101 protein-coding genes, 1 pseudogene, 1 riboswitch and 1 other annotated feature are annotated in these 106,236 nt (G+C 44.3%); of the genes and pseudogenes, 63 read left to right on the top strand and 39 right to left on the bottom strand.

The genetic code is table 11. The features are described 5' to 3' along the window. Positions 1-179: 179 nt before the first annotated feature. Complete coding sequence (gene ald, locus H5300_RS03025) at positions 180-1,304, bottom strand: alanine dehydrogenase (protein ID WP_004734559.1); 1,125 nt, start codon at positions 1,302-1,304, stop codon at positions 180-182. A 156-nt stretch (positions 1,305-1,460) separates the two neighbouring features. On the opposite strand from ald, the gene lrp reads away from it, so the two are divergent. The 6 genes from lrp to H5300_RS02995 all read left to right on the top strand — a co-directional run bounded on the left by lrp (position 1,461) and on the right by H5300_RS02995 (position 9,329). Then, positions 1,461-1,955 carry a leucine-responsive transcriptional regulator Lrp gene (lrp, locus tag H5300_RS03020; protein WP_004734558.1) on the top strand — a complete coding sequence of 165 codons (495 nt, stop codon included), beginning with the start codon at positions 1,461-1,463 and terminating at the stop codon, positions 1,953-1,955. A gap of 162 nt (positions 1,956-2,117) precedes the next feature. Beyond that, a complete protein-coding gene (locus tag H5300_RS03015; RefSeq protein ID WP_182795372.1) occupies positions 2,118-5,300 on the top strand; it encodes a DNA translocase FtsK 4TM domain-containing protein in 3,183 nt (1,060 codons plus the stop codon). A 75-nt stretch (positions 5,301-5,375) separates the two neighbouring features. After that, entirely contained in the window at positions 5,376-5,972 is a 597-nt protein-coding gene (gene lolA / locus H5300_RS03010; protein WP_029222076.1) for an outer membrane lipoprotein chaperone LolA, read from the top strand. 64 nt (positions 5,973-6,036) lie between these two features. Next, complete coding sequence (locus H5300_RS03005; protein WP_017089177.1) at positions 6,037-7,392, top strand: replication-associated recombination protein A; 1,356 nt, start codon at positions 6,037-6,039, stop codon at positions 7,390-7,392. Positions 7,393-7,534: 142 nt separating this feature from the next. Further along, on the top strand, positions 7,535-8,842 hold the full coding sequence (gene serS, locus H5300_RS03000; RefSeq protein ID WP_004734554.1) for a serine--tRNA ligase: 1,308 nt from the start codon (positions 7,535-7,537) through the stop codon (positions 8,840-8,842). Positions 8,843-9,062: 220 nt separating this feature from the next. Then, complete coding sequence (locus tag H5300_RS02995; RefSeq protein WP_017083256.1) at positions 9,063-9,329, top strand: DksA/TraR family C4-type zinc finger protein; 267 nt, start codon at positions 9,063-9,065, stop codon at positions 9,327-9,329. A gap of 104 nt (positions 9,330-9,433) precedes the next feature. On the opposite strand, the gene bioA is transcribed toward H5300_RS02995, so the two are convergent. After that, complete coding sequence (gene bioA / locus H5300_RS02990) at positions 9,434-10,711, bottom strand: adenosylmethionine--8-amino-7-oxononanoate transaminase (protein WP_182795371.1); 1,278 nt, start codon at positions 10,709-10,711, stop codon at positions 9,434-9,436. A 159-nt stretch (positions 10,712-10,870) separates the two neighbouring features. On the opposite strand from bioA, the gene bioB reads away from it, so the two are divergent. The 4 genes from bioB to bioD are packed head-to-tail and all read left to right on the top strand — an operon-like array spanning position 10,871 to position 14,605. After that, the gene (bioB, locus tag H5300_RS02985; RefSeq protein WP_004734551.1) at positions 10,871-11,923 is read left to right on the top strand and encodes a biotin synthase BioB; all 1,053 of its coding nucleotides are present in this window, start codon (positions 10,871-10,873) and stop codon (positions 11,921-11,923) included. Further along, positions 11,910-13,121: an 8-amino-7-oxononanoate synthase gene (gene bioF / locus H5300_RS02980; RefSeq protein WP_182795370.1), complete on the top strand. Its 1,212-nt coding sequence runs from the start codon at positions 11,910-11,912 to the stop codon at positions 13,119-13,121. Before bioB ends, bioF begins: the two co-directional genes overlap by 14 nt. Continuing rightward, positions 13,122-13,925, top strand: coding sequence for a malonyl-ACP O-methyltransferase BioC (gene bioC / locus H5300_RS02975; protein ID WP_182795369.1), 804 nt, complete (start codon positions 13,122-13,124; stop codon positions 13,923-13,925). Then, positions 13,922-14,605, top strand: a complete 684-nt coding sequence (bioD, locus tag H5300_RS02970) for a dethiobiotin synthase (protein WP_029225749.1) — start codon at positions 13,922-13,924, stop codon at positions 14,603-14,605. The genes bioC and bioD overlap by 4 nt, the downstream gene beginning before the upstream one ends. 110 nt (positions 14,606-14,715) lie before the next feature. Here bioD and H5300_RS02965 read toward each other — a convergent pair whose 3' ends face one another. Further along, a complete protein-coding gene (locus H5300_RS02965; RefSeq protein WP_017078977.1) occupies positions 14,716-14,883 on the bottom strand; it encodes a hypothetical protein in 168 nt (55 codons plus the stop codon). A gap of 277 nt (positions 14,884-15,160) precedes the next feature. On the opposite strand from H5300_RS02965, the gene htpX reads away from it, so the two are divergent. After that, entirely contained in the window at positions 15,161-16,024 is an 864-nt protein-coding gene (htpX, locus tag H5300_RS02960) for a protease HtpX (RefSeq protein WP_182795368.1), read from the top strand. Between the two features lie 315 nt (positions 16,025-16,339). Here the strand turns inward: htpX and purB are convergent, their stop codons facing one another. The 3 genes from purB to mnmA form a co-directional block, all read right to left on the bottom strand. Then, entirely contained in the window at positions 16,340-17,710 is a 1,371-nt protein-coding gene (purB, locus tag H5300_RS02955) for an adenylosuccinate lyase (protein ID WP_017083261.1), read from the bottom strand. Between the two features lie 143 nt (positions 17,711-17,853). Beyond that, positions 17,854-18,471 carry a high frequency lysogenization protein HflD gene (gene hflD / locus H5300_RS02950; protein WP_004734565.1) on the bottom strand — a complete coding sequence of 206 codons (618 nt, stop codon included), beginning with the start codon at positions 18,469-18,471 and terminating at the stop codon, positions 17,854-17,856. Between the two features lie 41 nt (positions 18,472-18,512). Next, entirely contained in the window at positions 18,513-19,649 is a 1,137-nt protein-coding gene (mnmA, locus tag H5300_RS02945) for a tRNA 2-thiouridine(34) synthase MnmA (RefSeq protein ID WP_004734566.1), read from the bottom strand. 203 nt (positions 19,650-19,852) lie between these two features. Between mnmA and H5300_RS02940 the strand changes: the two genes are divergently transcribed. Both H5300_RS02940 and H5300_RS02935 read left to right on the top strand, forming a co-directional pair. Next, the gene (locus H5300_RS02940) at positions 19,853-20,122 is read left to right on the top strand and encodes a hypothetical protein (RefSeq protein ID WP_004734567.1); all 270 of its coding nucleotides are present in this window, start codon (positions 19,853-19,855) and stop codon (positions 20,120-20,122) included. A 102-nt stretch (positions 20,123-20,224) separates the two neighbouring features. After that, entirely contained in the window at positions 20,225-21,529 is a 1,305-nt protein-coding gene (locus tag H5300_RS02935; RefSeq protein ID WP_004734568.1) for an inosine/guanosine kinase, read from the top strand. Positions 21,530-21,701: 172 nt separating this feature from the next. Here the strand turns inward: H5300_RS02935 and H5300_RS02930 are convergent, their stop codons facing one another. After that, a complete protein-coding gene (locus tag H5300_RS02930; RefSeq protein WP_004734569.1) occupies positions 21,702-22,112 on the bottom strand; it encodes an H-NS family nucleoid-associated regulatory protein in 411 nt (136 codons plus the stop codon). Between the two features lie 364 nt (positions 22,113-22,476). Further along, a riboswitch (Lysine riboswitch) is annotated at positions 22,477-22,654 on the top strand. Between the two features lie 112 nt (positions 22,655-22,766). On the opposite strand from H5300_RS02930, the gene H5300_RS02925 reads away from it, so the two are divergent. The 9 genes from H5300_RS02925 to hisIE all read left to right on the top strand — a co-directional run bounded on the left by H5300_RS02925 (position 22,767) and on the right by hisIE (position 32,027). Beyond that, positions 22,767-24,359 carry a Na+/H+ antiporter NhaC family protein gene (locus H5300_RS02925; RefSeq protein ID WP_026012259.1) on the top strand — a complete coding sequence of 531 codons (1,593 nt, stop codon included), beginning with the start codon at positions 22,767-22,769 and terminating at the stop codon, positions 24,357-24,359. 189 nt (positions 24,360-24,548) lie between these two features. Continuing rightward, positions 24,549-24,684: a sequence feature (His leader region), on the top strand. A gap of 53 nt (positions 24,685-24,737) precedes the next feature. After that, the gene (gene hisG / locus H5300_RS02920; protein ID WP_029222074.1) at positions 24,738-25,634 is read left to right on the top strand and encodes an ATP phosphoribosyltransferase; all 897 of its coding nucleotides are present in this window, start codon (positions 24,738-24,740) and stop codon (positions 25,632-25,634) included. Beyond that, positions 25,634-26,935 (top strand): histidinol dehydrogenase, encoded by a 1,302-nt coding sequence (gene hisD / locus H5300_RS02915; RefSeq protein ID WP_017083263.1) that lies wholly within the window; start codon positions 25,634-25,636, stop codon positions 26,933-26,935. Before hisG ends, hisD begins: the two co-directional genes overlap by 1 nt. 9 nt (positions 26,936-26,944) lie before the next feature. Then, on the top strand, positions 26,945-27,985 hold the full coding sequence (gene hisC / locus H5300_RS02910) for a histidinol-phosphate transaminase (protein WP_182795367.1): 1,041 nt from the start codon (positions 26,945-26,947) through the stop codon (positions 27,983-27,985). 131 nt (positions 27,986-28,116) lie between these two features. Next, the gene (gene hisB / locus H5300_RS02905; RefSeq protein ID WP_004734574.1) at positions 28,117-29,205 is read left to right on the top strand and encodes a bifunctional histidinol-phosphatase/imidazoleglycerol-phosphate dehydratase HisB; all 1,089 of its coding nucleotides are present in this window, start codon (positions 28,117-28,119) and stop codon (positions 29,203-29,205) included. Between the two features lie 24 nt (positions 29,206-29,229). Beyond that, a complete protein-coding gene (gene hisH, locus H5300_RS02900) occupies positions 29,230-29,844 on the top strand; it encodes an imidazole glycerol phosphate synthase subunit HisH (RefSeq protein ID WP_017083264.1) in 615 nt (204 codons plus the stop codon). Between the two features lie 43 nt (positions 29,845-29,887). Then, positions 29,888-30,625: a 1-(5-phosphoribosyl)-5-[(5-phosphoribosylamino)methylideneamino]imidazole-4-carboxamide isomerase gene (hisA, locus tag H5300_RS02895; protein WP_012604374.1), complete on the top strand. Its 738-nt coding sequence runs from the start codon at positions 29,888-29,890 to the stop codon at positions 30,623-30,625. Then, positions 30,607-31,380 carry an imidazole glycerol phosphate synthase subunit HisF gene (gene hisF / locus H5300_RS02890; RefSeq protein WP_182795366.1) on the top strand — a complete coding sequence of 258 codons (774 nt, stop codon included), beginning with the start codon at positions 30,607-30,609 and terminating at the stop codon, positions 31,378-31,380. Before hisA ends, hisF begins: the two co-directional genes overlap by 19 nt. Beyond that, positions 31,377-32,027, top strand: coding sequence for a bifunctional phosphoribosyl-AMP cyclohydrolase/phosphoribosyl-ATP diphosphatase HisIE (hisIE, locus tag H5300_RS02885; protein ID WP_102266590.1), 651 nt, complete (start codon positions 31,377-31,379; stop codon positions 32,025-32,027). The genes hisF and hisIE overlap by 4 nt, the downstream gene beginning before the upstream one ends. 225 nt (positions 32,028-32,252) lie before the next feature. Here hisIE and H5300_RS02880 read toward each other — a convergent pair whose 3' ends face one another. The 4 genes from H5300_RS02880 to H5300_RS02865 all read right to left on the bottom strand — a co-directional run bounded on the left by H5300_RS02880 (position 32,253) and on the right by H5300_RS02865 (position 35,550). Further along, positions 32,253-32,777, bottom strand: a complete 525-nt coding sequence (locus H5300_RS02880; RefSeq protein ID WP_182795365.1) for a YchJ family protein — start codon at positions 32,775-32,777, stop codon at positions 32,253-32,255. A gap of 118 nt (positions 32,778-32,895) precedes the next feature. Beyond that, positions 32,896-34,113, bottom strand: a complete 1,218-nt coding sequence (locus H5300_RS02875) for an EAL and HDOD domain-containing protein (protein ID WP_102266592.1) — start codon at positions 34,111-34,113, stop codon at positions 32,896-32,898. Positions 34,114-34,236: 123 nt separating this feature from the next. After that, entirely contained in the window at positions 34,237-34,971 is a 735-nt protein-coding gene (lpxH, locus tag H5300_RS02870) for a UDP-2,3-diacylglucosamine diphosphatase (RefSeq protein ID WP_017078987.1), read from the bottom strand. Positions 34,972-35,055: 84 nt separating this feature from the next. Then, positions 35,056-35,550: a peptidylprolyl isomerase gene (locus H5300_RS02865; RefSeq protein WP_004734582.1), complete on the bottom strand. Its 495-nt coding sequence runs from the start codon at positions 35,548-35,550 to the stop codon at positions 35,056-35,058. A gap of 191 nt (positions 35,551-35,741) precedes the next feature. Between H5300_RS02865 and cysS the strand changes: the two genes are divergently transcribed. Both cysS and H5300_RS02855 read left to right on the top strand, forming a co-directional pair. Next, positions 35,742-37,127: a cysteine--tRNA ligase gene (gene cysS / locus H5300_RS02860; protein ID WP_182795364.1), complete on the top strand. Its 1,386-nt coding sequence runs from the start codon at positions 35,742-35,744 to the stop codon at positions 37,125-37,127. Positions 37,128-37,224: 97 nt separating this feature from the next. Beyond that, entirely contained in the window at positions 37,225-37,803 is a 579-nt protein-coding gene (locus H5300_RS02855; RefSeq protein WP_182795363.1) for a thymidine kinase, read from the top strand. 128 nt (positions 37,804-37,931) lie between these two features. Here the strand turns inward: H5300_RS02855 and H5300_RS02850 are convergent, their stop codons facing one another. The 3 genes from H5300_RS02850 to H5300_RS02840 all read right to left on the bottom strand — a co-directional run bounded on the left by H5300_RS02850 (position 37,932) and on the right by H5300_RS02840 (position 39,816). After that, positions 37,932-38,624 (bottom strand): YdcF family protein, encoded by a 693-nt coding sequence (locus H5300_RS02850; protein WP_182795362.1) that lies wholly within the window; start codon positions 38,622-38,624, stop codon positions 37,932-37,934. Next, on the bottom strand, positions 38,617-39,471 hold the full coding sequence (locus tag H5300_RS02845; RefSeq protein WP_182795361.1) for an NAD(P)H-binding protein: 855 nt from the start codon (positions 39,469-39,471) through the stop codon (positions 38,617-38,619). Before H5300_RS02845 ends, H5300_RS02850 begins: the two co-directional genes overlap by 8 nt. A gap of 114 nt (positions 39,472-39,585) precedes the next feature. Further along, complete coding sequence (locus H5300_RS02840; protein WP_004734587.1) at positions 39,586-39,816, bottom strand: TIGR02647 family protein; 231 nt, start codon at positions 39,814-39,816, stop codon at positions 39,586-39,588. 257 nt (positions 39,817-40,073) lie between these two features. Between H5300_RS02840 and H5300_RS02835 the strand changes: the two genes are divergently transcribed. Further along, on the top strand, positions 40,074-41,381 hold the full coding sequence (locus H5300_RS02835; RefSeq protein WP_182795360.1) for an ATPase: 1,308 nt from the start codon (positions 40,074-40,076) through the stop codon (positions 41,379-41,381). Positions 41,382-41,744: 363 nt separating this feature from the next. Next, the gene (gene focA / locus H5300_RS02830) at positions 41,745-42,587 is read left to right on the top strand and encodes a formate transporter FocA (protein WP_004734589.1); all 843 of its coding nucleotides are present in this window, start codon (positions 41,745-41,747) and stop codon (positions 42,585-42,587) included. Positions 42,588-42,939: 352 nt separating this feature from the next. Here the strand turns inward: focA and H5300_RS02825 are convergent, their stop codons facing one another. Beyond that, positions 42,940-43,734, bottom strand: coding sequence for an ABC transporter permease (locus H5300_RS02825; RefSeq protein ID WP_004734590.1), 795 nt, complete (start codon positions 43,732-43,734; stop codon positions 42,940-42,942). Positions 43,735-44,171: 437 nt separating this feature from the next. Between H5300_RS02825 and torE the strand changes: the two genes are divergently transcribed. The 3 genes from torE to torA are packed head-to-tail and all read left to right on the top strand — an operon-like array spanning position 44,172 to position 48,075. Continuing rightward, positions 44,172-44,354: a trimethylamine N-oxide reductase system protein TorE gene (gene torE, locus H5300_RS02820; protein WP_004734591.1), complete on the top strand. Its 183-nt coding sequence runs from the start codon at positions 44,172-44,174 to the stop codon at positions 44,352-44,354. A 52-nt stretch (positions 44,355-44,406) separates the two neighbouring features. Continuing rightward, entirely contained in the window at positions 44,407-45,588 is a 1,182-nt protein-coding gene (torC, locus tag H5300_RS02815) for a pentaheme c-type cytochrome TorC (protein WP_004734592.1), read from the top strand. A 24-nt stretch (positions 45,589-45,612) separates the two neighbouring features. Next, positions 45,613-48,075: a trimethylamine-N-oxide reductase TorA gene (gene torA / locus H5300_RS02810; protein WP_108195960.1), complete on the top strand. Its 2,463-nt coding sequence runs from the start codon at positions 45,613-45,615 to the stop codon at positions 48,073-48,075. 412 nt (positions 48,076-48,487) lie between these two features. Here torA and H5300_RS02805 read toward each other — a convergent pair whose 3' ends face one another. Continuing rightward, on the bottom strand, positions 48,488-49,708 hold the full coding sequence (locus H5300_RS02805) for a putative manganese transporter (protein ID WP_182795359.1): 1,221 nt from the start codon (positions 49,706-49,708) through the stop codon (positions 48,488-48,490). A gap of 201 nt (positions 49,709-49,909) precedes the next feature. Between H5300_RS02805 and H5300_RS02800 the strand changes: the two genes are divergently transcribed. Together H5300_RS02800 and H5300_RS02795 are read left to right on the top strand one after the other, a co-directional pair. After that, positions 49,910-50,815 (top strand): manganese-dependent inorganic pyrophosphatase, encoded by a 906-nt coding sequence (locus H5300_RS02800; protein ID WP_017104082.1) that lies wholly within the window; start codon positions 49,910-49,912, stop codon positions 50,813-50,815. 140 nt (positions 50,816-50,955) lie between these two features. After that, positions 50,956-51,345: a DUF2750 domain-containing protein gene (locus H5300_RS02795; protein WP_182795358.1), complete on the top strand. Its 390-nt coding sequence runs from the start codon at positions 50,956-50,958 to the stop codon at positions 51,343-51,345. 240 nt (positions 51,346-51,585) lie between these two features. On the opposite strand, the gene H5300_RS02790 is transcribed toward H5300_RS02795, so the two are convergent. The 7 genes from H5300_RS02790 to pspF all read right to left on the bottom strand — a co-directional run bounded on the left by H5300_RS02790 (position 51,586) and on the right by pspF (position 58,765). Then, a complete protein-coding gene (locus tag H5300_RS02790; RefSeq protein ID WP_182795357.1) occupies positions 51,586-52,365 on the bottom strand; it encodes a DUF2927 domain-containing protein in 780 nt (259 codons plus the stop codon). Between the two features lie 36 nt (positions 52,366-52,401). Then, entirely contained in the window at positions 52,402-53,184 is a 783-nt protein-coding gene (locus tag H5300_RS02785) for an ATP-binding cassette domain-containing protein (RefSeq protein WP_017086198.1), read from the bottom strand. Further along, entirely contained in the window at positions 53,181-54,182 is a 1,002-nt protein-coding gene (locus tag H5300_RS02780; RefSeq protein WP_017078997.1) for an oligopeptide/dipeptide ABC transporter ATP-binding protein, read from the bottom strand. The genes H5300_RS02785 and H5300_RS02780 overlap by 4 nt, the downstream gene beginning before the upstream one ends. Beyond that, entirely contained in the window at positions 54,182-55,069 is an 888-nt protein-coding gene (sapC, locus tag H5300_RS02775; RefSeq protein ID WP_017078998.1) for a putrescine export ABC transporter permease SapC, read from the bottom strand. The genes H5300_RS02780 and sapC overlap by 1 nt, the downstream gene beginning before the upstream one ends. Then, entirely contained in the window at positions 55,056-56,018 is a 963-nt protein-coding gene (locus H5300_RS02770) for an ABC transporter permease subunit (protein ID WP_004734601.1), read from the bottom strand. The genes sapC and H5300_RS02770 overlap by 14 nt, the downstream gene beginning before the upstream one ends. Beyond that, on the bottom strand, positions 56,018-57,640 hold the full coding sequence (gene sapA, locus H5300_RS02765; protein ID WP_182795356.1) for an ABC transporter substrate-binding protein SapA: 1,623 nt from the start codon (positions 57,638-57,640) through the stop codon (positions 56,018-56,020). The genes H5300_RS02770 and sapA overlap by 1 nt, the downstream gene beginning before the upstream one ends. A 102-nt stretch (positions 57,641-57,742) precedes the next feature. After that, positions 57,743-58,765, bottom strand: a complete 1,023-nt coding sequence (pspF, locus tag H5300_RS02760; protein ID WP_182795355.1) for a phage shock protein operon transcriptional activator — start codon at positions 58,763-58,765, stop codon at positions 57,743-57,745. A 316-nt stretch (positions 58,766-59,081) separates the two neighbouring features. Here pspF and pspA point away from each other — a divergent pair, with 316 nt between their 5' ends. The 9 genes from pspA (at position 59,082) to H5300_RS02715 (ending at position 67,968) form a co-directional block, all read left to right on the top strand. Then, positions 59,082-59,753 (top strand): phage shock protein PspA, encoded by a 672-nt coding sequence (gene pspA, locus H5300_RS02755; protein WP_076676587.1) that lies wholly within the window; start codon positions 59,082-59,084, stop codon positions 59,751-59,753. 14 nt (positions 59,754-59,767) lie between these two features. After that, the gene (gene pspB, locus H5300_RS02750; RefSeq protein ID WP_004734605.1) at positions 59,768-60,001 is read left to right on the top strand and encodes an envelope stress response membrane protein PspB; all 234 of its coding nucleotides are present in this window, start codon (positions 59,768-59,770) and stop codon (positions 59,999-60,001) included. After that, on the top strand, positions 59,994-60,380 hold the full coding sequence (pspC, locus tag H5300_RS02745; RefSeq protein WP_029222097.1) for an envelope stress response membrane protein PspC: 387 nt from the start codon (positions 59,994-59,996) through the stop codon (positions 60,378-60,380). Before pspB ends, pspC begins: the two co-directional genes overlap by 8 nt. A gap of 157 nt (positions 60,381-60,537) precedes the next feature. Then, the gene (locus tag H5300_RS02740; protein WP_102533535.1) at positions 60,538-61,572 is read left to right on the top strand and encodes an efflux RND transporter periplasmic adaptor subunit; all 1,035 of its coding nucleotides are present in this window, start codon (positions 60,538-60,540) and stop codon (positions 61,570-61,572) included. A gap of 1 nt (position 61,573) precedes the next feature. Further along, a complete protein-coding gene (locus tag H5300_RS02735) occupies positions 61,574-62,659 on the top strand; it encodes an efflux RND transporter periplasmic adaptor subunit (protein ID WP_182795354.1) in 1,086 nt (361 codons plus the stop codon). Then, positions 62,652-65,762 carry an efflux RND transporter permease subunit gene (locus H5300_RS02730; protein ID WP_017079006.1) on the top strand — a complete coding sequence of 1,037 codons (3,111 nt, stop codon included), beginning with the start codon at positions 62,652-62,654 and terminating at the stop codon, positions 65,760-65,762. Before H5300_RS02735 ends, H5300_RS02730 begins: the two co-directional genes overlap by 8 nt. A gap of 76 nt (positions 65,763-65,838) precedes the next feature. Then, positions 65,839-66,405 (top strand): DNA-3-methyladenine glycosylase I, encoded by a 567-nt coding sequence (locus H5300_RS02725; RefSeq protein WP_182795353.1) that lies wholly within the window; start codon positions 65,839-65,841, stop codon positions 66,403-66,405. A 109-nt stretch (positions 66,406-66,514) separates the two neighbouring features. Further along, positions 66,515-67,507 (top strand): winged helix-turn-helix domain-containing protein, encoded by a 993-nt coding sequence (locus H5300_RS02720; protein ID WP_182795352.1) that lies wholly within the window; start codon positions 66,515-66,517, stop codon positions 67,505-67,507. Then, complete coding sequence (locus H5300_RS02715) at positions 67,498-67,968, top strand: hypothetical protein (protein WP_017079009.1); 471 nt, start codon at positions 67,498-67,500, stop codon at positions 67,966-67,968. The genes H5300_RS02720 and H5300_RS02715 overlap by 10 nt, the downstream gene beginning before the upstream one ends. A gap of 86 nt (positions 67,969-68,054) precedes the next feature. Here H5300_RS02715 and H5300_RS02710 read toward each other — a convergent pair whose 3' ends face one another. Continuing rightward, the gene (locus tag H5300_RS02710) at positions 68,055-69,239 is read right to left on the bottom strand and encodes a cystathionine beta-lyase (RefSeq protein ID WP_004734614.1); all 1,185 of its coding nucleotides are present in this window, start codon (positions 69,237-69,239) and stop codon (positions 68,055-68,057) included. 183 nt (positions 69,240-69,422) lie between these two features. Next, complete coding sequence (gene cls, locus H5300_RS02705; protein WP_182795351.1) at positions 69,423-70,877, bottom strand: cardiolipin synthase; 1,455 nt, start codon at positions 70,875-70,877, stop codon at positions 69,423-69,425. A gap of 367 nt (positions 70,878-71,244) precedes the next feature. Here cls and H5300_RS02700 point away from each other — a divergent pair, with 367 nt between their 5' ends. From H5300_RS02700 to H5300_RS02685, 4 genes are all read left to right on the top strand, one after another. Continuing rightward, complete coding sequence (locus H5300_RS02700) at positions 71,245-72,678, top strand: sodium-dependent transporter (RefSeq protein WP_012604350.1); 1,434 nt, start codon at positions 71,245-71,247, stop codon at positions 72,676-72,678. 230 nt (positions 72,679-72,908) lie between these two features. Beyond that, on the top strand, positions 72,909-74,525 hold the full coding sequence (locus H5300_RS02695) for a methyl-accepting chemotaxis protein (RefSeq protein WP_017083283.1): 1,617 nt from the start codon (positions 72,909-72,911) through the stop codon (positions 74,523-74,525). Positions 74,526-74,704: 179 nt separating this feature from the next. After that, on the top strand, positions 74,705-75,403 hold the full coding sequence (locus H5300_RS02690; RefSeq protein WP_004734618.1) for a TIGR01621 family pseudouridine synthase: 699 nt from the start codon (positions 74,705-74,707) through the stop codon (positions 75,401-75,403). 8 nt (positions 75,404-75,411) lie between these two features. Continuing rightward, complete coding sequence (locus H5300_RS02685; protein WP_102498478.1) at positions 75,412-76,365, top strand: class I SAM-dependent methyltransferase; 954 nt, start codon at positions 75,412-75,414, stop codon at positions 76,363-76,365. A gap of 82 nt (positions 76,366-76,447) precedes the next feature. Here H5300_RS02685 and H5300_RS02680 read toward each other — a convergent pair whose 3' ends face one another. The 5 genes from H5300_RS02680 to H5300_RS02660 all read right to left on the bottom strand — a co-directional run bounded on the left by H5300_RS02680 (position 76,448) and on the right by H5300_RS02660 (position 81,384). After that, entirely contained in the window at positions 76,448-77,065 is a 618-nt protein-coding gene (locus tag H5300_RS02680) for a CDP-alcohol phosphatidyltransferase family protein (RefSeq protein WP_182795350.1), read from the bottom strand. Beyond that, positions 77,055-77,705: an ATP-binding cassette domain-containing protein gene (locus H5300_RS02675; RefSeq protein WP_102511508.1), complete on the bottom strand. Its 651-nt coding sequence runs from the start codon at positions 77,703-77,705 to the stop codon at positions 77,055-77,057. Before H5300_RS02675 ends, H5300_RS02680 begins: the two co-directional genes overlap by 11 nt. Beyond that, positions 77,671-79,371, bottom strand: coding sequence for an ABC transporter permease (locus tag H5300_RS02670; RefSeq protein ID WP_004734622.1), 1,701 nt, complete (start codon positions 79,369-79,371; stop codon positions 77,671-77,673). Before H5300_RS02670 ends, H5300_RS02675 begins: the two co-directional genes overlap by 35 nt. A gap of 5 nt (positions 79,372-79,376) precedes the next feature. After that, positions 79,377-80,543, bottom strand: coding sequence for an ABC transporter substrate-binding protein (locus H5300_RS02665; protein WP_029405181.1), 1,167 nt, complete (start codon positions 80,541-80,543; stop codon positions 79,377-79,379). A 394-nt stretch (positions 80,544-80,937) separates the two neighbouring features. Then, positions 80,938-81,384 (bottom strand): META domain-containing protein, encoded by a 447-nt coding sequence (locus tag H5300_RS02660; RefSeq protein ID WP_017057112.1) that lies wholly within the window; start codon positions 81,382-81,384, stop codon positions 80,938-80,940. A gap of 187 nt (positions 81,385-81,571) precedes the next feature. On the opposite strand from H5300_RS02660, the gene H5300_RS02655 reads away from it, so the two are divergent. Beyond that, the gene (locus H5300_RS02655; protein ID WP_017079017.1) at positions 81,572-81,835 is read left to right on the top strand and encodes a DUF1289 domain-containing protein; all 264 of its coding nucleotides are present in this window, start codon (positions 81,572-81,574) and stop codon (positions 81,833-81,835) included. A gap of 109 nt (positions 81,836-81,944) precedes the next feature. Continuing rightward, the gene (locus H5300_RS02650) at positions 81,945-82,112 is read left to right on the top strand and encodes a hypothetical protein (RefSeq protein WP_017079018.1); all 168 of its coding nucleotides are present in this window, start codon (positions 81,945-81,947) and stop codon (positions 82,110-82,112) included. A gap of 74 nt (positions 82,113-82,186) precedes the next feature. Here H5300_RS02650 and H5300_RS02645 read toward each other — a convergent pair whose 3' ends face one another. The 3 genes from H5300_RS02645 to H5300_RS02635 all read right to left on the bottom strand — a co-directional run bounded on the left by H5300_RS02645 (position 82,187) and on the right by H5300_RS02635 (position 84,359). Then, the gene (locus H5300_RS02645; protein WP_017065764.1) at positions 82,187-82,489 is read right to left on the bottom strand and encodes a thiamine-binding protein; all 303 of its coding nucleotides are present in this window, start codon (positions 82,487-82,489) and stop codon (positions 82,187-82,189) included. 142 nt (positions 82,490-82,631) lie between these two features. Then, positions 82,632-82,853 (bottom strand): hypothetical protein, encoded by a 222-nt coding sequence (locus H5300_RS02640; protein WP_004734659.1) that lies wholly within the window; start codon positions 82,851-82,853, stop codon positions 82,632-82,634. 267 nt (positions 82,854-83,120) lie between these two features. Further along, positions 83,121-84,359, bottom strand: coding sequence for a DEAD/DEAH box helicase (locus H5300_RS02635; RefSeq protein WP_182795349.1), 1,239 nt, complete (start codon positions 84,357-84,359; stop codon positions 83,121-83,123). Positions 84,360-84,617: 258 nt separating this feature from the next. On the opposite strand from H5300_RS02635, the gene H5300_RS02630 reads away from it, so the two are divergent. Both H5300_RS02630 and H5300_RS02625 read left to right on the top strand, forming a co-directional pair. Further along, a complete protein-coding gene (locus H5300_RS02630) occupies positions 84,618-85,244 on the top strand; it encodes a LysE family translocator (RefSeq protein ID WP_102498483.1) in 627 nt (208 codons plus the stop codon). A 218-nt stretch (positions 85,245-85,462) separates the two neighbouring features. Next, positions 85,463-85,819 carry a hypothetical protein gene (locus H5300_RS02625; RefSeq protein WP_004734656.1) on the top strand — a complete coding sequence of 119 codons (357 nt, stop codon included), beginning with the start codon at positions 85,463-85,465 and terminating at the stop codon, positions 85,817-85,819. A gap of 155 nt (positions 85,820-85,974) precedes the next feature. Here the strand turns inward: H5300_RS02625 and H5300_RS02620 are convergent, their stop codons facing one another. Both H5300_RS02620 and H5300_RS02615 read right to left on the bottom strand, forming a co-directional pair. Beyond that, positions 85,975-87,099: a carboxypeptidase family protein gene (locus H5300_RS02620; RefSeq protein WP_182795348.1), complete on the bottom strand. Its 1,125-nt coding sequence runs from the start codon at positions 87,097-87,099 to the stop codon at positions 85,975-85,977. A gap of 137 nt (positions 87,100-87,236) precedes the next feature. After that, positions 87,237-87,512 carry a nitrogenase-stabilizing/protective protein NifW gene (locus H5300_RS02615; RefSeq protein ID WP_004734654.1) on the bottom strand — a complete coding sequence of 92 codons (276 nt, stop codon included), beginning with the start codon at positions 87,510-87,512 and terminating at the stop codon, positions 87,237-87,239. 317 nt (positions 87,513-87,829) lie between these two features. On the opposite strand from H5300_RS02615, the gene H5300_RS02610 reads away from it, so the two are divergent. From H5300_RS02610 to H5300_RS02600, 3 genes are all read left to right on the top strand, one after another. Then, positions 87,830-88,924: a NapC/NirT family cytochrome c gene (locus H5300_RS02610; RefSeq protein ID WP_102504031.1), complete on the top strand. Its 1,095-nt coding sequence runs from the start codon at positions 87,830-87,832 to the stop codon at positions 88,922-88,924. Positions 88,925-88,943: 19 nt separating this feature from the next. After that, a complete protein-coding gene (locus tag H5300_RS02605; protein WP_182795347.1) occupies positions 88,944-91,391 on the top strand; it encodes a molybdopterin guanine dinucleotide-containing S/N-oxide reductase in 2,448 nt (815 codons plus the stop codon). 145 nt (positions 91,392-91,536) lie between these two features. Beyond that, positions 91,537-91,749 carry a TIGR02450 family Trp-rich protein gene (locus H5300_RS02600; RefSeq protein WP_004734653.1) on the top strand — a complete coding sequence of 71 codons (213 nt, stop codon included), beginning with the start codon at positions 91,537-91,539 and terminating at the stop codon, positions 91,747-91,749. 39 nt (positions 91,750-91,788) lie between these two features. On the opposite strand, the gene H5300_RS02595 is transcribed toward H5300_RS02600, so the two are convergent. Next, the gene (locus H5300_RS02595) at positions 91,789-92,526 is read right to left on the bottom strand and encodes an HAD-IIB family hydrolase (RefSeq protein WP_108151964.1); all 738 of its coding nucleotides are present in this window, start codon (positions 92,524-92,526) and stop codon (positions 91,789-91,791) included. 744 nt (positions 92,527-93,270) lie between these two features. On the opposite strand from H5300_RS02595, the gene proV reads away from it, so the two are divergent. From proV to proX, 3 genes are read left to right on the top strand one after another with little or no spacing between them, the layout of a single operon-like run. After that, a complete protein-coding gene (proV, locus tag H5300_RS02590) occupies positions 93,271-94,458 on the top strand; it encodes a glycine betaine/L-proline ABC transporter ATP-binding protein ProV (RefSeq protein ID WP_017079026.1) in 1,188 nt (395 codons plus the stop codon). 3 nt (positions 94,459-94,461) lie between these two features. Next, positions 94,462-95,556, top strand: coding sequence for a glycine betaine/L-proline ABC transporter permease ProW (gene proW / locus H5300_RS02585; protein WP_004734649.1), 1,095 nt, complete (start codon positions 94,462-94,464; stop codon positions 95,554-95,556). Next, positions 95,549-96,556 carry a glycine betaine/L-proline ABC transporter substrate-binding protein ProX gene (gene proX, locus H5300_RS02580; protein WP_004734648.1) on the top strand — a complete coding sequence of 336 codons (1,008 nt, stop codon included), beginning with the start codon at positions 95,549-95,551 and terminating at the stop codon, positions 96,554-96,556. The genes proW and proX overlap by 8 nt, the downstream gene beginning before the upstream one ends. A 232-nt stretch (positions 96,557-96,788) precedes the next feature. Here the strand turns inward: proX and H5300_RS02575 are convergent, their stop codons facing one another. Further along, on the bottom strand, positions 96,789-97,163 hold the full coding sequence (locus H5300_RS02575) for a nuclear transport factor 2 family protein (RefSeq protein WP_029222090.1): 375 nt from the start codon (positions 97,161-97,163) through the stop codon (positions 96,789-96,791). A gap of 141 nt (positions 97,164-97,304) precedes the next feature. On the opposite strand from H5300_RS02575, the gene H5300_RS02570 reads away from it, so the two are divergent. From H5300_RS02570 to H5300_RS02550, 5 genes and pseudogenes are all read left to right on the top strand, one after another. After that, positions 97,305-98,171 carry a LysR family transcriptional regulator gene (locus tag H5300_RS02570; RefSeq protein ID WP_102562555.1) on the top strand — a complete coding sequence of 289 codons (867 nt, stop codon included), beginning with the start codon at positions 97,305-97,307 and terminating at the stop codon, positions 98,169-98,171. 187 nt (positions 98,172-98,358) lie between these two features. Beyond that, positions 98,359-99,606, top strand: coding sequence for a paraquat-inducible protein A (locus H5300_RS02565; protein ID WP_133148798.1), 1,248 nt, complete (start codon positions 98,359-98,361; stop codon positions 99,604-99,606). 24 nt (positions 99,607-99,630) lie between these two features. Continuing rightward, on the top strand, positions 99,631-101,256 hold the full coding sequence (pqiB, locus tag H5300_RS02560) for an intermembrane transport protein PqiB (RefSeq protein ID WP_065681230.1): 1,626 nt from the start codon (positions 99,631-99,633) through the stop codon (positions 101,254-101,256). Next, complete coding sequence (locus H5300_RS02555) at positions 101,256-101,759, top strand: membrane integrity-associated transporter subunit PqiC (RefSeq protein ID WP_054541021.1); 504 nt, start codon at positions 101,256-101,258, stop codon at positions 101,757-101,759. Before pqiB ends, H5300_RS02555 begins: the two co-directional genes overlap by 1 nt. Before the next feature lie 116 nt (positions 101,760-101,875). Further along, positions 101,876-102,111: pseudogene (locus H5300_RS02550) on the top strand (hypothetical protein). A 193-nt stretch (positions 102,112-102,304) separates the two neighbouring features. On the opposite strand, the gene H5300_RS02545 reads toward H5300_RS02550, so the two are convergent. Then, a complete protein-coding gene (locus H5300_RS02545) occupies positions 102,305-102,724 on the bottom strand; it encodes a BLUF domain-containing protein (RefSeq protein ID WP_017079037.1) in 420 nt (139 codons plus the stop codon). A gap of 205 nt (positions 102,725-102,929) precedes the next feature. Then, entirely contained in the window at positions 102,930-103,121 is a 192-nt protein-coding gene (locus H5300_RS02540; RefSeq protein ID WP_004734640.1) for a hypothetical protein, read from the bottom strand. 527 nt (positions 103,122-103,648) lie between these two features. Between H5300_RS02540 and H5300_RS02535 the strand changes: the two genes are divergently transcribed. The 4 genes from H5300_RS02535 to H5300_RS02520 all read left to right on the top strand — a co-directional run bounded on the left by H5300_RS02535 (position 103,649) and on the right by H5300_RS02520 (position 106,033). After that, a complete protein-coding gene (locus tag H5300_RS02535) occupies positions 103,649-104,077 on the top strand; it encodes a hypothetical protein (protein ID WP_182795346.1) in 429 nt (142 codons plus the stop codon). Between the two features lie 157 nt (positions 104,078-104,234). Continuing rightward, positions 104,235-104,756 (top strand): GNAT family N-acetyltransferase, encoded by a 522-nt coding sequence (locus tag H5300_RS02530; protein ID WP_102562554.1) that lies wholly within the window; start codon positions 104,235-104,237, stop codon positions 104,754-104,756. 114 nt (positions 104,757-104,870) lie between these two features. Beyond that, positions 104,871-105,122, top strand: a complete 252-nt coding sequence (locus H5300_RS02525; RefSeq protein ID WP_102562553.1) for a TIGR03643 family protein — start codon at positions 104,871-104,873, stop codon at positions 105,120-105,122. Positions 105,123-105,403: 281 nt separating this feature from the next. After that, positions 105,404-106,033, top strand: a complete 630-nt coding sequence (locus H5300_RS02520) for a LysE family translocator (protein WP_102562552.1) — start codon at positions 105,404-105,406, stop codon at positions 106,031-106,033. Positions 106,034-106,236: the final 203 nt, after the last annotated feature.

The raw sequence follows: 106,236 nt of genomic DNA, 5'->3' as shown, positions 1-106,236 counted from the left end.
AAACGCATAAACGCATAACAAAGTCATAAATGAAAAATGAAGCTATAAATACAAGACAAAGCTATAAATGCAAAAAAAGCCAGCGCGACATAATGTCGTACTGGCTTTTTGTTTAATGTGTATGAGTTAACTGAACGCTTCAACGAGAAGGTTATTGCGCTCAGTTAGCTATTACAGCATTAGTTAAACATTGCGATTGCTTCAGCTGGGTCTACATATTCTAGGTCAAAGCTCTCTGCAACTTCTTTACAAGTCACTTTACCGTGGATTACGTTTAGACCTTCTAGGAAACCTTCATCAGATAGAAGTGCTTCGCGGTAGCCTTTGTTCGCTAGCTTAACAATGTAAGGAAGTGTTGCATTGTTTAGTGCGTAAGTAGAAGTACGAGCAACGGCACCCGGCATGTTAGCAACACAGTAGTGAACTACGTCATCAACGATGTAAGTTGGATCGGCGTGAGTCGTTGCATGTGAAGTTTCAAAACAACCACCTTGGTCGATTGCAACATCAACAACCGCTGAACCTGGCTTCATCTTAGCGATGTGATCTTTTGTAACAAGTTTAGGAGCGGCTGCGCCTGGGATTAGTACTGCACCAATCACTAGGTCTGCTTCTAGAACATGCTTCTCAATAGCGTCTTCAGTAGAATAAACCACTTTTGCGCGACCTTGGAATTCTTCATCAAGACGACGAAGCGTATCTACGTTGCGATCAAGAATGGTTACGTCTGCGCGAAGGCCAACAGCCATACGTGCTGCGTTAGCACCCACAACACCGCCGCCAACAACAACAACTTTCGCTGGTTCAACACCAGGAACGCCGCCAAGAAGAAGACCACAACCACCGTTAGATTTTTCTAGTGTTTGTGCACCTGCTTGAATAGACATGCGACCAGCGACTTCAGACATTGGTGCTAATAGTGGCAAGCGACCCATATTATCTGTTACAGTCTCATAGGCTACGCAGACAGCTTTGCTCTTGATTAGCTCTTCCGTTTGTGGAAAATCTGGTGCAAGGTGTAAATAGGTAAATAATATTTGCCCTTCACGAAGCATAGCTCGCTCGACAGCTTGAGGTTCTTTAACCTTTACAATCATCTCTGCTTTCGCGAAAACGTCAGCAGCAGTAGGAAGAATGGATGCGCCTACAGCGATGTAATCATCGTCTGAAAAACCGATACCAGTACCGGCATTGGTTTCAACAAAAACTTGGTGGCTATGTGAGATTAGTTCTCTCACGCTAGCTGGGGTCATACCAACGCGGTATTCGTGGTTCTTGATTTCCTTCGGTACGCCAATGATCATCCTGACTCCTCATTATATTATGGTTGTTTTATCTATGTGTAGGGTAATTCTGTCGAATTAATATCTAGTATAGATAGGTTTAGATAGAATTTGATACCGAATATTAAAAAGTTGTAGTATATTTTTTTGCAAGGAAGTAATAAGGTGGAATAAAAAATGGCAGACAATTATAAGAAGCCGTCCAAGGAACTAGATCGTATTGACCGCAACATTCTTAATGAGTTGCAAAAAGACGGTCGTATCTCAAACGTTGAACTCTCAAAACGAGTAGGACTTTCTCCAACTCCATGTCTTGAGCGTGTTCGTCGTTTAGAACGTCAAGGTTACATTACTGGGTACACAGCGTTGCTGAACCCACAGTATCTTGATGCTTCACTTTTAGTGTTTGTTGAAATTACGTTGAACCGTGGTGCTCCAGATGTGTTCGAACAATTCAACACCGCTGTGCAGAAACTGGATGACATCCAAGAGTGTCATTTAGTGTCGGGTGATTTTGACTATCTTCTAAAAACACGTGTATCGGATATGGGTGCTTACCGTAAGCTACTGGGTGATACGTTACTTCGTCTACCGGGCGTAAACGACACTCGAACTTACGTTGTAATGGAAGAAGTGAAACAAACCAATCAACTTGTGATTAAAACTCGTTAGTCACAATTGGTGAAATGAAAGAAAGCGGACATTTGTTCCGCTTTCTTGCTTTCTGGAATTGGGTTTTTCTGTTTGATATGGTTAAATCAACAGTAGTTTCATTGAAACGGGCGGCTTTGGTCGCTCGAGATGTTTTATTCCGTTTAATTATTAAGTTGGTTTATGTTCAAGCAGAGTAGTAATAAAGTAGAAACAATCATTAAAACGAGTGAAGAGCCTCAGTCTCCTCGTTTGAATGGTTCTCAACGTCTAAAAGAGTGCAGCCTGATTATGGGTGTTCTCTTCTCTATTCTACTTGCCGTTGCGTTATTAACTTTTAGTCCTGCAGACCCATCATGGTCGCAAACGGCGTGGGGTGGTGACATTCAAAATGCGGGTGGCTACTTAGGTGCATGGTTGGCGGATACGCTTTTCTTTGTGTTTGGTTCTCTGGCTTACCCTTTACCTATCTTGGTAACGGTTGCTGCGTGGGTATTATTCCGTAAACGCAATGAAGACGAGCAGATCGATTTCATGCTGTGGGGTACTCGCTTACTTGGTCTTACTGTCCTGATTCTTACTAGTTGCGGTCTAGCCGATATCAACTTTGACGACATTTGGTACTTTTCGTCAGGTGGCGTCGTGGGTGACGTACTAACAAGCCTTGCGCTTCCTACGTTAAATGTTCTCGGTAGTACGCTAGTTCTTCTTTTCTTATGGGGAGCTGGCTTGACGCTATTAACCGGAATTTCTTGGTTAAGTATTGTGGAATGGCTAGGCGAATGTGCCATTAAATTTTTTACATCTGCTGTTAATAAGGCTCGTGGCCAAGATCAAGAGCTACTTGAGCCTGAATTGAAAGAATCGACAGACAGAGATTCTCTAACGGAACGTCATCAAAAGCCGACTTTCCGTGATGTCCCTGCGTTAGAAGACAATCTTATCGAAGGTAAGGCTATAGAAGGGTATAAAGAAGCAGAACAAGATCAGCTCGACCCTGCGATGAGCTTCTCTGCGACCAACGACTCTTCAGACACTGGCGTAAATGCGTTGGACAACAGCGCAACGTCGAAGCGTCATTACAATATCCATATGCCAGTAGAGGCTCCAGCTAAGCCAGAGGTTTCTACTTATGAGGCACCGCAAGTTCAACCTGAAATTCAACCAGAGCAACCTATCTCTGTCGCTCCTGTTTACCACGCGCCAGAAGAACCTTTCGAAGAAGGCATTGAGCGCTCGAAGCAGTTGAATGCGACGATAGAGCAGCTAGAAAATGCCGCTATGTATGAAGATGATCTCGCTGAGCAAGATCAGACGGATGCTCACGAATCTCAGGCTGCGTACCAACAATACATGCAGAACGACCAACCAGAAGTTGTCCCTACTGACATTGACCTTGAAAGTGCTGAGTCAGTAGTCGATAGCACTTCCGAAGTTGATCGCACTCCAGAAGTTGAGAGTGAATTCGATACGGAAGATGTTCAACCTGAATCGTTATACGCTTCGCCAATGGGTGAACCAGAAGAACCAAGCGAAGACGATTTCTCAGTACAAGCATCACCGTTTAATGTGGCTGAAGAACAAAGTTATGAGCAGCCTTCAGAGTTCGAGTCTGTATCGATTGAAGAAGATAATGCAGAGCAACCTGAGTCTTTAGTTAACCAACAAAATAATTCAGAATTTGAGCAATCAAACGAACAAACTCAAGAGCCAACGGTTGATCTTCCTTGGGAACAGGTAACAGAAGAAGAGCCTCTTCACCCAGATCAAGATGTAGCAGCCTTCCAAAGCCTTGTCTCTGAGGCACAAGCGAACATGGCGGCGACACAAAACCCGTTCCTGGTACAGCAAGATGTTAACTTACCGAAACCGGCCGAACCATTGCCAACGCTTGAGTTGTTGTTCCACCCTGAAAAACGCGAAACCTTTATTGACCGCGATGCACTAGAGGCGATCGCTCGTCTTGTTGAATCGAAGCTAGCGGACTACAAGATCAAAGCTGATGTGGTTGATATTTTCCCAGGTCCTGTCATCACTCGATTTGAACTCGATCTGGCTCCGGGCGTCAAAGTAAGCCGTATTTCTGGCCTTTCTATGGACTTAGCTCGTTCGCTTTCTGCATTGGCAGTACGTGTCGTCGAGGTAATACCGGGTAAACCTTATGTTGGTTTAGAATTGCCGAACATGAGCCGTCAAACCGTATTCTTCTCCGATGTGGTGGGCAGCCCTCAGTTCCAAGAAGCGAAGTCACCAACGACCGTTGTTCTCGGACAAGACATTGCTGGTGAAGCGGTTATTGCTGACCTATCGAAGATGCCACATGTTCTGGTTGCTGGTACAACCGGTTCTGGTAAGTCGGTTGGTGTAAACGTGATGATCTTGAGTATGCTTTACAAGGCATCGCCGGAAGATGTTCGCTTCATCATGATCGACCCGAAAATGTTGGAATTATCTATCTATGAAGGTATTCCACATCTATTGTCTGAAGTTGTGACTGACATGAAAGATGCATCTAACGCCCTTCGTTGGTGTGTAGGTGAAATGGAACGTCGTTATAAATTGATGTCGGCTCTCGGTGTTCGTAACATTAAAGGCTACAACGACAAATTGAAGATGGCCGCGGAAGCGGGTCACCCAATTCATGACCCACTGTGGAAACCGGGCGACAGCATGGACCCTGAAGCACCATTGTTGGAAAAACTGCCTTATATTGTGGTTGTCGTCGATGAATTCGCCGATTTAATCATGGTAGTCGGTAAGAAAGTGGAAGAACTGATTGCACGTTTGGCGCAGAAAGCGCGTGCGGCTGGTGTTCACTTGATCTTAGCAACTCAGCGTCCTTCGGTGGATGTTATTACTGGTCTTATTAAAGCAAACATCCCAACACGTGTTGCCTTTACGGTATCAACCAAAACGGATTCAAGAACTATTCTTGACCAAGGTGGTGCAGAATCATTATTGGGTATGGGTGATATGTTGTACTTACCACCGGGTTCAAGCCACACAACTCGTGTACACGGTGCGTTTGCATCTGATGATGATGTACACGCGGTAGTGAACAACTGGAAAGCACGCGGTAAGCCAAACTATATTGAAGAGATTACGAACGGCGACCAAACCCCGGAAACACTGTTACCGGGTGAGAAGATGGAAGGCGATGAAGAAGTCGATCCACTGTTTGATCAAGTGGTAGAACACGTTGTCCATTCACGTCGTGGTTCAGTTTCTGGCGTACAACGTCGATTCAAGATTGGCTATAACCGTGCGGCACGAATTGTTGAGCAGCTTGAAGCTCAAGGCATTGTGAGTGCTCCGGGCCATAACGGTAACCGTGAAGTCCTAGCACCAGCGCCACCAAAAGATTAGTTCCGCTCGGAACTCATAACTATTAAGTCGGTCAAATCGAAAATATGACCGACGTATGTTCTAACAGGATTATTGATGAAAAAAGTATTCGCACTTTTATTTATGAGCTTTTCAGTATTGGCTTCTCCGAAAGAAGAACTGAGTAGTCGCTTGTCATTGAATGCAGGTTTTAGCGCCGACTTTAAACAAGTCGTGACTAGCCCTGATGGTGATGTTGTTATGGAAGGCGAGGGCACGGTTGAGATTGCACGCCCAAGCTTATTCCGTTGGGAAACGACTTTCCCTGATGAAAACCTATTGGTATCTGATGGTCAAAGCTTGTGGTACTACAGCCCATTCATTGAACAAGTGAGCATTTACTGGCAAGAACAAGCCACATCGCAAACACCTTTTGTCTTGCTGACTCGTAACCAAGAAAGCGATTGGGACAACTACAATGTCGCGCAAACCGGTAACCAATTTACGCTAACGCCGACAGCCGTAGATTCTAATCAGGGCGACTTCCAGATTAAGATCACTGAAAAGGGTATTGTTCAGGGCTTTAACGTGATTGAACAAGACGGTCAGAAAGGTGAGTTTACTTTTAGCAATGTTGACTTAGGTAAACCTGCAGCAGACCGCTTTACTTTTGTGGCACCGGAAGGTGTCGAGGTCGACGACCAAAGAAACTGATCTAATGAAGCAGATCATTTGGTAATACGTCGATAGGCACAGATGCCATCAACGAATCAAGAGATTGCAATTGAGTAATTACAGCTTAGATTTTGCAGGGGACGAAGATTTTCGTCCCCTTGCTGCTCGTATGAGACCTGAAACTGTCGAACAGTACATCGGTCAGCAGCATATATTAGGCCCAGGTAAACCACTTCGTAGAGCGTTGGAAGCGGGCCATATTCACTCGATGATTTTATGGGGGCCTCCTGGCACCGGTAAAACCACGCTGGCGGAAGTGGCAGCAAATTATGCGAATGCTGAAGTTGAGCGCGTATCAGCGGTAACCTCGGGTGTTAAAGACATTCGTATTGCGATTGAAAAAGCGCGTGAAAATAAACAAGCAGGGCGCAGAACGATCCTGTTTGTGGACGAAGTCCATCGCTTTAACAAAAGTCAGCAAGATGCCTTTTTGCCACATATTGAAGATGGCACCGTGACCTTTATTGGCGCGACCACAGAAAACCCATCCTTTGAACTGAACAATGCTTTGTTGTCACGTGCGCGTGTTTACAAGCTGACTTCGCTTCATACCGATGATATTTCTCTCGTTATTCGCCAAGCTATTGAAGATAAACAGCGCGGTCTGGGTGATGTGACGGCTGATTTTGCTGATAACGTCTTAGATCGCCTCGCTGAACTGGTCAACGGTGACGCACGTATGTCGCTCAACTATCTTGAGCTGCTGTATGACATGGCGGAAGACAACGACAAAGGCGAGAAAGCGATAACGTTACAGTTGCTGGCTGAGGTAGCAGGGGAGAAAGTCGCTCGCTTTGATAATAAGGGCGATATTTGGTACGACTTGATCTCCGCTGTTCACAAATCGATTCGCGGTTCAAACCCTGATGCGGCGTTGTATTGGTCAGCAAGAATGATTGCTGCGGGTTGTGACCCTTTGTATATCGTAAGACGCTTGCTAGCGATAGCTTCTGAAGATATCGGCAACGCTGACCCAAGAGCAATGCAGGTCGCAATGTCCGCTTGGGACTGCTTCACTCGAATTGGTCCTGCCGAAGGGGAGCGTGCTATTGCACAGGCGGTTGTTTATCTCGCGTGTGCACCAAAGAGTAACGCCGTTTATACCGCTTGGAAGCAAGCGTTAACGGATGCACACAATCTACCTGAGTATGAAGTTCCTCATCATTTACGAAATGCACCCACAACTTTGATGAAGGACATGGGCTACGGGCAAGAATACCGTTATGCTCATGACGAACCTGGTGCCTACGCAGCCGGCGAAAAGTATTTGCCCCCTGAAATGGGAGAGAAGCAATACTATTTCCCAACAAAACGAGGCTTAGAGACTAAAATTGGCGAGAAGCTAGATTATCTGGCGGATTTGGACGCAAAAAGCCCACAAAAACGCTATGAAAAGTAGTCTTTTTTGGATATCGTTACCTAGTCATAAAAATTCAATTAAATCGTTTGAAATTGGTCGAAATAGCACCAGTTTTAGGGGTTTAGCAGTGATTCAGTAGCAATCTACTGAATATTCAAATAACTAAAGCATAGGATTAGCAATGCTGGATTCTAAATTACTTCGAGCTGAGCTGGATGAAACAGCGGCAAAATTAGCACGTCGAGGCTTCACCCTTGATGTAGAGACAATTCGTGAACTTGAAGAAAAACGTAAGTCCCTTCAGATGAAAACTGAAGAGCTGCAAGCGTTACGTAACTCTCGATCGAAGTCCATTGGTCAAGCGAAAGCAAAAGGCGACCATGAAGAAGCTGAGCGTATCCTTGCTGAAGTAGGCAACTTAGGCGCAGAACTAGACCAAGCTAAAGTAACATTGGCTGAGCTTCAATCTGAGCTAGAAACGATCACCATGTCAATTCCTAACCTACCTGATGCAGAAGTGCCAGACGGTAAAGATGAAGACGACAACGTAGAAGTTTCTCGTTGGGGTCAACCTAAGACTTACGACTTCGAAGTGAAAGATCACGTAGATCTAGGCGAAATGTCTGGCGGTCTTGATTTTGCTAGCGCAGTTAAAATCTCGGGTTCTCGTTTCATCGTGATGAAAGGCAAATTTGCACGTCTACACCGTGCTATTGCTCAGTTCATGCTGGATCTTCACACTGATGAGCACGGCTACACAGAAATGTACGTGCCGTACCTAGTGAACCACGATAGCCTATACGGTACTGGTCAACTTCCTAAGTTCGGCGAAGACTTGTTCCACACAAGCCCGCTAACTGAACAAGTAAGTGACGTACCTCTTAAGACTCTATCGCTTATCCCTACGGCAGAAGTACCGGTAACGAACATGGTTCGTGACACGATTACTGATGAAGCTGAACTGCCACTTAAGATGACAGCTCACACTCCATGTTTCCGTTCTGAAGCGGGTTCTTACGGTCGTGACACTCGTGGTCTTATCCGTATGCACCAATTCGACAAAGTTGAGCTAGTACAAATCACTAAGCCAGAAGACTCAATGGCAGCGCTTGAAGAGCTAACAGGTCATGCTGAGAAAGTACTTCAACTTCTAGAGCTTCCTTACCGTAAAGTGATTCTATGTACAGGTGACATGGGCTTCGGTTCTGCGAAAACTTACGACTTAGAAGTATGGGTTCCAGCACAAGAGACTTACCGTGAAATTTCTTCTTGTTCAAACATGTGGGATTTCCAAGCGCGTCGTATGCAAGCTCGTTTCCGTCGTAAAGGCGAGAAGAAACCTGAACTTGTACACACACTAAACGGTTCTGGTCTTGCTGTTGGTCGTACTATGGTTGCTATTCTTGAGAACAACCAAGAAGCAGATGGCCGTATTGCTATCCCAACAGTACTTCAACCATACATGGGCGGCGTAACGCACATTGGTTAATTAGACTGATTCAGCATTAGATTGCTAATAAAACCCAGCCAGCAGGCTGGGTTTTTTATTGCCTATAGAATGGGGCAATGGTGAGAAATAATTAACTTTGTTACCTGTGCGTAATAGTGTTTTCTTAATTTTGATGATTATTGCAAGTCGATAATGTGGTTATAATATGCTCTTACCGCGGTAGGTATAAATTTTCTCATGCAAATACAGAGGAGGACTTATGGCCGTAGGATGGGCAGGTGACGATAGCGTCAGTCAGCAAATTCAAAATACCATTGATGATGAAATCTCTCGTGTAAGAGGGAGCATTCAAAGTGGGGAAAGCTTGCATTATTGTGACGAGTGCGGTGATGAAATATCAGAAAAGAGACGGCTAGCGATTAAAGGCGTGCGTTTCTGTATTGGATGCCAGTCCATGTTTGAACACGTTGCGCATCGTCACTCATTGTTCAATCGCAGAGCAAGTAAAGACAGCCAACTTCGTTAGAAGGCGGTCGTTCTCTATTGTCGATAATAACTAACCGACCTCTCCTTAACTTCAATATTGCAGATAGCAAATGAACCAGCAAGGAGAGGTCATAGTTTTGTCTTCTATTTAAAGCAGCGGCTATCTTTTAATGCGCAATCAATGGATGAAACAAGCTGTTCGATATGTTCCGGTTTGCTAATGAACGGAGGCATCATATAAATCAACTTACCAAATGGGCGGATCCAAACACCTTGCTCTACAAAGTGCGCTTGAATGGTTTTCATATCGACAGGTGTATGTGTTTCAACAACGCCAATAGCGCCTAACCAACGAACGTCTTTGACAAGGTCATGCTCTCGCAACGGTGGTAGCAACTCAGAAAAGAGTTGTTCAATCTGTTGAGTCTGATTTTTCCAATGGCCTTGCTCGATGATGGATAAACTTGCTGCACCCACAGCACAAGCTAAAGGGTTGCCCATAAAGGTAGGCCCGTGCATAAAACAACCCGCTTCACCGCCACATACGGTGTCTGCGACTTCTTTGCTCGCAAGCGTCGCTGACAGCGTCATATAGCCGCCAGTTAAAGCCTTGCCTACGCATAAGATATCGGGTTGAACATCGGCATGCTCACAGGCGAACAGTTTGCCTGTTCGGCCAAATCCGGTCGCAATCTCATCCAAAATAAGTAATACGTTGAATTCATCACACAGTAAGCGAACTTGTTTTAGGAACTCAGGGTGGTAGATGCGCATGCCGCCAGCGCCTTGAACGATAGGCTCTAAGATTACGGCGGCAACCTCTTCATGATGGGCTGTGAGTTTCTCTCGAAAGCTATTGATGTCACTTGAATTCCAATCATCCCAAAAGCCGGTTTTTGGCGAATCAGCGAAAATGTGCTCAGGCAAAAAGCCTTTGTAAAGGCTATGCATCGAGTTATTCGGATCGGTCACTGACATCGCTGCGAAGGTATCACCGTGGTAACCATCTCTTAGCGTTAGGAACTTTGAACGCGGTTGCCCTTTAGCATGCCAGTACTGCAGTGCCATTTTAAGGCTAACTTCCACGGCCACTGAACCTGAATCGGCCAAGAATACGTGCTCTAGATTACTTGGCGCTAAATTCAGCAGTTTCTTACATAAATCGATAGCGGGCCGGTGGGTGATACCGCCAAACATAACGTGTGAAACCTTATCGATTTGGCTGTGAGCCGCAGCATTGAGCTTTGGATGATTGTAGCCGTGGATGGTTGACCACCAAGATGACATACCATCAATAATTCGTTTTCCGCCTTCTAATTCTAGGTAAACACCGTCTGCGTTGGTGACTGGGTAGCAGGTCAGAGGTGTTAACGTTGATGTGTAAGGATGCCAGATATGCTGGCGGTCAAAGGCGAGATCCATAGTAACTTCCATTCTTGATGTGGTTAAAAAATAACCAGATGTAAACTTTTGATATTATCAATGTGTTGACAGTCTAAAGCTTGTCGGTAGACTAGCCAAGCATAAATGCAATCTCTATTAATAGAGATGCAACATCAAATAATAAAAAAGGATCGACACGTGGAAGTTCGTCATGACTGGACAGTTGCTGAAGTAACAGCACTGCTTGAAAAACCGTTTATGGATTTAATGTTTGAAGCTCAAGTCGTTCATAGACGGTACCAAGAGCACAACCACGTGCAAGTGAGTACGCTTCTATCGATAAAGACGGGTGCTTGTCCTGAAGATTGTAAGTACTGCCCTCAAAGTGCTCACTACCGAACGGATGTCGACAAAGAACGCTTAATGGAAGTCGAGCGTGTTTTGGATGCTGCGCTAAAAGCTAAGAATGCGGGCTCAACTCGCTTTTGTATGGGCGCTGCATGGAAAAACCCGAAAGAGCGCGATATGCCTCACCTTACCGACATGATCAAAGGTGTGAAAGGCATGGGCTTGGAAACCTGTATGACACTGGGCATGTTAACGCCCGATCAAGCGGGTGAGTTAGCGGATGCGGGTTTGGATTACTACAACCATAACCTTGATACGTCTCCTGAGTTCTACGGCAGCATCATTACTACTCGTACTTACCAAGATCGTTTAGATACCTTATCTCACGTGCGTGATGCCGGTATGAAGATCTGCTCTGGTGGTATTATTGGTATGGGTGAAAGCACCAATGACCGTGCCGGCTTACTTGTTGAACTTGCTAACCTTCCTGTACACCCTGAAAGTGTGCCAATCAACATGCTCGTAAAAGTGAAAGGCACACCGATGGAAAACGTCGACGATGTTGAGTCTTTCGATTTTATCAAACTGATTGCCATTGCTCGTATCATGATGCCAATGTCTGCGGTTCGTCTATCAGCGGGTCGTGAGAATATGAATGAACAGATGCAAGCGATGTGTTTCATGGCTGGCGCGAACTCTATCTTCTACGGTTGTAAGCTACTGACTACACCAAACCCAGATGAAGACACGGATATGCAGCTGTTTAAGAAGTTAGGTATCAACAGCCAACAAGTGGCTCAGAAGCCTGATGAAATTCAAGAAAACGAACTGTTAGATCAAGTGGTGGAGCGCGTTGCTGCTCGTCCAACGAAAGATGACATGTTCTACGATGCCACTGTTTAAATCTCGTATTAAAGATGCCCTTGCTCATCGCCGTGAGCAAGGATTAACTCGTCAACTTAAAGTGTTAGAAAACAGTAATGGTCCTTTGCTTACGAGCGAAGGTTCTAGCTTCATTAATTTTTCGAGTAATGACTATTTAGGTTTGGCAAACGATCCTGAACTGGTCGATGCATGGCAAACCGGACTTTCCCAATATGGTGCTGGCAGTGCAGCATCGCCATTGGTCACGGGCTTTAGTCCTGCTCATCGAAATTTAGAGGCTCAGCTGTGTGAATGGCTTGGCTTTGAACGTGCCATTCTCTTTAGTTCTGGTTTCAGTGCTAATCAAGCCTTGTTGTTTTCTCTGCTCGAGAAAGACGATTCTCTACTGCAAGATAAGCTTAACCACGCCTCTTTGATGGAAGCGGGGATGCTTTCTCCTGCGACAATGAAACGTTTCAAGCACAACGATACGCAGCACCTCGAGTCTTTACTAAGTCGCTCTCCACAATCGTTAGTCGTGACTGAAGGTGTGTTTAGCATGGATGGCGACAAAGCGCCTCTTAGCCAGATATCTAACCTGACTCATCAATACGACAGTTGGTTGGCGGTTGATGATGCCCACGGTATTGGCGTATTAGGTGATAAAGGGGCTGGGAGCTGCAGTGCGGCACAAATCTCACCTGATATCTTGGTGGTGACCTTTGGTAAAGCATTTGGCCTTTCTGGTGCTGCGATTCTTTGTTCGTCAGAGGTGGGTGACTACTTAACTCAGTTTGCTCGTCATCATGTGTATTCGACAGCGATGCCCCCTTCACAAGCGGTGGCTTTGTCTCATGCGTGTCAGATGATTCAGACGCAAGAATGGCGTCGAGAGAAGTTGACAGAACTTGGCGCCCTTTATGCTGAGCAGATGAGTGGCGTGAAAGGCTTTATTGATACTCAGACTCCAATCAAGCCGTTCGTTATTGGCGAAGCTCAAGCTGCATTATCTATTGCCGAAGAGTTAAAGCGCAATCAAGTTTGGGTAACGGCAATAAGGCCACCAACGGTGCCTATTGGGACTGCTCGTTTGCGTATTACCTTAACGGCGAACCATAGTCAGGAACAGATTCTTCAGTTAACTGACTCGTTGCTTCAAGCAATAGAGCGAAGCAACGACTCTGGAAGCAAACCAAGCATAGAATCAAGCTTTGAATTAAAGAAAGAGGCTCAGTAAATGTCACAAGAAGCAGTAGTGCATAATTACGTAGGCCAAGATAAGAGTGCGATTGCCGAAGCCTTCGGTAAAGCAGCGACAACGTATGACAAGCACGCTGAGTTCCAGCGCGATGTCGGCTACCGACTCCTAGACAAGCTACCGAGAGACCTTTCTGGCTTAAAGGTGCTCGATTTAGGTTGTGGTACTGGCTACTTCTCTGAACAGATGGTGAAGCGCGGTGCTGAAGTGGTGTGTGCTGATCTTTCTGTTGGAATGTTAGAAAGGGCAGAGCAGCGCTGTGGTGCATCGGTTTCTTTATATCAACAAGCCGATGCCGAACAATTGCCGTTTGAAGATGGGTGTTTTGACATCGTTTTTTCAAGCTTAGCGTTACAATGGTGTGATGATTTATCCTCGCCTTTAAAAGAGGTGAAGCGCGTTGTAGCGGTTGGCGGGCGTGTGATTTTCTCAACTTTGCTTGATGGGTCACTGTTTGAACTGGAAAAATCATGGTCCAAAATTGACGCACATCAACACGTTAACCATTTTATTACAATCAATCAGGTAAAAATTGCGTTAGCGCAATCTAGCTGTACTGCTCATCAACTAGACTTGCCCACCATCACCGTTTGGTACGACACTGCGTTTGAACTGATGCGCGACCTTAAAGGTATCGGCGCTAATCACGTAAGTGGTCGCTCACAAGGTTTAACAAGTCGCCGCATGTTGCAGCTTGTTGAACGGGAATATCGAGAGTTTAAAAACCATCAAGGTTTCTTACCAGCAACATATCAAGTTTGTTTAGGGGTTATTCAATTATGATTGATGCATTATTCATTGCAGGTACGGATACCGAAGTGGGAAAAACTGTGGTTTCAAAAGCGATTCTTCAAGCTTTGGCCGCACAGGATTTATCAACAATTGGTTATAAACCAGTTGCTGCAGGGTGTGAACAATACCCTGAAGGGTTACGTAACAGTGATGCATTGCACCTTCAAGAAGCTGCGACGCAAGATGTTGCTTACGAAGACGTTAACCCGTATGCATTGTTGCTACCATCATCACCTCATATCGCAGCTAAGCATGACGGTGTCGTGGTTGATGAAGCGGTATTATCAGCGAAGCTAGAACAACATAAGCAAAACTCTGACATCGTTTTAGTTGAAGGTGCTGGTGGTTGGCGTGTACCCGTTTCAGATGACGAATACTTATCTAGTTGGGTTAAGAAAGAGCAGCTTCCAGTTGTCCTGACTGTTGGTATTAAGCTGGGTTGTTTAAGCCACGCTCTGTTAACTGCTGAAGCGATTCGTGCAGATGGTCTAAACCTAGTAGGTTGGGTAGCGAACCGCATTAATCCAGGCACTGAACATTATGCTGATATTATTGCGATGCTTGAAGACAAGCTAGGTGCGCCGAAGTTAGGTGAAATCCCTTACGTACCAAGAGCAAAGTCTAAGAACATTGGTAAGTACATTGATGTGCAGCCTTTACTTGCGCTTTGATTCTCACCTTGTGTACTAAATAAGAAAAGGGCTGCGATTGCAGCCCTTTTGCTATGTTAAGCCTTTAGACCATACGTTTGTAAAAACGGGTCTTTTGAACAAGTTTGGGATTAATGTTCTTTTGTCAGTCCCATTAATGCTTGTTGCGTTTCTGTGATTTTTGTCTGTGCCGTTTGTGGAGTTAGGATCCCAATCTGCTTTTTTGCTTCTTCTTCAGTAATCCCTAGGTGACAGCACAGTAAATCGATAGCCATTTGAGTGTTAGTACCTTCAACCATGATCCTTCCCTTTTTGTACATGGACTAGCCAATAAATCATCTGAGGTCACTGTAAACGGATTGTTATATCGACACCATACGACTTAGGTCTAATAGACCATGATTAACTCATCTACAATCTCGTAATCAAATGTTGCAATTTAATGCTTAACCTTGTTTTCTTAATCTAAGACTATATGTATAAGTAAGTATAAGTCTTCAAGGTTGGAATCTATTGCTGTCTGCCTTGTCTATAACAATAAGTTTTATAAAAACAGCTTTCATGCGGAGATAAGTAATGAAGCGAGTAATGTTGTTCCTTGCAACCAACCTTGCGGTTGTATTGGTACTAAGTGTTGTTCTTAATATTGTATATGCAGTCACAGCTATGCAACCAGGAAGCCTCTCTGGCTTGTTGTTAATGGCTGCGGTGTTTGGTTTTGGCGGCTCATTCATCTCATTAATGATGTCAAAGAAAATGGCGCTACGCTCAGTAGGCGGCATGGTCATTGAAAGCCCACGTAACGAAACAGAACATTGGTTGATGGAGACGGTAAGCCGTCAATCTCAACAAGTTGGTATTGGTATGCCAACAGTGGCGATCTACGACTCGCCAGACATTAACGCATTCGCGACGGGTGCTAAGCGTGACGATTCATTGGTAGCAGTATCAACAGGTCTGCTGCACAACATGACGCGTGATGAAGCTGAAGCAGTATTAGCGCATGAAGTGAGCCACATCGCGAACGGTGATATGGTGACCATGACGTTAATGCAAGGTGTAGTGAACACGTTCGTTATCTTCCTATCTCGTTTCATCGCCAACATTGTTGCGTCGAATGACAACGAAGAAGAGGGTGGCAGCAACATGATGGTGTACTTCGGTGTGTCTATGGTGTTGGAATTGGTATTTGGTTTCTTAGCAAGCTTCATTACGATGTGGTACAGCCGTCATCGTGAATTCCATGCCGATGCAGGTGCAGCGAACCTAGTAGGTAAAGAGAAGATGATTGCAGCGCTAGAGCGCCTAAAGGTGAGCCATGAGCCACAACTAGAAGGTTCTATGATGGCATTTGGTATCAACGGTAAGAAGTCTCTAACAGAGCTTCTAATGAGCCACCCACCGCTAGATAAGCGTATTGCGTCTTTACGTAACATGTAATTTCTAACACAAGCTGCTTTCGTTAAGCGGCAATATGTATTCTAAAGGCTTCCTTCGGGAGGCATTTTTTGATCTTGTCATTCAAGAGAGTAAGTCTCCGGGGGATATGTGTCTGGTGATAAAGGGTTACTGGTGATGAAGCGTTACGATATTCATTGGTTGATATCGCACGGACTGATATGAGCAGGGCAATTAGGCGGGATGGCTTTGTATTATTTTGCTAACGACTCTTGTGCTCAATACACTTTGTTCCCCTCAACAAAAAGGCTTCCACATGGGAAGCCTTAGTCTATTCTGTGATTCGAAATTCGAATTTTACAGCTTGTCAGTTAGCTCGATTGCTTGACCGATGTAGTTCGCTGGCGTCATCTCTTTTAGACGTACTTTCTCGTCTGCAGGGATTTCAAGACCATCGATGAATGCACGCATGCCTTCGCCATCTACACGTTTACCACGAGTTAGCTCTTTTAGCTTTTCGTATGGCTTCTCGATGCCGTAACGACGCATTACTGTTTGTACTGGTTCAGCCAATACTTCCCAGTTTTTGTCTAGCTCAGCAAGTAGCGCAGCACGGTTAACTTCAAGCTTGCTAATACCTTTCAGAGTCGAAGTGTATGCAATGATTGCGTAGCCAACACCAACACCTAGGTTACGAAGAACCGTAGAGTCAGTAAGGTCACGCTGCCAGCGAGAAACTGGAAGTTTTTGTGCTAGGTGGCTAAATACTGCGTTCGCTAGACCAAGGTTGCCTTCAGAGTTTTCGAAGTCAATTGGGTTAACTTTATGCGGCATTGTAGAAGAGCCGATTTCGCCAGCAATAGTCTTCTGCTTGAAGTGACCAAGAGCGATGTAGCCCCAAACGTCACGGTCGAAGTCCAGAAGGATTGTGTTGAAACGAGCAACAGCATCAAACAGCTCAGCGATGTAATCGTGAGGTTCGATTTGAGTTGTGTACGGGTTCCAAGTTACGCCAAGAGATTCAGTGATGAACTCTTCGCTGAACTGGTGCCATTCAACTTCTGGGTATGCAGAAAGGTGTGCGTTGTAGTTACCTACAGCACCGTTGATTTTCGCTAGGATCTCAACGTTTTCGATTTGCTTGTATTGACGTTCCATACGGTACGCAACGTTAGCCATCTCTTTACCCATTGTAGAAGGAGAAGCTGGCTGACCGTGTGTGCGAGACAGTAATGGAATATCACGGTACTCGTTCGCAAGTGCTTTGATAGCATCAATTACGTTACGGATTTCTGGAAGAATCACGGTATCACGAGCTTCTTTAAGCATAAGCGCGTGAGAGGTGTTGTTGATGTCTTCAGAAGTACATGCAAAGTGAATAAATTCGTTTACAGCGTGAAGTTCAGGAACGCCAGCAACTTTCTCTTTCAAGAAGTACTCAACCGCTTTAACGTCGTGGTTAGTCGTGCGCTCGATCTCTTTGATACGTAGAGCATCTTCTTCACTGAAGTTAGCAGCTAGTTCATCAAGAAACTGGTTAGCTTCTGCACTGAACGCTGGTACTTCTTTGATTGCATCTGTAGCTGCAAGCTTTTGTAACCAACGAACTTCAACGATAGAGCGGTACTTTAGTAGGCCAAACTCACTAAAGATGCTGCGTAATGCAACAGTCTTGCTTCCGTAACGGCCGTCTACTGGTGAAACAGCAGTCAATGCTGACAGTTCCATGGTGTTCTCCTGAATTGAGTTTTCTAAATTTTGAGAGGTTTATACCAGTAACAATCTCAATTGTCACGCATATTGCGCAATCGTTTGCGTGAGAATTGTGTTGGTACAAAAAACAAGCTCGCGACGAGGCGCGAGCTAATAAATCACATGCGAGCTAGCAGGATTTGAGCCTGCTCGATCATCTTCTTGCGACCGAAGATAAGGTGGCGACGTTTACCGCCAACTTGACGCCATAACACAGCGCTTCGAATGCCTGATAGCAGCAGAGCACGAACCTTATGCTGGCTCGACGTCTGTTGAAGTACAGCTGGCGTACCAGAAACCTGAATACGAGGGCCAATAGGGCTCACTACATCTAAGTAGATGCTCGCAAGGTTGCTGATCATTTGCTCGTCAAACAGATCGAAGTGCTCAGTTTGACGCTCTGCAGTTTGAATACGATCGCCAAGCTGTGACATAGAGTCATTACGAGCAGATAGTTTACGTTCAAGCGCCATCAAGCTGATGATGTAGCGAGTAATGTCGCTACCAGCAGGAGTACTGTCGATACCTTTTACTAAGCATTCAAGGCCTAGCTTTAGGTTCGCCTCACGGCCAAATACACCCACAGTGTTCGCTGGGTTAGTATTTAAAATGGCATTGAGTGAAGCTTCGAAGGCATCTTTATCACAACGGCCGTCTTTCGCTACTTGTTGAACCAAAGCCACAGCTTGGCAAATTCCAGCGAAAGCAATAGTACGGTCATAAAGTGTATTAGCCACGTAGTAACTCCTAGTTGTTTTCTATCGTTTTGTTTGATTAGTTAGATGCGTTTTTCGATGATACCACCACCAAGACATACTTCATCTTGGTAGAACACAGCCGACTGGCCTGGCGTTACAGCGATTTGCGGCTCATCGAAGATAACCTTAATGTTATCATCGTCAATTGGGATGATTGTACAAGGAATATCAGTCTGACGGTAACGTGTTTTTACCGTGCATGTCATAACTTCAGTAATTGGTGTGCGATTTACCCAATGAAGCTGAGAAGCGATCAAACCTTCTGATTTTAAAAGAGGGTGGTCTTTACCTTGTACCGCGATCAGAACATTACGTTTAAGGTCTTTTTCACCAACAAACCATGGGTCTTCATTACCGCCACCGCCTTTGGTGCCACCGATATGCAGGCCTTTACGTTGACCTAGCGTGTGGTACATCAAACCTTGGTGTTGACCAATAACTTGGCCTTCAGGTGTCTCGATGTTACCTGGTTGAGCCGGTAGATATTTGCCAAGGAATTCTGTGAACTTACGCTCACCAATAAAGCAGATACCTGTTGAGTCTTTTTTCTTCGCAGTGATCAAGTCTTGCTCTTCAGCAATGCGTCGCACTTCAGGCTTCTCTAATTCACCAACTGGGAATAGGCTGCGTGCCACTTGATCTGAACTTAGCGTATATAGGAAATAGCTTTGGTCTTTGTTGCCGTCTAAGCCACGCAGCATTTCTGGTTTTACGCCCGCATCGAGCTCTTCTTGTGTTGGGAAAGTACGACGAACATAGTGACCCATCGCGATGTAGTCTGCGTCCAATACTTCATCCGCAAACTCTAAGAATGCTTTGAATTTGATTTCTTTGTTACAAAGGATATCTGGGTTCGGTGTACGACCCGCTTTGTATTCTTCAAGAAAGTACTCGAATACATTATCCCAGTACTCTGCTGCAAAGTTGATAGTGTGAAGGTGGATACCTAGTTTGTCACATACCGCTTGAGCATCAGCAAGGTCTTCAGCTGCCGTGCAGTATTCTTCGTTATCGTCTTCTTCCCAGTTTTTCATGAAAAGGCCTTCTACCTGATAGCCTTGTTGCTGAAGAAGATACGCCGATACTGACGAATCTACACCGCCGGACATACCGACAATTACTTTCTTTTCGCTGTTTCCAGAGCTGATATCTGACATGTCTAAACACCGTTACTATTACTTGGTCGCAGATTCTAACAGAAAGAGAAACACCGCGACAGATCCGAGACCGGAATCACAGTTTCATTTGCACAAATATTGCGCTGAATTCGTTAGAGAATCGCATGAACGCGAGGAGACTCGCTAGGATGTCAGATCTATATGTGGCATAGTCGCTCGAAATCCAAGACCTGAGATAAAAAATGTCTGAACAAAATGAGTTTATGCAAGAAGAACAGTTGATCGAGATTATCGAAAACCAACTTGAAGATGGCCAACCTGTGAAAGTGAAAGAGACGCTGATGCGTTTAATGATGACAGGTACTCCTCGTGAAGAGGCGATTGCGGCTATGGCATGTGCATTGGCTATTGAAGTATTTGATGTAATGAAAAACGGCGCTGAGTTTAATCAAAAACGTTACGCCGAGCATTTGGGTATGCTACCTGACTTAAGCTTTATGGAAGGCGAATAAAAAAATAGCCTCGCAAACGTTTGCTATAGTTTGAAAGATTGCCGCGTTAAATATAGCGCGGTAGAATCCGCCACCTATTTCCCCTTGACTTAGACTAGCCTTATGAAATTCCCTGGACAACGTAAATCAAAGCACTATTTTCCGGTTCACGCTCGTGATCCTTTAGTAAGCCAAGCTCAAACTAGCAAAAGAATGTCACGTACTCATATTATCGGTATTGACCAAACTTTGGTGGATATTGAAGCGAAAGTGAGTTCTGAGCTAATCGAAAAATATGGCCTAAGTAAGGGACACTCACTGGTTATTGGTGATGAAGCTGCTGAATCCTTGTATCAAGAATTAAAAGAACAGTGCCTGATTACCAATGAATACGCTGGTGGCACTATTGGTAATACATTACACAACTATTCAGTACTTGCGGATGACCGTTCAACGCTATTGGGTGTAATGAGTCAAGATATTAAGATTGGTAGCTACGGTTACCGCTATTTATGTAATACATCAAGCAGAATGGATCTGAACCATTTACAAGGGGTAGATGGCGCAATTGGTCGCTGCTTTGCATTAATTACAGAAGATGGTGAACGTACTTTCGCAATTAGCGAAGGACAAATGAACCAATTAAAACCAGAAAGCATTCCTGAGAAAATTTTCAAAAGTGCTTCTGCTTTAGTGTTAACGGCGTATTTAGTTCGTTGTAAACCAGGTGACCCTATGCCTGAAGCAACAATGAAAGCGATCGAATACGCGAAGAAATACGATGTGCCTGTTGTTTTAACTCTTGGTACTAAGTTCGTTATTCAAGATGATCCAGAGTTCTGGAAAGATTTCCTTGAACAGCACGTCACCGTTGTTGCAATGAATGAAGACGAAGCTGAAGCCTTAACAGGAGAAAGCGATCCGCTTGCTGCTTCAGACAAAGCACTAGAGTGGGTAGACTTAGTTTTATGTACGGCAGGCCCTGTTGGCTTATTCATGGCGGGTTATACTGAAGACGCGGTGAAGCGTGAAACTTCATTGCCGCTGTTACCAGGCTCGATTGCAGAATTTAACCGCTATGAGTTTAGCCGTCCTGCACATAAAGAGTTATGTGACAACCCAACGAAAATCTATTCGCATATCGCGCCTTACATGGGTGGTCCAGAAAAGATCAAGAATACCAATGGTGCAGGGGATGCGGCGCTGTCGGCTTTATTACATGATATGGCAGCAAATAAATATCATAAAGAAAATGTACCGAATTCTAGCAAACACCAACATGCATTTTTAACGTATTCATCTTTCTCACAAGTTTGTAAATATTCAAACCGTGCAAGTTATGAAGTGTTGGTTCAGCACTCTCCTCGCTTGTCTCGTGGCCTTCCTGAAAGAGAAGACAGTCTAGAAGAAGCATACTGGGAAAGATAAGATATTTTTATCTTTTTCATTTATATTTCTAATAGTGAAATATAAAAAAGGCTCCGAAAGGAGCCTTTTTTGTTTCTGAATATATTGAAGCCGTAAATAATACTTTAGTCGACTTAATATTAATTCTATTGCTTAGTGTTTTATTGATTATTCACTTAGCAAACACGATGCCTTAAAGAGCAAACTCTTCTAGAGATTTACCAGCATCTAGTTGTTCTTGGATAGCTGAAGGCGTACGGCCTTGACCTGTCCAAGTTTTCTCGTCGCCGTTTGCGTCTACGTATTTGTATTTCGCTGGGCGAGGAGCACGTTTAGCTTTAGTTGTTTTAGATTTTGCTTCACCAGAAAGTGCAGCAATAAGATCTGCAACATCAATTCCGTCTTTTGCAATTTGTTCAGCAATAGCAGAAAGCTTAGCTTCTTGCTCTGCTTTAGCAGCACGTTCTTCAGCTTCAGACTCTTGACGCTCTTGTACAACAATAGTCAGCTTGTCTAGCGCTTCTTCAAGTTGCTCAAGAGTTAATTCACGTGAGAACGCACGAAGGCTGCGGATATTTAATAGTGTTTTTGTTAATTCAGACATGATATTTCCCATCAAGGTAAACTAAATAATCCTCCTAATAATAAACAGAGCCTAGGAATAAAACAAATAGTATTTCTAGTATTGGTTATTTAAATATAAAAGTGAGATGAATAGTTGAAAAAGAAACGACTCACTTTTGATGAATTTATAATAATTATTAAGATTATCTTAAAAATCGATATGTGACTGGTGGAGTAATTGTTATATGTAGACTATTTTTTTATTGATTAGTTCATTAACAAAAAGACATTTTTGTCGGAATGATATGTTGCATTGTTGCTCTTGATGGGTACAATTGCGGCTACCTGATGCGATGCTTTGGTTAATTTGTTGTTAAACTCTGGTTTACACAGTTAATAATGTTATCGCACGTAGAGGCGCAATTATAAAAAGTAGTTTTCGTTGGGGTGATGCCAATGAGCGGGAATGAAAGGTCTAATTGCCGAAGTAAATTGTATATCTAAGCAATTTGCTGGGGTTGTGCTCAATAGGTACAACACTGCCATAGTCTTAATTTTAAACTATGGAGCGCTACTGTAGGGTTGGGTGAAGTGTTCACTTCCCTTTCGCTTAGTTCAACATGAGCTTGATAAACCGTATCAAGTTTGTCTGCAGTAGATCTCTAGCCAAATAAAAAACTGGTTTTTGAAGATCATGAATTTAATAGATTTTGCAACATCGCCTTTATCGCTGCTTCCTCCTTTGGTTGCATTGACTCTAGCAATTGTTACCCGCCGTGTATTGGTTTCCTTAGGTGTTGGTATTTTTATGGGTGCGATTCTACTTGCTGACTACTCAGTAGGTAACGCAGCTAGTTACGTGTTCACTAAAGCATCTGGTGTTTTCATCGAAGATGGTGGCATTAACACTTGGAACATGAGCATCATCGCATTCCTAATTATTCTCGGAATGACAACTGCATTACTCACACTCTCTGGTGGTACTCGCGCATTCGCTGAGTGGGCACAGTCTCGTGTGAAGAGCAAACGTGGTTCAAAACTACTTGCTGCCTTCTTAGGCGTATTCATCTTTGTCGATGATTACTTCAACAGCTTAGCGGTAGGTGCTATCTCTCGTCCTGTAACAGACCGCTTCTACGTATCTCGCGCTAAGCTAGCTTATATTCTAGATTCTACCGCTGCTCCAATGTGTGTGATTATGCCGGCTTCTAGCTGGGGTGCTTACATCATCACTATTATTGGTGGCATCCTAGTGACACACGGTGTGACAGAGTATTCTGCACTGGGTGCTTACGTTCGTCTTATCCCAATGAACTTCTACGCTGTGTTCGCACTATTAATGGTATTTGCCGTTGCATGGTTCGGTCTAGACGTTGGTAAGATGCGTGAACATGAGATCGAAGCATCTCAAGGCCGTGGCTTTGAAGGCGACAACGATCAAAAGCAAGCTCACGATCTAAACGAAGAGCTAGACATTCAAGAGAGCGAAAACGGTTCTGTTTCTGATCTCGTTATGCCAATTGTATCGTTAATCGTAGCAACAGTTGCCGCTATGCTTTACACGGGTGGCCAAGCGCTGGCTGCTGACGGTCAAGCATTCAACCTGCTTGGTGCGTTCGAAAATACAGATGTAGGCAAGTCTCTTGTTTACGGTGGTGTTTTAGGTCTGCTTGTTGCGCTAGCGACAGTGTTTAAGCAAAAGCTACCAATGTCTGATATCGCAAGAACAATGTGGATCGGTGCTAGCTCTATGTTTGGCGCTATCCTGATTCTTGTGTTTGCATGGACTATCGGTTCTGTCATCGGTGACATGAAAACAGGTTCGTACCTATCATCTCTAGCAACTGGCAACATTGATTACCACTGGCTACCGGTTATTTTGTTCCTTCTTGCTGGCCTAATGGCATTCTCGACAGGTACATCTTGGGGTACGTTCGGCATCATGCTTCCTATCGCGGGTGACATGGCTGCAGCTTCTGACATCGCGCTGATTCTACCGATGTTAAGTGCGGTTCTTGCTGGTTCTGTATTTGGTGACCACTGTTCTCCAATCTCAGACACAACGATTCTGTCTTCTACCGGTGCTCGTTGTAACCACATTGACCACGTATCGACTCAGCTTCCTTATGCGCTGTCTGTGGCGTTCGTATCGTGTATCGGCTTCATCACTCTAGGTATGACATCATCAACTGGCATCGCGTTCGGCGCAGCGTCTCTAACGTTTGTGGCAGTATGTTTTGCATTGGCTTATTTCTCACGTTGTAAAATGTCGACGTGCAAAAGCTAATCATCACTTGATTGAATAATGAAAAGGGAGGCGTTTGCCTCCCTTTTTTTGTGCTCGTTAATTTAATTTTAAATTTCGTGAAAAAAGTTCGAATAAATGGTTGAAAAAGGGTGTCAGCTTAGTTAGTGTGGAGACAAGACAGCAAACAACCTAAGAGCCGATAAGTATGCGTAAATTAGTAATGAACATTCATCACCATCATCACCCTATCTAGTCTTTCGGGGAGATTTACGTATACCCGGGAGCAAGAATTCTCCCGGAGGTTAAGTCAAAGAATTTAGATTTAAACCCTCGGGACGACAAAGTCTTCCGAGGGTTTTTTAGTTTTAGCACTTTTAAATAATCAATAAATTCAAATATTTGCACAGGGATACAGCAATGCAGACACAACGCCTAAGAATCGCAATTCAAAAGAAAGGTCGCTTAAGTAAAGAGTGCCAAGATCTACTTAAAAAATGTGGTGTTAAATTTAACATCATGGGTGAGCGCTTAGTTGTTCATTCACTAAATATGCCAATCGACTTGTTATTAGTTCGTGATGACGACATCCCAGGTCTTATCATGGATGGTGTGGTTGACCTTGGTTTCATCGGTGAAAATGAACTAGAAGAAGTTCGCCTAGACCGTGTTGCTTTAAAAGAGCCATCAGAGTTTCGCACACTACGTCGTTTAGACTTCGGTGGTTGCCGTCTTTCTATCGCGATTAACAAAGACGAAGAATACAACGGCCCACAAGATCTAGCGGGTAAACGTATTGCGACAACTTACCCACAACTACTGAAAGCCTACATGGACGAGCAGGGTGTTGAATTCAGCGCTTGTATGCTAACGGGTTCGGTTGAAGTTGCGCCTCGCGCAGGCCTAGCAGACGCTATCGCAGATTTAGTTTCTACAGGTGCGACACTAGAAGCAAATGGCCTAAAAGAAGCAGAGGCTATCTTCCAATCTAAAGCAACGTTAATTCAACGCACTGGCGAATTTGATGCAGACAAAGAAGCATTAATTGAAAAACTACTGACTCGTATGCAGGGTGTTCAACAAGCGAAAGAGTCGAAGTACATCATGCTTCACGCGCCAACATCTCAGCTAGAGCAAATCAAAGCATTATTGCCTGGCGCTGAAGATCCTACTGTTCTTCCACTATCAACAGACAAAGACAAAGTTGCCGTTCACCTTGTAAGTACCGAGAACTTGTTCTGGGAAACTATGGAACAGCTGAAAGAGTTGGGTGCAAGCTCGATTCTAGTATTACCAATCGAAAAAATGATGGGGTAGTGACGATGAGAACCGTTGTTTGGCAATCTTTAAGTGAATCACAGCAAGACTCGGTACTAGAGCGTCCAGCTATTACTGAAGGTGCAAACATCACAGCGACTGTTTCTGATGTTATTGCAAAAGTACGAAATGAAGGCGATGCCGCACTTAAAGAACTGACTGAAAAGTTCGATCGTGTGACTCCAGAATCCATTCGAGTCAGCTCGACTGAGATTGAAGAGGCATGTGCTCGTTTAACACCAGAAATGAAGCAAGCGTTAGAACAAGCTTATAGCAATATTGCTAAGTTTCACGAAGCTCAGAAGCCGCAGCCAATTAAGGTTGAAACACAGCCAGGCGTTGTGTGTGAGCAAGTGACACGCGCTATTAATACTGTTGGACTCTATATTCCGGGTGGCAGCGCGCCACTTCCGTCAACGGTTCTTATGTTAGGTGTACCCGCTCAAATCGCGGGTTGCCGCAAGGTTGTGCTTTGTTCACCTCCGCCAATCGCGGATGAAATCTTGTATGTCGCTAATCTTTGTAAAATCGATGAGGTTTACAATGTAGGTGGTGGTCAAGCCGTTGCGGCGATGGCTTACGGTACGGAGAGTGTCTCTAAAGTAGATAAAATTTTCGGTCCTGGTAATGCGTATGTAACGGAAGCTAAGCGCCAAGTGAGTAACGACTTCCGTGGTTCTGCGATTGATATGCCGGCAGGCCCATCGGAGGTGATGGTGATTGCAGACGAAACTGCGGATGCTGACTTCATTGCTGCTGATCTACTGAGCCAAGCTGAACATGGCCCAGATTCACAGGTTGTATTAGTAACACCATCGCCAGTTATTGCCGACCAAGTAACCGATGCGGTTCAGAAGCAACTGAAAGAACTGTCTCGTGCGAACATCGCTCAGCAAGCATTGGCTTCAAGCCTAATCATCATTGCTGAATCGATCACTCAAGCGATTGCGATTTCTAACTTCTACGGTCCAGAGCACTTGATTGTTCAGACCAAGAATCCACGTGAATTGCTGCCGTTACTAGACAATGCAGGTTCAATCTTCCTTGGTGACTGGTCTCCAGAGTCTGCAGGTGACTACGCATCAGGTACAAATCACGTTCTTCCTACTTACGGCTATACCAAAACCTATTCAAGTCTAGGTTTGGCTGATTTCTCTAAGCGTATGACGGTACAAGAGTTAACGGCTGATGGTTTGAAAGGTCTAGCGCCAACGGTAGTCACAATGGCGGAAGCCGAAGGTTTGGATGCGCACAAACGTGCTGTGACCATCCGAATTGAAAAGTTAAATCAAGCGAAATAAGGGTAGGGCATGGAAAAGTTAGCAAGAAAACAAGTTCAGGCTCTTACACCTTACTTGTCTGCAAGACGCATTGGTGGCAGCGGAGATGTGTGGCTAAACGCTAACGAGTCTCCGTTTGATAACGAGTACAGCCTAAACTTGTCTCGTCTTAATCGCTACAGCGAGTGCCAGCCTAAAGAGCTGATCGATGCTTACGCTCAATATGCAGGCGTGAAATCAGAGCAAACGCTGACCACTCGTGGCGCTGACGAAGGTATCGAACTGTTGATTCGAGCTTTCTGCGAGCCGAACGAAGATTCGATTCTGTACTGCCCTCCGACTTACGGTATGTATGCCATCAGTGCCGAGACGATTGGTGTTGAGCGCAAGGTTGTGCCTTTAACGGCTGAATGGCAATTGGATCTTCCTGCTATTAAAGCTCAACTAGACAACGTGAAAGTAGTGTTTGTTTGTAGCCCAAACAACCCAACGGGTAACTTGGTTGATCGCCAAGACATCATCAAACTGCTTGAAATGACGCAAGACAAAGCGATTGTGGTGATGGATGAAGCGTATATCGATTTTTGTCCAGAAGCATCAACCGTTGATTTGCTGGAGCAATATCCAAACCTAGCGATTCTGCGCACTTTGTCGAAGGCCTTTGCTTTGGCGGGCTTACGTTGTGGCTTTACGCTGGCGAACAAAGAGCTTATCGATGTACTGTTGAAAGTGATTGCGCCTTACCCGGTGCCAATCCCTGTTGCTGACATTGCCGTTCAAGCACTCTCAGAGAAAGGACTAGCGCGAGCTAAGTTCCAAGTTCTGGATTTAAGTGCTAACCGAGCGTATTTGCAGGCGGGTCTATTAGGCATGCCTCAAGTGACGGTTTTTGATGGCTGGGGTAACTACTTACTGGTGAAATTCCCGAACGGCGATGAGTTATTTAAAGCGGCTTGGGATACGGGTATTATTTTGCGTAATTCACCTATTGAAGACTGTGTTCGCATTAGTATTGGTAACCGAGAAGAGTGCGAAAAGACACTTGGATTCATTCGTAACTTTTTTCAGTAACGAAAGGCTTACCATTAATAACATTTGTCAGTCTGAGTTGATTAAAAACAGACTGGCAAATGAAACCAATATTTTGGGTTAGCGTTTGATTTTAGCTAGGCCAGCAGATTTAAAATTAAAAGGAAGTTCAAGTGAGTAAACAACAGAAAATACTTTTTATAGACCGTGATGGCACCTTAATTGTTGAGCCGCCAGTCGACTTTCAAGTAGACCGTTTAGACAAACTAAAATTCGAACCGCTAGTGATCCCTAGCCTACTGGCATTGCAAGATGCGGGTTACCGCTTAGTGATGGTGACTAACCAAGATGGCCTAGGTACCGACAGCTACCCACAAGAAGAGTTCGATGCGCCACACAATATGATGATGGAGTTCTTTGAGTCTCAAGGCGTTAAGTTTGACGATGTGCTTATTTGCCCTCACTTTGACGAAGACAACTGTTCTTGCCGTAAACCAAAACTGGGTATGGTTAAAGAATACCTACAAGGCGGCAAAGTCGACTTCCAACACTCTGTTGTCATTGGCGATCGAATGACGGATCTTCAGCTTGCTGAGAACATGGCAATTCGTGGTATCCAATACGGCCCGGATGCAGAAACGGAAGGCACACTCAATTGGCCACAAATCGTTAAAGATCTAACGGTTAATGCGCGTGTTGCTGAAGTGGTTCGTACGACCAAAGAAACCGATATTAAGGTAGCTGTAAACCTTGATGAAACCGGTGGTAACAAGATCGATACTGGCATGGGTTTCTTCGATCACATGCTTGATCAAATCGCGACACACGGCGGTTTCCAGATGAACCTGACTGTGAAGGGCGACCTACACATTGATGATCACCACACAATCGAAGACACCGCTCTTGCTTTAGGCCAAGCACTTAAAGATGCATTAGGCGACAAACGTGGTATCGGCCGTTTCGGTTTCAGCTTGCCTATGGATGAGTGTTTAGCTCAGTGTGCTTTAGACCTATCTGGTCGTCCGTACCTAAAATTTGATGCTAAGTTTAGCCGCGAGCAAGTGGGTGACCTTTCTACGGAGATGGTGGTTCACTTCTTCCGCTCTCTAACCGATACATTGGCTTGTACATTGCACCTTTCTTCAGCTGGTAATAATGATCACCACATTATTGAGAGTCTGTTCAAAGCGTTTGGCCGTACTCTCCGCCAAGCAATCAAAGTTGAAGGTAATGAGTTACCAAGCAGCAAAGGCGTTCTGTAAGGCTAACGTTAGCAAGGAAAAACAATGAAAGATCAAAAAGTCGTTATTATTGATACTGGTTGTGCCAACGTTTCCTCAGTGAAGTTTGCGATTGAACGCCTGGGCTATACAGTTGAAATTTCAAAAGAACCAAAAGTTGTTCTTGCTGCAGACAAGCTGTTCCTACCTGGTGTAGGTACAGCAAGTGAGGCAATGAAAAACCTGCAAGAGCGTGACCTTGTTAGTCTTGTGAAACAAGTAGAGAAACCTTTGCTGGGTATCTGTTTAGGTATGCAGCTGTTAGGCAAACTGTCTCAAGAGAAAGGCCAAAAAGCTGACGAGTTAGTTGAATGCCTAGGATTGTGTGATGGCGAAGTTCGTTTACTTGAAACGGGTGATTTACCATTACCACACATGGGTTGGAACACAGTAACCGCGACACCTAACCACCCTCTATTCAAAGATATTGAAGAGGGCGAGTACTTCTACTTTGTACACAGCTTCGCAATGCCAGTGGGTGACTACACAATCGCACAATGTGATTACGGCAATCCGTTCACTGCCGCAGTGCAAAGTGGCAACTATTATGGTGTTCAGTTCCACCCAGAACGTTCGTCAAAAGCTGGCTCTAAGCTGATTCAGAACTTCTTGGAATTGTAATAAGGATTAGGCAGCGGCTACCGTTGCCAGATAAGGAATGTAAATGATTATTCCCGCATTAGATTTAATTGAAGGCCAAGTAGTTCGCTTATTTCAAGGGGACTACGGGCAAGTAACAGAATACAAAGTCGATCCAGCAGAGCAGTTTAACCTGTATCACCAAGCTGGCGCTGGCTGGCTTCACCTTGTTGACTTAACAGGTGCAAAAGATACCACTGCTCGTCAATTAGACTTGATTGCTAAGCTACTTGCTAGCACGCCTGCCAACATCCAGATTGGTGGTGGCGTTCGTAATGAACAAGATGTCGTTGATCTGCTAGAAGCGGGCGCACAGCGCGTTGTGGTTGGTTCTACAGCAGTTAAGCAACCAGAGTTGGTTAAAGGTTGGATGGAGAAGTACGGCGCGGAAAAAATCGTGCTGGCTCTGGACATCAACATTGACGAAAGCGGCACACGTAAAGTCGCGATTTCAGGTTGGCAAGAAGATTCAGGCGTGACCATTGAAGCGCTAATTGAAGATTACCTCACGGTTGGCCTTAAACACGTTCTGTGTACTGATATTTCACGTGATGGCACGCTAGAAGGGTCAAACGTAGAGCTCTATGTTGATCTTTGTAAGCAATACCCACAAGTGCAATTCCAATCATCGGGTGGCATTGGCAGCCTAGCTGATATCGAAGCACTGAAAGGCAGCGGCGTTGCGGGTGTGATTGTTGGTCGCGCACTGCTTGATGGCAAGTTCACAGCAGAGGAGGCATTTGCATGTTGGCAAAGCGAATAATCCCTTGTTTGGATGTCCGTGATGGGCAAGTGGTTAAGGGCGTTCAATTCCGTAATCACGAAATTATTGGTGACATCGTTCCGCTAGCACAACGCTACGCAGAAGAGGGCGCTGATGAATTAGTATTTTACGATATTACCGCATCAAGTGATGGCCGTGTGGTCGATAAAAGCTGGGTGAAACGCGTAGCAGAAGTGATTGATATTCCTTTCTGTGTGGCTGGTGGTATTAAGTCCGCGGAAGATGCAGCGCGTATTCTTGAGTTTGGTGCAGATAAAGTATCCATCAACTCGCCTGCATTGGCTAACCCACAGCTAATCACTGACCTAGCTGATAAGTTTGGCGTGCAGTGTATCGTTGTCGGTATCGATTCATACTTCGATAAAGAGATGGGTAAATATCAGGTTTACCAATTCACAGGCGATGAAGCGCGTACCAAAGCAACCAAGTGGGAAACCAAAGATTGGGTGCAGGAAGTACAGAAACGTGGCGCCGGTGAGATTGTGTTGAACATGATGAACCAAGATGGCGTTCGCAACGGCTATGATATCGACCAGTTAAACATGGTACGTTCAGTGTGTAATGTACCTCTGATTGCATCAGGTGGCGCAGGTGCGATGGAGCACTTTGCTGAAGCCTATAAAAAAACCAACGTGGACGGAGCACTTGCGGCTTCGGTATTCCACAAGCAAGTCATCAATATTGGTGAACTTAAACAGTATTTGAAACAACAAGATGTAGAGGTGCGACTATGAGTTTTGAACCCGTAAGCTTATCAAAAACAGAAGTAGGCGCATTGTCAGAGCGTATTAATTGGGAAAAAGTAGATGGCTTAGTGCCGGCTATTGTTCAAGATTACCAATCGAGCCAAGTGCTGATGATGGGATACATGAACCCAGCAGCGCTCGAGAAAACAGGTGAAACTGGCCAAGTGACGTTTTTCTCTCGCACTAAAGAGCGCCTTTGGACCAAAGGTGAAACGTCGGGTAACGTATTGCAACTGCAAAACATGTCATTGGATTGTGACAACGACACCTTGCTGGTTAAGGTTAATCCCATTGGCCCAACGTGCCACACAGGTACAACAACGTGTTGGGATGGAGACAAGCAAGAAGAGTCTCAGATGGTGTGGCTTCATCAGCTTGAGCAGCTACTGGCTGCCCGCAAGGACGCAGACCCTGAATCTTCTTATACTGCCAGTTTATATGCCCGTGGCACCAAGCGTATTTCGCAAAAAGTGGGCGAAGAAGGCGTTGAAGTCGCGCTTGCGGCGACGTCGGGCGATAAGGCGGAATTAGTGTGTGAATCAGCAGATTTGATTTACCACTTGATGGTTCTTCTTCAAGACCAAGGTTTATCGATGAACGATGTGGTGAACAAATTAAAAGAGCGCCATAAGTAAGCTCTCTTTAGATTAATCGAACTACGTAACAGATAGATAAAAGCCCCGTAAACAATTATGTTTACGGGGCTTTTTAGCTTTTTAATTTTCAAGATTTCAAGATTTCAAGATTTCAAGATTTCTAAGCCCTGCGTCACTTTTCTAAACTCTGACTTTACGTCATTCCGAGGAGCCTAAGCGACATCAGGAATCTCTTTACTTAATCAAACATTCTAATTTTTTGACTTACCCGCAGCACTTCTTATATTTCTTTCCGCTACCACAGATACATGGGTCATTGCGGCCGATTTTAAAACTTTCAACCGTTTGGTTTAGACGCGGGTCAATTTCTGGCTCTTCTTGTTCTTTTTGTTCATCTTCTTGCTCAGGGAAGGTGCCATCAATGTAATACCAAATACCGTCTTCACGAACAAAGCGAGAACGTTCTTGCATACAGAACTGCTCAGCCCCATCGTTGAAGTAAGCTTTAAACTCAACAAAGCCTTCATTCTCATTTGAACCTGCGGCAGTATCGATGACTTCTAAACCCGCCCAATCACTATCTATGGATTCGGCAATACCTTCTCTCTGTGCTTCTGCATTACAAGTCGGGTGGTAAGTAGCAACCACATAATCAACCAAACCAAGTACATGTGCAGAATAACGAGAGCGCATTAATTGCTCGGGTGTTTCAACTGCACTGTGGTTAAGGTGTGCTGATTCGCAACATTGTTGGTAAGTATTTTTGCTACCGCATGGGCATAAAGACATAGTCAGATCCTGTAAAAATGGCCTCTATTAAGAGGCCATATATGAATGCGTTGGAGTTTACCAAGAAACGATTGCTCACCAAAGCTTAGTTTCTATTGAAGCAGCAATGTGAAGTGAACTATTTCAACGAAGGTGATAACAGCTCTTGAGCCCAAGTAGTGGCTTCATCATAAGCTTGACCGAGTTCCGCTTCACTTAGCTTGAGAACTTTACGGATGCGCGTTGCTTCGTCCCATCGAGCTTGCTCATAAGCGATAACCATCGCCAAAATCGCGCCCAGCACGCCTTTTCGTTGAATCAAAGCTTGCTTGATCTGTTCATCGATTGGTACTGAGTCCAAGACTTGCTGTAATGGTTGGTCAAACAGTGAATCAAGTAGAGAGAACATACCGGTCAAAAAGGCTTGTCCGGGCTCTACCTTTACATTCATTTTTTCTACTAAGAGTTCACACTCACGTGCTCGTAACACGGCTAAACCATAGAGTGAGTCCGGCTTATCTTCTTTCGCTGAGGCAATCGCTACCAGTGAAACGAACTTACGCAGCTTTTGTTCGCCAAGGAAAATAAGTGCTTGGCGGAATGAACGAATGGTCGTTGCTGAGCCGCCTGCGGAGTTCACATAGGCAAGTAACTTGTAAGACAGCGTGACATCTAGCGTAATTAAACGTTCTACTTCGCTAAAGTCGATAGGGTCGTGCGCAATCTCTTTTAACAGCTGAACAATCGTCAAAAACGCAGGGTTGAGAGCGCGAGTTTGAATCATTTCCGGCTTGCTGAAGAAATAACCTTGGAAGTAGGTGAAGCCTGCTCGATTTGCTTCTTGATATTCATCGTAAGTCTCGACCTTTTCTGCGAGGAACTTAATATCCAACCCTTTGAGAGAGTTCATGAACATTGAAGCTTTCGCGATTGAGATCAAACGGATATCAAACTTGATAATTGAAACGTACGGTAAAAAGCGCTTCCATGCTTTGCTTGGTACAAAGTCGTCTAACGCGATGGTGTAACCCGCGTCATAGATAGCTTTTATTGCTTCAAGTAGTTCGTCTGTTGGTTCGCAGTCTTCAAGAACCTCAACAACGAGGCTTTCTTTGGGAAACAGAGTCGGGACTAAGTTGATTAGGCTTGCATAAGGGAAGTTCACGAACCCCAATTTATCACCCAACGTATTATAGTGAGTTGATAAAAAGTGGTCGGAAAGCAAACGGCTAGTAGCGAGCTCCGGCTCTACTTCAGGGAAAGTGTTCTTAGGACCATCCCTGAATAGCAACTCGTAACCTATGGTTTTCTTGTCTGTATCGAGTATTGGTTGACGCGCTACGTATGAATATTTCAACTTGGTACTGTGTTCGGTTTATTTCTGGTAGAGAGATAATAGCTAATTCAGTAGAAATTACCATACACTTTCTATGAAAGTCTGACCGATAATAATAATCAAAGTGAAAGTTTAAGAGTGATGTTAAAAGCGGTTGCTAAACTCTCGATTCTGTAGTTCAAAACTTTGCGGAGTGAACACCAGCACTGAACCTTGCGTATACCAATCACCCAATACGATACGAGTTTTAGTGCAATCATTGACGTTAAAAGTGTGGATGTCAGGGCGATGAGTATGGCCGTGGATCATAAGATCGACGCTGTTTCGTTCCATCACATCTTCCACTTCTTGTTGTGTCACATCCATGATGTCGAGAGATTTGGTCTGCTTGTCATCTTTGATGTCAGATTGAACCTTCGAGACAATTTTCTTCTTGATGAAAAATGGAATTCTGTTGAAGACCCATTGCAGCCATGGTTGATGCACTTTTTCGCGGAAGGCGAGGTATTTTACATCTTCGGTACACAGGGTATCACCATGCAACACCACCGCTTTTTGCCCGTAGATATCGATCGTTGATACTTCATCTAGAAGTTGTACGCCCGTTTGCTTGGCAAATTTTTTGCCAACTAAAAAGTCGCGGTTACCTTGTGTGAAGTAGCAAGGTACGCCCGTTTTCACTAAGTCGATAAACGCTTGGCGGATAGAAGTCGCGAACTCACTCTTATCGTCGTCACCAATCCAGAATTCGAAAAGGTCGCCTAATACGTAAAGTGCATCCGCTTCTACGGCTTCTTTCTTCATAAAGGTTAAGAAGCAGTCAGTGATGTCTTGTCGTGACGGAGTAAGGTGCAGGTCTGATATAAAATATGTTTTCATAGGTCTAAAAAAAGGGAGCGATTCGCTCCCTATATCCTGATTTTATCGGCTCATCAGTTATTAATACTAACCGAAAGCAAGTGATTAAGCTTCGATTGTAGTACCAGTGATGATCACTTCTTCTAGAGGTACATCTTGATGCATACCCATAGAACCAGTGCTAACACCTTTGATCTTGTTTACGATGTCCATGCCTTCAACAACTTCTGCGAATACACAGTAGCCCCAACCGTCTAGGCTTTCGCTACGGAAGTTTAGGAAAGAGTTGTCGTTAACGTTGATGAAGAACTGAGAGCTCGCTGAATGCGGTTCCATAGTACGAGCCATTGCTAGCGTACCCACTTTGTTCGCTAGGCCGTTGTTTGCTTCGTTCTTGATAGTTGCACGAGTTGTTTTTTCTTTAAGGCCAGAAGTCATACCGCCGCCTTGAACCATGAAACCATCGATAACACGGTGGAATAGCGTGTTGTCGTAAAAACCGTCACGGCAATACTGTAGGAAGTTTGCGCTTGTTTCTGGTGCTTTTTCTTCGTTAAGTTGAACTTTGATGTCACCAAAATTTGTGTGAAGGATGATCATGATTGTTACCTTACTGTCTTTTTAATATGAAGTTCGAATTCTAGCGCATGTTGGCGGACTTTCAAATCACCAAATCATTAACTTAACTTGGTTGTTTGAGGTAATTACTGCTTTGGGGGATTACCTAATAACGCATGAATTGATATACTTGACCTCTTATTTTGATTAATACACAAATATAGATAGAGATCATGCTGAAAATTTATAACACACTCACAAGACAGAAAGAGGAATTCAAACCAATTACAGCTGGCAAAGTCGGCATGTATGTCTGTGGGGTAACCATATACGATCTCTGTCACATTGGTCATGGCCGCACGTTTGTTTCTTTCGATGTAGTAACTCGTTATCTTCGTTACCTTGGTTACGATTTGAACTTCGTTCGTAACATCACTGATATCGATGATAAAATCATCAAGCGCGCTAATGAAAATGGTGAGTCTTGTGATTCTCTGACTGAGCGCCTGATCGGGGAAATGCACGCGGACTTCGATGCATTGAACATGAAGCGCCCTGATGTTGAGCCTCGTGCGACTGAATTCATCACTGAAATCGTTGAGCTTGTTGAAAAGTTAATTGAGCGTGGTTTTGCTTATGTTGCAAGCAACGGCGACGTGATGTTCGAAGTTAAGAAATTTGACGAATACGGTAAGCTTTCAAAGCAAGACCTTGATCAGCTTCAAGCGGGTGCTCGTGTTGATGTTGATTCTGCAAAACGTAGCCCGTTAGATTTCGTTCTTTGGAAGATGTCTAAGCCAGGTGAACCTACGTGGGAATCACCATGGGGGCCAGGTCGTCCGGGTTGGCACATTGAGTGTTCAGCAATGAACTCTTCTATTCTTGGCAATCACTTCGATATCCACGGTGGCGGTTCAGATCTACAGTTCCCGCACCACGAGAACGAAATCGCACAATCTTGCTGCGCACACGGCACCCAGTATGTGAATACTTGGATGCACAGTGGCATGGTGATGGTAGACCGAGAAAAAATGTCTAAGTCACTGGGTAACTTCTTCACTATCCGTGACGTACTTCAGCATTACGATGCAGAAACAGTACGTTACTTCCTAATGTCTGGTCACTACCGTAGCCAACTGAACTACAGCGAAGATAACCTAACCCAAGCTCGTGCGTCACTTGAGCGTCTCTACACATCACTTCGTGGCCTAGACGTTACAGCAGCTCCGACTGGTGGTGAAGAGTACGTGACTCGTTTCTCTACAGCGATGAACGATGATTTCAACACTCCAGAAGCTTATTCAGTACTGTTTGAAATGGCTCGTGAAATCAACCGCATCAAAACTGAAAGCGTCGAAAAAGCAAGTGCACTAGGTGCATTGATGCGTGAACTGGCAGACATCATCGGTATTCTTCATCAAGACCCAGAGGCTTTCTTGCAAGGTGATGCGGCAGGCAACGATGACGAAGTGGCTGAAATCGAAGCGTTGATCAAACTGCGTAACGACTCTCGTGCTTCGAAAGATTGGGCGAATGCTGACCTTGCACGTGACAAGCTAAACGAGTTGGGTATTGTTCTGGAAGATGGTTCAGAAGGTACGACTTGGCGTCGTAAGTAAATATTATAAAAAGGGCTGATTTTCAGCCCTTTTTTCTAGCAAAAATTCTCTAATATCACCTTTTTATCTTCAACTTTTAATTAACAGGAATATTTCTGTGGCTCAGATGTATTTTTATTACTCGGCAATGAATGCGGGTAAATCAACAACACTTCTTCAGTCTTCATTCAACTACCAAGAGCGCGGCATGACGCCAGTGATCTTTACGGCTGCATTGGATGATCGTTATGGTATCGGTAAAGTTAGCTCTCGAATTGGTTTGCAATCTGAAGCTCAACTTTTTAAAAATGACACCAATATGTTTGACGCAATCCAAAAACTCAATGAAAAAGAAAAGCGTCATTGTGTTTTGATTGATGAGTGTCAGTTCTTGTCGAAAGAGCAGGTGTATCAGTTAACAGAAGTGGTCGATAAACTGCATATCCCTGTACTTTGCTACGGTTTACGTACCGATTTCTTGGGTGAACTGTTTGAAGGTAGCCGTTACTTATTATCTTGGGCAGATAAACTGGTTGAGCTTAAAACCATTTGTCACTGTGGCCGTAAAGCTAATATGGTAATCCGTACCGACGAGCACGGTGTGGCGATTGCTGAAGGTGACCAAGTGGCTATTGGCGGTAATGATCAGTATGTTTCTGCTTGCCGTCTGCACTATAAAGAAGCGTTAGGTAAATAAGCCGATCTCATAGTTCAGCTTGCTAAAACAAAAACGGTGACCAAGTGTCACCGTTTTTGTTTATTGAACCTGTGCTTTTGCTTTATTCCAAGTCGCGCCTTTGCTTTATTCGAAGTGGAGCTTTTGATTTATTCGAAGCCGAGTTGCTTCAATGCTTGATAGGCATGATCAACGTCATCGGGGATTGGCATCTCAATTTGAAAGCCTTGGGCTGGGTAGAATTTGATTCGTTCATAATCAGCAATCAATGCGCCCAACACCATGTCTAACGGCAACTCTTCGTTAAAGTAATCATCCCAATTTTGCCATTGTGAAGTCACGGTTATTTCTACACTCTCTTCAGGCCATTGTTTACTAAACGTGGCGTAGGTACGTTTCTCCATAAAGGGCTTCTGTACTAAGGTCAGTCTTTTCGGTGACAGCCCACGCTCAATAAGCAATTTGTGGGTGAATCGTACATTCTCCCCAGTATTGGTTGCGTGTTTCTCAATGATAATGTCAGAGTCTGGCACGCCAGCATCTCGTGCAATAGCCGCGAATGTTTCGGCTTCTGAACGCTTAAAGCTCCCTTCTGTAAAGCGTCCCACACCGCCAGAAAATACGATATAAGGCGCCACACCTTGGTGATAGAGCTCGGCAGCGTATTCAGCGACACGGGTATCATTACTGCACAGCACAAAGATGCAATCTGAAGGCGTAACCTTGTGACCCATAGACATGAAGTTCCAAAGGGTGTCGATCGAACGATGTAGCTTAATCCTTGAGTTATTTGTTAAAGATTGCTTAGCTATGTCTCGGTTAGCTATGGATTGATTAGTCATAAAGAGCGTCCAGCGTGGAATCGAACTTAAACGAGTAACCTAAGTCGAGAATCTTTTTCGAAGATATCAGCTTGTCTGGCGTATCTACCACGAGGGGCAACGGCTCACTGCTATTGGCGCTTTTTAGTGCAGCGGCATAAAACTCCGCCTTACTCACCGTGTTTGGGGTCGTAACATTAACCACTTCGTTGTGCAGTTGGTTGATAGCGAAGTTGACAGCGCCAATCGCGTCGTCAAGATGAAGCATGTTGGCTGGAGCTTGAGTGCTGACCTGCTTCAATTTGCTTGCAAACCTAGAGGGGTGGCGGCTAGGGCCGATTAACCCACTGAAGCGAAGGATGGTGTAGTCGATACCGGAATCAATGATGCACTGTTCTGCTTGTAGCATGACTCGTGCATTGTCTGAAAATGAGTTGGCTTGTTCATCACTCGACGTAGAAATCGATAATGAGGCATCTTGCTCGTATAAGATCCCTGGCTTGGTCGGGTAGACCGTGGTCGAGCTAACCATGATCAGCTTTTTGACATTGGCTTTCTGACAAGCTTTGGTTAGCTGTTGCCAGTATTCAGCATATTCTTGTCCCGCACCTTTTCTAAAGCCGGGAGGGAAGCTACCAATGACGATCTCTGCATTATTTTCGAGTAACAGCGAATAGAGTTGGCCGATAGTATGTTCAGGCTCTGATGAGTCAAAGCTGAAAACTTCACATGGGATACGCTTGTTACCAATGGTGTCTGCACCCGCTTGGGTGGTCTTCGTAACGACGACCTGGTTACCATGTTTGACGAGATGTTCAGATAAGGGCACACCAACCCAGCCTGCACCAACAATAAATATAGAAGCCATGTGTTCCTCACAACTGCAAGTTATGGATTTATAGTAAGCCTAACAAACCTTTACCCAAAAATGAAAAAACTCCACGGCCGAAGCGAGTGGAGTCTTTACTAGAACAATGGAGCTTTAGTTTAGTACGCGAAGTAGTTTGTCTGCGCGCTCTGCCATCTGTATACCTTCATCTGTTAGGTAACCGCCGTCTGGCTGAGTACAAAGGTTCTTTTCGAATAGGCGCTTAACAGCGTCTTGAGTTTCTTGAGCTGCCTCTTGATGAACTTTAATTCCAGTAGCGGCACTACTTACATCAAATTGAAGAAGGAGGTTTAAATCAGCAATGTTTTCAGCGTTGTACTTCATAATTAACCTATATATTCATAACGTTCTCTACCTTCACCTTAGTGCGCATTCACGGCTCAGGCAATAGCAAATAAAGAGAATTGATAAGTGATACCAAATTGATTAATTAATCATCGAGTGATGGGTTTATTTTGGTTATATTGGGTGATTTGCACCCACTTAAATCATCAGTGATGTTTATTGCTAAGTGGTTGTAATATATTGTGACTAGAAATAATTTGCATTGAGCGAATATTGTATAAAAAGGATATGCATAAGTGAGAGCGAACAAAGTAGCATTAATGATCAGTATGCTATTTGCTATCGCAGGGTGTCAGAGTACACCTTCAGAGCAGACAGACGCGAACCAAACCACAAACAACAATAACGAATCTACAATCGAGGTCCGTTCATTTCAGTCTGTCCAAAGTGTTTACTCCGAATGGGAGGCTAAGCTTGAAGACCACGCTCAGTTGTCTCTCTATGCTCCAGAGAATTACAATGAACTATTAGACGCTTGGGACGACGCTGAAAGCATTTATGCGGATTTACTGAAAGACGAAACTCGGCTCACCAAGAGTTATTCAATTTTTTCGAGCCTGACTTACGCTGAAGCTTTTGATGAAAAAATTGCGTTGATCAAATCAAATTATGACTCGATATTAGTGCTAAAGACGAAGGCTGACCGAGTACTAGCGGATTCGATTGTACAAATTGATTACCTCAAGTTCCTTGGCGCAGATACCATGTTTACCTCTAGCTACAAACGCTTGTATTCAGAATACAGTGAGTTGTTTGAGTATGTGCTGGTCGATGAGCTTGAAGACGCTCAAGAAGCACAGGTGGAGTTTCTTAATAATGCTCGCTTATTAGAAGTTAAAGTGGCACATAAGAAATACATCGAACCATTGAAGGACGAGTTAGAGTTCTTGGAAGATGAAGATTTTGATGACGTTGCTCCACTGACGTTTGCTAAAGCAGCATCTCAAATTGCTTTGGCAGAAAGCCAAGTCAAAGCCAGTCCCCGTGAAAAGTCGATCATTGAAGATGCGGTGCACGCTGCGGAGTTTGAGTTGAACCACGTGCGTAGTGTCGCTCATGAAGTAAAAGTGCTCGCGAGTGTAAAAGGCGACAAGTTCGAACAATCGGTTTTGAATGCAGAGAATCAGTTGCTGAGCATTTCACAAGTGGTTAATGATGAAGATTACCGAGATGTTGGGTTGCGTCAGCAATCTCAGAAGATTATAGCGAGTGTGAAAGCGTTAAAAAGCTTAGATATGACAGCGTCATTAAAGTCAGAAATTGAAACTTTGACTGAACAACTCGCTAAGCTAGAGAGTGATAATCAGAAGCAGGCGCAACAATTGTCTGAGGCGACTAAGCATAGCAATCTTCTAGATGAGCAGATTACCAAGAGTGATGCGCATATTAAGAGTTTAGAAGAGCTAGTGGACAGCTTGAGAAACCTAGGTGGTAAAGTTGCCAATGAAAGTGATTCTGATGTAATCCCTTTGAGTCCAGAGTCGAATCTAGAGGGCTCTGCTTTAGAACAATCATCAGAAGAAGTGATTGAACCTTCGGTTTAGCATCACTAATTTCTGTATTTGTGATTCAGTTAAAAGCGCCTAAGGGCGCTTTTTTACGTTCTGTTGATCTATATCAAAATCTAGAGGCAACAGCGATCTGTGAGTCATTATAGTGTACGTTATTCCTTTGCTTTCTTTCGTAACTTATTGATATTTATAAGTGTGCCATTTTTTAAGTTGATAACCTTTCATTCAGCATAGTTTTCTTTTTACTACTAAAGTTGTATGAATTTTGAATAACTTGGGCTATTTCCTTTCCACAAGGTTGTGGGAGGTATTTTGAGTCCCAAATAGCTCTTGAATTCAGAAATGAAAGAGAGGATTATCTCGCTCCCGACAACATGTTTCAAAATGTAAATCATCATGAATCTGAACCAATTTGACTCATTATTACCGCCACAAATGGCTGAGCGCGCTGCAGATATTGGCGTAGGTAAAGCAACCAAAGATCCAACCAAATCTTTTCTCCTAGCGATTTCTGCTGGCATACATATCGGTATTGCGTTTGTGTTCTACACAATTGTAACCACTGGCGCTGGTGATTTACCTTGGGGTATTACTCGCGTCCTAGGCGGCCTTGCATTTAGCTTGGGCCTAATCCTCGTTGTTGTTACTGGCGGTGAACTGTTTACCAGTTCGGTGCTCACTCTTGTTGCTCGTGCAAGTGGCAAGATTAGCTGGGGAACCCTAGTAAAGAACTGGGCGACCGTTTATATCGGTAACCTTATTGGTGCTTTATTGCTAGTGGCATGCATGCTTCTGACTAAACAGTACATGTTCGACCATGGGCAAGTGGGTTTGAATGCCATGGCCATCTCTCAGCACAAAATGCACCATGGTTTTATCCAAGCTATCGCGCTTGGCATCATGTGTAACGTATTGGTTTGTATCGCGGTATGGATGACGTTTAGTGGACGAACACTGACTGACAAAATTGCAGTACTGATTTTACCTGTCGCGATGTTTGTATCATCGGGCTTTGAGCACTGTATTGCGAATATGTTCCAAGTTCCTTTAGCTATCGGTATCAAAACATTTGCTCCAGCTGAATTCTGGACAATGACAGGGGCTAATCCGGCAGACTATGTTGACTTAAACATGATGGACTTTCTGATGAACAACTTGCTGCCCGTTACTATCGGTAACATCATCGGCGGCGGTATCTTTGTTGGCATGTGGTATTGGTTGATTTATTTACGCGATTAATAAAGATGGCGGATCAACAAAGCTTGCGTGACTAGCTCAGTGACAAGATTAGTTAAAGCTCAGTGAAAACATTGAACTGACTTATGACATTTACAAGACGGCCTGCATTGCAGGCCGTTTTTTATTTGTGGAAAACTTACTCGTTGATTTCTTAAATTATCATCTGAACGCTTAACAACGCAGTTCTGCACGTGTGTATATGTCTTTGAAATCACCCAAGGATCAATGGTAATGATCTTTGCTCGAGCTGAAATGGACAAAAAAGGATCTATATTGATTTGGTTATCCACAATTTCTGTGGATAACCTGTATCAAATTCAGTGAGTAACCAGATCTAAGAGGAGTCGGGAGGTTATTTTGAAGGCTGTATTTGAGCGAGAACTCGCCCTTCTTTGGTCAGAGAAGTCTTTAACGATAGGTGAAGTGCAAGCGCTAAGGAGCAGCTCATCATCACGAAAATAGCCAACATGATCATCAGTTGATACTTAATCGCGATCATTGGTGAAGCACCCCCTAAGATTTGTCCTGTCATCATTCCTGGTAGCGTTACCAAGCCTGTGGTTGCCATTGAGGCCATAATAGGAGACATCGCTTTCTGTATCGCATTACGCACAAAAGGCGCTGCAGCATAGGAAGGAGAGGCACCTAAAGCGATAGCCGCTTCGTACTCTGATTTCTGCGTTTCAAAAGCACCGAACAAGTTCTGTAATGCCACGATGTTACTGCTTAAGCTATTACCTAACAGCATCCCTGCAATAGGGATTAAGTACTGCGCGTTAAAAACCGGTGTTGGTTTAATGATGAATAAGCAGATAAACAAGACAATGGGTACACAGGTTACCGCTAGGCTCACAGCGACAGGGACTAACAAGAGGTTTCGCGGTAACTTGGATTTTTCAACAATCGAGCTTGCCCCAACGATAATCATCGTAAATAACCACAGTAAATTGACCCACAAGCTATTCAAAGTGAACAGGTATTCTAGGTAGAGGCCAACCAGAAATAGCTGAACAGTCATGCGAATGATGCTGATAGAAGCCTCTTTGCCAAGGCCAAGTTTTAGCTTGTGGTTGATTACAATTGGTAGCAAGAGAAGTGAACTGAAAAACAATAATTGCCACCAAGATATATCAATAACGTCTTGCATAATGCTTCCTTTTAATAAGGCTTCTATCATATCTGAAAGTGCCAAATGATGCATTTCAACTGCAAAGTCATCGATTCGAAAAATGATCAATTATTTAACAAACAAAACACAAAATAGTGGTTGTTTGAGGCTTTTTTGGCTACTACTTAGTAGGTAAAAAGTTAAAATCGGTTGTCAAATAGTTGCGCGAGTGTTGGTTTTTAACATTTGTGAAATATGCTTAATTCTTCACATTTGTTAATACTTTTTAATAAGTTTGTTTAACTGAAAACAAGTTTGGATGACCTCAAAAAAGTATTGATTAGCAAGGGTTATAACAGGAGATTTGATTGAACCCTACTTTGTGTATGGTCTAAAATTTGTTGTTAGATACTCAAGAACTTTAGCTCCTTAGAATGAGCTACTCGAAATTACTAAATACAAAATAGGCAAAATGTATGAGTGATGTTAATAAAATTGAAACTGGCGAAAAACGCTCGTTGGAGTGGAAGTCATTCCTCTTCATCGCAGTGGTTCTCTTTCCAATATTAAGTGTGGCTTTTGTAGGAGGCTACGGCTTTCTAGTTTGGGCACTGCAAGTGTTTGTATTAGGTCCTCCAGGTGCACACGGCGGCATGTAATGCCCTCTTGCTATCACATTTTTATTAGAACTAATTTTTAAGAGAGCTAAACATGAAATCATTTTTAGTTAAATTATGGCGCACAATGACTCGCCCAGCAGTACACATCAGTCTTGGTGTACTAACCATGGGTGGCTTTATCGCCGGTGTTATTTTCTGGGGCGGTTTTAATACAGCGCTAGAACATACAAATACAGAAGAGTTCTGTGTAAGCTGTCACACTATGCGTGACAACGTATACGTAGAACTACAAGAAACGGTTCACTGGAAAAACACTTCTGGTGTACGTGCTACTTGTCCTGACTGTCACGTTCCACATGAATGGACAGCAAAAATTGCTCGTAAGATGCAAGCATCTAAAGAAGTATTCGCTCAAGTATTTGGTGACCTAGATACGCCTGAGAAATTCGAAGCTCGTCGTATCGAACTGGCTAAACACGAATGGGATCGTTTCTCTTCGAACAAATCTCTAGAGTGTAAAAACTGCCACAACTACGATTCAATGGATTTCGAAAACATGCGCCCAACAGCGCGTATCCAGATGAAGAACGCGGCAGAGCGTGATCAAAGCTGTGTTGACTGTCACAAAGGTATTGCTCACAACCTTCCATTAGATATGGCATCAGCGAGCGGTATTGTTGGCGAGCTAGAAAATGTAGCAAGCAGCACATCTTACGCAAATGGTTCTGACGTGATCTCTATTCGTCACCTACCAATGTACACAGATGAAACAGCAACAGTTGAAGCGGGTCTATTAAGCCCTGCAAGTAAAGTTGCGGTTATCGACGAAAAAGGCGACATGATCAAGATTCAAATCGACGGTTGGCGTAAAGCGAAAGGCTTCGGACGTGTAATCCAAGAAGACTTCGGTATGAACATCTCGACTGCAATCTTGACGAAAGAAGTATCTCAAAGTGACGTTATCACTGTTGGTGAGAAGAAAGAAGATGAGCTTACTGGCCTTCCATGGGAAGAAGTTAACCTAGCACTTTGGATGAAGAAAGAGTCTATGGTTGATAACTTCGATCCAATCTGGAACGCAGCAGGTCAAGCGTACCAATCTAACTGTTCAACGTGTCACTCACAGCCAGATGAAGCTCACTTCAGCGCTAACGGTTGGGTAGGCATGCTAGATGGTATGATTGCGTTCGTTAACTTCGATACAGATACAGAAGCACTTGTTCTTAAGTATCTACAGAAGCACTCATCAGATTTTTCTGAAGGCCATCACTAATAAGACGTCAATTGGAGTAACACAATGGCAATTACAAGAAGAAGTTTTCTGAAAGGTGTCGCTACTACAAGTGCGGCATCGGTTATCGGTCCAAGCTTATTGGCGTCGGCATCAGCGTCTGCTGCAGAAACAGACGGCGCGTGGAAAGTCTCTGGTTCTCACTGGGGTGCATTCCGAGCTCGCGTTTACGCGGGTAAAGTACAAGAAATTAAACCTCTAGAAATCGATCAACACCCAACTGAGATGTTGAAAGGTATTAAAGGTATTATCTACAGCCCATCACGTGTGCGTTACCCTATGGTTCGCCTTGATTGGTTGAAGAAGCATAAATACAGCGCAGACACGCGTGGTAACAACCGCTTTATTCGTGTGACTTGGGATGAGGCACTAGACCTTGTTTACCGCGAACTAGAGCGCGTACAGAAAGATTACGGTCCATGGGCGCTTCACACAGGTCAAACTGGTTGGAGACAAACGGGTCAGTTCCACAGCTGTACTAACCACATGCAACGTGCAATGGCACTTCACGGTTACTCTGTGAAGAAAATCGGTGACTACTCGACAGGTGCTGGTCAAACGATCATGCCTTACGTGCTAGGTTCTACTGAAGTATATGCTCAAGGTACATCTTGGGAACTTATCCTAGAAAACAGTGACAACATTGTTCTTTGGGGTAACGATCCAGTTAAGAACCTGCAAGTAGGTTGGACGTGTGAGACTCACGAATCATTCGCATACCTAGAACAGCTGAAAGAAAAAGTTGCTAAGAAAGAGATCAACGTTGTTTCTGTTGACCCTGTGAAGAACAAAACAGGTCGTTACTTAGAAAACGAGCAGATGTACATCAACCCACAAACTGATGTGGCGTTCATGTTGGGTGTTGCTCATGTTCTTTACAACGAAGGCCTATACGACAAGAAGTTCATCGAAACTTACTGTCTAGGTTTTGAAGATTTCATCAAGTACGTTCAAGGTGAAACGAAAGACAAAGTTGAGAAGACGCCAGAATGGGCTTCAGCTATCTGTGGCGCAAGCGCGGACTCTATCCGTGATTTCGCTGAGATGTTGGTTAACGGCCGTACACAGATTCTTGTTGGTTGGAGTATTCAACGTCAACAACACGGTGAGCAGCCTTACTGGATGTGTGCAGTTATCGCAGCAATGGTTGGCCAAATTGGTCTACCTGGCGGCGGTATCTCTTACGGTCACCACTACTCAGGTATCGGTGTATCTTCGACTGGCTTCGCTGCTCCGGGTTCTTTCCCGCTGAACATCGACCAAGGGCAATCACCTAAGTACACCAATACAGATTACAACGGTTACAGCCGTGTAATTCCAGTTGCTCGTTGGGTAGATAGCCTGCTTGAACCCGGTAAGAAGATCAAAGCGAACGGTTCTACTGTAACGCTACCAGACATTAAGATGATGGTCTTCAGTGGTAACAACCCGTGGCATCACCACCAAGATCGCAACAAGATGCGTAAAGCATTCAAGAGCCTGCAAACTGTAGTGGCTGTTGATTTCGCGTGGACTGCAACTTGTCGTCACTCTGATATTGTTCTTCCAGCTTGTACTCAGTGGGAACGTAACGATATCGATGGTTACGGTGCGTACTCTGGCCGTGGTTTGATCGCAATGCACAAACTAGTGGATCCTCTGTTCCAGTCTAAGACTGACTTCGAGATCATGTCTAGCCTGACTAAGCGTTGGGGTCGCTACGACGATTACACGCGTGGTATGGACGAAATGCAGTGGGTTAAATCTCTGTATGACGACTGCCGCGCTTCGAATGAAGGCACGATTGAAATGCCTGAGTTTGCTGAGTTCTGGGAGAAAGGTTTCCTAGACTTCGGTAAAGGTAAGCCATGGACTCGTCACGCTTCATTCCGTGAAGATCCAGAGATCAACGCACTAGGCACGCCTTCTGGTTTCATCGAAATCACAAGCCGTACTGTTGGCAATATGGGTTACGAGCACTGTCAAGAACACCCAATGTGGTTCGAGAAATCTGAACGTTCACACGGTGGTCCAGGCTCTGACAAACACCCGTACTGGCTACAATCTTGTCACCCGGACAAGCGTCTTCACTCTCAGATGTGTGAATCTGAAGAGTGGCGTGCGACTTACGCGGTACAAGGCCGTGAGCCAATCTACATCAACCCGACGGATGCTAAGAAGAAAGGCATCAAAGACGGCGATGTAGTACGTGTGTTCAATGACCGTGGTCAACTACTAGCAGGTGCTGTTCTAATGGATAGCTATGCTCCTGGTGTTGTTCGTATCGAAGAAGGTGCTTGGTACGGCCCGATCAACGAGAAAGTGGGCGCGCTAGATACATACGGCGATCCAAACACACTAACTCAAGACATCGGTACGTCTGAACTTGCTCAAGCAACGTCAGCAAACACATGTTTGGTTAACTTCGAGAAGTTCCAAGGCAAACTGCCTCCAGTAACTTCATTCGGTGGTCCAATCGAAGTTTCTTAAGTCTTGTACTTAAGAACCAAGACTAAAGCTTGAATTAAAGCCCCTGTAAGTACTCTTACAGGGGCTTTTTGTTTTTCTAGTGTACGTGTTGGGATTTCTAACTAAGCATTGTAACAGCGCCAGAGGGGCGTTTTTGAGACCAGCTGTAACGTGCTGTTTGAGGTAGGCTGTAGAAACATAAAGTATTAGCATGAAGCCGGAAGGGAATGCACAAAGAACCTGTTGTAAGGGCTTAGGCAGATGGAAACAAAAAGGTCGATACAAAGTACCGACCTAATAGAAACCTTTGGAGTAAAGCTAAAACCTTGAAGATAAACCTGAGCCTTGAATAAAAGCTTAAGCCTCGGATATAAACTTAAGCTTCAATTGTAAACCTAAGCTTCAATTATAAACCTAAGCTTCGAACGTAAGCCTAAAGTTCGAACATAAACCAGTAACCGTATGCACAAATCAAAGCGGGCACACTGGAATATAAGGTCGCGACAAGAGCCGCTTTCGGTGCCATCGCAATCGCGGGGAATAGCGCATCACCGTCATTAGAAATTGCGTTACCTACCTGAGCTGACAGTGGCAGTGCACCAGAAAGGTATAGGCTAGTGACCAGCAATTGCGGACCACACCCCGGTAGCAAGCCCATCAACACTCCCGCCAGGGGGAGCATGATGCCCCAACTTGAGAATAGCGTCGCAAAATCCACATTTGCTATCACAGAACCAAATTCAAAGAACAGAAAAGCCACCACAACCCACGCTGTCACGAAGTTAGTATCTTGAGCTGTTTTTTGTAATGGGTGAGAGCCTACACATTTTTCGTCCTCACTCACGGCTGATTTATAATCTTCAATTTCACGAGTCAGTCTCCATAGAAACATCGAACTGATCAGCAAGATAGTGCCTGTCCATTCCATCGACATTTCAGGTAACGCAAGCAACTCGTTTACGTCGACTTGAAAAGAGCCAAGTAGAGCTACCGCAGCACCGGGAATAATAAGTACAGACCATAAGTAGCCCTGTAGGTTAATCGCCTTTTTAGAAACGGCTTCTTTGTCTTCCTCTTGAGATTGTGATGAACAGCTACGCGCTGCTTCATTTTTCTCTGACTGTTTCGGACGTAAGAAGTCATCAGCGTGAAATAGGTTGATGATGCGACCTGACGCTGTGCCGACAATGACGCCCATTGCCATCATGGCTAAGCCTGTTTTAGGTTCGCTCGCAATCAACAAGAAGGCTGCGTCACCCATTGTGGAGACCAGTACTGCAACGACGGCTCCAAATCCCAGCTTCCCGGAAATAAATTGCGTGGTAACGACTATCGCACCACCACAACCAGGCAATGCCCCCATCAGCGCAGCAAACACCACTTGGTTAGACCGAGACTGATGCACGAGCTTATTGAAGACGTTGTCTTTGTTGATGTACAAGCTTAACCAGTGGTAAATGGCTAACGTTAAAGCGACATAACAAGATACTGCCCAGAATGCGTCTGACAAGGTCGTTACCGTCAGCTCTCGTGTAGCAGGGGCTGCAACCAATGCTGCAAGTGAAATCGGCAATAGCAAGCGCTTAAAAGACAATGAAAACTGAGTTGTTTTCGCGGTGCTACTGCTTGGCAAAAAAGAGATTAGTCGATCCATAGGTGTTACTCAAAATTAGTGGCTTAAGATAAATATATACGAATGATAATAATTATCAATTGCATTTGTTGTTTTTTTATCTATTGTTACCATTGGCTAAACCTAGGAAACATGACCAATCTAAAAAAATGAGGTAAAGTATGGCTAATAAAGAGAGGCTCTAAAGGTAGAGTCATAATTGTTAGTGTAATAGGAAGAAACATGATTTTAGTTGTTGGTCACAAAAACCCTGATAGTGACAGTATTTGTAGTGCGTTAGTTGCAACGGAGCTTCTTAAAGCTCGTGGCGAGGAAGCGACACCAATTCGCCAAGGCGAGATCAACCGCGAAACTCAACACATTCTTGAAGTCGCTGGTGCTGAAAAGCCAGAGCTTCGTACTTCTGTTGCTGGTGAGAAAATCTGGCTAGTAGACTACTCAGATCTAGCACAAGCACCAGACGATGTTGCTGAAGCAGAGATCGTAGGCATTGTCGATCACCACCGTCTAGGTGACGTGATGACAGTTAACCCTATGGAAGCTTGGATCTGGCCTGTTGGTTGTACAAACACTGTACTTTTCAACATGTTCAAGATTGAAGGTCACGCTATCTCTCAACAGATCGCTAAACTGATGATGTCTGCAATTCTTTCAGACACGGTTGGTTTTGCTTCTCCAACATGTACTCAAAAAGACAAAGACGCTGTTGCTGAGCTTGCTGAAATCGCTGGTGTAACAGATGTTGATGCTTTCATCAAAGCACTTCTAATTGCTAAAACAAACATCGAAGGCCTATCTGCTGCACAGTTAGTAGAAAAAGACCTTAAAGGCTACCCATTCAACGGTCGCGATGTTGTTGTTGGTCAAGTTGAGCTTGCTACTCTTGAGCAAGTAGACGGCATGATCGAAGCGCTAGAAGCTGATCTTGAAGCGCGTTGTGAGAAAGATGGTCTAGCGTTCGCTGCAGTAATGCTGACAGATATCACTACAGCTCAAACTCGTCTTCTATACAAAGGTGAGTGGGCTGATAAGCTGGTTAAATTCGAGAAAGACGGTGTATTGATGATGGAAAATACATTGAGCCGTAAGAAGCAAGGTTGGCCTTGGCTTCAAGGCGAGCTTGTTTAACCAAGTCGCTTAATTATAAACGCCTGCTAATTTAGCAGGCGTTTTTCTTTGAAGTAGACTTTCTTCTCAATAGAAATATTTGAAGTTAATGCTACTCAGCATAAAATGAACAAAGTTACTGACTAACGTAGGAAATTAAGATGACTACACAGCTAGACGATAAAAAAATCGCTGAAATTAATAAGTATACGGGTGAGCAACGCCTGAAATACTGTGTGAAAGAAATCGTAGCAAACCGTGAAGTATGGATCTTAACCGATGAGCAAGGTTGTGTGATGCTGAACACCGAAGACGAAGATTGTGTTCCAGTATGGCCAAACCAAGAGTTCGCAGAATCGTGGGCAACGGGTGATTGGTCTGAGTGTAAAGCTGAGTCTATCTCTTTGAATAAGTGGCACAGTCGCTGGACAAACGGTCTAGAAGACGATGAACTTGCCGTTGTGGTATTCCCGAACGAGCAAGAAGAAGGCGTTATCTTGTTCCCTGACGAATTCGACTTCGAATTGAAAAAGCAGGCTGCTAAGCGCTAGTGCTTTCGTAACATGGTTACATCGTTACATGGTAAGTCAGCGTTGCCTTTTCTTAGGCAGCGCTATCATTCTATTTTCTCATCTAAGCTGTTCAGACAAACAAAGTAACGTCCCTGTCTATTTCTGGTAGTACTCGATTCTTCCGTTAGCCCTCAATATTCCTGTTCGTGGTTAGTTATTCCGTTAGTACTCGATCATTCCGTTAGTATTCAATATTTTTGTTCGTAGCCAGTTATTCCATTAGTACCCAATTAACTGATACAACGGTGCTTGCTGCGCGGCTTTTGAAGCTTGTTGGAGCACGCCAGTTTCGCTGTATTGCTTTAGTATCTTTCGAACAATAGGTTTTACTTCAGATTTTGTCATTCCAGCTTTCAATTCCGGCTCATACAGTAGCTTTAGTAGCACTACATCTAAGGGTGACAATAAGTCTTCTGGCGTATGGTCATTAAAAATAGAAGGGTAGGCTTTATCTGAATCATTCGGCAGGCCTAAAACCTGTGTGATTTCTTCCACGATACAGGCGACGAGCTTACCTCGCGATCTTGCTTGATCAACGGGAATAACAATCCCAGCGTAAACAATCTCACCTTTAGAATTTGTTCGATAACCCGCCGTGCAAATAGCGTTGTTTAAATGCTCAGTTGATTTGAGTTTGAGTACTGATTTCGCCTCAGATACCCACTGACTTTGCCTCGTGTATATCCATTTTACGTTCGCTTCAGACTCTTTGTTGACGATTGTTATCGGGTGCTGAGTGACTTCGGATAAGTGTCGGATATGAAGCTCTGTGAGCTCTTGATGCAGTTCTTCATCACCCACTCGATGATCGATCCAAATATTGATCGGTTTTTTCCATTTAGCGAGTGGCTTGTTGCCTTGGGAATATTCGTGTTGAAGTGCGACGTTATAAAAGGCGGTTTCGACGAAGCTTCTATCTAGCCAGGTGAGGGGTGTGCTTGCTGCGTTAAAGGAAAACAGCGCCAACAAAAGGGGAAGCATTGAAGCTCTTAAAAACATACCTTTCCCCTTTGTTGAACGTAGCGTGATTCGAGGTTAGTGGTTCGGCGCTTTGGAGAAATGGCTCTCAACCAATCTTTGGGTGATTTGGTGAGTTGGATTGGTTAGCACTTGATCCGTTTCCCCACTCTCAACCACATTGCCTTCGTGCATGACAATGATCTTGTCGGTAATGTGCTTAACAATGCCGAGGTGTTGAGATACATAAACGAACGATACGCCCATCTCTTCTTGTAACTCTAAGAACAAATTGATGATTTGAGAGCGCATTGCCATGTCTAAACCATTCAACGCTTCGTCTGCCACAATGATTGATGGTTGAAGGATTAACGCACGAGCCAAACAAACCCTTTGTTTTTGGCCTGCAGCCAGCATCTGCGGGTAGAAGTAAGCATGTTCCGGTAGAAGACCCACACGTAATAGGGTGTCTTTCACACGACGCATACGGGCTTCTGGTGGCATATTGGTGTTTCGCTTTAATGGACCTTCAAGAATTCGACCAATCTGAATGCGCGGGTTAAGCGAGGTGTTCGGATCTTGGAAGATCATTCGAATCAGCTTACAGCGAGTCGAGTAGTCCTTGTGCTCTAGCCTTTCACCGTTCACACGAATCTCGCCTGCAGTTGGCTCTACCATGCCTGCTAGCATTCTTGCTAATGTCGACTTTCCTGAACCATTCTGACCGATAAAACCAATCGTCTGTCCCGCCTCAAGCGAAAAGCTTACTGGTTTCACTGCCTGATGAATCTTTTTACGGAAAAGACCAGAGCGAGTCGTAAAGTCTTTAGATAAATCAATGACTTCTAATAATGCACTCATGATTTCTTTTTCTTCTCCATATTAAGAGGGAAGTGACAATTGAACTTATGGTTTTTGATTCGTTTGGTATAAGGAATCTCAACACATTGCCTTTGCGCATACGGGCAACGTGGTCCTAGTCGACAACCAATAGGAAGGTGCTGCAACGGAGGGATTGAACCTGGCAAAGACTGTAGCTTCTCTTTATGAGGAATCCAGTCGTTAAAGTCAGGCATCGCTTTCAGTAGCGCGACGGTATATGGGTGTTTCGGTGCATCTAACAGCTTCTGCGTATCCGCTGATTCCACAGACTGACCACAGTACATAACGGTAATGCGAGTTGCCCATTGGGTAATGGTGGTTAAGTCATGGCCGATCAGCACGATGGTCGTGTTATTGATCTGATTCATACGACTCAACAGACGCAATATTTGAGACTGTGTGATCGGATCTAGATCGTTGGTTGGTTCATCAGCGATCAAGACTTTTGGTTTGGCTGCGATAGCCATGGCGATCATGACTTTTTGACACTCACCATCGGTCAACTCATAAGAGTAACTGTCCATAAGACGAGAGTGATCTTTAATACCGACTTTGTGCAGTAGAGCGATGGCCTGCTTCTTACGCCATTTGAATCTCTGCCACCACCGACCTTCAAACGAATAGGAAGGAATCGCTTCAATCAGTTGATGGCCCACTTTTTCAGATGGATCAAGACAGGAGGATGGCTCTTGAAAGATCATCGCGATATCACGAGCAATAACTCGGCGTCGTTCTTTGGGTGTCAGTTGCAGGAGGTCGATATTGCCAAGGCGCATTCGGTCGGCAGATACTTTCCAGTTTTCTTTACAAACCCCAACGATCGCTTTTGCAACCAAGCTCTTGCCTGAGCCTGATTCACCTACTAAGCCGCGAATTTCCCCTTCATTGAGGGTAAGACTCATTCTATCAACGGCTTTAACCATCCCTTGAGGGGTCTCAATCTCGATGGTTAGATGTCGAATATCAAGTAAAGGCATTATTCGATTCCTGCATTTAGCGCTTGGCGAACACCTTCACCGACGAGGTTAATCACGATCACTGTAAACATAATGGCTAAACCGGGTAGGGTTACTGTCCATGGCGCAAGGTAAATCAGCTCTACAGAGTCACCCAAGATTGAGCCCCATTCGGTACTTGGTGCTTGAGCGCCAAGCCCTAAGAAACCCAAAGCCGTGATATCAAGAATGGCGACTGACAATGCCAGTGTAATTTCAAGTGCCACCACGGTAAGAATATTAGGAAGTATTGAATTCCATAACAGGTAGAAGTCGTTCGCACCATCGAGGCGAGAAGCCAAAATATAGTCTTTTTCTACCTCAGCGTGCACGGCAATGTATACCGAACGAATAAAGCGTGGAATCAATGCTAAACATAAGGCAAGCAAGATATTAAACTCGCCAAACCCAAGAAACGCCACGAAGATAATGGCCAGCAACAGAGACGGAATTGACATAACGGTATCAAGCAGGTGGTTTAGCGTGCTTGATAGTAATCCACGAGTCATCCCCGCAAGTACGCCAATCAGGCAACCAATGACTGCTGCGATAAAGGTAATCACAACCGCGGCACCAAACGTCAGCTGAGAGCCGATAATCAGACGAGAAAGAATATCTCGGCCTAAGTCATCGGTACCTAAGAAATACTCAACAGTTCCTGAGGGATCCCAAGAGGGTGGGGTTAACAGATGTCCCGTTTGTTCTTGAGCATCATGCGGAGCTAGCCATGGTGAAGTGACGGTGATTAGAATGATTAAGGCCAAACACCACAGTCCAAACATAGCGAGATTATTGCCACGGAAGCTGCGCCAGAAACGCTCGAACTGGGTTGGAATCTGCTCTTCTTGGTAGACGTTATTTGTTAGCATACCATTCCTTCCTTACCAGTGGATTGACCATCGCGCCCAATAGATCGGACAGAATGTTGGCGGTCAAAACCAAGGTTGCTACCACTATTACGCCAGCTTGAATTGAAACGTAATCTTGATTAGATAAAGCATCCAATAACCAGCGGCCAATACCCGGCCAGTTAAAGATAGACTCGGTAATAATAGCGAGCGTTAACATACTTGATAGTTGAACGCCGACCTTAGGAATAATCGGTGGTATCGCATTTCTTAACACGTGCTGCGTGACGATCTCTCTTGTTGAAAGACCTTTAATTCGTGCGGCGCGGATGTAGTTTTGAGTCATCACTTCAGCCACTGACGCTCTCATCAGTCGAATTACCTGAGTCGTTGGGGCGAGTGCCAATACAAGACAAGGTAACGCCATATGTTCGATAACACTTTGCAGTGCGTGTGCTCGATAACGACCTTCAGCAAAAAAGGCATCAATTATAGCGAAGCCAGTGACGTGTTCGATTTCGTAAAGCAGGTCGTATCGCCCACCAACTGGGAACATCTCAAAGTGCAACGAAAACACCATGATCATCAGTAGTGCGACCCAAAATATAGGTGCAGAGTAACCGGCCATTGAAGTAAACGATATAGTGGTATCGACAAACTTGCCCTGTCTCATGCCAGCAATAGTGCCGAAAGGGATGCCGATAAACAGCGCAAGCACAAAAGCAAAGAAACACAGTTCTAACGTTGCAGGGAATACCACGACAAGCTCATCGATGATAGGCGCTCCGTGCTTGCTCAAGCCAAAGTTCAGTGTCGATAATTCTGTGATGTAACTAAGCCAACCGGGCCAGAAGTCTTGAATCGCCCAAGGTGAGGTTTGGTCTAGTCGAAGCAGAGCGAACCCCACTAACGTTAGGATCCCCAGTGTGATAATGAATAAGTTTACACGTCTTAATGTATACCAAAACATCACTGCACCTCTCTTCTGACTTGATCAAAAGGTTGAGCATTGAACGGGCTCTGCTTAAAGCCACTTAGCGAACGATCGTGCACGCGGAATTGCACGCCATGAGCAAGAGGAATCACAGGAACTTCTTCATTGAGAATGTTTTGGGCTTGTCGATACAAGTTCACACGGTGCCTTTGTTGATTGATCTCTAATGCTAAGTCGAGAAGGAAATCAAAGTCTGAATTACACCACATAGAGACGTTTAATCCTGCGCGCTCTGAGCTACATGAAAGAAGCGGACGTAAGAAATTGTCTGGGTCGCCCGTATTGCCGATCCAACCTGTGAGCAACAAGTCTGTTGAGGAAATTGATGACAGCTGCGTACGATCAAATCGGTCGTCAGTATAGAGCTTAAGTTCGATACCAATATCAGCTAAATTTGCTTGGATTAATTCTGCCGTTTTCCTTGGGCTTGGGTTGTAAGCTCTTGGCTCTAATGGCACCCACATTGAAAGCTCTAGCCCAGGTTCTACCCCGGCTTCTTTAAGAAGCGCAACTGCGTAGTTGCGGTCATAGCGAACTTGAACGCTGTCTTTTTGGTAAGCCCAAGAGGTCGGTGGCAAGAGAGTGTAGGCTTTCGTGCCCGTACCGTAATAAACAGAATCAAGAATGTTCTGACGATTGATAGCCAAGTTCAGCGCTTTGCGCACTCGTGAGTCTCGCAGTGCAGGGTGCTCGGTGTTCAGTGCGATGAAAGAGACATTAACCGCAGGCGTGGCGGAAATCTTCAACTCTTCATGAGCTTGAATAATAGGAATCTGACTAGAAATCGGTGAGTTCAATACATCACACTCACTACGAAGTAGCTTGGCAAGAGTCCCTGTCCCACGTTGTGAAGTATCAAACACAACTTGGTCCATTTCTACGTCACCCTTCCAATAGTGCCTGTTCTTTTTCAAGCGAACTAGATCATTGATTTGGTATTCATCCAAGTAGAAAGGACCTGTGCCAACGGGCTTGGAGTCTATTTCATTCTTTTCATCGGCAGAAATGAGTTTATTGGCATATTCTTTAGAGTGAATCACCGCATAGCTGGTGGCGATATTGTTGAGGAATGAATTGTCTGGGCGACTTAATTGGAATTTCACCGTCAGGTCATCAACCGCAGTGATATCGACGATCAGGTTTTGGAAGTCGATACCAGCAAACCATGGGTATAGGCCGCCGCCTACATAATGAAATGGGTTTGAACTGTCAATGATTCGCTCAAAACTAAAGACCACATCTTGTGCATTCATACTGCGAGTTGGGGTAAACCAGTCTGTGGTTTGAAACGCAACATTAGGGCGCAGTTTGAACGTGTACTCTGTACCCGATTTATCGACAGACCAGCTTGTTGCCAAATTCTGTTTTGGTCGATAAGTCATTGGATCAAGAGTGAGCAGTGTATCGAAAATTTGAGGGCTCAGCGATTCTGAGGTAATGCCACTATCAACCAGTTGTGGGTTGAAAGTACTAGGATTACCTTGGCCGCAATAAATGAAGCCTTTTTCACGGATTTGCTCGTGATTCACACTCTCACCACATCCAGCTAAAAAGCTCAGCGTGCAGATGCTCAGTGATAGTCTTATTAGTGCTTTCATAAAAAGAAATACTTTTCGAAACGAGGCGTTAGAGGAGCCTCAAGATCCGGATAATTTAACATTTTATTTATTCGGCTCCAAATAATAATCAAGTGCTGACAGCTATTTATCGTTAGCTTGTCCGACAATCGCGTACTTCCTCACCATTCCACGTAATTGGTTGTAGGTTAATCCAAGTAATTCTGCTGCTTGTTTCTGGTTATACTTGCTTTGCTTTAGGGCTTGATTGAGCAGCTTGATGTCTTGTTGTTCTTGCCATACTTTGTAATCAAGTGGCAAAGAAAACGAGCTCTCTGATGAAGTATGGCTGTTGGACCGCGCATTGCCAATTTCATGCGTGGAATCTTGATCTATTTTCCATGCGGGTTTGAATGGGTTAAACACCAAAGATTCAATAGGATATGGGTCTTTACCATGCTGGTAGACTGCGCGCTCAATAACGTTCTTGAGTTCTCGCACATTCCCTGGCCATGAATAATCCAGCAGCGCCTCTACGGCAGACGGAGCAAAGCCAACAAACAACTCCAATTCTAATTCACGGCACATCTTAATGGCGTAGTATTCTGCCAGCAGCGTGATGTCTTCTTTTCGCTCTCGAAGAGGGGGGATAGTAATCACGTCAAACGCGAGCCTGTCCAATAAGTCGGCTCTGAATTCGCCCCTTAATGCCATGTCTGGCAAGTCAGCGTTGGTCGCGCAAACCAGTCTTACGTTGGCACTTAAAGCTTTTTGTCCGCCGACACGTTCATATTGCCCGTATTCAATAACGCGCAATAGCTTCTCTTGAACCGCAAGGGGAGTGGTCGCCAGCTCATCCAGAAACAGCGTTCCTCCTTCTGCTCTTTCAAAACGACCTTGATGACGACCTTTCGAACCCGTAAACGACCCCGACTCGTGACCAAACAGTTCTGAATCAATCAAACCTTCACTGAGCGTTGAGCAATTAAGTGAGATCAACGGCTGATCCCATCGCCTTGAAAGGTAATGCAGCCTTTGAGCTATGAGCTCTTTACCCGTACCACGCTCTCCAATGATCAGGATCGGTCTTTCAATTGGTGCGAGTTGAGACACTTTATCTAAAACGGAGAGAAAACTGGGTGATTCACCAATGAGGTTCTGCTGCATAGCGGGTCCTTGTGTGATTTGAGCGCCGATGGATGTGATTTAGAGGGCTTTATTTAAATCACATCATGTAAATAGCTTAAGTATAAGAGTCGTAGTGGTGAAAAATACCAATACTTGGCTAAATTCATCATAGCATGGTTCGGGTTAATCACCATTTTATTGTAAGTGTCTGATAATAAATGGCTTAAAAGTTGGCACGCTACTTGGATTACTTATGGTAGGTTTAACAACAAACGTAAATTTTTGAGCAAGTGGATTGAGAAATCGAATAACGCTTTAAAGCACATTTGCCATCATTGTAATTAAGGAGTTCCTCATGGGTATTTTTTCTCGCTTTGCAGACATTGTAAATTCGAACATCAGTGCACTTTTAGACAAGGCTGAAGATCCTGAAAAGATGATTCGCCTGATTATCCAAGAAATGGAAGATACGCTGGTTGAGGTTCGCACTAACTCCGCTAAAGCTATCGCAGATAAAAAAGAGTTAGCGCGTAAAGTTGAAGCTATCGAAACTCAGATTCTAGATTGGCAAAATAAAGCGACACTAGCACTAACTAAACAACGTGAAGATTTAGCTAGAGCGGCGCTAATCGAAAAGCAAAAACTTGAAGACATCATCAAAAGCCTTCACACAGAGCAAACCTTGGTTCACGAAACCATCGAAAAACTGACCAGTGAAATTGGTAAGCTCGAAACTAAAATCGTAGAAACTCGCGCAAAGCAGCAAGCATTGATGATTCGTAATAATGCGGCAAGCAATCGTCGTGATGTTCAAAAACATCTGCATTCAAGCAAAACCAACGAAGCAATGGCGAAGTTTGAACAATTCTCGCGTAAAGTGGATGAATTAGAAGCCGAAGCGGACGTTTACGCGAAAACAGGTAACGCAAAATCTTTAGACCAAGAGTTTGCAGAGTTACAAGCTCAAGATGAAATTGAAAAAGAGCTGGCGAAACTGAAGCAACAAGTTGAAAATCGCGATAAATAATTTAGGAGTTGTCTATGTCAACATTTCTAATTGCAGGCCCATTGATTGTCTTTTTAATCTTCGTGGCACCGCTATGGTTGTTCTTACATTACCGCAGTAAGAAGAAATCCAGTAATGGTCTTTCAGAAACGGATCTTCAGCGTTTGCACAAGCTTTCTGCGCAAGCCGAATCGATGCAAGACAGAGTGAAAACACTAGAAAAAATACTGGATGCGGAGTCACCTAACTGGAGACGAAACTATGAGTAGAGAACTGTATCGCGATCCCATTAACGGTAAGCTGTCTGGCGTCTGCGCAGGGTTAGCGAACTACTTTGGCCTTGAAGTGTGGTTGGTTCGTATCTTGGTTATCTCAGCGGCACTGCTTGGTGGTAGCTTTTTGGTGTTATTAGCGTATGTAGCTTTGACATTTATGCTTGAAAAACAACCGCCTCAGTATGTCGATCAGATGAAGGCCAAACAAGAGCACACGCTTAAGCAAAAACCTTGGGAAAAAGGGCAAACGGCAGAGTCGTTACTGGGCACTTTAGAGGGTGATTTCCAGAAATTAGAGACCAGTGTCCGCAATATGGAAGCTTATGTGACTTCGGATACTTTCAAAGTCGACCGCGCATTTAAGAACATGTAGTGGTAAACCTGAAAAATATTAGATAACGGTTTAGGAAAATTTATTCCAAGCCGTTATTTTTTTTAATAATTTTGTCTAAATAAATCTTACGATAACTGGTAAGTTACATGTGATTAATCTATGTTATAAAAATATTTATAGTTATGGATGATCACTAATGTATAGAGCCTCCGTTGTCCTATTGACAGCCTTAGCTGGGTTGTCTGGGTGTGGTAAGGAGCTTCCTCCCGTACCTGAACCTGATTCTAGACCCGCCAAACTCTTCACTGTCTCCGTCGGTAGTAATGCCTTTGAACGTAGCTTTCCAGCCACCACAGAAGCTGGTGACAAAGCAGTACTGGCATTTCGTGTTCCAGGGTTACTTCAGACTATCGATGTCACGTCTGGTCAACAGGTTACCAAAGGTGATGGGCTTGCAACGCTTAATCCTGACGAATATCAGTTGTTAGAGAAGCAAGCGAGAGCCAACTTTAAGCTTGCCGATGTTCAATACCAACGTTCCATTAAGTTGCGCAAAGATCGTGTCGTATCTGAGCAAGACTTCGACCAAGCGAAAGCTAATCATAATTCTGCTAAAGCGGTGCTTAACCAAGCAAAAGCCAATCTACGTTATACCACTTTGGTTGCGCCTTACGATGGTACTATCTCCATCATTCCTGCTGAAAACCATGAATATATCGCTGCTAAACAAGGCGTGATGAATATTCAAACGAATCAAATCCTCAAAGTCGTATTCTTATTACCCGACCAACTTATCACGCGCTTTTCTTCAGGGTTTGAGACGGATGCAACCATGGTTTTTGATGCTTTCCCTGCTAGCTCCTACGCTTTAGCATTCCAAGAAGTTGATACTGAAGCGGATCCCAAAACCGGGTCGTACAAAGTCACCATGGTAATGGAAAGACCCACCGATGTTGGTATTTTGCCGGGTATGTCAGGCACAGTTCATTTAGTTTCAGCGTTAGCGGCCGCCACAAAAATTCCCACATCAGCAATGATGACTGATGGCGATGATGTCTCTGTGTGGCGCGTGAATAGCGACGGTATTGTTGAAAATGTCGCAATCATCATCGATGAAAAGCGCCATATTGTTTCAGGGTTGAACGATGGTGACCGCATCGTAACTTCTGGTGTTAATGGTCTTGAACCGGGCGTTAAAGTTCGAGAGTGGATCAAGGAAAGGGGGCTATAACATGAAAACACTTAAAGTGGCCGCTGGACTGTCGTGTTTGGCTTTACTTACGGCTTGTGAAGATAAACAAGTTGTAGAAGTGAATAACACGCCCTTGGTTAAAGCTATCGAGATTTCAGTCATCGACTTTAGCGACAAACTCTATTTCCCTGCGGTTGCAAACGCTGCCGAGAAGGCTCATCTCAGCTTTCGAGTCGCTGGTGAAATCAATAAGCTTGATGTGAAAGAAGGTGAGCGTGTTTCACAAGGAGACATCATTGCAGAGCTTGACCCTACCGATTATCAACTGGATGTCGACAATGCTCAGGCGCGTTACACGGTAATTAACAATCAATACAGACGTTCAAGTCCGCTAGTGAAGAAAGGTTTATTGGCGAAGTCACAGTTTGATGAAATTGCTGCTCAACGCCAGATCGCTTATGCCGAGCTGGAACTCGCAAAACTGCGCTTGTCGTTCACTAAGCTTCGTGCCCCTGTTGATGGGATCATTTCTCGTGTCAGTGTCGATCAATATGAAAATATTCAGGTAGGCCAGCAGGTGGTGAACATTCACAGTGTCGAAGATGTTGAGGTTGTTATCCAACTGCCTGACCAGATTTACGTGAATCAGCCTAGCGAACAGCTGTTATCGAATGTTGAGGCTGTGGTAAGAGTGCCCAGTGGCAATGAATACACGGCGGCTATTAAGGAGTTTACCACTGAACCTGACCCAAGCACGGGCACGTTCACGGTGACGCTTGCTCTACCTATGCCGGAAGATGATTTGATTCTGGATGGTATGGCCGTTGAGGTGACGTCAAATGGGCGAGATATCGGCTTGGAGTTAAAAGCTGGGGTACTTATCCCAATCGAAGCTGTGTTTAATGCGGATGGCGATGATTTAACGCGCCAGAACTCTTATGTATGGGTGCTTAATGACGACAGTACCGTCTCAAAACAGCAAGTCGTAATAGGAAAAGCCAATCAGAAAACATTGCAGATCATGAAAGGATTAGAAATGGGGCAGCATGTCGTTGTTGCAGGCGTATCGCGATTGCGAGATGGGATGACAGTGGAAGTATTGTCTCAGGAGACGAACAATGAGTGAAGTAAATAACAAGCCCCAAAATGACGATCAACAGGGTGATGATCAGATCACAGGTGTTGCTTCTTACTTTATACGTAACAAAGTCATTAGCTGGATGCTATCTCTGATCTTTCTTATTGGTGGTGTCTCTGCCTTTTTCGGCTTGGGTCGTTTAGAAGATCCTGCCTTTACTATCAAAGATGCGATGGTTGTGACCTCTTACCCAGGGGCCACACCTCAACAAGTTGAAGAAGAAGTTACTTACCCATTAGAAAAAGCGATTCAACAACTTACCTATGTGGACGAAGTGAACTCTATCTCTAGCCGCGGCCTATCACAGGTAACGGTGACGATGAAGAACAACTACGGCCCAGATGATCTTCCGCAAATATGGGATGAACTTCGCCGAAAAGTGAATGATCTCAAGGTTGAACTGCCACCCGGCGTCAATGATCCTCAAGTCATCGATGACTTCGGTGACGTTTACGGGATTTTGCTGGCGGTGACGGGGGACGGCTATAGCTACAAAGAGCTGCTGGATTACATTGATTACCTAAGGCGAGAGCTAGAGTTGGTTGATGGGGTCAGTAAAGTCTCCGTTTCCGGCCAACAACAAGAGCAAGTGTTCATTGAGATATCGATGAAACGGATAAGCTCTCTGGGTCTGTCTCCAAGCACGGTATTTAACCTTTTATCGACTCAAAATATTGTATCAAGTGCAGGAGCGGTAAGGATTGGTGATGAATATATTCGAATCCATCCAACGGGTGAGTTCCAGAACGTTGAACAGCTTGGAGATTTGATTCTTACGGAAGGTGGCGCTCAAGGGCTTATCTATCTAAAAGATGTGGCGAATGTAACTCGTGGTTACGTTGAGGTACCGAGTAACATCATTGGTTATAACGGCGAACTCGCGCTTAACCTGGGTGTCTCTTTTGCGCAAGGCGTGAACGTGGTCGCAGTGGGTGAAGACTTTGATCGAAGACTCGCCGAGCTTAAATATCAACAACCCGTCGGTATCGACATCTCCGAGGTTTATAACCAACCTAAAGAGGTGAACAAGTCGGTAAGCGGATTTGTGGTGAGTTTAGGGCAGGCGGTTGCGATCGTAATCGTGGTGTTACTGTTCTTCATGGGAGTACGATCGGGTCTGTTGATTGGTTTGATACTGCTATTGACCGTATTCGGCACCTTTATTTTCATGCAGTACTTCAAAATCGACCTTCAACGTATTTCACTGGGCGCGTTGGTTATTGCCTTGGGGATGCTGGTGGATAATGCCATTGTGGTGGTGGAGGGGATATTGATCGGCACGCAGAAGGGGCGAACCCGGATGCAGGCCGCCACTGATATCGTGACCCAAACCAAATGGCCACTGCTCGGTGCAACGGTGATTGCAGTCACCGCGTTTGCTCCAATTGGTTTGTCTGAAGATTCAACGGGCGAATACTGTGGCACCTTGTTCACGGTACTATTGATTTCATTGATGCTGAGTTGGTTTACTGCTATCTCGATCACGCCGTTTTTTGCCGATATCTTCTTCAGAGGACAGAAGGTTGATCCCGATAACGAAGGCAAAGACCCATACAACGGGATGGTTTTTGTTATCTATAAAAACTTCCTTGAGTTCTGTATGAAACGCGCGTGGCTAACCATGATCGTTCTGGTGATTGGTTTAGGTGCGAGTGTGTACGGTTTTGGCTTTGTGAAACAAGCATTCTTCCCATCTTCAACTACTCCAATGTTCCAAGTGGATGTTTGGATGCCAGAAGGTACGGATATTCGAGCAACTAATACCAAGTTGAGAGTGCTTGAGAGTTGGTTGTCGGAACAAAGTGAAGTTGAACATATCACGACCACAGCCGGTAAAGGTCTGCAGCGTTTCATGTTGACCTACTCACCCGAGAAGAGTTATAGCGCGTATGGCGAAATCACGGTTCGTGTGAAAGATTACCAGGTGCTTGAGGGGCTGATGCGTCGCTTCCGTGAACACGTTGACAGTCAGTTCCCAGAAATTGATTACAAACTTAAGCAAATTGAATTAGGCCCTGGTGGCGGTGCGAAAATTGAGGCTCGAATCGTCGGTTCAGATCCAACCGTGCTACGTTCAATCGCAGCTCAAGTTATGGACATCATGCGTGCCGATGACGGAGCGTTTAACGTTCGTCATGATTGGCGTGAAAGAACTAAGGTATTAGAGCCTCAGTTCAATGAAAGCCAAGCGCGTCGTTATGGTATTACCAAGTCTGACGTTGATGATTTCCTAGCGATGTCTTTCTCTGGTAAGTCGATTGGTGTGTATCGTGATGGTACTACGCTGATGCCTATTGTGGCTCGTTTACCTGAAGATGAGCGAGTTGATATTCGCAACATCGAAGGTATGAAGATTTGGAGCCCGGCATTAAGCGAATATATTCCGTTGCAGCAAGTGACGCTTGGCTACGAATTGGAATGGGAAGATCCACTTATTATCCGTAAGAACCGTAAGCGTATGCTGACGGTAATGGCCGACAACGACCTATTGGGTGAAGAAACGGCTTCGACGTTACAGAAACGCTTGCAGCCACAAATTGAAGCGATTGAGATGCCACCGGGTTATTCGTTGGAGTGGGGTGGTGAATATGAGTCATCTGCTGATGCACAAGCGTCTCTGTTTACCACTATGCCGATGGGTTACCTGTTCATGTTCTTGATTACCGTGTTCTTATTCAACTCGGTCAAAGAGCCGCTGATTGTTTGGCTAACGGTTCCATTAGCGCTAATCGGGGTAACGACAGGCTTATTAGCCTTGAACACACCATTTGGCTTTATGGCATTGCTAGGCTTTTTGAGTTTATCCGGGATGCTACTTAAGAACGGTATCGTATTACTTGACCAAATTGAGATTGAAATGAAATCAGGTAAAGACCCGTATGTAGCGGTTGTTGATGCGGCACTGAGTCGTGTTCGTCCGGTATGTATGGCAGCGATCACCACCATTCTTGGTATGATCCCTCTACTACCGGATATCTTCTTTAAACCAATGGCAGTAACCATCATGTTTGGTTTAGGCTTTGCGACTGTACTCACGCTAATCGTAGTACCTGTGCTGTATCGTTTATTCCATAAAATTGAAGTGGCTTAACGTCAACTAACCTTTGAAATAATGCCCCTAATTGGGGCATTATTTTTATGTACGATTACTAAAAGAGACTATCGAAATGGAAGCGAATACAGTGGATAGAACGTGTGCATGGGCGCTTAAACATGAGCTTGAAAGGGAGTATCACGATGCAGAGTGGGGCGTGCCTGTTTATGATGACCAAGTTCTGTTTGAGTTTATTACTTTAGAAGGCGCTCAGGCGGGTCTGAGTTGGATTACGATCCTTAAAAAGCGCGAAGGCTATCGTGCTGCGTTTGATAACTATGATCTCAACAAGCTTGCAGCGATGAACGAAGACAACGTGCCTCATATCATTGAAAACTTCGATGTGGTTAAGCATAAAGGCAAGATCGCCTCTGTATACGGTAATGCGCGAGCAACGCTTGAATTACAGAAAGAGTTCGGCTCTCTTTCTAACGCCTTATGGCAATTTGTCGATAACAAGGTGATAGAAAACAACTGGACTGAGATGTCTCAAGTTCCCGCTTCTACCGAGCAATCTAAAGCGATGAGTAAGTTTTTGAAGAAGAGAGGCTTTAAGTTTGTAGGGGAAACAATCTGTTACGCGCTTATGCAAGCGACAGGTATGGTTAATGATCATTTAGAAGGTTGTCCACACAAATAAAAGTGTTATTTCTCGTCGCGAAATAATTGCGTGAGAATTGGAAAATTTACTGGTCATTTGTAAACTATTCAATATCATATGCGACCGAATTCAAACCTAGAAGACGATAGTGAAACAACAAATCTACCAAATATGTGATGCTCGTTATGATCCCTTGCTTAGGCAGTTTGTGCGTGAAGATGGCCACGTAGAAACTATCGCGCCGTTAGAAGGTAAGGTGTTTCTATTCTTGCTTGAAAATGCTGGTGAGTGCATTGAACGAGGCCTGATATTTGATAGGTGCTGGGGCAATGTGATTGTCTCAGAGCAAGCTCTGACTAACGTTATCTCAAAGATTCGAAAAACATTGTCTAGGGTAACTTGTGGTTGCGCGACGATTCGTACCGTTAGTAAGACAGGGTATTCTCTTGAAATCGACGAGTTGAACCGGTCCACAGTAACTGAAGAGGTGCCTTCTCAAGCGAGTAAAGAAGTCTGCGAAATCGGTGTCTCGCTTGCCGATTCTACGTTGAAGCAAAACGTACCTTTGTCCCAAGGAATGTCCCAAGAAATATCCCAAGACCCGTTAACGATAAATGAAGTCTTGATTGATACAGATTCTGCGAAAGTTGTTTCTTCCGAGCTACCTAGTGAGTCACACCTAGATCAGAGTGGAGTTAAGCAAGAACAGGCAAATGTTGTGTCTAATAGACACCTCGCTAAAGCCGGTTATTTACTCGCTTTGGTTTGTGTCGCAGTAACGGCGTTCAACCTTTTCCAAACCTACTATACGCCCCTGCCTTATTTTATTGATAAAGCGGAATATCGTGACAATTACACCGACAATACCAACCACTACTTCTTCCATATTGCTCATAATGACTCCTATTCGTTGCCTGCGGTCACTCAAAAGCTTACAGCGGTGATACCTAGCCACTGTAACGTTGATGTCTTTGTCCGTATTTACCCATCAGTCGACCAACCCGAAGATGACGCGTTATACATGTTGATTCAAAGGAAAGATGGTGAGGCTCTGAATTATAGTGCTTCGGTTTTCAATGTAGAGTCGTCTTTTGATTCCTTTGCTCAGTATATGAAGAAGAGGAGTTACTTTTGCGACTAATTGGTTTACTCATTTTAGTGGTAATTGCTGCTGCAAGTTTTTTGCCAGAACAGAACGTATTAGCGGGCACTCGATGGCATTGCAAAACGATTAAAACTGATTTTTTATCTCAGGCATTCCAACCATATCAATCGCTTTATGAACGTATAAGCCTTACTTTTCAATCTGACCATACCTTTAGCATGAGAGAGTTTGTGACGATTACAGAGCAAGACGGTAAGGAGAGTACTATGGAAAATCTGTATTTCGGGCACTATGAGCTTGATGGGAATAATTTGTCGATGAGCATTATAGATGTGAGAACGGCGACCCCTTTCCATGATCCAATTATTAACAATGAATATAGTGAGTATAAAGGGGTGACGATTGATTACGCTATTGCAGTCAAGGATCAGTCTTTGTATTTGTTCAATGAACACCGCTCTGAAATTTTCAATTGGGCGTGCTTTGACGTTCAGTAGCTTTTTAAAGCGACGTGTCTAATGCGCTAATCTAAAAAAGGCAGGAATATCCTGCCTTTTTGGTCTGAGTCTACTAACGCTTTAAATTAAACGAGCGCGTTGTAACGCTCCAATCCTGCTTCTAGGTCTGCAATCAGGTCATCGACATCTTCTAAGCCGATATGAACACGTACCAAGGTTCCTGTGAAGTTAGGGTTCGCTACTGTTCTTAGGCTATCGAAGCTGTTCGGTTCGTTCGCTAGAATTAAGCTTTCAAAGCCACCCCATGAGTAACCCATACTAAAGTGCGTCATACCATCAAGCAGCGCTGTGGTTGCTTTTGTATTTGAGTTCTTCAGCACGAAAGAGAACAAACCATTACCGCCAGTGAAATCTCGTTTGAAGAATTCATGGCCTGGGCAAGACTCAAGGGCAGGGTGACGAACATGATCAACCTCAGGTCGAGTCTCCAACCATTTTGCGACTTTCAAACTGCTTTCTGCATGTTGGCGTAGTCGAACGTCAAGAGTACGAATACCACGAAGGGCAAGGTAAGCGTCATCTGGTGATACACATTGCCCCATCAAATAGCTCTGTTCTCTTAGTTGATCCCAACACTTCTCGTTGGCAACAGCCGTACCCAACATCACATCAGAGTGACCAACAATGTATTTGGTCGCAGCTTGAATCGAGATATCAACGCCAAAATCAAACGGTGAGAAGTTCACACCAGCAGCCCATGTGTTATCGAGCATCACGATGATGTCGTGTTCATGAGCAATACGCGCTAGCGTTGGAATGTCTTGCACTTCCATGGTGACTGACCCCGGAGATTCGGTAAACAGCACCTTAGTGTTTGGCTTAATAAGGTCTTGGATGCCTTCACCGATCGTTGGCTCGTAGTAGGTCGTCTCTACACCCATCTTCTTCATGATGGTGTCACAGAAATCACGCGTCGGTTCGTAGCAGGTGTCGACCATCAGAATATGATCGCCTGTTTCTACAAAAGAAAGAATGGCATTTGAAATGGCTGCAGTACCACAAGGGTAAAGTGCACAGCCTGCGCCGCCCTCGACTTCAACCATGGCATCTTGGAAAGCGAAGTGAGTGTTGGTTCCACGGCGTCCGTAAAAAAGCGTTTTATTAGCGCGATTAATCGTAGCTTTACGCTTTTCTTCTACTGAGTTGAACACGACAGTTGAAGCGCGCTGTACTGGTGGGTTAACGACACCATTGGTCCACTTCTTATCACGACCTGCAGTGATCAGTTTAGTGGTTTTGTTCTCGGACATGCTGTGAATTCCTTATCAATCGGTTATGTCCTATTTAAAACATGCCAATAGCATTCAAAGCAAGAGCAGAGGGGGAGTTTTTATGCTTTTCTTTCGCTTTTTAACCTTTCACGTCGTTTATCGTGAAAGGTCAAAAATCTGATAAGTAGAGAGATATGAGTCGCAGTGGGTCCATTGATTGGATTACAGCAGTGGATTGAACAAATAGAACAATCGTTCGAAGAAGCGGTTACGTAAATTTCTCTGCTCCCATTGCTCCAGTTCCACTGGATGAGATGATTCAATATAGGATTGCTGCAAATCAAACAGTTGCTTGGTGAAGTGTACGTCATCAACGGCTAGCGTCACTTCGAAGTTTAGCCAAAGGCTGCGCATGTCGATATTGACCGTTCCGATTAAGCAAAACTCTTCATCAATCACTACCGATTTGGTGTGAAGAAGGCCACCGTAAAATTCGTAAATCTTAACGCCAGCTTCAAGTAACTCTGTATAGAAAGCACGAGAAGCCCATTTAACCATCAATGAATCGTTGTTGTGTGGAATGATCAGTTCGACGTTTATGCCCCTTTGCGCTGTCATTTTTAGCGTTTCTAACAAGTCGGCACTCGGTACAAAATAAGGTGTAGTGATGCGCACAGAACGATTGGCTTGATTAATGGCAATAGTCAGAACTTGTAGGATCAAATATTCCGGCATACCAGGGCCAGACGGAACGACCTGAACCGGATGGTGCGTCATTATTTCTTCAATCGGGCATTCAGGTAAATCAGGAAGAATCCGTTCGCCTGTTTCTACTTCCCAATCCCAACCATGAATAGCCGAAAGCACGTTAACGGTTGGCCCAGTGACTCGGACCATTACGTCGATCCATTGACCAACGCCTGAACTCTGTTTGAAATGCGCCGGATCCACCATGTTCATTGAACCGGTATAGGCGATGGATTCATCAATCACGATGATCTTACGGTGCTGTCTTAAATCAAGGCGACGTAAGAAAATACGCCATGGGCTTACTTCTAATGCTTGCACAACTTGCACACCAGCGTCTTTCATCATTGAACGCCAATGGCTTTTGAAAAAGCGTGGACTACCTGCTGAATCGAGTAAAACCTTAACATCTACGCCACGTTTGGCCGCTCGAATCAGTGCAGAGGCTACGGAGTCGGTTAGACCACCAGGATGCCAAATGTAGAAAACCATTTTGATACTGGTTTGTGCGTTTTCTATATCTTCGATAATTGCGTGCAGGATCTCATTGGGTGAAGCTTGCAGTGAAAGTGTGTTTCCACTAAGTGCAGGAATACCCATTCGATTATTACAAAGCTCATCAATCTTGTGGATTGGGGAGCCAACTTTACCTGGAAGGTGAACCTGACAATCATTTAATTGGCGGAACCAATCACCGAACGGAGTAAACATGCGATGTGCGCGCTCAGCCCGCTTTCTACCTAGGTTTAGCTCGCCGAAAAGGAAGTAACAGGCCACGCCAACAATCGGGATAATGTAGATAACCATCAACCACGCGAGAGAAACGCTGACAGAGCGTCGTTTTAGTACGACACGAAAGGTCACACCGGCGACGAGAACCCAGTACAAAGCAACGGAAGCTAAAGTTAAAAAATGGTAGAGCTTTTCCACATTGAATACTCGAAAAAAGAGACACTTAGATAGTAATGCTATTTTGAGGATATGGGAATTTAAGGAATCAACTATTTACAAAATAGAGCAAAAGCTGTAAACAGGTTATAGTTGTTAAGTTTTGGTTAACTTAAGACGAAAACGATTGTTTTGTATAAAAAGACGGCATTTAACCATAAAAATTTACATTGGTAACGAAATATGTACGGTTCGGACTTCCAATTTTATTCTTAAACTGGTTTACTTGCCATACAACGAGCGTCAATCAAATCTTTTAAGTGTGTAAATTTTTTTATACACCTTATCTTTTAAAGACGCCACCCAAAGCAAAACACAACATCACACAACACAAAAGTTTGGAGTACACGTGGCTACTAGTAATACAACCACAACACCCCGCGATACCTGGGGTTCGAAGTTAGGATTCGTAATGGCTGCAGCAGGTTCTGCTGTTGGTCTAGGTAACATCTGGAAATTCCCTTACACAGCAGGCGAAAGTGGCGGCGGTGCATTCGTTGCAATTTACCTGTTTTTTGTAATCTTCATCGGTTTCAGTGTCATGCTGACTGAATTTGCGATTGGCCGTCATACGCAAAAATCAGCAGTAGGTGCATTTAAATCAACTGACCGTCGTTGGACGTTCGCTGGTGTTATCGGCGTAGTCAGTGGTCTACTTATCATGGGTTTCTACCCTGTAGTAGGTGGCTGGTCTATCGCATACATCGGTAAAATTGCTGGTGGTCTACTAGACGCACCTGAAGCAATTGGTGACAGCTTCGGTGGCTTTATCTCAAACCCAGTTCAACCACTTATGTGGATGGGCCTATACCTACTACTTAACGTTGTCATCGTTATGAAAGGTATTTCTGGCGGTATTGAGAAAGCGGGTAAGATTCTGATGCCACTTCTTTTCATCATCCTTATCGTGGTATCAATCAAAGGCCTAATGCTTCCGGGCGCGATGGCTGGTCTTGAATTCCTATTCAGCCCTGATTTCTCTAAAGTAGACAGCGGTGTAATTCTAGCTGCACTAGGTCAAGCATTCTTCTCATTATCTCTTGGTATGGGTTGTATGTTGACTTACGGTTCTTACCTTAAGAAGAAAGAGAACCTAGTTCAAACTACAGCTATGGTTACGGCGATGGATACAGGCGTTGCTATCCTAGCTGGTGTTGCAATGTTCCCTGCAATGTTCGCATTTGGTATGGAACCTGCGGCGGGCCCTGGTCTAGTATTCGTTGTTGTTCCTCAGCTATTCGCTGAAATGGGCGGCGTAGTTGGTCTTCTATTTGCTCTAATGTTCTTCGTTGGTCTAAGTGTTGCGGCACTAACTTCTTCAGTATCTCTACTTGAAGTTGTGGTTTCGTACCTAATCGATGAGAAAGGCATGAAGCGTGTGACTGCAGTACTGTCTGCAAGTGTCGTAATGGCGATTCTATGTATCTTCGCTTCTCTATCACTTGGCGGCTTCGGTCCAACACTGTTTGGTACTGGTGCATTTGATATCTTCGACTTACTAACGGATAAAATCTTCCTAGCAGTTGGCGGTATGTTGGTATGTATCTTCGCTGGTTGGAGACTAAACCGTGCTGACCTAGAGAAAGAAATCACTAACGACGGTGAAGTATCTTTCCCACTATTCGGTCTATGGTACACACTTGTTAAGTACATCATCCCAGTAGCTATCGCTATCGTAGCGTTCATGGGTATCTCTTCTGGCTTCGACAGCGGTAAAGGTGCAATCATGCTACTAGGTATTGGTATCATTGCTGGCTCTGCGCTTATCTCTAAGAAGTTATAGTTCTGAGAAGCTATAGTTTTAAGAAGCTATAGCTCTAAGAAACCATAGCTCTTAGAAGCTACAATCCGCGAGTTAAAGTAAGTTAAGAAACGGGAGCCATTGGCTCCCGTTTTTTTATGCTACTAACTTAATTATCAAAGAAAAATAAATACTTAAAGTTATTGGTCTGGTAGCCGATATAATGAAAAGTAATAGCTGATTGAGCTGTATTTTATTTAAGTAGGTGTTGTGTGAAATTGTCAGTTAGGAAGAAGTTGTACGCCGGGTTTGGCTCTATATTGGCGGTGCTTGTCACGCTAGTCGGTATTGTATGGATCGAAGTCATTGGGGCTCACAAGAGCGCTGATGAAATTAGGATGGATGATGTACCGGGAACGGTGACCTACCTTGTATTGATAGATGAGGCTGGGGATGTTTATCGCGATGCACTTGGTGCGATTACTCAGGCCGACAATGCGCTTAATGATTATCGAACCAACAAGAATGAATTTGCTCAGGCTATTAAAGAAGCAAAACGTTTAGAGAGTCGAGGTTCAGAAGACCATCGCCGTATTGAGCGAATTGAAGACCTGATGGGGCGCTTTACTCAAGAGTTTGAATCTAAGCTTGTACCTATGATCAACGATGAGTCTGCGCTGTTATCGAATATCCAGCAGCTTCGCTCCTTATATGAGAGCAATCTAATCCCGGTTGAAAACTTACTGGACCAAGCGTCTGCAAGTGAGCGAGCCGATACAGAACAATCGCTGCTTGTATTAACCGATTCGTTTACCACCATCGAACGCACCATCATGGTGTTGTCTGCCATTGCGATTGTGTTTGGTTGTGTGATTGCGTATGTATTGTCTAGCTCTATTACCAACCGCCTGACTCGTGTTGAACAAGTAGCACGACGTGTAGCAAATGGTGACCTAACGGCAGGCGACATTATTGATGATTCTGGTGACGAATTGGCCGATCTTGCTACGTCGATTAACCAAATGCAGAAATCTTTGGTCGACCTATTGGGTTCAATCTCTTCTGTGACGAACCAAGTTCAATCGGTGACAGGTGAGCTATCATCAATCAGTCAAGACATCGTTTCTGGTGCCTCTGCGCAAGCTGATAAAGCTAACCTGATTGCGACTGCCGCAGAAGAGCTAAGCTTGACCATTTCTGAAGTCGCTCAGCAAGGCACTTCTACTTATGAAGAGGCGCGTCGCTCAGAAACGTCAGCAGAAGATGGCCGTAACGTGATTGTTGAAATGGTGGCAAGTATCCAACAAGTGTCGACTCAAATGAGCGACATGTCGGTACAAATGAATACGCTAGGTTCACATGGCGAACAGATTGGCAGTGTTATTAAGGTAATCGAAGACATCGCTGGACAAACCAACCTACTGGCGCTGAATGCTGCGATTGAAGCGGCACGTGCTGGCGAGTTTGGACGTGGATTTGCAGTGGTTGCTGATGAAGTACGAGCACTGGCAGAGAGAACGACCAAAGCGACTCAAGAAGTGTCTGGTATCATTCAGTCGATTCAATCTGGTACGCAAGAAGCGGTGACTTACACTCAAGATAACTGTCGTCTAGTTGAGATTGGTGTTGAGCAAAGCTCTGGCGCAGTTTCGGCGCTAGAAGCGATTGTAAGTGGTGCTGGCAATGTACAAAGCATGGTCAACTCTATCGCGACAGCGGCAGAAGAACAGACAGCGGTGACCAAAGAAATTGCAGCGGATATTACGGCGATCAGTGATATTTCTGAGCAGTCTTTGCAATTAGCGACTCGCAGCTCTGAAAATACCTCAGGCTTGAACGCTAAAGTTGCTGAGCTAGAAGCATTAGTCGGTAAGTTCAAACTCGCGTAGGGCGGGTGGCTTTGTTCTATTTTCCGAATGCCAATAGAACAAAGACCAAGCACTGATCGCTACTTGCTGAAAAGAAGCCCAATGATTCAATATTTATTGAGTGAGTTGGGCTTTTTCGTAGCTGGAATCTGGGTTCAGACACGGTATACTCCACGTTCTACAATGGAGCTAGCCTTTAAATGTTCGACATTCTTCTGAACCACTCTGATTTTTTACTCATAAACAAACATCCTGGCGTCAGCGTCCATAAAGACGATGGTGATACCATGTTGTTGCAAGAAGTTGCTAAAGCAATCAACGAGCCGAAGCTATACCTAGTCCATCGTCTCGATAAAATGACCTCAGGTATTCTACTGCTGGCAAAAAATGCTTCGGCAGCAAGTGAGCTTTCACAGCTGTTCGCAAAGCGTGAAGTCGAGAAGTACTACCTTGCGATTGGTTCGAAGAAGCCTAAGAAAAAGCAGGGGCTGATTTCAGGAGATATGGAGCGTTCACGACGCTCGAGCTGGAAGTTACTGACAAGCAAAGAAAACCCAGCGATTACCCAGTTTTTATCTGCAACGGCTGAACCCGGTGAGCGTTTATTTTTATGTAAACCCTATACGGGACGAACTCACCAGATCCGTGTCGCGATGAAGTCGATCGGCTCAGCCATTGTTGGTGACCCTATTTATAATCCATCGAGTGAGGCTGACAGAGGTTATCTGCATGCCTTCGCGATTCGATTTACCTATCAATCACAAGCCTACGAATATGTCTGCGATCCAAGAAGCCTAAACTCCTTGGGTGAGAAGTGGCATCAAGAGATCGTGTCTAATGGTTTAGACAACTGGCTTGAACCTTGGTCATTAACTTGGCCAAAGCTAAACACTAAGTGAGTGAAATAATGGAAGCATCAGCTTTACCTCTGTTTTTTAGTCATATTGAACAGCAACTTAATGAAGTGCCGAATGAACTACGCCGTATTTTTCACGGTCGTGGTAAGTTTTGGCCAGGCCTAGATCAACTGACATGTGATTGGGTTGATGGGCAGTTATTGGTTAACGTATTCAAAGAAGTGGATGATGAGTTCTTATCATCTCTTAAAGCTGGATTGGTTGATTTGACTAATAAAGACATCTGGCAAGCAAAGCAGGGCACCAGTATTGTTCTGCAACATCGTTATGCCGATGGTGCGCCGTCAGAAGTTTTATGGGGCGAACTTAATGACTCACCCGTTGTGGTTGAGCACGGTCTTAAGTACCAATTAGATATTGGCCGTAATCAGAACTTCGGTTTGTTCCTAGACATGCGCAATGGTCGTCAATGGGTACAAGATAATGCTAGGGATAAGAACGTTCTTAACCTGTTCGCATACACCTGTGGTTTCTCTGTCGCGGCTATCGCTGGTGGCGCTCGCCAATGCATGAACGTGGATATGTCGCGCGGCTCGCTAAATAAAGGCCGTGATAACCACCGCTTGAATGATCACGACATGCGCTCGGTTAACTTCCTTGGTTACGATATCTTTAAGTCGTGGGGAAAAATCAAAAAGGGTGGCCCTTACGAGTTGGTTATCATCGACCCGCCTTCGTTCCAAAAAGGCAGCTTTGCTTTAACTAAAGATTACAAAAAGATCTTGCGTCGCTTGCCTGATCTTCTAACAGAAGGTGGTGAAGTGATTGCTTGTGTTAACTCACCAGCAGTATCGCCAAACTTCTTAATCGAGACGATGGTAGAAGAAGCGCCAAGCGTTGAATTCATTGAGCGTCTGGACAATCCGCCTGAGTTTGTCGATGTCGACCTTGATTCAAGCTTGAAGGTGTTGAGATTTAAAATTAGCGCTTCTGCAGATGCCTAATTAGGTTTAAGTATTAGCTAGAATATAAAAACGCCGCTCATCTGAGCGGCGTTTTTGTTTATGAGGAATGCAGAAATTCACATTAGTTGGTTTGATTCTTGAGTGTCTGGAAACCAAAATAAATACGCATGAACGTAGTCAGCCAACACGCAGCACCAAAGGTGTAAGCGATAGCCGCAAAGTGTTGAGGCCAAATACAGAAAGCAATGAAACAAGCGATGGTTTCAGTGCCTTCGGTTAGCCCTGACATGTAGTACAGAGACTTATGCTTATAGACTGGGTTTTCGATGCCTCGCTTGCCTGCCATAACCGCAAACGCTAAAAAGCTGCTGCCAGTGCCGATAAAAGAGAAAATCAAAAATGCACCGGCAATGGCGTTGTGTTCTGGGTTGGCGATAACAAAGCCAAAGGGGATCAACGAGTAGAATAGGAAATCTAGGCTGATGTCGAGGAAACCGCCCGCATCACTAATGCCTTGTATTCGAGCCAAGGCTCCATCAAGCCCGTCGCAAACCCTGTTAAATACAATAAACCCTAACGCCCATTCGTATTGTGGAAATGCCAATGCTGGAAACGCTAAACATCCAACCAGAAACCCAAACAGGGTGGTTTGGTTAGCTGTGATGCCGAATCTATTAAGTAGTTTGGCTGATTGATTTAATGGCCACTTAATGATCTTAATAGAGTACTTATCCAGCATGGTTACTTCTCCATGGCCAAGACAGAACTTTTGCCCCTTGAGGCACATCGGTTTGGTCGTGCGTTACCATTAATGTCGGAATATTCGCTTTAGTGAGTTGCTCAAATACCCAGTCGCGAAACTGGGCTCTGAGTTCTTGGTCGAGCTTACTAAACGGCTCATCAAGCAACGCCAATTTCGGTTTCGCCAATAGCATACGAGTTAAGCTAATTCTCGCTCGCTGGCCGCCAGATATTTGGTCGGGAAATGACTCAGCCAAGCGGGTCAGTTCAATGTCTCTTAACGCTTCCATTGCTTGTTGTTGGCGGTCTGAACCCTTAACCGAGTTTGGTAACGAAAAGGCCAAGTTCTCCCATACTTTTAGGTGTGGAAATAACAAGTCGTCTTGAAACAGAATACCAACTTCACGCCGATGTGATGGGAGATCGTCTAGTTGAATATCGTTCAAAATAACGGTGCCAGAGTATGAGAACTCGTCATTCAGGTGACCCGCGATGGCATCTAACAAAGTCGATTTTCCGCAGCCGCTTGGCCCCATCAGCGCCAATATTTGGCCTGATTCTAATGTTACGTTTAGCGCTGAAAACAGCGATTCGCCACCGTTTTTATGGATGGCGAGGTCGTTGAGGTGCAGACTCATTAGTAAGAAAACCTTTAAAAGTAAGACGGCGATATCTAAGTTGAAGTCGGCTGACTAATATCGCTAAAGAGAAAAAGAACAGAGGCAACAAGGCCTGCCAAATGGCATAAATTGCGGTTACTCTGCGGTCGAAGCCACTGGTAAGCGCGACGGCTTCTGTGGTGATGGTGCTAATACGACCAGCACCGAGCATCAATGTCGGCAAGTACTGAGCCAAACTCACACTGATCCCAACCGCCCAAGCGAAGGCGATGGCGGGCAGTAATATAGGCAGCTTGATCGAATACCAGCTTTGAAATGGCGATTTACCCAAGCTCAGTGAAGCTTTTATCAGCCCATCGTTGAAGCTTTTCCATGGGCCGTCCAAAGACAAGTACACAAATGGAAAGGCGAAGAAAACATGCGCCCAAATAACCCAAAGCTCATAGGCACTACTGCCAATGTATAGAGTGGTGATTTGCATGCCGAACAACACCGACAGTTGAGGTATCAACATTGGAATAGCGATAATAAAGCCTGGGACTTGCCACTTGTATTTGATTCTGTATTCGTGAGCAACCAACGCAAGCAACAAAGCGATTGAAGCAGCAATCAGACCAATCCATAAGCTTTGACCAACGGTGCTCATGATGCCATCCCACTCGAATTCCCAGAAGCGCATGCTGTAGCGGCTAGGGAGTAAATCAGGGAAGCGCCAGCGCTGCGCAAAACTCCAGATAATCATCAAAGGAATGATCATCAGTGACAAAGCTGCAAGAGCTGTGAATACGGTTTTCCCCGGTAAGTTAGCCCCTGTTCTTCCTGAATACTGCCACGTTCGAAAGTACTTAAGAATTGCCCATTCAACTAAACGCGCCAAGGCGATGATCAACGAAGCCAAGCCAAACAAAACGATCGCACCAGCAGCAGCTCGTGGTAGTAGATTAAGATCTGGATCGTTGAACCATTGCCATACCAAAACGGCAAAAGTCGGTGGGTTGGTTGGGCCAATGATCAGAGCGATGTCGACAACCGATACGCTATAGGCGAGCACAGCCAGCATTGGGAAGCGAAGCTTAGTAAACCATTGCGGGAAAATACACTTCCACCAGATCTGAGCGCGGCTGTAACCGAGTGATGCACTCACCTTGGTGATACGTTCTACATCAATTTGTTGAAGTATCGATATGCTCATCAGCAACAAGAAAGGAACTTCTTTGAGTGCGAGCATAATGATAAGGCCAAACGCGTAAGGATCTTTTATCAGCAAAGCCAATTCAGAGCTTGTAGCCGATTCACCAAGTAAGTGATGCACGGCTCTTGCGCCAAGCCCTGTTGGGCTAAACAAAAAAGCAAAGCCGATAGCGAAAGCCACATGCGGAATGGCAAGCATTGGCGATAGCGTTAACTCAATCTTTCTCCAAAACTTGTTTCCCCAAGAGGCTTGAAGAATGCAAAAGGTAAGAAAGCAGGCGATGTAGCTGCTGGCGACCGCTGAACCTAGGCTTAAGCCAATAGAGTGCCAAGCCCCTTCCCATTGAAAGACTTGGCTAAACCCGTTGAGTGTTGGCTCGTCTAAACCTAAGGGCGGGATGAAACTCAGTGACGAAGCCACGACTCCCGCTACCCCAGGAATGGTTGGGATGATACATACCGCTATAACAACAAAATATAGAGCGCGAAGCATGGAGGTTAGTTACCGTATCGCTTAAGCCACTCTTTCTCGAGCGCGTTTTGCCAACTAGGATGCGGTTCATCAATCGATTTAAATTGCTGAGTATTTTTAGCGCTGCCGGTTAAGTACTTACTGCTCAATACAGAAGGGTCACCCCAGACATTGAGGTCACCTTTGCGAGATTGTGCTTCTGGGCTCAACAAGAAGTTGATGGTCACTTGAGCACCCGCGGTTGCATTGGCATTCCAAGGAATCGCAAGGAAGTGAATGTTAGACAGAGCGCCGCTTTCTAACGCATAAGCCTTGGTAGTTTCCGCTAGGCGGCCACTTGATTGTGCTGAATATACAGAGTTTGGATTGAACGTAATCGCGAGGTCGAGCTGTCCGTCATCCAGAAGTTGAATGCTTTCAGATGTACCCGCAGGAAATTGCTTTCCGCCTCTCCATGCCACTTTATGGAATTTATCTAAGTAAGCCCACAGTGGTTCCGTAACGTCTTGGAAGGTATCTTCTGAAACGGGTTTAGCAAGCGCAGGACTGTTGTTTGTTAGCTCAATCAGTAGAGACTTAATGAAGCTCGTACCGTGAAACTCTGGTGGGCGCGGGTAGCTTAAGCGATTCGGGAAAGCCTGAGCGTAGCTCAACATCTCTGAAAACGATTGTGGCGGATTGTGCAGTGTTTCTTGGTCGTGGATGAAGACCAGTTGCCCAACGCCCCAAGGTGCCTCCAAGCCTTCTGTTGGCTCCGAGAAATCGACATCGATCGGCAAAGACTTATCCACGTACTGCCAGTTTGGAAGTGTTTGAGTGAATGGTCCAAACAACAAGGCATTTTCTTTCATTGAACGGAAATTCTCGCCGTTAATCCAGACGATATCGACACTGCCTTCAGTGTTCTTTCCTGCCGCCTTTTCTGCGAGTAAGCGAGTGGTAGTTTCTGCAATATCGGTTACTTTCACATGTTTTAAGGTAACACCGTAGTCACTCTGTAATTTCTTGCCCGCCCACTGTAGGTAACGATTGATTTCTTGGCTACCGCCCCAAGCGTGAAAGTAGACAGTTTGTCCCTCTGCCTGCTGTTCGATTTGGTTCCAGTTATTGGTTGATGTTGCTTCATCAGCATAAATGGTTGCGCTGTATGCAACGGTTGCCATGATTCCTAACGTACTTACTATCTTGTTCATAAACTTTTCCATTTGGTAGTGAACGGGTAAGAGCATTGTTATTTAGAACTCCCTACAGTTATTCTATCTGTTTCTGAAATAAATTCTAATTCAACAGTAAATTCAATCAATTACTTGAGAACAAGCAGGGAGGGCGTGCTGGTCTTTTTTGGTTAAACTTTGTTCGATATGCAATCGTCTCGAAAGCTCGACAGACTCTAGGCTCTTACCATCCTAGCAATAGACCGATAAACCAGTGAATTTATTGCATCTAAATGAGAGATATTTGAGGTTTATTGGAGGTTGGTACGAAAAGTAGGCGATGAGTGTTAATTTTGAAGGTGTTGTGAGGGTAAGCAGGCAATAAAAAGGAGCCATGAAGGCTCCTTTAATCAATATCTATTTCGAGAACGGATTAGTTTACCCAATCACGAATTGTGTACGTTAGCGTGTGTACATCGTTTTTCAGTACTAGCGTATCGTTTGTTAGGGTTACGTCGCTCCACTCGCTTAGAGTAGCAGAAACCGACTGTTCGATTTCCATCGCAGAGCCGTGACACATTTTCATTGTCATGCCCATTTGCTTGATACGGAATTGACCGTCTTTCAGCTCGCCCTGACCAAAGAAGTTGTTACAACCAGCCATGCCGTTTGCAGTCATCTTTTCGCCGATCTCTAGACGAGGAGCTGCTTGGTCTTCGTTTTTCACAATGTCCTTGCCATCAATTTGCGCAAGTTCCCAATTATGGTGCTGTAGATCGGTTGGTGTTACTTGCATCGCGTTGTCACCTGTTGTTGTGCATGCTGCTAGCATCATAGGTAAAGCGGCTACTGCTAGTAATTTTTTTGAACTAAACTTCATATTATAAGGCTCCAAAGGAAAGAACGAAGTTACCGAATAAGTGTAACTTGATGGGTTCAAAGTATAGTTTACAAAACACTATATGTGTCAGTATAAGGTCATAGTTTAGTATGAATTTCACGAGCTGGGCGACAAATTAATCGCTTATTTTTTAATTAGTAAGCTCGATTTTGATGTGTAAGGAGGCATGGTGGAGCAGTTAGAGTTTTTCCAGGTTCCAAGCCCTTGCGTTGGGGTTTGCTCAAGCGATGATAAAGGCTATTGCAATGGTTGTATGCGCAAAAGAGAAGAGCGCTTTAATTGGATGTCGATGACTCCGTCAGAACAATTGCACGTGATTAAGCTTTGTCGTCAGCGCTATCGAAGGAAGATAATGAAGCAAAAAAACTTGGTTGGTAAGTCGGTCGACGAAGAGGGAAATACAAGTCCCCAAAGAGATCTTTTCGGTTAAAGAGGAAGTATCAAGATTTTATTTAACTCCGAAGTAACTATTACTTTACATAATGGTTGGGGTGTAATATTAAGGTAGGTACCTTTGTACCAGAAGGAGTGATGTCGGTATGAATAAAAAGAACGTAAAACTCAAAAAAGAACCAGTTAAAGCACTGGATCGAAAAAACATTGGGGCGAAAAATGACCCTGAAGAGAGCCCGCGTGATTGGCATTCGATGTCAGAAGAAGAACGAATGGAAATCCTTTCTCACCTTTCAGACATGCCTTTTCAATAACATCACTGGTTCTTCAGAGTCTTTCTTAACCCGCTGTTTTCTTAAATAAACAGCTTTCTGAAATAAACATATTGCTAAACAAACATGTGATTCGCTTTCGTTACACCACGATGGTATGTACAAAATGTATCATCGGCCTCGGTGGTTTTACTATGAATCTTTATGTTGGTTATCACTTCTACAGCCCCTGCATCGTAACAAGCTTGCTCTGCCTTTTTAACGATATCGAGTAATTGATTGAGTTCACCTTTCATTGTGGTTTCCATCGCACCAACTTGGAAAGGGACATCGGCTGCTTTCACAACTTCAATGGCTTTATCAACTACTTCGAAGTTGTTGCCTTCTTTAACGCGAGGGATCACTTGGAAGGCAACCATCACTTCTTTTTCTCTTTTTAACTCAGACACTTTCTGCTTACTCAATGATAGGGATTTGTTGCAGATGATAGGTTAATGCGGAGATAAATTCTACAGCGGTTACGCTGCTTTATTTAAGACACGAGTGACTGGAGATATCGGACTACTTGCTACCCCAGTGGTCGCTAACCCAACCACCAATATGCTCATCAAAATGACTACCACTGAACCTCTGATTGCGTTCCACCGAGGTATCACAGTCGTCTTTGTTGTCGATTAGGTTTTGTATGTAGTTTGCCATTGGGTCATTGGAACTCTGACGATCTCGGCGAGTAGCCACTTCCTTAATCAGTTGTAATCGATATGTAGAGCTTGCACGTTTCATTTCAATGACCTCCCGGTTTTTAGACACTAATAGAAAAATCTAGTTGCCAGATATAGGGGCGTCAACGTGATCAGAAAGTATTTTTTTTGAGCAACCAAGAATCAATACCTTGGCACCATAATTCACAAAAGTGTCATTTAAAGTGGCATTTTGTCTGAGTCGATAGGTTGTGATTTTGCATCTGGTTGCATATAAAAAGCCCAGTACAAACTGGGCTAATCGATTTTCTATGGTTATTTTGAAGAGCTAGCTATTTTGAAGAACTGGCTATTTCGAAGAACTTGGCTTGCTCTTAAATTGCTTAGCACTTTTCTTCTTTGCGGTTCTTCGGTTAGCCATTTTGTCTTTAGGTGGACGTTTGCGAGCTGTCACTTCAGATGCAGGTTTGTCTGTAACAGGGAAACCTTCTAATGCTTGTAGCACAAGAGGCTTATTGGTCAGAGTACGAATCGCATTTAGGTAGTCAGTTTCGCTGTGACTAACCAGAGAGATAGCGCAACCAGTGCTTCCTGCTCTTGCTGTGCGACCAACTCGGTGTACGTAAGTTGCGGAGTGTGTCGGCAAATCAAAATTAATCACGACAGGCAGCTGATCAATATGGATGCCGCGAGCCATCACATCAGTCGCGATAAGCACACGGGTCTCGCCATTTTTGAAACTCTCTAATGCTTGCTCTCGTTCTTCTTGGCTCTTATTTCCATGTAACGCACTCACACTGATTTTGGCTTTATTCAGTCGCTTGGTTAATGCGTCGGCATTGTCTTTCGCACCAATAAATACCAATACTTGCGGCCATGTGTGTTGATTGAGTAGGGCAATGAGCGCCTGAGCTTTACTGCCTTTGTTCACTAAGTACAGAGTTTCTTCAATAGTCGCGACCACGCTGTTTTCTTGGTGTGTCGTGACTTTAACTGGGTTTGAAAGAAGCAGCTCAGCCTGACTAACCAACTCTGGCGGAAGTGTCGCAGAGAACAACAGTGACTGACGTTTGCTCGGTAATGCTGCGGTAATCGCTTGAATATCTGGCCAAAAGCCCATGTCGATCAGGCGATCGGCTTCATCAAGAACCAATGATGAACACTGAGCGACATCCAGTTCACCACTTTTGATTAAAGCAAGTAAGCGGCCTGGTGTGGCGATTGCTAATTGCGGTTGGGTTAGTAATTGTTGCTGCTGATCATCAGTATTCACGCTACCGGTTAACGTTACGAATTTGATATCGAGCGCTGTCGCGATCGGCTCTAAAGATTCAGTCACTTGAGACGCGAGTTCACGTGTCGGGACGATGATAAGCGCTTGCAGTCCATTCACATCATGGTTGATGTTGTTCAGCAAGGGTAAGCCGAACGCCAACGTTTTTCCGCTACCCGTTTGAGCCAACGCAAGTACGTCTTTACCCGCAATAATTGATGGAATTACCGCTTGTTGTATCTCAGTCGGTTTGTCGAATTGAGAAGGGATCGCTGTGACGGTTTTTGCGTTAAGGGTGAGGTTATCAAATGACATAAATGAACCAAGTATCAAAATGGAGGTGGAGTCTAACAGGGCTATAAATGTTAGAGAATGAGTTTTGCTGCGTTACAGGATAAACGGGTGAATTATACGCGTTAAATTTAAGCGTTATCCATACAACTGAACTAAGGCAAGCGAGCTAAGCCAAGCTAATTAAACGTTGGGCATATTGTAATGGTATTGAATGGACGTACAATATCCGCCCTAAAACGATCAAGTATGATTAGGAAGCTTTAAGGAAATGAGAGCGAAATGAGTTGGGAAAGTATCTGGCTGTTTATTATCATCGTGTTTTTTATTGCCATCATTCCAGGCCCAAATGCTTTGTTGGTATTGAGCTCGGCTTTAACTCAAAGAAAGTTGTTTGCGTTTATTAACGTGTTGGGTGTGTCATGCGGGTTCTTTTTCCATGCGTTTGTTTCTGCGAATGGCATGAGCTTACTGTTATCTCAGACTTCAATGGCCTTTGAGGGACTGAAGTGGGCGGGTGTCTTGTACTTAGTCTGGCTTGGTTATAATCACTTTCGAGCGGCACTGCGAGCTCAAGAGGGTGTGCTTGCTTTAGTGAACGCATCGGGCAGTAAGCTTTATAATCAGTTTTTCAAAGGACTCCTCACTAATCTACTGAACCCTAAAATCGTTCTGTTCTACCTTTCGATATTCCCTCAGTTTGTTTCTAAGGATCACATTGTGTCCGACAGTTTAATGCTGGGCGCGATACAGGCGACAGTGGTTGCTACATGGTTTTTGGTTGTCATTTTGATGGCTGATACGTTTAAGAGATTATTGACGAAAAAGCGCACGTCTCAATGGATGAACATTGTGTGCGGGTTGTTGTTTGTTGGCTTCAGTATTCAGTTGGCGCTGTTTCAGCTTTAGGGTTCATAGCTAACAATCGAACCCCTAGCATATACGACTCATATCTCACTTTTTACTGAATGCTCAGCAATCCTTGTTTCTGTGCATAAATCTCTAAAGCATTAGCTCGTAATGTCGATATAATGGTCAGCTATCAATTCGGTGAATGTGTTCGTTCGAAATCCAATTGAAGCTAAAGGCTATTGCTTTACCGAATAAACAGAGACAGGGAGTCACAGATGAGTGAAGAGTTATTCACCCAGAAACGCAAATATTACCGCTTGAAGTACCCAAAAAAGGCACGTCCAGTGATGCGAATTAAGGATGAGCTTTTTCATGTGAGTGAAGTGTCTGAAAAGGGTGTGCGCTTGATGATGCGTAACATCATTCCTGTTTATCGAGGCTTCTCAATGGCGGGCAGTTTAAGACTGCACGATAACAACACCATTGATATTAGTGGTGCAGTGCTGCGACAAGAAGGCGATGAAGTGATCGTTCAGTTGTTAGAAGGACCGAGTTTCAAAGATATGGTGTCAGAACAAAGACACATTAGACAAAGATACCCAGTATTTTTTGCTAGCCTCAGAGTGGCATAAAAAGCTTTTAAAGTTAGATGCCTTAAAGCCCAAGTCATTCACTCAGATCCGATATTAAAAAGCCCAGCACTTTCACAAGTGCTGGGCTTTGCTATATATGTAAGCAAACTAACTATACGGACAAACTAAGGCGCTTAGCCTGTCTATGGTTCGTTTTATAGCTCGTCTACTGTTGCCCAAACCGCGGCTAGCATGTCGTGACCAAATGCAACACTGCGCTCTGGAGACCAGCCGTAAAGTTCGTCAGCGTGGCTGATGTGATCTTTAAACGGCATCTCGACAGTGTAAGCCAGACATTTGAACTGCTCGCCGATCCAGTTTGTGCCGACGGTCATATTTGCTTTGCCCGGTTCGTCTTTATCGTAACCAAATTCATCTTGGAATTCTGGCGTGATAGTCAGAAGCGCTTGCTTGAAGTGATTCTCCAATTTTGCAATGCGCTCGTTGTATGAAGGCGTGCCTTCGCTACCTGCAACAAAGTTATATGGAATCGCTTCGTCGCCATGAATGTCTAGGCACAGATCAACGCCAGTTTCTAGCATGCGCTCGCGCACAAGGAAAACTTCAGGGCTGCGTTCTAGAGAAGGTGATTGCCATTCGCGGTTAAGGTTTACACCAATCGCATTAGTGCGCAGGTGACCACGGATGCTGCCATCTGGGTTCATGTTCGGTACAACGCGGAACACAACGCTGTCTAGAAGAGAGCGACCGACTGTGTCTGTCTCATCAAGCAGGCGTTGCAGCAGACCTTCGATTAGCCATTCAGCCATAGTCTCGCCTGGGTGTTGGCGACCAATAACCCAGATGTTTTTCTTCTCTTCACTTGGCTCACCGATAGTTAGCAAAGTGATGTCGTTGTTGTCTAGTGTGTGACCCAGAGTTTCAAGCTTACAAGCTGGGTGCGTTTGAGCACTGTGCAGAAGATCTTGGTGACGATCGTATGAGTAAGGTGCGAAGTACGCGAAGTACATTGAATCGTGTTCAGGGATGATATCGAAGCTTAATGTATCGCCATCGAACTGAGATGGGATACGGAACCACTCTTCACGGTCATACGATGCAACCACATCGTAGTCTTTCCAGCCTTCAGGGTAGGCAGATGTTGCCAATTGACCGATTTCAAAGTGGTGAGCTTGTTGAGCTTCACTTTCTAAACGGAAATGAAACCATTGAGAGATTTCAGTCTGGTTGTCTGCTGGGATAGTCAATTGAATGTTTTGTGGTGAATCTGCTGAAACGACGTGAATGTTGCCGCTTTCGAAATTGCTGAAAATTTTCATTGTAGTTTTTATCTCGTAGTTGAGTTGCCGTAAGACTAGCACACTTTTTTTCGAGCAAACCACTAACTAAATCGTAATGAGATGTTATTTCAATTCTCTATTTTTTGTTATCTACGTTTAAGCTTTCTGATTTTGAACTAACGGCGTTGGCAAGTCGTACAGCCACGACAGGCTGATCGTGTGTAGCGATCCAGTTTACTGCGTTGAACCTTACAGTACGCGTTTTTCAGTGCTCTTCTTCCAGAAAACCAATCATCGGGTTTTGACAGGATCAGATAACCATTAAAGCGCTTCACAAGCTCTATTCTATTTTGGTCGATAAACTTGCTATCAAAGCCAATCTCAAAGTAATCAAGCGCTTGTTCTATGGCGGTGAAACTCGCTATTTTTTGCTGGAATTCTGTTTGGTTCATGTCTATTTCAGTACCGTAAATTTGCAAATATTGTATATGTGTTCGCTACTCCTTATCTTGATTCTAGTACGCTTTTTAATGGGGAAGTACGCCGTTATTTTCAGGTGGATTTTATAAATCAACGCGCCCTTATTTGTTTTGTGAATATAAAACCAAATGGTTGCGCAGTCATGGTTATAAGTGATTTGTATTTAGGTCTCATTGCTCACTTTCTTTATTGTCAATAAAGACAATTTATGACGTGAATCAATAGTGACTAACCCTAAAGTATTACTCTGATCGCAATTGTTACTAATTGTTGAAGATGATTTCTAAATATGTCTATTAAAAAACGATATATCGCTCTTATTGCCGCTGTTGGTATAGGTATTGGCTGGTTAACGCTGGGCGGTACTGCAGCCGTTATGCACTACACATCGAGTACTGAGTTCTGTACTTCTTGCCACACTATGCAAATTCCGTATGAAGAATATGAAGGTTCAATCCACTTCAGCAATGCAAAAGGCATTCGAGCTGAGTGTTCTGACTGTCATATTCCTTCCGATCCAATTGACTACGTAATCACCAAGATTCGTGCGTCTAAAGATATTTATCATGAGTTTGTGACTGGCAAGATTGATACCGAAGACAAGTATGAAGAACACCGTATGGCAATGGCAGAAACCGTGTGGGCGCAACTGCGTGAAAGCGATTCAGCCACGTGTCGTTCTTGTCATACTTTCGATGCGATGGACAGTTACGAGCAATCTGAAGATGCAGCAAAAATGCATGAGTACGGACAAGAGAATAATCAGACTTGTATCGACTGTCACAAAGGTGTTGCTCACTTTGCTCCTGAGCCAGAAATGGACAGCGAAGCCTTTGATAATTTGATGGCATTCACCGAAAAAACAGACCCGAATGCGAAAGTCGTTTACTCAGCAGAAACCATCAGTATTGGTGACCTTGGCACTATCAATCCAACGGCACGCCTAGATGTGAAAAGTGTTGAAGGTACTGAGCGCACAATCGAGTTGCATGCTTACCAGATGAAGGGTGCAGAACAGGTGCTTTACTACGGCGAAGGTCAACGTTCAATCGTTGCGATGCTGACAGACCAAGGGCAACAGAACCTTGAAGTTGGTGATTTTAAAATGGATGCGTACGGCAATGAATGGCGAACGGCGGTGCTAACCGCGAACGTTGATGCGCCTGTACTGGATTCACTCGAGCCAATCTGGGATTACGCTGAAGAACTCGACAATGTTTACTGCTCAACGTGTCACGCAAAAATTGGTGCAAACCACTTCACGGTGAACGCTTGGGGCCCTGTTGCTAAAGGCATGGGCGAACGTACTGATATTTCAGACCAAGATCTAGAACTGCTTACTAAATTCTTCCAGAACCACGCGAAAGATGTGGCTGGCCACTAAGAAACAAAGGGAAATAATTATGACAGATATTACTCGTCGCGGGTTCCTCAAAGGAACGAGCATGGCTGCTGGTGCGCTAGCTTTTACATCATTGACGCCAATGACAGCGTCAGCTGCGAACAAGCGTGGTAAAGGTGTATTAACGGCAGGTCGTATGGGACCTATGTTGTGTGAAGTAAAAGATGGCAAATTGGTTTCAACGACTAATGCTCTCGCACAAACAGTCCCAAATAGCTTGCAAACGACTGGTCCTGATCAGGTTCACACCAAAGCTCGTGTCAAATACCCAATGGTACGTAAAGGCTTCCTAGATAATCCATCAGCTCCAACAGGAACTCGCGGTGATGACGAATACGTTCGCGTATCTTGGGAAGAAGCTTACAAGCTTATCCACGAACAGCAAACGCGCATCCGTAAAGAGAACGGTCCTGAATCCGTATTTGCGGGCTCTTACGGTTGGCGTTCAAGTGGCGTACTGCATAAAGCACAAACGTTGCTGCAACGTTACATGAGCTTGGCTGGTGGTTACTCAGGTCACCTTGGTGATTACTCAACAGGTGCTGCGCAGGTCATTATGCCGCACGTAATGGGTTCTATTGAAGTTTATGAGCAACAAACTACTCACCCGGTTGTATTAGAAAGTTCAGACGTTGTTGTGTTGTGGGGTATGAACCCTATGAACACGCTTAAGATTGCTTGGAGTTCTACAGACGGTTCTGGTCTAGAGTTCTTCCACAAGCTTAAGAAGTCCGGTAAAACAATCATCGCAATCGACCCAATGCGCTCAGAAACGATCGATTTCTTTGGTGATGCAATTCAGTGGATTGCACCGCGCCCAATGACTGATGTGGCAATGATGATGGGTATCGCGCACTCTTTGGTCAATAAAGGTAAGCACGATGTTGAATTCCTAAGCAAATACACCAGCGGTTACGACAAGTTTGAAGCGTACCTGATGGGTAAAGAAGACGGTGTTGAAAAGACACCAGCATGGGCTGAAGAGATCACAGGCGTTCCTGCGAAACAACTTGAGCTACTTGCAGATATCTTCAGTCAGAACCGCACCATGCTTATGGCAGGTTGGGGCATTCAGCGTCAACAATACGGTGAACAACGTCACTGGATGGTGGTCACTCTAGCTGCAATGCTTGGCCAGATTGGTCTTCCAGGTGGTGGTTTCGGTCTTTCTTACCACTACTCGAACGGCGGTAACCCAACTCGTGATGCGGGTGTATTGCCAGCTATCTCAGCTTCAATTGGTGGCGGTTCTTCTGCGGGTAATGACTGGGCTGTCTCAGGAGCGGTGAACGCATTCCCTGTTGCTCGTATTACAGAAGCTCTAGAAAATCCAGGTAAAACATACATGCATAATGGTCATGAACTGACGTTCCCTGACCTGAAAATGATTTGGTGGGCGGGCGGTGGTAACTTTACTCATCACCAAGATACAAACCGCCTGATCAAAGCGTGGCAAAAACCTGAGCTAGTGGTTATTTCTGAGATCTACTGGACAGCCGCTGCCAAGCACGCCGATATTGTGTTGCCAATTACTACGTCATTTGAACGTAATGATATGACGATGACGGGTGACTACAGTAACCAACACCTAGTGCCAATGAAGAAAGCGGTTGAACCTCAAGGTGAAGCGCGTAATGACTTCGATGTATTTGCAGACATGTCTGAGATGATCAAAGCAGGCGGCCGTGATGTCTTCACTGAAGGCAAAGACGAAATGGCATGGTTGAAAGGCTTCTACGATGCGGCACAAAAAGCAGGCAAATCTGCACGTGTTCGTATGCCTAAATTTGGTAAATTCTGGGACGATAACCAGCTTATTGAAATGAAATACAATAAGAAGGCGGCACAGTTTGTTCGTCATGCTGACTTCCGTAAGGATCCAGTGATGAATCCGCTAGGTACGCCAAGTGGTAAGATTGAGATCTTCTCTAAAACCATCGAAGGCTACAAGCTTGCAGATTGCCCAGCTCACCCAACATGGATTGAGCCTACTGAGTTCTTCGGTAAAGCGAAAAGTGATGAACTGCAACTGATGACAGCGCACGCAGCGCACCGTCTACACAGCCAGTTCAACTACGCGAAGATCCGCGAAGAGTATGCGATCGGTAACCGTGAGCCTATCTCAATTAACGTAGAAGACGCGAAAGCACGTAGCATCAAAACGGGTGATCTCGTTCGTGCATACAACGATCGTGGACAAGTACTGGTTGGTGCACTAGTGACTGATGGCATCAAGCAAGGCGCTGTATGTATCCACGAAGGCGGTTGGCCTGATTTAGATAAAGATACAGGTCTATGTAAAAACGGTGGCTGTAACGTGCTTACGTTGGATATCCCGACTTCTCGTTTGGCGAATGGCTGTGCTGCGAACTCTGCGCTTGTGAAGATTGAAAAATACACAGGCCCAGCATTAGAACTGACGGCATTTGATCCACCTAAAAATGGTTAATCTCTAACGAGAGAAATAGCCGACAGAATAGAGCCAGCTTAATCGCTGGCTTTTTTTATGATCTTTTTTGTGCCACAGAGACTATTACTCTGTGTCGAGTAGACTACTCATAATAATCAACGACATCACAGCGAGAGATCAGATCATGAACCGGATCAACCCAAAGAAGTTACTTCGTAGTAAATGGACCGCGGTTAGCCCAATAAAGAAAGAAAAGCACTTTATGGTCACTGAGGTTGAGTTTGAAGAAGGGGAGGTGATTCGTTGCTTGATAGAAGCAGTGATGACCAAACGAGAGGAAGCCATTAATTGGCGAGATCTAACTGATAAGGAGCATTGGCTTCCAGGTTGGCAGTAAGGACGTGAAGTAACGAAGAGTATCTCAACTAAGCCAGTTTTAACTGCCCGCTACCGTTTGCAATTGCCAGTATTTGAGTCCTTCTAACACACCTTCAGCGTGTGTTGCTCTGCTAGTATACACATTGTCTCGATCAGACAAGTGAGCGACCTCCGGATAATGGTTAGCCACCAATATTGAGTTTACGCCCTTTATTGTCAGCATCGAGGTGTCGTTGGCAGAGTCACCGGCAACGCACACTTCTTCAACGCTCAACTCATGTTGTTGAAGTAGATGATGAATCGCTGTGGCCTTATTGACACCTTTAGGCGTGATATCTAGGTACCAATCGTGAGAGTAGGTGAGGTGTACATCTAATCCGTGCAATTCTAAGCTCGATTCGATCAGTTCATGTTGAGGCTCTGAGAGCTTTCCTTCAAAAGTGATTTTGTAATCACCCTGATGGCTCTCTAAGCGTTCGCCCATGAAATCGAGTGGCGCCAGTGCTGACTCTACTTTTGATTTGTTCCAAGAAGCTTCTAATTGGTTGTGCCAAATATGATCAGGCTTTTGGGAGTGAACGTGATGAATTCTGGTGCCCACATCGCTGATAATACTGTGTGGTTTCGGGTAGTTATCTGATGCCAAACCCACTCGGATTGAGGGCAGAGTTCTACCCGTCGCGATGACAAAGCGGATATCAGGTTGCTCCGCTAAGTAGTCAAATAACTGATTAACCCCATGAGATGAACCCCCATCAAGCGTACCGTCAAAGTCACACACCAGCATTTTAATCATTCGAGCGCCTTGTCCTTTTCTTTAATAATCGCGGAAAATATGTCGATTTCTTCTATAAATAATGGCTCAGCAATGAGGACTCTACAAGTTGTCTTTCGGCTTAGATAATCGACACTCATTAGTTTGCAGTAAGCATCACACTTGGTGTTACGTTTTGGATACTGAAGATAATTCTATCAATTTGACCAGTGCCAAACTTGGTTTATTCCATCGGCTATTTCTATTTTCATATAGTGACCTTCTGGCCCTCTATTGGTTTAAATGAGCGGTTGTGAATACCTCTGCGTTCTTGCCGAAGCTATACCGATCTTCTTGTTACATCGATAAAGAAGAAGGGGGGAGGTTTTGCTCTCCGTAAAGCGCAAATGTCCAGTTTTTAGATATCGTTAAAACTGCAATAAATAGTTTGTATTCGAATTATTTGTGCACGAAGTATTTGCATTGAATTCTAGTCTGTTTCACCCATTAATTGTTTTAATGTGAAATAAATATTCAATAATCTATCAGTAAGTAATAGATAATCTCGAACGTATTCATATCGCTTAATATCCTTTATTATCAGTGCATTGATGGTTTTTGTCTGAATGTTAAAACTTGATTTTGGTTGGCGAAATGATTGTTTTTGACGAGGGTTACCGAACGCAACCCCTTGATTTACAGTTCTACATTGCTTAGAGTGCTAATCGTTTTTCGAGCTTAAATAACCATTTTTAAGTTAAAATAGCTAAGAAAGGATTAGATTATATGGATCCCATACTGGAAGTTAAGGGACTGTACAAGGTGTTTGGTGAAGATACCGACCGTGCTTTTTCGATGATTAATGAAGGCGCGGATAAAGACAAAATTTTCGAAGAAACAGGGTTAACGATCGGTGTTAACGATGTTTCTCTTAGTATTCAAGAAGGCGAGATTTTCGTGATTATGGGATTGTCAGGATCTGGCAAATCAACCCTAGTACGCCTTCTTAACCGCTTAATCGAACCTACCAAAGGTAATGTGCTTCTTCGAGGCAAAGACATTGCCCACATCTCAGAAGATGAACTGCGCGAAGTCCGCCGTAACAACATCTCTATGGTTTTCCAAAATTTCGCACTGATGCCGCATATGACAGTTATCGAAAATGCAGCATTTGGCCTTGAGCTGGCAGGTGTTGAAGTAGATAAACGAAAACAGTCAGCATTTGAAGCGTTAGAGCGCGTAGGCCTTGGCGCATACTCAGAATCGTACCCAGATGAATTGTCTGGCGGTATGAAACAACGTGTTGGTCTAGCGCGAGCCTTGGCATGTGACCCAGATATCCTGTTAATGGACGAAGCGTTCTCGGCACTCGATCCTTTGATTCGTACTGAAATGCAAGATGAACTGATTCGTCTTCAAAATGACGATAAACGAACGATTGTATTCATCTCCCATGATTTGGATGAAGCGATGAGAATCGGTGACCGTATTGCCATTATGCAAAACGGTGAAGTGGTTCAAGTGGGCACACCAGACGAAATTCTTAACAACCCAGCGAACGACTATGTCGAAGCCTTTTTTCGTGGTGTGAATGTCGCAAGCGTACTTACTGTGAAAGACATTGCGCGTAAGAAACCGGCTGCGGTATTTAAAAAGTCAGAACACGACGGCCCAGCTTCCGCTCTGCAAATCCTAATGGATAACGACCGTGAATATGGCATCGTTGTTGAGAAGAGCAGCCTTTACTCCGGCATTGTTTCTATTGACTCTCTTCGCAAAGCTCACAAAGAGAACAAATCATTAGTGAGCGCGCAGCTCGATGATGGATTAACGCTGAACCCTGATTTACCAATCAATGACGTGCTTGGCCTTGTTGGTGGTGTGCCTTACTCAGTTCCTGTTGTGGATGAGCAAGGTAATTACTTTGGCGTGGTAACTAAGTCACGTTTGCTACAAACATTGGATAAGGGGTAGATCATGTCGTCTGAACAAACAAATAATGACCCATGGTCACAGTCTGCCCCTGCCGCTCAGCCATCAAGTGATCCTTGGGGTCAAGCCGCTGACACTTCACCATCGGCAGATTGGCTAAGCAGTGAAACCGTAGAAACCATTCCTTTTGATCCTCTTAATCCTTTTGCAGAAGCCGTTCTGCCTGTTGATACTTGGGTTGAGTCTGGATTGAATTGGCTAGTTGAACACGGACGACCATTGTTTCAAGCAATTCGTGTACCTATCGATTTCATTCTAAGTTCATTTGAAACGGCATTGGTGTCTACGCCAGCCCCATTTATGCTCATCATTTTGTTCTTGGTGGCATGGCAGTTTTCAAACCTGAAACTGGGTGTTGCTACGGCAGTATCTCTTACTATGATTGGTTTGATTGGCGCTTGGTCTGAAGCGATGACCACGCTTTCATTGGTGATGACATCTGTATTCTTCTGCCTGTTGATCGGTTTACCCATGGGGATATGGCTCGCCCGAAGTAACACGGCGGCTAAATTCGTTCGCCCAATTCTGGACGCTATGCAAACAACGCCAGCCTTCGTTTACTTAGTACCCATCGTAATGTTGTTTGGTATCGGTAACGTTCCAGGTGTGGTGGTGACCATTATATTCGCACTGCCACCGGTAGTACGTTTAACCATTCTGGGTATTCAGCAAGTACCGGAAGATTTGATCGAAGCGGGTCATTCATTCGGTGCAAGCAAAAAGCAGATGCTTTACCGAATTCAACTGCCACTTGCATTACCAACCATTATGGCGGGCGTAAACCAAACACTGATGTTGTCGTTATCTATGGTGGTTATCGCATCAATGATAGCGGTAGGTGGTTTAGGCCAAATGGTACTGAGAGGTATCGGCCGTCTAGATATGGGACTGGCCGCTGTTGGTGGTCTCGGCATCGTTATTCTAGCAATCCTGCTTGACCGCATTACTCAAGTTCTCGGGGTAAATGCAGGTAATACAAAATTACGCTGGTACCACATGGGCCCTGTTTCTCTTGTGCTCAATGCGATAAATCGCGGTAACAAATCAGAACTACAATTAAGGAAAAACACCAATGAATAATTCATGGAAGAGCAAACTTGCAGTTAGCATCGTTTCTACATTAGCAGTATCAACGAACGTGTGGGCAGCAAGCTTACCGGGTGAAGGTGTATCAGTTCAGCCAGTTCAATCGTCTGTAGCGGAAGAAACATTCCAAACGTTGATTGTTAACCGCGCCCTTGAAGAGCTTGGCTACGACGTGAAATCTACGCAAGAAGTGGACTACAACGTAGGTTACACCTCTATCGCAAAAGGTGACGCGACGTTCCTAACCGTAGGTTGGTTCCCGCTTCATGCTGATAAATACAAAATGGCGGGAGGCGATGACAAATTCTACCGTGAAGGCCAATATGTAAGCGGTGCCGCTCAAGGTTACCTAATTGATAAGAAAACGGCTGAAAAATACAACATCACTAACATTGGTCAACTGACGGATCCGAAAATCGCGAAGCTGTTTGATGCTGACGGTGATGGCAAAGCAGACCTTACAGGCTGTAACCCAGGTTGGGGTTGTGAGATGGTGATTGAACATCAACTTTCAGCGTTCAAACTGGACGATACGGTAACTCACAACCAAGGTAACTACGCTGCAATCATTGCAGATACGATTTCTCGTTACCAAAAGGGTGAATCAATTCTTTACTACACGTGGACACCTTACTGGGTAAGTGGCGTATTGGTGCCTAACGAAGATGTAGTTTGGTTAGAAGTTCCTTTCTCAGCACTTCCTGGCGAGCGTTCGAATGTGGACACGACGTTATCTAACGGCAAAAACTACGGCTTCGAAATGAACTCAATGCGCATTATTGCGAACAAAGAGTTTGCTAAAAACAACCCATCAGCAGCGAAGCTTTTCGAAATCATCAAACTTAACATCAATGATGTAAGTGCTCAGAACATGATGATGAGTAAAGGCAAGAACAGCTCTGCGGATATCGAAGCGCACGTAAACGGTTGGATCAAAGCGAACCAAAGCACGTTCGATGGTTGGATTACAGAAGCGAAGAAAGCAGCACTGTAACGTTGACTTGTATTTGCTCTGTCTTGCCAGACATTTTGATTTGAAATGATGAGCGTGTTGAGTGATTGTGTAGAGTCACTGAATCACCTTCAAATGAAGTGAAAAGGCGACAGAGTCAAACATTAAAAAGCCAGCAGTCCATTTGGGTTGCTGGCTTTTTGTTTTCTGTTTCTATTTTTGAGCTGTGAGCTGTGAGCTGTGAGCTGTGAGCTTCTAGCTTTTAATTACAGCTCTAGCGTTCGCCTTGAACTTCGAAGTCGTCGCTTACTAAGCGAGCGCAACCATCCGCTTCTAGTGCCCAGTGCTCACGATGTACAACACCAAACGCTTTGTTCATTGTCCAGCTAGCGGTAAGAATGTAGCCGCCTTCTGGGTGCTCTTCCCACTTAACATCGGTGTAATCAACGTCTTTGAAACCTTGGTCGATGATATTTTGCCAAAACGCTTGAATCGCTTCTCGACCTTCAAAAGTACCAAATGGACGTGCTTCCATTACACAGCTTTCAGTATATTGATCTGCACAGCCTTTCGCATCTTGGCTGTTGAAAGCTTTTTGCCACGCGTTAATGCCTTGCTTACATGCTTCTAAAATTTGGTTGTCTAACATTGTCTTTCTCCATAACAGTCTTGTTTCGAGCACTGTCTTTTTGATTTGGTATCTCGATAAGTTGAATTGAGTTTAGTCTTGAAAATTGACTTGAAAAACAGAGATAATAGAAAATACTGTTTGTAAAAAGAGAACAATAAGATGAGTAAGCTAAAGCAGATGTCGATTTTCGCTCATATCGTAGAGCAGGGTTCAGTCTCGGCTGCGGCTGAAAAGCTAGAGTTGTCTAAATCTGTCGTCAGTCAGCACCTCAAAATTTTAGAACAAGAGCTAGGCGCTTCTCTTCTTAAGCGCACAACACGCAGGCAATCTCTGACCAGTATGGGTGAGCGTTTTTATTTGAGTTGCAAAGACATCAACGTGATCGCTGAATCGGCTTGGGATATGGCAAAAGCCGAATTAGAAGAGCCCCAAGGTCGGATTCGTATTACGGCGTCGAATGCTCTGATGGACTTGCTCGTTGTACCCGTCATTGCAGATCTAATGAAGCAATATCCGAAGTTAAAGCCAGAACTGATAAGCGACGATCAGCATCTAGACTTCATGGAACACGATATTGATCTCGCAGTACGAGTGGGCAGTTCGCGTGATAGCAACCTAAAGCAAAAGCGTTTAGGTGAGTTTAAAGACGTGTTGTGTGGTGTTGAAAGCATGCGATCTCGTGAACTTGAATCTATTCCTTACATTGCAAATTCTTGGCAGGGAAAACAGGTGACTCATCACTTTAGTTCGCAAAATGAACAAGACTTTATTTACCAACAGCCAGCCAGCTGCATTACAAACTCCTTTCACAGTTGTCTCGCTTTGATTAAATCTGGCGTCGGTATCGGCGCTATTCCAGACTTTTACCTTCATCAGCTATCCGGTGAGGTGGTCGACATGATGCCAAGCTTTCAATTACCCACTAACACGGTTTATGCGCTAAACCCATTCGCTTCAAATACGCCTATCGCTATCAAGCTGTGTATCCAAGCGTTGGAAGAAAAGCTTAAACACAACTTAGTTTAGGCTTTCTAAGCACTGCTCTATGATTAAAAGGAGGTGGCCAATTGGTCATCTCTTCTTTTATCTTTCTACCTCTCATTTCTACGATACTGTATTTGTTTAATTCGGTGCATATTGGCAAAAAATCCAACCCTTACTTATAGTTAGTCTTAGTGTCTAGTTGCTTATCAACCGCTAAGAGGTGCCGTTATTGTCTGATCTTTGTACCAAGTCATGCATCGAATGTGGGTTAGTCAGCCAGTTCCGGGAATTACCTTCGGGCAGTGAGGCGTCGTGCCCTCGTTGTCATCATACATTGTGCAGCATCGGTGCGAGTAAGGGACAAGGAGTGATGGCCTACGCAGTGGCCAGTTTGATCACACTCGTGATGAGTCTTACTTTTCCCTACATGTCATTTAGTGTCCAAGGTATCAGTCAACAAATAACCCTTTATCAAGCCGTGGATATGATGAATAGGTTAGATAATTCACTGATTGCCGCGCTCTTATTTCTTGCTGTTATTTTCCTGCCTGCTTATTTTCTGATTAGCGCGATCTGGTTCTATTCGTTGACTGAAAAAAGGCGCACCCACTCGCCGAACCTAAGCCGTTTAGCGATCTTCATTTTAAAGACCTTGAGCTGGGTTAAACCGTGGCTCATGGTGGATGTATTTTTGATTGGTGTGTTGGTTAGTTTGATTAAAATAGCAGCACTAGCCGATGTCTCTATGGGCATATCATTTTGGGCATTTGGTATCTACGCTATGCTGGTGGTCAAAACCATTTCGTTGGTTGATTTTGATTGGATCTGGGACCGATTGATCCCACCTAACCCGTTGCACGAATCGGTAACGGGTAGCCTTTTCCAAAAGCATGAGCATTTGGTTTGTCATGTTTGTGGGCAGGTTCACTTGTATGATGACCAACTTAGTCAATGCTCTCGTTGTCATGTTCACCTACACCGATTTAATCCGACCAAAAACCTTCAGATAGCGTGGGCTCTATTACTCACATCCATTATTTTTTACATCCCGGCAAACCTATACCCAATGATGTATACGTCTGCATTCGGGACGAGTGAAGGTTCAACCATCATCGAAGGTGTCATCATTCTGTGGAATATGGGGTCATACCCAGTCGCTTTGATCATCTTGCTTGCCAGTGTGTTTATACCGATGGCAAAAATGATTGCACTCGCATACTTGTATTGGAATGCAAAAAGGGTTCAGGGTTTACCTGTTGATGAAGCGACTCGATTTCTCAAAATATACCGTGTTACTGAGTTTATTGGTCGGTGGTCAATGATAGATATTTTTGTGGTTGCCATTCTGGTTGCCTTGGTTCAATTAGACGGATTGATGGCGATTTATCCTGGGCCGGCTGCTTTGTCTTTTGCTGCCGTCGTCATTTTCACTATGTTGTCGGCAATGATTTTTGATTCTCGAATTATATGGAAATAATCTCTCGGTAGAGGTATGGGGTATATGGAAAAACAAAGCGCGTCAGATGCGAAAGTATCAAAAAAAAATGAATTGTCTCCGGTCTGGATTGTGCCCATTATCGCGGTTCTGGTCGGCTGTTGGATGTTGTTTCAGTACTTCAATAATCGCGGGCCAGAGATCACTTTGATCTTGCCTGATGCTTCAGGTATCGAAGCGGGAAAGACAGCGATTAAGTCTAAAAATGTACATGTGGGCACTATTACGGATGTCGCGCTGAGTGAAAACTACGAATACATCATAGCCAAAGCTCAGATAGACAAGAAAGCTTCACGCATGATCAATAAAGAAACCCAGTTTTGGGTGGTTGAGCCCCATGTCGGCACCGATGGCATTAGTGGGCTTGAGACCATTCTGTCGGGGTCGTACATTGAGTTGAAGCCGGGTAAATCGAGTGAGTCTCAATTGAAGTTCGATGTATTAGACACACCACCCGTCGCGGGACCAGATACCAAAGGAATTCGTGTGGTGGTTTCACATAATAAGGCCAATCAACTGCGTGTAGGAGAACCTGTCTTGCATCATGGCTTCGTGGTGGGTCGGGTTGAGAAAACAAGCTTTGACTATGAAAAGAAAGAGGGTAAATACCAACTGTTTATCTTTGCACCTTATGATGGCCTGATTTTCGAAAAAACGCAGTTTTGGCTATCTTCTGGAATCGATGTGAAGTTTGGTGCGAATGGTTTAGACGTTAACTTTGCATCAATAGAAAGCATCCTGACTGGTGGTGTGAGCTTTGATGTAGCCGAGAGTATTAAGCCTGGATTGCAGATAAAAGAGAACCTTCAAGAGTACACTCTGTACGACAATTACGACGCGGTTTTACAAGGTAAGTACACGACATCGATCGAGTATGTGTTGCTATTTGAAGAATCGGTTCGAGGTTTAAGGAAAGGGGCTCCAGTGGAGTATCGTGGTGTCAGGATTGGCACTGTGGATACGGTGCCGTTACAAATTCGCATGGATAAAGATGGCAAAGTCTCGAACCGTATTCCTATCTTAATCAAGCTGGAAATAGAACGAGTTTCTGAAGTCTTTAGAGCCGTGAATGCCGAAGCCTTTGCTGAACGCGTCAGGCTGCAAATGGGCGAAGGGTTAAGAGCAACCTTGAAAACGGGTAACTTGCTCACGGGAGCGCTGTTTGTCGACATTAATTTTTATGAAGATGAGGAGACTTACGAACCCAGAGAATTTGATGGTTACCCTGTGTTCCCGGTTGTCGCGGGTGGTCTAACCGAAATTCAAAATCAGATCACCGATTTCCTAACCAAGATTAACGAGCTACCGTTAGACGCGACTATCGCCAATTTAAACGGATCGCTTGCGTCATTAGACACTACCCTGAAGAGTGTCGATCAACTTATGGGTAGTGAGGGCGCAAAAGCGTTACCACAAGATCTGAGTGACACCATGAAGCAACTTGAGGCGACATTAGAAAGTTACGATGATGACTCCGACGCTTACAAGCAATTGATCAGTGCATCTGAAGAGTTAGAACATGTGTTAAAAGAGCTTCGCCCACTGATTAAAGTGCTGAACGACAAACCGAATGCGTTAGTGTTTGGTAGTGAAGTAGAAGAAGACCCGATTCCAGTTAAGGGAGTGGAATAATGAGAAAGCAATTTATATCACTGGTTGTGTCAGTCGGGCTCTTGGGGTGCGCAGCGCCTACTGATGGTACTAACGCCTACCTCTTGCCTGAAAGTACATTGGATAAGCCCATCTTTAAGGTCAAAACTAGTGTTGATTTGCCGGATTACCTCGACACGATAGGAATAGCTTATCGCAAGTCTGAAAATGAATTGGTGTCTGCGCGTAAACACGTTTGGGCTGAGAACCTTGAAGGGTTGCTTGAAGAGCGGGTCAATACTTCTGATACATCAGGAGAGCCCGAAAGAGAGTTGACGATAACCTTTGAGCAGTTCAATGGCTCTTACACCGGAAACGCAGAAGTGAAAGGAACTTGGGTATTGAGCGAGCAAGGCTCAGAGCTCGCGCGTGCCGACTTCGAATCAAAAGTACCGTTGAAAGAAGCAGGTTATGAAGCACTTGTTGAAGCCCTAGGTGAGGGGTTAGATGAGGTGCTATCTGAGATACAGACGCAATTGCCTTAAAGCTAATTCTTAGGGCTGTTTTCAATTTGGTAAATCTCGGTTTTCCTCATTTGTTTGTTGATGGCTAAAGTAACTCTATCGAAAGAAAAACGAATGATGAAATACAGAGGTGACGTATGAACAAGTTAATCGCACTAGGCTTATGGCTTTTTCCATGAATACTGCGTTGGCGGCAGACGGCAATTATACAGGTACAATCGACATGAACCTAACTGCGCCAAATAAGACTAATGTAGAGCGTGTTGAATCAGAACCTGTATTACAAAGTCGCAATGAAGCATCTTCTGGTGGTTTGAAATTCCAAATTGATACAAAAGATCAAGCGATTGAGTTGACTGGTCGTCGAGATTAATTAAGAGCGTAGAACTTAATTGTTTAAGGGTCCGAGTTGAGCATATTGAAAATGCTCAACTCGGACTTTTATGTTTAAATTCTTGTCCTAAAATAAAGGTGAGATGCACATCTAACCTTTTATTAAACTCAAAATGACAAAACCTTATTTGGTCGCAGGTTCTTCTATAGTAATCGTTCCAAGTTGAGTTTTGTCACTCGGATGGCAAATTCTGTTTCAACTCTAAAAGCATTCGGTAAGCACTTTCGCCAGACATTTCGTACGGGTTAAATTGATCAGATGTTGAAAACTGTAAGTTCAACAGCTCGGTTAAATTGGACTGCGGAATGTCTCCCATCGACCAATCTCCAAATTCTCTGCTATCAATCTCTTTAAAATACAGTATTGCGACGTGATTGTGTCTCTCGTCGTTAAGAATATGATTGTACGTGTGGTTAACGGCCTCTCTAGACCCTTCAATACATTGAAGAAAGTACTTTTGATTATGGCTGAGGAGCCCCGTTAAATGGCTTTGCCGATTATGATCTCGCGAGATAGCGAGTATCTCCTCCAATGCTTTGGAATCACAACATTCGGAAAGCGTACTGACATAAATTAACCGAGTTAGGAACATAGGCATCATTTCGAATTTTTGTTCAAAGGGTATTAATAAATATAAGCCAAGCTCATGGAATTGCGAGTTATTGATTTAATTGTCACTCGGTGGCTTTTGGAAGAGAGAGGATGGGGATGAAGTAGAAAAGGGCAGGTCGCAAGATACGCTAAAATGACTCGAATGTTGGCCATTCAATTATTTTAGCGACCTGCTTGTGAGCTCGTTAGTTGTTTAGAATTGAAATCGATTCAACGTTTGAAGACGCATCAAAACGAACATTGACCAACACACTCTCTCGTTCGAAAGTCACATCATCAAAGTCAGTAGCCGCGATCTTGAATCCATTTCTTGCGAATAAACTCGTCACTGTTGTTCGTTGTTTTTGTTCCATAGCGCATGTCAGTAGTTCATTCATCGTGATCTCCATTAGGTAACCGTGTGCATAACGTAAGCGTACAGTCTCTTTATTATGAGATCAATTGCTTAATCGATAAGCTATGTTGATATGTTCAATTGAATGATTTTGGTATTCAAAAAATCAATGATCAAGAGGGAGGGCTAATGTTCTGATTATGGAAGATGGAGCGTTATGTGACCGTGGTTCAGCATTCCTAGAGCGTGAGATTCATTGCAAAAATCTCTTTGAAATAAGTAGTTACAAAGCAGGGTGAACCATGGCCGCCGTTTAGTATGTTCGGTCGATTATCGGAATCACTATCGGCCTATATCTAACTTAACTAAAGTACATCGATTTATGATGAGTAGATTCCTTAATAAGCCTTCTTTCTATTAAAATTTCAAATGTAAGACGGTGTTGTTATAAGTGTTATTAATTGCATAAGCTTGATTTTAATATTAGTTTGATTTATAAAATAAGCACTCGTTCATTAACTTCATGATTATATTAGTTTTTACTAACCTTTAATAACATGGAGAAAGGCGATGAAAAAGAATCAAACACGCAACAGGTTAGCGAATTTAGTGCGACTTCGTAGGTCATACAAAGCATCAGATTTTCTGGTGAGCTCTAACGAACTCCGAGTTAAGAAAGATGTGTACAGCTTACGTAAAATCAAACAGTTAGAAATTCGCCAATTGGGCATCAAAGAAAACGCAATTGACGTCATTTCATTGGCCTTGATCCTATCTGCAGCAACTTGGGCGTTCGTACCTCAGTTTGGGTTACCTATGCTCGCTCTGACCTTTATTTTGGCTTTTGTTTCGTGGCGAAAATACGAGCTTCGTGCAGAGTTTAAAGGATCAGACGAAACTGGTGATCACTGGGTATCTCTTGCTCGAGGCTGCACTCGTGAAGAGTTTAAGGTCTTAAAAAGTGTCGAAGTGAATTTGCGAGAACAAGTTGTAAGCTAAGTGCGACCTCGCAGTTAGCATGGTTCAACCCTAAACAAGGCTCGTCATCATTGGCGAGCTTTTTATTTTCTGAAGGGCTTAAACCCCACTGCGATGAACAACCAAAACTCATCACTCGGGGTTATTTGGACTGAGGAAAAAAGGATAAGGAAAGCGAATGGACATAACGATAAGACCAGCAATGCCGAGCGAATTGGCTGCTATTTATGCTTTGGTTATCTCAAACGATGAGTGGACTAAGTTTAATGGCCCTTATTTTTCGTATTCTCATCCGTCATTAGAAAGCTTTGAAGCGCATTCGTTTAAACGACTGCTTGAGGGCGATGACCTACAGCTAGTGGTTGTCGACGGTGTACCTGTCGGAACCGTGAGTTGCTACTGGGAGTGTGAAGAGACACGTTGGCTTGAAGCTGGCGTAGTCATTTATAACTCTGATTATTGGGGGAAGGGGATCGCAGCATTAGCACTTCCGCTCTGGATTACTTACTTATTCGAAAACAAACAAATTGAGCGTGTTGGGCTAACTACTTGGTCAGGTAACCCGCGCATGATGTCTCTCGCTTTGAAGCTAGGTTTCCAGCAAGAGGCGAGGCTGAGAAAGGTGCGATATTACCAAGGCGAGTATTATGACTCGGTGAAGTATGGGTTGCTGCGTAGTGAGTGGCTGGAGAGAGGTTAGCGACAAATATCTGTTTTTTTGTTTGATAATTCCTTATCGATTCCGTAGTAACACCCTGATCTAAAAAGTGAGAGTGAGCGTACTTCTACTCAGATTTTAAAGGATGAGTAGACAATGAAATTATCTAAAGAGAGTGAATCAAGAATTATTGAAATGGCGTGGGAAGACCGGACGCCATTTGAGGCAATAGAACACCAATTTGGTTTGGATGAATCACAGGTGATTCGTTTTATGCGTAGCCATATGAAGCCGGGTAGCTTCAAATTGTGGCGCGCTCGCGTCGCAGGTCGTGCGACAAAACATGTAAAACTTCGTAGCCCTGAAGTGTCTAGAGGTTATTGTCCAACACAATACAAGCGGCAGTAGGTTTTTATTTCTCTAGTACTTTGGTATCTATGAAGGGATGACAAATGTTGGTAGGCAACTACTGGAACTTTATGGCGTAGTAAAGCGCCGAGAGTAGTGGTTGTCAATTGATTGAATCTTATGGCTTGGCATTTTTTAGAACCAAACATGGACTCTAATGCTGAGTTGAAAGACACTCATCACACCACGTTCGAGCGCACTAATTTTGTGAATCAAGTTACGTAAATCCGTTAGTGCGTGCGATATCATTACTAAAGCTTGAGTGAATTGAGTAGAGACGAATGGAATATTTATTGGTTCTTCTTCACGTTGCGTTAATCTGGATGCTGGCAGTCGCAACGCCCGGCGCGAATGTGCTGTTGACGATTAACACAGCGCTGCACTACAACCGCAAGCTAGCAAAATACTCTGCTTTTGGAGTCAGTACGTCCATATTGTTATGGTCACTGTTTGGATGCACTGGCTTGGTTATTTTGCTCTCCCATTTCCCGGCACTGTTTAACGTTATGAAGATCGTAGGTGGCAGTTATTTGTTGTATTTGGGTATGCGCCAGATCCTTTCAACACGAAAAGCCAAACAGCTAGATGAAGGCTTGAATACTAGTGAAGTGATGCTGCCTTCAAGTAGAAAAGTCTTTATGTCTGCGTTTATCACTAGCATCTTAAACCCTAAAACGGGTTTCTTTGTCGTGAGTTTGTTTAGTGTCTCTATGCCTGAAAATATTACCATCCCGATGGTCATCGCCATTATGCTGACTATGTCCGGTATTACTTTATGCTGGCATATGTTTTTGGCGACAGCCTTTTCACATCGAGCAGCGAAAAGTGTTTATGCACGTATCTCAAGTATCATGGATTATGTAACCGGCGGCTTGTTTACGCTGTTTGGTATTAAAGTCATGGCGTCTTAATGTGTGTTATCTGCTCATATCAATACTGTATCAAAGTGTTTTTCATAGGTTTTAGAGTTCATGATTGAATGTAAGAAGTTTATTAGTCTCCTAAAAGGTTAAAACCACCGACTTTAGTCGGTCAGCTTTAGCTATGATACTTTACAACTCTGTACATAGGTGGAGTTGGTCATGGACTATCGTTACGGAAGCCATACGGTTTT

This window comes from Vibrio sp. SG41-7 (assembly GCF_014164465.1).
In the GTDB taxonomy this organism is placed as follows: Bacteria; Pseudomonadota; Gammaproteobacteria; order Enterobacterales; family Vibrionaceae; genus Vibrio; species Vibrio splendidus.
This window is presented reverse-complemented; position numbering and strand designations above follow the sequence as displayed.

Coding starts and splice junctions, on each gene's coding strand:
- ald (WP_004734559.1), bottom strand. CDS start 1,304: ATGATCATTGGCGTACCGAAGGAAATCAAGAACCACGAATACCGCGTT.
- lrp (WP_004734558.1), top strand. CDS start 1,461: ATGGCAGACAATTATAAGAAGCCGTCCAAGGAACTAGATCGTATTGAC.
- H5300_RS03015 (WP_182795372.1), top strand. CDS start 2,118: ATGTTCAAGCAGAGTAGTAATAAAGTAGAAACAATCATTAAAACGAGT.
- lolA (WP_029222076.1), top strand. CDS start 5,376: ATGAAAAAAGTATTCGCACTTTTATTTATGAGCTTTTCAGTATTGGCT.
- serS (WP_004734554.1), top strand. CDS start 7,535: ATGCTGGATTCTAAATTACTTCGAGCTGAGCTGGATGAAACAGCGGCA.
- H5300_RS02995 (WP_017083256.1), top strand. CDS start 9,063: ATGGCCGTAGGATGGGCAGGTGACGATAGCGTCAGTCAGCAAATTCAA.
- bioA (WP_182795371.1), bottom strand. CDS start 10,711: ATGGATCTCGCCTTTGACCGCCAGCATATCTGGCATCCTTACACATCA.
- bioF (WP_182795370.1), top strand. CDS start 11,910: ATGCCACTGTTTAAATCTCGTATTAAAGATGCCCTTGCTCATCGCCGT.
- bioC (WP_182795369.1), top strand. CDS start 13,122: ATGTCACAAGAAGCAGTAGTGCATAATTACGTAGGCCAAGATAAGAGT.
- bioD (WP_029225749.1), top strand. CDS start 13,922: ATGATTGATGCATTATTCATTGCAGGTACGGATACCGAAGTGGGAAAA.
- H5300_RS02965 (WP_017078977.1), bottom strand. CDS start 14,883: ATGGTTGAAGGTACTAACACTCAAATGGCTATCGATTTACTGTGCTGT.
- htpX (WP_182795368.1), top strand. CDS start 15,161: ATGAAGCGAGTAATGTTGTTCCTTGCAACCAACCTTGCGGTTGTATTG.
- purB (WP_017083261.1), bottom strand. CDS start 17,710: ATGGAACTGTCAGCATTGACTGCTGTTTCACCAGTAGACGGCCGTTAC.
- mnmA (WP_004734566.1), bottom strand. CDS start 19,649: ATGTCAGATATCAGCTCTGGAAACAGCGAAAAGAAAGTAATTGTCGGT.
- H5300_RS02940 (WP_004734567.1), top strand. CDS start 19,853: ATGTCTGAACAAAATGAGTTTATGCAAGAAGAACAGTTGATCGAGATT.
- H5300_RS02935 (WP_004734568.1), top strand. CDS start 20,225: ATGAAATTCCCTGGACAACGTAAATCAAAGCACTATTTTCCGGTTCAC.
- H5300_RS02930 (WP_004734569.1), bottom strand. CDS start 22,112: ATGTCTGAATTAACAAAAACACTATTAAATATCCGCAGCCTTCGTGCG.
- H5300_RS02925 (WP_026012259.1), top strand. CDS start 22,767: ATGAATTTAATAGATTTTGCAACATCGCCTTTATCGCTGCTTCCTCCT.
- hisG (WP_029222074.1), top strand. CDS start 24,738: ATGCAGACACAACGCCTAAGAATCGCAATTCAAAAGAAAGGTCGCTTA.
- hisC (WP_182795367.1), top strand. CDS start 26,945: ATGGAAAAGTTAGCAAGAAAACAAGTTCAGGCTCTTACACCTTACTTG.
- hisH (WP_017083264.1), top strand. CDS start 29,230: ATGAAAGATCAAAAAGTCGTTATTATTGATACTGGTTGTGCCAACGTT.
- hisA (WP_012604374.1), top strand. CDS start 29,888: ATGATTATTCCCGCATTAGATTTAATTGAAGGCCAAGTAGTTCGCTTA.
- hisF (WP_182795366.1), top strand. CDS start 30,607: ATGTTGGCAAAGCGAATAATCCCTTGTTTGGATGTCCGTGATGGGCAA.
- hisIE (WP_102266590.1), top strand. CDS start 31,377: ATGAGTTTTGAACCCGTAAGCTTATCAAAAACAGAAGTAGGCGCATTG.
- H5300_RS02880 (WP_182795365.1), bottom strand. CDS start 32,777: ATGTCTTTATGCCCATGCGGTAGCAAAAATACTTACCAACAATGTTGC.
- lpxH (WP_017078987.1), bottom strand. CDS start 34,971: ATGAAAACATATTTTATATCAGACCTGCACCTTACTCCGTCACGACAA.
- H5300_RS02865 (WP_004734582.1), bottom strand. CDS start 35,550: ATGATCATCCTTCACACAAATTTTGGTGACATCAAAGTTCAACTTAAC.
- cysS (WP_182795364.1), top strand. CDS start 35,742: ATGCTGAAAATTTATAACACACTCACAAGACAGAAAGAGGAATTCAAA.
- H5300_RS02850 (WP_182795362.1), bottom strand. CDS start 38,624: ATGACTAATCAATCCATAGCTAACCGAGACATAGCTAAGCAATCTTTA.
- H5300_RS02845 (WP_182795361.1), bottom strand. CDS start 39,471: ATGGCTTCTATATTTATTGTTGGTGCAGGCTGGGTTGGTGTGCCCTTA.
- H5300_RS02840 (WP_004734587.1), bottom strand. CDS start 39,816: ATGAAGTACAACGCTGAAAACATTGCTGATTTAAACCTCCTTCTTCAA.
- focA (WP_004734589.1), top strand. CDS start 41,745: ATGAATCTGAACCAATTTGACTCATTATTACCGCCACAAATGGCTGAG.
- H5300_RS02825 (WP_004734590.1), bottom strand. CDS start 43,734: ATGCAAGACGTTATTGATATATCTTGGTGGCAATTATTGTTTTTCAGT.
- torE (WP_004734591.1), top strand. CDS start 44,172: ATGAGTGATGTTAATAAAATTGAAACTGGCGAAAAACGCTCGTTGGAG.
- torC (WP_004734592.1), top strand. CDS start 44,407: ATGAAATCATTTTTAGTTAAATTATGGCGCACAATGACTCGCCCAGCA.
- torA (WP_108195960.1), top strand. CDS start 45,613: ATGGCAATTACAAGAAGAAGTTTTCTGAAAGGTGTCGCTACTACAAGT.
- H5300_RS02805 (WP_182795359.1), bottom strand. CDS start 49,708: ATGGATCGACTAATCTCTTTTTTGCCAAGCAGTAGCACCGCGAAAACA.
- H5300_RS02800 (WP_017104082.1), top strand. CDS start 49,910: ATGATTTTAGTTGTTGGTCACAAAAACCCTGATAGTGACAGTATTTGT.
- H5300_RS02795 (WP_182795358.1), top strand. CDS start 50,956: ATGACTACACAGCTAGACGATAAAAAAATCGCTGAAATTAATAAGTAT.
- H5300_RS02790 (WP_182795357.1), bottom strand. CDS start 52,365: ATGTTTTTAAGAGCTTCAATGCTTCCCCTTTTGTTGGCGCTGTTTTCC.
- H5300_RS02785 (WP_017086198.1), bottom strand. CDS start 53,184: ATGAGTGCATTATTAGAAGTCATTGATTTATCTAAAGACTTTACGACT.
- H5300_RS02780 (WP_017078997.1), bottom strand. CDS start 54,182: ATGCCTTTACTTGATATTCGACATCTAACCATCGAGATTGAGACCCCT.
- sapC (WP_017078998.1), bottom strand. CDS start 55,069: ATGCTAACAAATAACGTCTACCAAGAAGAGCAGATTCCAACCCAGTTC.
- H5300_RS02770 (WP_004734601.1), bottom strand. CDS start 56,018: ATGTTTTGGTATACATTAAGACGTGTAAACTTATTCATTATCACACTG.
- sapA (WP_182795356.1), bottom strand. CDS start 57,640: ATGAAAGCACTAATAAGACTATCACTGAGCATCTGCACGCTGAGCTTT.
- pspF (WP_182795355.1), bottom strand. CDS start 58,765: ATGCAGCAGAACCTCATTGGTGAATCACCCAGTTTTCTCTCCGTTTTA.
- pspA (WP_076676587.1), top strand. CDS start 59,082: ATGGGTATTTTTTCTCGCTTTGCAGACATTGTAAATTCGAACATCAGT.
- pspB (WP_004734605.1), top strand. CDS start 59,768: ATGTCAACATTTCTAATTGCAGGCCCATTGATTGTCTTTTTAATCTTC.
- pspC (WP_029222097.1), top strand. CDS start 59,994: ATGAGTAGAGAACTGTATCGCGATCCCATTAACGGTAAGCTGTCTGGC.
- H5300_RS02740 (WP_102533535.1), top strand. CDS start 60,538: ATGTATAGAGCCTCCGTTGTCCTATTGACAGCCTTAGCTGGGTTGTCT.
- H5300_RS02735 (WP_182795354.1), top strand. CDS start 61,574: ATGAAAACACTTAAAGTGGCCGCTGGACTGTCGTGTTTGGCTTTACTT.
- H5300_RS02730 (WP_017079006.1), top strand. CDS start 62,652: ATGAGTGAAGTAAATAACAAGCCCCAAAATGACGATCAACAGGGTGAT.
- H5300_RS02725 (WP_182795353.1), top strand. CDS start 65,839: ATGGAAGCGAATACAGTGGATAGAACGTGTGCATGGGCGCTTAAACAT.
- H5300_RS02710 (WP_004734614.1), bottom strand. CDS start 69,239: ATGTCCGAGAACAAAACCACTAAACTGATCACTGCAGGTCGTGATAAG.
- H5300_RS02690 (WP_004734618.1), top strand. CDS start 74,705: ATGTTCGACATTCTTCTGAACCACTCTGATTTTTTACTCATAAACAAA.
- H5300_RS02685 (WP_102498478.1), top strand. CDS start 75,412: ATGGAAGCATCAGCTTTACCTCTGTTTTTTAGTCATATTGAACAGCAA.
- H5300_RS02680 (WP_182795350.1), bottom strand. CDS start 77,065: ATGCTGGATAAGTACTCTATTAAGATCATTAAGTGGCCATTAAATCAA.
- H5300_RS02675 (WP_102511508.1), bottom strand. CDS start 77,705: ATGAGTCTGCACCTCAACGACCTCGCCATCCATAAAAACGGTGGCGAA.
- H5300_RS02670 (WP_004734622.1), bottom strand. CDS start 79,371: ATGCTTCGCGCTCTATATTTTGTTGTTATAGCGGTATGTATCATCCCA.
- H5300_RS02665 (WP_029405181.1), bottom strand. CDS start 80,543: ATGAACAAGATAGTAAGTACGTTAGGAATCATGGCAACCGTTGCATAC.
- H5300_RS02660 (WP_017057112.1), bottom strand. CDS start 81,384: ATGAAGTTTAGTTCAAAAAAATTACTAGCAGTAGCCGCTTTACCTATG.
- H5300_RS02655 (WP_017079017.1), top strand. CDS start 81,572: ATGGTGGAGCAGTTAGAGTTTTTCCAGGTTCCAAGCCCTTGCGTTGGG.
- H5300_RS02650 (WP_017079018.1), top strand. CDS start 81,945: ATGAATAAAAAGAACGTAAAACTCAAAAAAGAACCAGTTAAAGCACTG.
- H5300_RS02645 (WP_017065764.1), bottom strand. CDS start 82,489: ATGGTTGCCTTCCAAGTGATCCCTCGCGTTAAAGAAGGCAACAACTTC.
- H5300_RS02640 (WP_004734659.1), bottom strand. CDS start 82,853: ATGAAACGTGCAAGCTCTACATATCGATTACAACTGATTAAGGAAGTG.
- H5300_RS02635 (WP_182795349.1), bottom strand. CDS start 84,359: ATGTCATTTGATAACCTCACCCTTAACGCAAAAACCGTCACAGCGATC.
- H5300_RS02630 (WP_102498483.1), top strand. CDS start 84,618: ATGAGTTGGGAAAGTATCTGGCTGTTTATTATCATCGTGTTTTTTATT.
- H5300_RS02625 (WP_004734656.1), top strand. CDS start 85,463: ATGAGTGAAGAGTTATTCACCCAGAAACGCAAATATTACCGCTTGAAG.
- H5300_RS02620 (WP_182795348.1), bottom strand. CDS start 87,099: ATGAAAATTTTCAGCAATTTCGAAAGCGGCAACATTCACGTCGTTTCA.
- H5300_RS02615 (WP_004734654.1), bottom strand. CDS start 87,512: ATGAACCAAACAGAATTCCAGCAAAAAATAGCGAGTTTCACCGCCATA.
- H5300_RS02610 (WP_102504031.1), top strand. CDS start 87,830: ATGTCTATTAAAAAACGATATATCGCTCTTATTGCCGCTGTTGGTATA.
- H5300_RS02605 (WP_182795347.1), top strand. CDS start 88,944: ATGACAGATATTACTCGTCGCGGGTTCCTCAAAGGAACGAGCATGGCT.
- H5300_RS02600 (WP_004734653.1), top strand. CDS start 91,537: ATGAACCGGATCAACCCAAAGAAGTTACTTCGTAGTAAATGGACCGCG.
- H5300_RS02595 (WP_108151964.1), bottom strand. CDS start 92,526: ATGATTAAAATGCTGGTGTGTGACTTTGACGGTACGCTTGATGGGGGT.
- proV (WP_017079026.1), top strand. CDS start 93,271: ATGGATCCCATACTGGAAGTTAAGGGACTGTACAAGGTGTTTGGTGAA.
- proW (WP_004734649.1), top strand. CDS start 94,462: ATGTCGTCTGAACAAACAAATAATGACCCATGGTCACAGTCTGCCCCT.
- proX (WP_004734648.1), top strand. CDS start 95,549: ATGAATAATTCATGGAAGAGCAAACTTGCAGTTAGCATCGTTTCTACA.
- H5300_RS02575 (WP_029222090.1), bottom strand. CDS start 97,163: ATGTTAGACAACCAAATTTTAGAAGCATGTAAGCAAGGCATTAACGCG.
- H5300_RS02570 (WP_102562555.1), top strand. CDS start 97,305: ATGAGTAAGCTAAAGCAGATGTCGATTTTCGCTCATATCGTAGAGCAG.
- pqiB (WP_065681230.1), top strand. CDS start 99,631: ATGGAAAAACAAAGCGCGTCAGATGCGAAAGTATCAAAAAAAAATGAA.
- H5300_RS02555 (WP_054541021.1), top strand. CDS start 101,256: ATGAGAAAGCAATTTATATCACTGGTTGTGTCAGTCGGGCTCTTGGGG.
- H5300_RS02545 (WP_017079037.1), bottom strand. CDS start 102,724: ATGTTCCTAACTCGGTTAATTTATGTCAGTACGCTTTCCGAATGTTGT.
- H5300_RS02540 (WP_004734640.1), bottom strand. CDS start 103,121: ATGAATGAACTACTGACATGCGCTATGGAACAAAAACAACGAACAACA.
- H5300_RS02535 (WP_182795346.1), top strand. CDS start 103,649: ATGAAAAAGAATCAAACACGCAACAGGTTAGCGAATTTAGTGCGACTT.
- H5300_RS02530 (WP_102562554.1), top strand. CDS start 104,235: ATGGACATAACGATAAGACCAGCAATGCCGAGCGAATTGGCTGCTATT.
- H5300_RS02525 (WP_102562553.1), top strand. CDS start 104,871: ATGAAATTATCTAAAGAGAGTGAATCAAGAATTATTGAAATGGCGTGG.
- H5300_RS02520 (WP_102562552.1), top strand. CDS start 105,404: ATGGAATATTTATTGGTTCTTCTTCACGTTGCGTTAATCTGGATGCTG.